This window comes from Mesorhizobium sp. B2-6-1, from assembly GCF_006440475.1.
Lineage (GTDB): Bacteria > Pseudomonadota > Alphaproteobacteria > Rhizobiales > Rhizobiaceae > Mesorhizobium.
Genome location: NZ_VFUH01000010.1, coordinates 1 through 114337, shown reverse-complemented (window position 1 = coordinate 114337; position 114337 = coordinate 1). Strand labels below are relative to the sequence as shown.

The 114337-nt window shown below is 63.6% G+C and carries 107 protein-coding genes and 2 pseudogenes (1 of these 109 cut by a window edge); 62 read left to right on the top strand and 47 right to left on the bottom strand.

From position 1 onward, the window contains the following. From FJ443_RS20640 to FJ443_RS20600, 9 genes are all read left to right on the top strand, one after another. Positions 1-427: the 3' portion of an FCD domain-containing protein gene (locus tag FJ443_RS20640; RefSeq protein ID WP_140498326.1), read on the top strand. Its footprint begins 320 nt before the window's first position; only the last 427 of its 747 coding nucleotides appear in the window; its start codon lies off the left edge, out of view; its stop codon occupies positions 425-427. 51 nt (positions 428-478) lie between these two features. Then, positions 479-1462: a substrate-binding domain-containing protein gene (locus FJ443_RS20635; protein ID WP_140498327.1), complete on the top strand. Its 984-nt coding sequence runs from the start codon at positions 479-481 to the stop codon at positions 1460-1462. Between the two features lie 80 nt (positions 1463-1542). Beyond that, positions 1543-3450: a sugar ABC transporter ATP-binding protein gene (locus FJ443_RS20630; RefSeq protein WP_140515078.1), complete on the top strand. Its 1908-nt coding sequence runs from the start codon at positions 1543-1545 to the stop codon at positions 3448-3450. Between the two features lie 23 nt (positions 3451-3473). Beyond that, positions 3474-4412 (top strand): ABC transporter permease, encoded by a 939-nt coding sequence (locus FJ443_RS20625; protein ID WP_246681230.1) that lies wholly within the window; start codon positions 3474-3476, stop codon positions 4410-4412. A 15-nt stretch (positions 4413-4427) separates the two neighbouring features. Then, positions 4428-6383, top strand: a complete 1956-nt coding sequence (locus FJ443_RS20620) for a hypothetical protein (RefSeq protein WP_140665627.1) — start codon at positions 4428-4430, stop codon at positions 6381-6383. Between the two features lie 41 nt (positions 6384-6424). Continuing rightward, on the top strand, positions 6425-7411 hold the full coding sequence (gene denD / locus FJ443_RS20615; protein ID WP_140560426.1) for a D-erythronate dehydrogenase: 987 nt from the start codon (positions 6425-6427) through the stop codon (positions 7409-7411). Positions 7412-7464: 53 nt separating this feature from the next. Continuing rightward, the gene (gene otnK, locus FJ443_RS20610) at positions 7465-8730 is read left to right on the top strand and encodes a 3-oxo-tetronate kinase (protein WP_140665624.1); all 1266 of its coding nucleotides are present in this window, start codon (positions 7465-7467) and stop codon (positions 8728-8730) included. Beyond that, positions 8727-9380: a 3-oxo-tetronate 4-phosphate decarboxylase gene (otnC, locus tag FJ443_RS20605; protein ID WP_140566510.1), complete on the top strand. Its 654-nt coding sequence runs from the start codon at positions 8727-8729 to the stop codon at positions 9378-9380. The genes otnK and otnC overlap by 4 nt, the downstream gene beginning before the upstream one ends. Next, a complete protein-coding gene (locus tag FJ443_RS20600) occupies positions 9380-10132 on the top strand; it encodes a TIM barrel protein (protein WP_140665622.1) in 753 nt (250 codons plus the stop codon). The genes otnC and FJ443_RS20600 overlap by 1 nt, the downstream gene beginning before the upstream one ends. A 137-nt stretch (positions 10133-10269) precedes the next feature. On the opposite strand, the pseudogene FJ443_RS20595 reads toward FJ443_RS20600, so the two are convergent. From FJ443_RS20595 to FJ443_RS20575, 5 genes and pseudogenes are all read right to left on the bottom strand, one after another. Then, positions 10270-10415, bottom strand: a pseudogene (locus FJ443_RS20595) (Arm DNA-binding domain-containing protein); the annotation flags it as partial. 166 nt (positions 10416-10581) lie between these two features. Continuing rightward, complete coding sequence (gene guaA, locus FJ443_RS20590; protein ID WP_140498335.1) at positions 10582-12144, bottom strand: glutamine-hydrolyzing GMP synthase; 1563 nt, start codon at positions 12142-12144, stop codon at positions 10582-10584. Between the two features lie 54 nt (positions 12145-12198). Next, positions 12199-12867 (bottom strand): 5'-methylthioadenosine/S-adenosylhomocysteine nucleosidase, encoded by a 669-nt coding sequence (locus tag FJ443_RS20585; protein WP_140524774.1) that lies wholly within the window; start codon positions 12865-12867, stop codon positions 12199-12201. Between the two features lie 134 nt (positions 12868-13001). Continuing rightward, the gene (locus FJ443_RS20580; RefSeq protein ID WP_027146613.1) at positions 13002-13460 is read right to left on the bottom strand and encodes a PaaI family thioesterase; all 459 of its coding nucleotides are present in this window, start codon (positions 13458-13460) and stop codon (positions 13002-13004) included. Positions 13461-13588: 128 nt separating this feature from the next. After that, positions 13589-14878, bottom strand: coding sequence for an RsmB/NOP family class I SAM-dependent RNA methyltransferase (locus tag FJ443_RS20575; protein ID WP_140566501.1), 1290 nt, complete (start codon positions 14876-14878; stop codon positions 13589-13591). Between the two features lie 317 nt (positions 14879-15195). Between FJ443_RS20575 and FJ443_RS20570 the strand changes: the two genes are divergently transcribed. After that, the gene (locus tag FJ443_RS20570; protein WP_140581171.1) at positions 15196-15873 is read left to right on the top strand and encodes an MIP family channel protein; all 678 of its coding nucleotides are present in this window, start codon (positions 15196-15198) and stop codon (positions 15871-15873) included. Positions 15874-15951: 78 nt separating this feature from the next. On the opposite strand, the gene katG is transcribed toward FJ443_RS20570, so the two are convergent. Then, complete coding sequence (gene katG / locus FJ443_RS20565) at positions 15952-18150, bottom strand: catalase/peroxidase HPI (RefSeq protein WP_140665620.1); 2199 nt, start codon at positions 18148-18150, stop codon at positions 15952-15954. Between the two features lie 127 nt (positions 18151-18277). On the opposite strand from katG, the gene FJ443_RS20560 reads away from it, so the two are divergent. Further along, complete coding sequence (locus tag FJ443_RS20560) at positions 18278-19186, top strand: hydrogen peroxide-inducible genes activator (protein ID WP_140665617.1); 909 nt, start codon at positions 18278-18280, stop codon at positions 19184-19186. 228 nt (positions 19187-19414) lie between these two features. Here the strand turns inward: FJ443_RS20560 and FJ443_RS20555 are convergent, their stop codons facing one another. The 5 genes from FJ443_RS20555 to FJ443_RS20535 all read right to left on the bottom strand — a co-directional run bounded on the left by FJ443_RS20555 (position 19415) and on the right by FJ443_RS20535 (position 24742). Then, positions 19415-20098 (bottom strand): SGNH/GDSL hydrolase family protein, encoded by a 684-nt coding sequence (locus tag FJ443_RS20555; protein ID WP_140498341.1) that lies wholly within the window; start codon positions 20096-20098, stop codon positions 19415-19417. A gap of 88 nt (positions 20099-20186) precedes the next feature. Then, the gene (locus FJ443_RS20550) at positions 20187-21140 is read right to left on the bottom strand and encodes an ABC transporter permease (protein WP_140665614.1); all 954 of its coding nucleotides are present in this window, start codon (positions 21138-21140) and stop codon (positions 20187-20189) included. Positions 21141-21143: 3 nt separating this feature from the next. Beyond that, positions 21144-22106 carry an ABC transporter permease gene (locus tag FJ443_RS20545; protein WP_140515064.1) on the bottom strand — a complete coding sequence of 321 codons (963 nt, stop codon included), beginning with the start codon at positions 22104-22106 and terminating at the stop codon, positions 21144-21146. Between the two features lie 9 nt (positions 22107-22115). Beyond that, positions 22116-23627, bottom strand: coding sequence for a sugar ABC transporter ATP-binding protein (locus FJ443_RS20540; RefSeq protein ID WP_140665611.1), 1512 nt, complete (start codon positions 23625-23627; stop codon positions 22116-22118). Between the two features lie 68 nt (positions 23628-23695). Next, positions 23696-24742, bottom strand: a complete 1047-nt coding sequence (locus FJ443_RS20535; RefSeq protein WP_318013802.1) for a substrate-binding domain-containing protein — start codon at positions 24740-24742, stop codon at positions 23696-23698. Positions 24743-25097: 355 nt separating this feature from the next. Between FJ443_RS20535 and FJ443_RS20530 the strand changes: the two genes are divergently transcribed. After that, a complete protein-coding gene (locus FJ443_RS20530; RefSeq protein ID WP_140557301.1) occupies positions 25098-25748 on the top strand; it encodes an SGNH/GDSL hydrolase family protein in 651 nt (216 codons plus the stop codon). A gap of 81 nt (positions 25749-25829) precedes the next feature. Continuing rightward, on the top strand, positions 25830-26900 hold the full coding sequence (locus FJ443_RS20525; protein ID WP_224680532.1) for an ROK family transcriptional regulator: 1071 nt from the start codon (positions 25830-25832) through the stop codon (positions 26898-26900). Here the strand turns inward: FJ443_RS20525 and FJ443_RS20520 are convergent. Next, positions 26894-27664: a class I SAM-dependent methyltransferase gene (locus tag FJ443_RS20520; protein ID WP_246681229.1), complete on the bottom strand. Its 771-nt coding sequence runs from the start codon at positions 27662-27664 to the stop codon at positions 26894-26896. The genes FJ443_RS20525 and FJ443_RS20520 overlap by 7 nt on opposite strands. 307 nt (positions 27665-27971) lie before the next feature. Here FJ443_RS20520 and FJ443_RS20515 point away from each other — a divergent pair, with 307 nt between their 5' ends. Next, positions 27972-29516: an alpha/beta hydrolase gene (locus FJ443_RS20515; RefSeq protein ID WP_140665605.1), complete on the top strand. Its 1545-nt coding sequence runs from the start codon at positions 27972-27974 to the stop codon at positions 29514-29516. 160 nt (positions 29517-29676) lie between these two features. Here the strand turns inward: FJ443_RS20515 and FJ443_RS20510 are convergent, their stop codons facing one another. Then, positions 29677-30204, bottom strand: coding sequence for a cytochrome c (locus tag FJ443_RS20510; RefSeq protein ID WP_140498540.1), 528 nt, complete (start codon positions 30202-30204; stop codon positions 29677-29679). Positions 30205-30325: 121 nt separating this feature from the next. After that, positions 30326-31450, bottom strand: a complete 1125-nt coding sequence (locus tag FJ443_RS20505) for an acetylserotonin O-methyltransferase (RefSeq protein ID WP_246681228.1) — start codon at positions 31448-31450, stop codon at positions 30326-30328. A 599-nt stretch (positions 31451-32049) separates the two neighbouring features. Between FJ443_RS20505 and FJ443_RS20495 the strand changes: the two genes are divergently transcribed. Next, a complete protein-coding gene (locus FJ443_RS20495; protein WP_140665599.1) occupies positions 32050-33486 on the top strand; it encodes a PLP-dependent aminotransferase family protein in 1437 nt (478 codons plus the stop codon). A gap of 12 nt (positions 33487-33498) precedes the next feature. On the opposite strand, the gene FJ443_RS20490 is transcribed toward FJ443_RS20495, so the two are convergent. Next, positions 33499-34452: an EamA family transporter gene (locus FJ443_RS20490; RefSeq protein WP_140665597.1), complete on the bottom strand. Its 954-nt coding sequence runs from the start codon at positions 34450-34452 to the stop codon at positions 33499-33501. Between the two features lie 261 nt (positions 34453-34713). Here FJ443_RS20490 and FJ443_RS20485 point away from each other — a divergent pair, with 261 nt between their 5' ends. The 3 genes from FJ443_RS20485 to FJ443_RS20475 all read left to right on the top strand — a co-directional run bounded on the left by FJ443_RS20485 (position 34714) and on the right by FJ443_RS20475 (position 37575). Then, a complete protein-coding gene (locus FJ443_RS20485) occupies positions 34714-35670 on the top strand; it encodes an AraC family transcriptional regulator (protein WP_140498351.1) in 957 nt (318 codons plus the stop codon). 130 nt (positions 35671-35800) lie between these two features. Beyond that, positions 35801-36502, top strand: a complete 702-nt coding sequence (locus FJ443_RS20480) for a nitroreductase family protein (protein WP_224680529.1) — start codon at positions 35801-35803, stop codon at positions 36500-36502. Positions 36503-36657: 155 nt separating this feature from the next. Continuing rightward, positions 36658-37575 carry an NADP-dependent oxidoreductase gene (locus tag FJ443_RS20475; protein ID WP_140665594.1) on the top strand — a complete coding sequence of 306 codons (918 nt, stop codon included), beginning with the start codon at positions 36658-36660 and terminating at the stop codon, positions 37573-37575. A gap of 195 nt (positions 37576-37770) precedes the next feature. Here FJ443_RS20475 and FJ443_RS20470 read toward each other — a convergent pair whose 3' ends face one another. After that, the gene (locus tag FJ443_RS20470; protein WP_140498353.1) at positions 37771-38676 is read right to left on the bottom strand and encodes a LysR family transcriptional regulator; all 906 of its coding nucleotides are present in this window, start codon (positions 38674-38676) and stop codon (positions 37771-37773) included. Between the two features lie 117 nt (positions 38677-38793). On the opposite strand from FJ443_RS20470, the gene FJ443_RS20465 reads away from it, so the two are divergent. From FJ443_RS20465 to FJ443_RS31695, 4 genes are all read left to right on the top strand, one after another. Continuing rightward, on the top strand, positions 38794-39216 hold the full coding sequence (locus FJ443_RS20465; protein WP_140524788.1) for a DoxX family protein: 423 nt from the start codon (positions 38794-38796) through the stop codon (positions 39214-39216). A 45-nt stretch (positions 39217-39261) separates the two neighbouring features. Next, positions 39262-40134, top strand: coding sequence for an NmrA family NAD(P)-binding protein (locus FJ443_RS20460; protein ID WP_140515049.1), 873 nt, complete (start codon positions 39262-39264; stop codon positions 40132-40134). 148 nt (positions 40135-40282) lie between these two features. Continuing rightward, positions 40283-40522 carry a hypothetical protein gene (locus FJ443_RS20455; protein ID WP_140665591.1) on the top strand — a complete coding sequence of 80 codons (240 nt, stop codon included), beginning with the start codon at positions 40283-40285 and terminating at the stop codon, positions 40520-40522. Positions 40523-40698: 176 nt separating this feature from the next. Beyond that, positions 40699-40968, top strand: coding sequence for a TMEM175 family protein (locus tag FJ443_RS31695; protein WP_246670999.1), 270 nt, complete (start codon positions 40699-40701; stop codon positions 40966-40968). A 342-nt stretch (positions 40969-41310) separates the two neighbouring features. Here FJ443_RS31695 and FJ443_RS20445 read toward each other — a convergent pair whose 3' ends face one another. The 7 genes from FJ443_RS20445 to hisS form a co-directional block, all read right to left on the bottom strand. Continuing rightward, entirely contained in the window at positions 41311-41766 is a 456-nt protein-coding gene (locus tag FJ443_RS20445) for a VOC family protein (RefSeq protein WP_140623965.1), read from the bottom strand. A 21-nt stretch (positions 41767-41787) separates the two neighbouring features. After that, positions 41788-43551 (bottom strand): MOSC and FAD-binding oxidoreductase domain-containing protein, encoded by a 1764-nt coding sequence (locus FJ443_RS20440; RefSeq protein WP_140498357.1) that lies wholly within the window; start codon positions 43549-43551, stop codon positions 41788-41790. A 29-nt stretch (positions 43552-43580) separates the two neighbouring features. After that, positions 43581-44396, bottom strand: a complete 816-nt coding sequence (locus tag FJ443_RS20435; RefSeq protein WP_246672715.1) for a DUF427 domain-containing protein — start codon at positions 44394-44396, stop codon at positions 43581-43583. Between the two features lie 432 nt (positions 44397-44828). Further along, a complete protein-coding gene (locus FJ443_RS20430) occupies positions 44829-46601 on the bottom strand; it encodes an AMP-binding protein (RefSeq protein WP_140665589.1) in 1773 nt (590 codons plus the stop codon). A 246-nt stretch (positions 46602-46847) separates the two neighbouring features. Beyond that, positions 46848-47546, bottom strand: coding sequence for an ATP phosphoribosyltransferase (gene hisG, locus FJ443_RS20425; RefSeq protein WP_140656600.1), 699 nt, complete (start codon positions 47544-47546; stop codon positions 46848-46850). Then, positions 47543-48664 carry an ATP phosphoribosyltransferase regulatory subunit gene (locus FJ443_RS20420; RefSeq protein ID WP_140665729.1) on the bottom strand — a complete coding sequence of 374 codons (1122 nt, stop codon included), beginning with the start codon at positions 48662-48664 and terminating at the stop codon, positions 47543-47545. Before FJ443_RS20420 ends, hisG begins: the two co-directional genes overlap by 4 nt. 178 nt (positions 48665-48842) lie before the next feature. Beyond that, positions 48843-50348: a histidine--tRNA ligase gene (gene hisS / locus FJ443_RS20415; protein ID WP_140581203.1), complete on the bottom strand. Its 1506-nt coding sequence runs from the start codon at positions 50346-50348 to the stop codon at positions 48843-48845. 249 nt (positions 50349-50597) lie between these two features. Here hisS and FJ443_RS20410 point away from each other — a divergent pair, with 249 nt between their 5' ends. Continuing rightward, positions 50598-50843, top strand: coding sequence for a hypothetical protein (locus FJ443_RS20410; RefSeq protein ID WP_140498363.1), 246 nt, complete (start codon positions 50598-50600; stop codon positions 50841-50843). A gap of 2 nt (positions 50844-50845) precedes the next feature. On the opposite strand, the gene FJ443_RS20405 is transcribed toward FJ443_RS20410, so the two are convergent. Next, positions 50846-51484, bottom strand: coding sequence for a DNA-3-methyladenine glycosylase I (locus tag FJ443_RS20405; protein WP_140665586.1), 639 nt, complete (start codon positions 51482-51484; stop codon positions 50846-50848). Between the two features lie 214 nt (positions 51485-51698). Between FJ443_RS20405 and FJ443_RS20400 the strand changes: the two genes are divergently transcribed. Next, the gene (locus FJ443_RS20400) at positions 51699-52433 is read left to right on the top strand and encodes a L,D-transpeptidase (RefSeq protein ID WP_140498365.1); all 735 of its coding nucleotides are present in this window, start codon (positions 51699-51701) and stop codon (positions 52431-52433) included. Between the two features lie 252 nt (positions 52434-52685). Continuing rightward, positions 52686-53606: a bifunctional 5,10-methylenetetrahydrofolate dehydrogenase/5,10-methenyltetrahydrofolate cyclohydrolase gene (locus FJ443_RS20395; protein WP_140524795.1), complete on the top strand. Its 921-nt coding sequence runs from the start codon at positions 52686-52688 to the stop codon at positions 53604-53606. A gap of 13 nt (positions 53607-53619) precedes the next feature. Here the strand turns inward: FJ443_RS20395 and glcF are convergent, their stop codons facing one another. The 4 genes from glcF to FJ443_RS20370 form a co-directional block, all read right to left on the bottom strand. Continuing rightward, positions 53620-54945 carry a glycolate oxidase subunit GlcF gene (glcF, locus tag FJ443_RS20390; RefSeq protein ID WP_140560405.1) on the bottom strand — a complete coding sequence of 442 codons (1326 nt, stop codon included), beginning with the start codon at positions 54943-54945 and terminating at the stop codon, positions 53620-53622. 11 nt (positions 54946-54956) lie between these two features. After that, complete coding sequence (glcE, locus tag FJ443_RS20385; protein ID WP_140665583.1) at positions 54957-56162, bottom strand: glycolate oxidase subunit GlcE; 1206 nt, start codon at positions 56160-56162, stop codon at positions 54957-54959. A gap of 223 nt (positions 56163-56385) precedes the next feature. Further along, entirely contained in the window at positions 56386-57882 is a 1497-nt protein-coding gene (locus tag FJ443_RS20375) for an FAD-linked oxidase C-terminal domain-containing protein (protein WP_140665577.1), read from the bottom strand. Between the two features lie 160 nt (positions 57883-58042). Next, entirely contained in the window at positions 58043-59365 is a 1323-nt protein-coding gene (locus FJ443_RS20370) for a DUF3422 family protein (protein WP_140498370.1), read from the bottom strand. Between the two features lie 210 nt (positions 59366-59575). Between FJ443_RS20370 and FJ443_RS20365 the strand changes: the two genes are divergently transcribed. Genes FJ443_RS20365 through FJ443_RS20355 form a run of 3 tightly spaced genes read left to right on the top strand, consistent with a single transcriptional unit; the run spans position 59576 to position 62348 of the window. After that, positions 59576-60379, top strand: a complete 804-nt coding sequence (locus tag FJ443_RS20365; RefSeq protein ID WP_140515030.1) for an FCD domain-containing protein — start codon at positions 59576-59578, stop codon at positions 60377-60379. 25 nt (positions 60380-60404) lie between these two features. Further along, complete coding sequence (locus tag FJ443_RS20360; RefSeq protein WP_140524799.1) at positions 60405-61541, top strand: alpha-hydroxy acid oxidase; 1137 nt, start codon at positions 60405-60407, stop codon at positions 61539-61541. A 39-nt stretch (positions 61542-61580) separates the two neighbouring features. After that, positions 61581-62348 (top strand): metallophosphoesterase family protein, encoded by a 768-nt coding sequence (locus FJ443_RS20355; RefSeq protein ID WP_140524800.1) that lies wholly within the window; start codon positions 61581-61583, stop codon positions 62346-62348. 40 nt (positions 62349-62388) lie between these two features. Here the strand turns inward: FJ443_RS20355 and FJ443_RS31425 are convergent, their stop codons facing one another. Both FJ443_RS31425 and FJ443_RS20345 read right to left on the bottom strand, forming a co-directional pair. Further along, a complete protein-coding gene (locus FJ443_RS31425; protein WP_181165325.1) occupies positions 62389-62529 on the bottom strand; it encodes a hypothetical protein in 141 nt (46 codons plus the stop codon). 281 nt (positions 62530-62810) lie between these two features. Then, entirely contained in the window at positions 62811-63509 is a 699-nt protein-coding gene (locus tag FJ443_RS20345) for a type 1 glutamine amidotransferase (RefSeq protein ID WP_140515250.1), read from the bottom strand. Positions 63510-63597: 88 nt separating this feature from the next. Between FJ443_RS20345 and FJ443_RS20340 the strand changes: the two genes are divergently transcribed. From FJ443_RS20340 to FJ443_RS20325, 4 genes are all read left to right on the top strand, one after another. Then, entirely contained in the window at positions 63598-64260 is a 663-nt protein-coding gene (locus tag FJ443_RS20340) for a hypothetical protein (RefSeq protein ID WP_140581216.1), read from the top strand. A gap of 31 nt (positions 64261-64291) precedes the next feature. Next, positions 64292-65026, top strand: a complete 735-nt coding sequence (locus tag FJ443_RS20335; RefSeq protein WP_140581219.1) for a 16S rRNA (uracil(1498)-N(3))-methyltransferase — start codon at positions 64292-64294, stop codon at positions 65024-65026. Positions 65027-65270: 244 nt separating this feature from the next. Then, entirely contained in the window at positions 65271-66644 is a 1374-nt protein-coding gene (locus tag FJ443_RS20330; protein ID WP_140558666.1) for a glutamate--cysteine ligase, read from the top strand. A gap of 99 nt (positions 66645-66743) precedes the next feature. Then, entirely contained in the window at positions 66744-67790 is a 1047-nt protein-coding gene (locus tag FJ443_RS20325) for a DUF937 domain-containing protein (RefSeq protein ID WP_140581224.1), read from the top strand. 170 nt (positions 67791-67960) lie between these two features. On the opposite strand, the gene FJ443_RS20320 is transcribed toward FJ443_RS20325, so the two are convergent. Continuing rightward, the gene (locus tag FJ443_RS20320) at positions 67961-68251 is read right to left on the bottom strand and encodes a DUF1127 domain-containing protein (protein WP_140498379.1); all 291 of its coding nucleotides are present in this window, start codon (positions 68249-68251) and stop codon (positions 67961-67963) included. Between the two features lie 177 nt (positions 68252-68428). On the opposite strand from FJ443_RS20320, the gene FJ443_RS20315 reads away from it, so the two are divergent. From FJ443_RS20315 to FJ443_RS20305, 3 genes are all read left to right on the top strand, one after another. Continuing rightward, positions 68429-69385: a LysR substrate-binding domain-containing protein gene (locus tag FJ443_RS20315; protein ID WP_140498380.1), complete on the top strand. Its 957-nt coding sequence runs from the start codon at positions 68429-68431 to the stop codon at positions 69383-69385. A gap of 76 nt (positions 69386-69461) precedes the next feature. Next, positions 69462-71093, top strand: coding sequence for an exodeoxyribonuclease VII large subunit (gene xseA, locus FJ443_RS20310; RefSeq protein ID WP_140581227.1), 1632 nt, complete (start codon positions 69462-69464; stop codon positions 71091-71093). Between the two features lie 8 nt (positions 71094-71101). Continuing rightward, positions 71102-72220 (top strand): P1 family peptidase, encoded by a 1119-nt coding sequence (locus tag FJ443_RS20305; protein ID WP_140558658.1) that lies wholly within the window; start codon positions 71102-71104, stop codon positions 72218-72220. Between the two features lie 52 nt (positions 72221-72272). Here the strand turns inward: FJ443_RS20305 and FJ443_RS20300 are convergent, their stop codons facing one another. The 3 genes from FJ443_RS20300 to FJ443_RS20290 form a co-directional block, all read right to left on the bottom strand. Next, positions 72273-72524 (bottom strand): DUF768 domain-containing protein, encoded by a 252-nt coding sequence (locus FJ443_RS20300; RefSeq protein ID WP_140498383.1) that lies wholly within the window; start codon positions 72522-72524, stop codon positions 72273-72275. Between the two features lie 409 nt (positions 72525-72933). After that, a complete protein-coding gene (locus tag FJ443_RS20295; protein WP_140498384.1) occupies positions 72934-73623 on the bottom strand; it encodes an SDR family NAD(P)-dependent oxidoreductase in 690 nt (229 codons plus the stop codon). A 326-nt stretch (positions 73624-73949) separates the two neighbouring features. Beyond that, positions 73950-74969: an isopenicillin N synthase family oxygenase gene (locus FJ443_RS20290; RefSeq protein WP_140515014.1), complete on the bottom strand. Its 1020-nt coding sequence runs from the start codon at positions 74967-74969 to the stop codon at positions 73950-73952. Positions 74970-75032: 63 nt separating this feature from the next. Here FJ443_RS20290 and FJ443_RS20285 point away from each other — a divergent pair, with 63 nt between their 5' ends. Together FJ443_RS20285 and FJ443_RS20280 are read left to right on the top strand one after the other, a co-directional pair. After that, positions 75033-75248, top strand: coding sequence for a hypothetical protein (locus FJ443_RS20285; protein ID WP_140498386.1), 216 nt, complete (start codon positions 75033-75035; stop codon positions 75246-75248). A 92-nt stretch (positions 75249-75340) separates the two neighbouring features. Continuing rightward, positions 75341-75622, top strand: coding sequence for a hypothetical protein (locus FJ443_RS20280; RefSeq protein ID WP_224619155.1), 282 nt, complete (start codon positions 75341-75343; stop codon positions 75620-75622). Between the two features lie 214 nt (positions 75623-75836). On the opposite strand, the gene FJ443_RS20275 is transcribed toward FJ443_RS20280, so the two are convergent. From FJ443_RS20275 to FJ443_RS20260, 4 genes are all read right to left on the bottom strand, one after another. Beyond that, the gene (locus FJ443_RS20275) at positions 75837-78116 is read right to left on the bottom strand and encodes a xanthine dehydrogenase family protein molybdopterin-binding subunit (protein WP_140665575.1); all 2280 of its coding nucleotides are present in this window, start codon (positions 78114-78116) and stop codon (positions 75837-75839) included. 2 nt (positions 78117-78118) lie between these two features. Then, a complete protein-coding gene (locus tag FJ443_RS20270) occupies positions 78119-79138 on the bottom strand; it encodes a xanthine dehydrogenase family protein subunit M (protein WP_140524808.1) in 1020 nt (339 codons plus the stop codon). A 1-nt stretch (position 79139) separates the two neighbouring features. After that, on the bottom strand, positions 79140-79760 hold the full coding sequence (locus FJ443_RS20265; RefSeq protein ID WP_140524809.1) for a (2Fe-2S)-binding protein: 621 nt from the start codon (positions 79758-79760) through the stop codon (positions 79140-79142). 213 nt (positions 79761-79973) lie between these two features. Next, positions 79974-80807 carry a 3-keto-5-aminohexanoate cleavage protein gene (locus FJ443_RS20260; RefSeq protein WP_210239614.1) on the bottom strand — a complete coding sequence of 278 codons (834 nt, stop codon included), beginning with the start codon at positions 80805-80807 and terminating at the stop codon, positions 79974-79976. A gap of 80 nt (positions 80808-80887) precedes the next feature. On the opposite strand from FJ443_RS20260, the gene FJ443_RS20255 reads away from it, so the two are divergent. Continuing rightward, positions 80888-82303, top strand: a complete 1416-nt coding sequence (locus tag FJ443_RS20255; protein ID WP_140665572.1) for an amidase — start codon at positions 80888-80890, stop codon at positions 82301-82303. 9 nt (positions 82304-82312) lie between these two features. Here FJ443_RS20255 and FJ443_RS31690 read toward each other — a convergent pair whose 3' ends face one another. The 5 genes from FJ443_RS31690 to FJ443_RS20230 all read right to left on the bottom strand — a co-directional run bounded on the left by FJ443_RS31690 (position 82313) and on the right by FJ443_RS20230 (position 87012). Continuing rightward, a complete protein-coding gene (locus tag FJ443_RS31690) occupies positions 82313-83074 on the bottom strand; it encodes an ABC transporter ATP-binding protein (protein WP_246681227.1) in 762 nt (253 codons plus the stop codon). Next, positions 83071-83826 (bottom strand): ATP-binding cassette domain-containing protein, encoded by a 756-nt coding sequence (locus tag FJ443_RS20245; protein ID WP_140665569.1) that lies wholly within the window; start codon positions 83824-83826, stop codon positions 83071-83073. Before FJ443_RS20245 ends, FJ443_RS31690 begins: the two co-directional genes overlap by 4 nt. Next, a complete protein-coding gene (locus tag FJ443_RS20240) occupies positions 83816-84796 on the bottom strand; it encodes a branched-chain amino acid ABC transporter permease (RefSeq protein WP_140665566.1) in 981 nt (326 codons plus the stop codon). The genes FJ443_RS20245 and FJ443_RS20240 overlap by 11 nt, the downstream gene beginning before the upstream one ends. Positions 84797-84806: 10 nt before the next feature. Further along, on the bottom strand, positions 84807-85706 hold the full coding sequence (locus FJ443_RS20235; RefSeq protein ID WP_140524813.1) for a branched-chain amino acid ABC transporter permease: 900 nt from the start codon (positions 85704-85706) through the stop codon (positions 84807-84809). 76 nt (positions 85707-85782) lie between these two features. Then, complete coding sequence (locus FJ443_RS20230; RefSeq protein ID WP_140524814.1) at positions 85783-87012, bottom strand: ABC transporter substrate-binding protein; 1230 nt, start codon at positions 87010-87012, stop codon at positions 85783-85785. A 107-nt stretch (positions 87013-87119) separates the two neighbouring features. Here FJ443_RS20230 and FJ443_RS20225 point away from each other — a divergent pair, with 107 nt between their 5' ends. Both FJ443_RS20225 and FJ443_RS20220 read left to right on the top strand, forming a co-directional pair. Further along, complete coding sequence (locus FJ443_RS20225; RefSeq protein ID WP_140515002.1) at positions 87120-88004, top strand: MurR/RpiR family transcriptional regulator; 885 nt, start codon at positions 87120-87122, stop codon at positions 88002-88004. Further along, positions 88001-89332 (top strand): aspartate aminotransferase family protein, encoded by a 1332-nt coding sequence (locus FJ443_RS20220; protein ID WP_140560389.1) that lies wholly within the window; start codon positions 88001-88003, stop codon positions 89330-89332. Before FJ443_RS20225 ends, FJ443_RS20220 begins: the two co-directional genes overlap by 4 nt. A 41-nt stretch (positions 89333-89373) precedes the next feature. Here the strand turns inward: FJ443_RS20220 and FJ443_RS20215 are convergent, their stop codons facing one another. Next, positions 89374-90399 carry a substrate-binding domain-containing protein gene (locus FJ443_RS20215; RefSeq protein ID WP_140498399.1) on the bottom strand — a complete coding sequence of 342 codons (1026 nt, stop codon included), beginning with the start codon at positions 90397-90399 and terminating at the stop codon, positions 89374-89376. A gap of 199 nt (positions 90400-90598) precedes the next feature. On the opposite strand from FJ443_RS20215, the gene FJ443_RS20210 reads away from it, so the two are divergent. From FJ443_RS20210 to FJ443_RS20155, 12 genes and pseudogenes are all read left to right on the top strand, one after another. Next, positions 90599-91435, top strand: coding sequence for an inositol monophosphatase family protein (locus tag FJ443_RS20210; RefSeq protein WP_140566411.1), 837 nt, complete (start codon positions 90599-90601; stop codon positions 91433-91435). 35 nt (positions 91436-91470) lie between these two features. Then, the gene (locus FJ443_RS20205; protein ID WP_140560387.1) at positions 91471-92517 is read left to right on the top strand and encodes an ABC transporter substrate-binding protein; all 1047 of its coding nucleotides are present in this window, start codon (positions 91471-91473) and stop codon (positions 92515-92517) included. 78 nt (positions 92518-92595) lie between these two features. Continuing rightward, positions 92596-94806, top strand: a complete 2211-nt coding sequence (locus FJ443_RS20200; RefSeq protein WP_224680648.1) for an iron ABC transporter permease — start codon at positions 92596-92598, stop codon at positions 94804-94806. Positions 94807-94819: 13 nt separating this feature from the next. Continuing rightward, positions 94820-95929, top strand: coding sequence for an ABC transporter ATP-binding protein (locus tag FJ443_RS20195; RefSeq protein ID WP_140665564.1), 1110 nt, complete (start codon positions 94820-94822; stop codon positions 95927-95929). A 238-nt stretch (positions 95930-96167) separates the two neighbouring features. Continuing rightward, positions 96168-97376 (top strand): ABC transporter substrate-binding protein, encoded by a 1209-nt coding sequence (locus FJ443_RS20190; RefSeq protein WP_140514995.1) that lies wholly within the window; start codon positions 96168-96170, stop codon positions 97374-97376. After that, on the top strand, positions 97373-98173 hold the full coding sequence (locus FJ443_RS20185; protein WP_181175119.1) for an ABC transporter ATP-binding protein: 801 nt from the start codon (positions 97373-97375) through the stop codon (positions 98171-98173). Before FJ443_RS20190 ends, FJ443_RS20185 begins: the two co-directional genes overlap by 4 nt. Then, positions 98166-98870: an ABC transporter ATP-binding protein gene (locus FJ443_RS20180; protein WP_140552372.1), complete on the top strand. Its 705-nt coding sequence runs from the start codon at positions 98166-98168 to the stop codon at positions 98868-98870. Before FJ443_RS20185 ends, FJ443_RS20180 begins: the two co-directional genes overlap by 8 nt. A 7-nt stretch (positions 98871-98877) precedes the next feature. Further along, positions 98878-99765 carry a branched-chain amino acid ABC transporter permease gene (locus FJ443_RS20175; protein WP_140514993.1) on the top strand — a complete coding sequence of 296 codons (888 nt, stop codon included), beginning with the start codon at positions 98878-98880 and terminating at the stop codon, positions 99763-99765. A 1-nt stretch (position 99766) separates the two neighbouring features. Next, positions 99767-100744: a branched-chain amino acid ABC transporter permease gene (locus FJ443_RS20170; RefSeq protein ID WP_140665561.1), complete on the top strand. Its 978-nt coding sequence runs from the start codon at positions 99767-99769 to the stop codon at positions 100742-100744. A gap of 210 nt (positions 100745-100954) precedes the next feature. Next, a pseudogene (gene ugpC, locus FJ443_RS20165) lies at positions 100955-101767 on the top strand (sn-glycerol-3-phosphate ABC transporter ATP-binding protein UgpC); the annotation flags it as partial. 94 nt (positions 101768-101861) lie between these two features. Further along, entirely contained in the window at positions 101862-102800 is a 939-nt protein-coding gene (locus FJ443_RS20160; RefSeq protein WP_140665559.1) for a sugar ABC transporter permease, read from the top strand. A gap of 1 nt (position 102801) precedes the next feature. Beyond that, complete coding sequence (locus FJ443_RS20155; RefSeq protein WP_140498410.1) at positions 102802-103695, top strand: carbohydrate ABC transporter permease; 894 nt, start codon at positions 102802-102804, stop codon at positions 103693-103695. A gap of 38 nt (positions 103696-103733) precedes the next feature. Here the strand turns inward: FJ443_RS20155 and FJ443_RS20150 are convergent, their stop codons facing one another. Beyond that, a complete protein-coding gene (locus tag FJ443_RS20150; RefSeq protein ID WP_140632378.1) occupies positions 103734-104852 on the bottom strand; it encodes a mandelate racemase/muconate lactonizing enzyme family protein in 1119 nt (372 codons plus the stop codon). Between the two features lie 27 nt (positions 104853-104879). Then, positions 104880-105626, bottom strand: coding sequence for an amino acid ABC transporter ATP-binding protein (locus tag FJ443_RS20145; protein WP_140632381.1), 747 nt, complete (start codon positions 105624-105626; stop codon positions 104880-104882). A 119-nt stretch (positions 105627-105745) separates the two neighbouring features. On the opposite strand from FJ443_RS20145, the gene FJ443_RS20140 reads away from it, so the two are divergent. The 10 genes from FJ443_RS20140 to FJ443_RS20095 all read left to right on the top strand — a co-directional run bounded on the left by FJ443_RS20140 (position 105746) and on the right by FJ443_RS20095 (position 113814). Then, positions 105746-106429, top strand: coding sequence for a GntR family transcriptional regulator (locus FJ443_RS20140; RefSeq protein ID WP_140581261.1), 684 nt, complete (start codon positions 105746-105748; stop codon positions 106427-106429). A 15-nt stretch (positions 106430-106444) separates the two neighbouring features. After that, the gene (locus FJ443_RS20135; protein ID WP_140632383.1) at positions 106445-107116 is read left to right on the top strand and encodes an amino acid ABC transporter permease; all 672 of its coding nucleotides are present in this window, start codon (positions 106445-106447) and stop codon (positions 107114-107116) included. A gap of 2 nt (positions 107117-107118) precedes the next feature. After that, positions 107119-107772: an amino acid ABC transporter permease gene (locus FJ443_RS20130; protein WP_140632386.1), complete on the top strand. Its 654-nt coding sequence runs from the start codon at positions 107119-107121 to the stop codon at positions 107770-107772. Between the two features lie 34 nt (positions 107773-107806). Then, the gene (locus FJ443_RS20125) at positions 107807-108583 is read left to right on the top strand and encodes a transporter substrate-binding domain-containing protein (protein WP_181165309.1); all 777 of its coding nucleotides are present in this window, start codon (positions 107807-107809) and stop codon (positions 108581-108583) included. Positions 108584-108652: 69 nt separating this feature from the next. Beyond that, complete coding sequence (locus tag FJ443_RS20120) at positions 108653-109762, top strand: enolase C-terminal domain-like protein (RefSeq protein ID WP_140514980.1); 1110 nt, start codon at positions 108653-108655, stop codon at positions 109760-109762. Positions 109763-109767: 5 nt separating this feature from the next. Next, positions 109768-110802, top strand: coding sequence for a zinc-binding alcohol dehydrogenase family protein (locus FJ443_RS20115; RefSeq protein WP_140665556.1), 1035 nt, complete (start codon positions 109768-109770; stop codon positions 110800-110802). Then, positions 110799-111560 (top strand): SDR family oxidoreductase, encoded by a 762-nt coding sequence (locus FJ443_RS20110; protein ID WP_140514976.1) that lies wholly within the window; start codon positions 110799-110801, stop codon positions 111558-111560. Before FJ443_RS20115 ends, FJ443_RS20110 begins: the two co-directional genes overlap by 4 nt. Before the next feature lie 28 nt (positions 111561-111588). After that, a complete protein-coding gene (locus tag FJ443_RS20105) occupies positions 111589-112278 on the top strand; it encodes an RraA family protein (RefSeq protein WP_140498420.1) in 690 nt (229 codons plus the stop codon). A gap of 7 nt (positions 112279-112285) precedes the next feature. Beyond that, a complete protein-coding gene (locus FJ443_RS20100) occupies positions 112286-112582 on the top strand; it encodes a UxaA family hydrolase (RefSeq protein WP_140498421.1) in 297 nt (98 codons plus the stop codon). Next, entirely contained in the window at positions 112579-113814 is a 1236-nt protein-coding gene (locus FJ443_RS20095) for a UxaA family hydrolase (RefSeq protein ID WP_140514973.1), read from the top strand. The genes FJ443_RS20100 and FJ443_RS20095 overlap by 4 nt, the downstream gene beginning before the upstream one ends. A 268-nt stretch (positions 113815-114082) precedes the next feature. On the opposite strand, the gene FJ443_RS31680 is transcribed toward FJ443_RS20095, so the two are convergent. Continuing rightward, the coding region (locus FJ443_RS31680) for a TOBE-like domain-containing protein (protein WP_224619170.1) at positions 114083-114337 on the bottom strand (255 nt) is incomplete at its 5' end.

Below are 114337 nucleotides of genomic sequence, written 5' to 3'. Positions count from 1 at the left end.
TCTTGACGACGTGCATGAGGCGCGGTTGCTGATCGAAGATCAGGTGGCGCGGGCCGCGGCTGTCCGGGTTGAAGCCGCGACGCTCGAGACCCTGCAAAAATCGATCGAGGCGCAGGAAGCGGCGATCGACGATCCCGTTCGCTTCCTCATTTGCGATCGCGAATTTCACACGGCCATCTATCGGGCGGGCGGCAATGCCGCGCTGGCGGATATCGCCGCCGATCTCTATTCCTACCTTCTCGACCATCGGCGGCGAGCAGTCGCCCAGCCTTCAAGCATCGCAACGAGCATCGCCGATCACCGTGCCATTCTTGCGGGACTTGAGGCGCGCGATTCCGAGGCGGCCGCAAGGGCCTTCGCGGTCCACGAAACACGCATCTACACCACGACCAAGCAGCTTTTAACGCAATCCGCTCGAAAGGGATAAGAATAGGGGCGGATTGCCGGGCAACCATGCAGCACAACAGGAGGAGTTCCCATGCTGACAAGACGCCTTTTTGCCACCGCAGCCCTCGCGGGCGTTGTCGCGCTGACCGGCATTGCCGGGACGGCGACCGCCGCTCTCGCCGAATCCAAGGAGTTGGTCTATCTGACTCCAGGCCTTGATCTTGCCTTCTGGCGATACCTCTCCAAGGGCATCGAGAATGTCGCAACCAAGGGAGGCTACACCTATCAGGCGCTGGATTCGGGCAACAATGCCCAGACCCAGCTTAAAAATGCCAAGGACGCGATCGCCCGCGGCGTCGCCGGGATCATCATCTCTCCGACAGACAGTTCAACCGCGCCGGCCGTGCTCGATCTCGCCAAGCAGGCAAACATTCCCGTGGTCATCGCCGACATCGGCACGGATAGCGGCGACTATGTGTCCTTCATCATCTCTGACAATTATCAGGGCGCGAACGGCGTCGGCAAAGCGCTGGCCGAGGCAATGAAGGCCGCCGGCAAGCAGGACGGCAGCGTGGGCATTGTCGGCATCAGCCAGGCCCGCCTCAACGGCCAGGCCCGCACCAAGGGCTTCAAGGACGCGATGACAGAGGCTGGCATCACCAAGGAAGCCGGGCTGCAGCAGATGCAGACCTACACCGCGGACGAAACCTTCAAGTTCACGCAGGATATGACGACCGCGAATCCGGACATGAAGGGCCTCTTCGTCCAGACCGACGGCCCGACGCTGGGCGCCTTGCAGGCAATCAAGGCGGCCCGCCTCACCGGCGACGTGCTGGTCGCCGGTTTCGACGGCGTGCCGGAATTCGTGCCGTTGCTGCAGTCGGGCGAACTGGTCGTTTCGGGCATGCAGCAGCCGTATCTGATGGGCCAGGAATCGGGACGCGCGATGGTCGACCATCTCGGCGGCAAGACTCCCGAAAAGAAAATCCTCGTGCCGATCAAGATCGTGACCAGCAAGAACATCGAGCAGGAGCTTCCAACCATCAAGGAAACGGTCTTCGCCAACGAGATGTAATCGGGGCCTGGCCGACATAGGCCGTCCGGGGGCAACCTCCCCCGGACGCTTTATTCGTACCACTTGGAGTGTGTCCTCGGATGGTAGACAGCAGCAAGATTCCCGAGCCGCTTCTCGTGGCTCGTGGCGTCACCCGCCTGTTTGGGAACGCCTACGCGCTCAGCAACGCGTCGATAGCGCTCTGCCGGTACGAGATCTGCGGATTGCTGGGCGCGAACGGCGCGGGAAAATCGACGCTGTCACGGATCGTTTGCGGACACCTGCCGCCTTCGTCGGGCGAGATACTCTTCAAGGGTGCTCCCTTGACCGTCGGATCCGCGCGCGACGCGCTGCGTTCCGGCATTGCCCTCGTGGCACAGGAAACCAGCCTGGCGCCCGACATGAGCGTGCTGGAGAATATCTTCCTGCCCAGCTACGCGATGCCGGGCCGTCTGTCTTTCAGCCAGTTGCGACACAGGGCGCAGACCATCCTGTCGGAACTTGGCCACGACCACGTACTGCCACTCGACATCGAGGTGCGCCGGCTCTCGGCAGCGCAACGCCAACTCGTCGAAATAGCCAAGGCGCTGGCCCTCAACGCCGATCTTGTCATCTTCGACGAGCCGACGGCCTCCCTCTCGCCGATCGAGGTTGACCGGCTGTTCGAGATCATGGGGCGGCTGAAAAACAGCGGGAAGGCACTCGCCTTCGTGTCGCATCGGCTCGAGGAGGTCTTCGCAGTCACCGATCGCGTCACAATCCTGCGCGAGGGCAAGACCGTGGCCGAAAGCGTGCCCACGGCGGGGCTCACGCAGGCCGACGTCATCCGCCACATGGTGGGACGCGACATCGGAAATGTGTATCGAAAGGCCGTCTCGCGAGTGACCACTAACGAGCAGCCGGTGGCTCTGGAGGTAATTGGGCTCAAAGCCCCGCCTTTCGTGCGTGACGTCTCGTTCACGGTGCGCAGGGGTGAAATTCTCGGCCTCGGCGGGCTTGTCGGAGCTGGACGCTCGGAGAGCGCCGAAGCGATATTCGGACTGCGCCACCGCAGCCGCGGGCGCGTCCTTGTCGGCGGCAAGGAGATTGCCCCCAACAGCCCTATCGCGGCAATCCGCGCCGGTCTCGGAATGGTCGCCGAGGACCGGCGGGCCCAGAACATCGTGCCCGACATGACGGTCGGCGAAAATCTCTTCCTCGCCCAGATGGGCAAGCACAGGGGTTTCGGGCGAGGCCATTCGGCGCGCCGCAAGCAGGCCAGCGAGCTGATTTCGCGTCTCGACCTTCCGACCGACCGCATGGATGCAAACCTTCTGCACTTCTCCGGCGGCATGCAGCAGAAGATCATTATCGCGCGCTGGCTGCTGATCGAGCCCGAAGTGCTCATCCTCGACGAGCCTACGAAAGGCGTCGACATAGGGACACGCCAGGCAATCTACGAACTGCTGCGCGAGGTGGCCGAAAGGGGGATAGCCGTAGTCGTGATCTCCTCGGATTTCCAGGAATTACTGGGGATCTGCGAGCGGGTCGTCGTGGTGAGTGACGGCTATACCATCGCCGACCTGCCCGCCTCGCGACTGAGCGAAGAGAGCCTGACGCTGCTCGCCGCGCCCCGAAGCTCAGCCGAGCGCAACACGGCATTCCTGCGCGATCTTGTCGCCGGCCATGGCGGCACGGCATTTTGGGGATTGATCGACGACGACCGGTTCGTCTGCCTCGCCCTCGCCGAGGGTACGCCGGGTGCAACGATGGGACTCGCGGCCGGGCATGTCTATCTTGCGCAGGAGACGGCAATCCCCCTCGCGCTTGGAAGGCGTCAACCCGGCATCGTGACCGAGAATGACGGCCGCTCTACATTGCTTGCACCACTGTCCAATCGCCGAGGGCACGATCTGGGATGGATCGGGCTCAGCCTGCCGGCCGGCTCCAGGCTGCCGGACGCCGGGGCTCTGTCGGCCCGGATCGCCGGCCTGTTCGATACACCTCAAGACGAAAAGATCGACGCATGAACGCGCCCACACGATCCTTTGCGATGCCCAGATTCGCCAGCACGCTTGAGTTCCGGATGCTCTGCCTCGCCATGGTGCTTGCGGTGATCCTGTCGTTCATCTCGCCGCACTTCTTCACCGAGCGGAACATGTTCAACATACTCGACCAATCGGTGGTGCTTGGCATAGTTGCCGTCGGCATGACCCTGGTGATCCTGACTGGCGGCATCGACCTTTCCGTCGGGTCGGTCGCGGGCGTGACCGGCATCATCCTCGCCCTACTCCTGAAGGAATTCCCCATTCCGGTGGCGATCGCGCTCGCCATAGGTTGCGGCGCCCTGATCGGGCTTTTCTCCGGCGTTCTCATCGCAGTGTTCGGCCTGGCCCCCTTCGTGGTGACGCTCGGGGTCATGGCGATGGGGCGCAGTCTCGCCTACATCGTGTCGGGACAGCGCTCGATTTCGGGACTGCCCATGGGGCTGCAGAATATCGTCTACACGAACCTGCTGGGCATCCCCGCCAACGTCATCTTCCTCATCGCGCTCTACCTCGCCACCTGGGCGTGGCTGACATATTCCAAGGGCGGGCGAACCATCTACGCGGTCGGCTCGAACATTGAAGCCGCCCGGGCGGCCGGCCTCAACACCCTCTTCTACTCGATCTTTCCCTACGTGGTGTCCGGTGCCCTTTCGGCGACGGCGATGACCTTTTCGCTGGCGCAGATCATGTCGGCTGACCCGATCGGGGGGAACCAGCTTGAACTCGACGCCATCGCGGCCGTGGTCATCGGTGGCGCGAGCCTCTACGGCGGACGAGGCACGATATTCGGCACGCTGATGGGGGTTCTGATCATGGTGATGATCCGCAATGGCCTCAACCTGCTCGGCGTCTCGCCGTTCTGGCAGGGGACCGCCATCGGCGCCATCATCATCCTCGCCTTGCTGGCCGAGCGCCTCATCACCTGGAAATCGCGCCGCGTTTGAGACCAGGAGAATCCTATGACACAGTCCGATCCTTCCCGCGCCGTCCGCCTCTACGGCACCGAAGAACTACCGGCAGAGGAGCGGCTACTGAGCGCCGGGCCCCTCAGCGTGCTTTTCGACGGCGCGAACCTGCGCGACTGCCGCATGCATGGCGAAGAGGTGATCCGCGCAATCTCGTTCGTGGTCCGCGACAAGGACTGGGCGACGCTCATTCCGAAGATCACCGACCTGGTCGTCGAAAAGGACGACGATCGCTTTCGTGTGGCCTATCGCGCAAGCGTTGCCAGCAAAGGCGAGACCTTCGGCTATGACGTGGGCATCGCTGGTACCGCGGCAGGCGTTCTGACCTATTCGGCTCGCGGAACCACGCCGACCGGGCTTCTCACGAACCGGACCGGCTTTGTCGTCCTGCATCCCATAGAGGGCATAAGCGGCGCGGCCGCCACGATCACGCACATAAGCGGCGAGAGGGTCGAGACACGGTTTCCTGTGGAGATCGATCCGGTGCAGCCGATCATGGATCTGCGTGAAATCTCGCACCGTACTCCCGGCGGGCTGGAGGTCAGCTGCCTTATGGAGGGCGACGCGTTCGAGATGGAGGACCAGCGGAACTGGACCGACGCCTCCTACAAGACCTATGTTCGTCCCCTCGCTCTGCCCTGGCCATACAGGATCGAGCCCGGCGAGGTCGTCGAACAGAAGATCACCCTGACCGTCAAGGGCTCTCCCAAGGGTCCGTCGCGTCAGGCGGGAGGCATCGCCGCCCTGACGCTCGGCGAGGCGGCGGACGCGATTCCACCTCTCGGCGTCGGATTGCATCCCGATGACGCTTCGGCCGCATTGCGGCATGTCGAGACGCTTGCCCAGCTCGGCGTCGCCCATGTCATCTGCCATTACGATCCGCGGCTCGGCCATGATGCCGAAACGCTGGCGAGGCAGGTCGAGATCGCCATCGCAATGGGCGCCCAACCCTGGCTCGAAGCAGTGGTCGAGCATGCCGACGATGCTGGCGCCGCGGCGGAAATCGACTCCCTGGGCAAGGTGGCCGCGAGGCTCGATCATCGCTTCACGACGGTTCTGGTGTCGCCCGCACCCGATCTTAAATGCACGCTGCCCGGCAGCATCTGGCCGCCAGCGCCGGATGCGGCGAAGCTCTATACGGCCGCGCGCGCGGCCTTCCCCGGATCTCGCATCGGCGGAGGCATGTTCAGCTTCTTCACCGAGCTCAACCGCAAACGTCCCCCGGCCGAGGCGATAGACCTCGTGACATTCACGACGGCGGCGATCTTCCACGCTGGTGACGACCGCTCCTTGATGGAGACGCTCGAATGCCTGCCGCATATTGCCAGGACCGTGCCGGCGATCGCCAAGGGCCGCCCATATTCCGTTGGGCCGTCCGCAATCGGGTTGCGCGACAATCCCTATGGTGAAGCGCCGGTCGCCAATCCCGCCAACATCCGGCAGGCGGTCAATTTCAATGATCCGCGCCAGCGGGGCGTCATGGGAGCGGCCTGGAACCTCGGCTACTTCGCCGCCTTCGCGGAAGGCGGCGCGGCGGCCATCGCGCTCGGCGCCGCGGTCGGCCCGTTCGGCGTCCTCTCCGTGCCGACGTCATTTCCGCAGCCCTGGTTCGAAGGGAAGGGCGAGCTCTATCCTGTCTGGCACATCGTGCGAGGCCTGGCGAAGCTCAAAGGCTGCCCGCTCCGTCCGCTGCGATCGTCGGTCCCTGGCGCAGTGCGAGGGATCGCGGCGGTTACCGAAAAAGGCACCGAGCTGTGGTTATGCAACCCCTCGCCCAACGCGCTGGAGGTGCGCCTCCCCGAAGGCTTCGCGCGCGCTGCAATTCTTGACGCCTCATCTTTCGTCGCGGCATCGCGCCAACCGGATCTGCTCGATCGGCTGACGCATGACGGAACGCAAACCCTGTCGCTCGAAGCCTACGCAGTCGTGCGCGCGCTCAGGCAGGTCTGAAGCGGCATCACAAACCAGTCCCGGAAGAGAACGGAGCATCCATGCATATACTCATCATTGGCGCTGGTGGAATGATCGGCCGCAAACTCGCGGCCGAGCTTTCGCGGACAGCATCGCTTGGAGATCGAAAGATCGACCGGATGACGCTGGCGGACGTGACGAAGCCGCCGGTGCCAACCGGTGACATAGGTTTTGTCGAAGCCATTGCCGCCGATATTTCCGCTCCCGGCGCAGCGCAGGATCTGGCCGCGCGCCGCGCGGATGTGATCTTCCATCTCGCGGCCATCGTGTCCGGCGAAGCGGAACGCGATTTCGAGAAGGGCTATCGCATCAATATGGACGGCACGCGCGCTCTTTTCGAGGCGATCCGGCTGGAAGGAACCCGGCGGAAATATATCCCCAGGCTGGTGTTCACCTCCTCGGTTGCTGTCTATGGCGCGCCTCTGCCCGACCCTATTCCCGACGACTACATCCTTGCCCCGCTGACCAGCTACGGCACCCAGAAGGCGATATCCGAGCTGTTGCTGGCCGACTACTCGCGCCGCGGCTTCCTCGACGGCGTCGGGATACGCCTGCCGACGATCGTCATTCGGCCCGGCACTCCCAACGCGGCAGCCTCGGGCTTCTTCTCCGGCATCCTGCGCGAGCCACTCGCCGGGCAGCGCTCCGTGCTGCCGGTGAAGGAGACCGTCAAGCATTGGCTGGCGAGCCCGCGCTCGGCGGTAGCCTTCCTCATCCATGCCGCGATGCTCGATACATCCGCGCTGGGCGCCCGGCGCACGCTGAACATGCCGGGTGTCGCGGCCACGGTCTCCGACCAGATTGCCGCGCTCCGCCGCGTGGCAGGGGCCGAAGCCGAGGCGTTGATAGACCGCACGCCGGACGAGGCGATCGAGGCCATTATTGCCGGGTGGCCGAAATCCTTCACGCCCAGGCTGGCCACCAGTCTGGGCTTTGTGGCCGAAAGCACGGTCGACGAACTGATCGCGGTTTACCTGGCGGACGACGCCCCGAAGACCATCCCTTAACCGTTAGGGCATGGTCGCCAAAGTTCCGTGAAAGTTGAAACTGGGAAATTCCGATGCTTCTGGGCTGCATAGGCGATGATTTCACCGGGTCTTCCGACCTGGCCAACACGCTTGCCAAGGGGGGCATGCGCACGGTCCAGTACAACGGCGTTCCCAACACCGCCTCCGACCGCTCGGTCGACGCGGGCGTCGTTGCCCTGAAGACCAGAACGATATCCGCCTCGGAGGCGGTGAAGCAGTCGCTCGCGGCGTTGGAGTGGCTTCGACGCCAAGGCTGCCGCCAATATCTGTTCAAGTACTGCTCGACATTCGACTCGACGCCCGAAGGCAATATCGGTCCCGTGCTGGACGCTCTTGGCGACGCGTTGGGAGTGGCACGCGCGATCGTCTGTCCGGCGTTTCCCGCAACCGGCCGGTCGATCTACCAGGGGCATCTTTTCGTCAACGATCGGCTGTTGAGTGAATCCGGCATGGAGAAACATCCGCTTACGCCGATGACGGATCCCGATCTGCGGCGTTGGCTTGCGCGACAGACCGCGCGCGGGATCGGCCATGTCCCCTACGATGTCGTAGCGGGAGGCCCCCTCCCGATCAGGGATGCTCTGGAGGCGGCATCTGCCAGCGGCTCTCGCTACGTCGTGGTCGATGCCATTCTGGACAAGGATCTTGTCGCCATTGGCGAGGCTGCCGAAGCGGATATCCTGCTCAGCGGCGGTTCGGGAATCGCCCTTGGACTTCCGGCCAACTTTCGTCGGGCCGGGTTGATCGGCACGGCGGCCACGCATTGGATGGGAATACAGGGGCCGGCGGCCGCGCTTTGCGGTTCGTGCTCGACCATGAGCCGGCGCCAGATTGCCGAGCACCGGAAAAGCCATCCGACGCGCGTTGTGGAGGTGGATGCAGTCGTGGACGGCACGGCCAATCCTGTTGAATATGCCGAGTGGGCGATCGACCGCCAGCACCACGGCTTGCCACTGGTGTTCTCGTCGGCCGAGCCCGAAGCCGTCGCCGCCGCACAGAACCGCTACGGGAAGGAGCGCGTCGCGACGGCGGTTGAAGGTTTTTTCGGCGAACTGGCGCGTCAGCTTTCGGCGCGTGGCGTACGCCGGCTGGTTACGGCGGGCGGCGAGACATCGGGGGCCGTCGTATCGGCGCTCAACATTTCGTCATTCGAGATCGGACCCGAGATCGACCCCGGTGTTCCGGCGTTAAAGGCCCGTGACCCGGATATGGTGCTCGCCCTTAAATCGGGCAATTTCGGCTCGGCCGGGTTCTTCGAAAAGGCAGCCGACGTCCTTACGGGAGGCGTTCTACGATGAGCGATGAAACAAGACTCAGGGATCAGATGTGCAGCATCGCTGCGTCCATGTTCGCGCGGGGCCTCACTGCGGGAAGCTCGGGGAACATCTCCGCCCGCCTCGGCGACGGTCGGCTGCTCGTCACGCCGACAGGATCGTCCTTTGGCGCGCTCGACCCCGCCCGCCTGTCGCTCTTCGACGCCGAGGGACGGTTCCTGGACGGCGACAAGCCGACGAAGGAGATGCCGCTGCATCAGGCGTTCTACGAGACACGCGGCGCGCGCACCGGAGCGGTCGTCCATCTTCATTCGACCCATTCCGTCGCGGTTTCGCTTCTGCCCGACATCGATCCCGACAGCGTCTTCAAGCCGCTGACGGCCTATTCGATCATGCGGCTGGGAAAGGTGAAACTGCTGCCCTACATCCGGCCCGGCGACCCGGCGATGGGAGACGCCGTGCGCGGACTCGCCGGGAAACGGTCGGCCGTATTGCTGGCCCACCACGGACCCGTCGTCGCCGGCAAGGATCTCGAAGCCGCCGCCTACGCGATGGAGGAACTTGAGGAAACGGCCAAGCTCACGCTTCTCACCCAGGGCTTGCGGCCCAAGATCCTCGCGGCTCCGCAAATTCGCGAGTTGGTGGAACACTTTGACGTGGAGTGGGACGACTGATGCAACTTTCGGCCAATCTGGGATTTCTCTTTCGTAACCTAGCGCTTCCGGATGCGATCCGCGCGGCCAAGCGGCGCGGTTTCGCGGCGGTCGAGATGCATTGGCCGTACGATACCGACGCATCGGTGGTCGCGGCGCTGCTCGCCGAAACCGGTCTTCCGCTGCTTGGCATCAACACGGCCCGGGGGGATGTCGGGGCGGGCGATTTCGGCCTCTCCGCGCTGCCGGGCCGTGAAACGGAAGCGCGCGCGGCGATCGACCAGGCGATTGAATGGGCAGCCGTAACAGGCTGTCGCAACATCCATGTGATGGCAGGAAAGGCAATCGGTGACGAAGCCTTCGCGACGTTCACCGGCAATTTGCGGTACGCTTCGAAGGCGGCGGCACGGCACCACATCGGCATATTGATCGAGCCTCTGAACCCGCGCGATGCGCCGGGCTATTTCCTCTCCGACCTTTCCACCGCACTGCGTGTGATCGATGCGACAGACGGTGCGGTAAAGGTAATGTTCGACTGCTATCACATGCAGATCATTCAAGGCGATTTGCTTAACTCGGTAAGGCAATTTTCCGACAAGATCGGCCATATCCAATTCGCCGCCGTACCGGATCGTAGCGAGCCCGATCACGGCGAGGTGGACTATGGCTGGCTCCTGCGCGCAATCGCGGACGCCGGCTATGATGGTGCATTCGGCGCCGAATATCGCCCCGTCACCGATTCGTTCGGATGGATGAAGCGTTTCGACCACTAGAGGCCTGAGTGCGCGTGCTTGGCGCGGCACGCTTTCGGCCCCGGCGGAGCCGATATCCACGCCAGACAGGAGGCGCGAGAACACCCGGTCGATAGCGGATCTGCCGCGTTCGGGATGACCTAGGCTACTCGCCAAAACTCTTGGCGTCGTTCAGGCGGCGCCTGTAATCAAGCCGAAATGAGATCGCCCCACCGGGCATGACCCGGACATATAGGCCATCTCGGCCAGCAATCTTGTAGATATTCTGTGGTTCCAGCGCCTTAAGGGCGGCATCCGTCAACAACCCTACTGCGTCCTGAAAAGTACCGTCAGTACAATTTGGAGGCTCGTGGCAGGAAATTCCTTTTTCCTCTATGCCTTAGGCAAAAAACACCGTCACGAGCCTCATTGCTCCGACGTACTTAAGTCGCGGATTGGCGTATTTTCGGCGGCGTTTGAGTGGGCCTGAATCATTCCCACTCAATTGTTCCCGGCGGCTTCGACGTCACATCATAGACCACGCGGTTGATGCCGCGGACCTCGTTGATGATGCGGGTGGCGGCGGCGCCCAGGAAGGCCATGTCGTAGTGATAGAAATCTGCCGTCATGCCGTCGACCGAGGTGACGGCGCGCAGCGCGCAGACGAATTCGTAGGTGCGGCCGTCGCCCATGACGCCGACCGTCTGCACCGGCAAGAGCACGGCGAAGGCCTGCCAGATGGCGTCATAGAGGCCGGCCTTGCGGATCTCGTCGAGATAGATGGCGTCGGCTTCGCGCAGGATCTCCAGCTTCTCGCGCGTGATGCCGCCGGGGCAGCGTATGGCAAGACCCGGGCCCGGGAACGGGTGGCGGCCGATGAAACTCTCGGGCAGGCCGAGTTCCTTGCCGAGTGCGCGGACCTCGTCCTTGAACAGTTCGCGCAGCGGCTCGACCAGCTTCATGTTCATGCGCTCGGGCAGGCCGCCGACATTGTGGTGCGACTTGATCGTCACCGACGGGCCACCGGTGAAGGAGACGCTTTCGATGACGTCGGGATAGAGCGTGCCTTGCGCCAGGAAATCGGCGCCACCGAGTTTCTTGGCCTCTTCCTCGAACACCTCGATGAAGAGCCGGCCAATGGTCTTGCGTTTCTTCTCGGGATCCGCCTCGCCTTCGAGCGCACCGATGAAGCGATCCGACGCGTTCACCAGAATGAGCGGCAAATTGTAATGTTCACGGAACATCGAAACGACGCCGGCGGCCTCGTCTTTACGCATCAGGCCATGGTCGACGAGGATGCAAGTGAGCTGGTCACCGACGGCCTCGTGGATGAGCAGCGCGGCGACCGAGGAGTCGACCCCGCCCGAGAGCGCGCAGATGACCTTGCCCTTGCCGACCTGCTTGCGGATCGCCTCGACCGCGTGCTCGCGGTAGGCGCGCATCGTCCAGTCGCCCTCGATGCCGGCGATGTTGTGGACGAAATTCCTGAGCAGCCGGGCGCCGTCGGGCGTATGCACCACTTCCGGATGGAACATGATGCCATACATCTTGCGCTCGACATTGCCGAAGATGGCGAAGGGCGAGCCTTCCGACTTGCCGAACACCTCGAACCCCTTGGGCAAGGAGATGACGCGGTCGCCATGGCTCATCCACACCTGGTGACGCTGGCCGATTGCCCAGAGGCCCTCGAACAGCGGACTTTCCTTCTCGATCTCGACGAAGGCGCGGCCGAATTCGCGATGATTGGAGCTTTCGGCAACGCCGCCCATCTGCACGCACATGGCCATCTGGCCATAGCAGATGCCGAGCACCGGCACGCCGGCCTCGAAGACGATCTGCGGCGCCCGCGGGCTGCCGATATCCGTGGTCGAGGCCGGACCGCCGGACAGGATCACGGCTTTTGGATTGATGCGCTTGAATGCCGCCTCGGCCGACTGGAACGGCACGATCTCGGAAAACACGCCGGCTTCGCGGATGCGGCGGGCAATGAGCTGGGTGAACTGGCTGCCGAAATCGACAATCAGGACGGTGTCGGGTTGATTGGCTGTTTTCATGGCGAGCGTTTAGAGAAAGAAACGAGTCGGCGCAATGGGTTGCGAGCCCGACTTTCAGAACGGTCCCGCCACGTCACCAGGAGAACCCGTCCAAAGCAAGCCCGAGCCGATCGCCTGTTCGAGGCGCATGACGGCATCCGCCAGCTTTTCGTCGATGACGTGCAGATATTCGGTCCAGTCGCCGACATGCCTGAGATCAGCCGCGCCGTCGGAAATGCCGCGCAGCCCAATCAGGGGCACCTCGAACAGCTGGCAGGCGCGCAGGCAGGCGAAGGTCTCCATGTCCACCATGTCTGCCGCAATTGCATCAAAGGCCGCGCCGGTGATGATCGCGCCGCCGGTCGACAGCGTGGCTTGCTTTATCCCCGGAATCCGCAACGGCAGCGACACCGTCATCGGCAGGTCGAGGAACGGCGTCGCGCCTTTCTCAAAGCCAAGCGGCGAGGCGTCGATGTCACGATAGCTGACCGAGATGGCCTGGTAAATCTCCGTCTGCTCCAAGGTCCGGCTGCCGGCGGAGCCGAGCGACACGACGAGGTCCGGCAGCGCATCTTGCGACTTCAGCCAAGACAATTCGGCGCCAAGCCGGACGGCTGCCTCGACCGGGCCGACACCGGTCATCAGCGGGGTAAACAGCCGCTGTAGATGCGGCCCGTATTCGGCCTGCACCGCCATGACGAAGAGGACGTTCTTGCCGGACAGGCGCGACACTTTATCGGTCATGATGATTTACTCCTCCCTGTCCTGCTGTCTCCACCACCTGCTCGCCGGGACCCGCTGCCTCCGGCAGCTCCCGGCGTTCGTGGCCTTTCATCGTGCCACTGGCACGATGAATTCGCCTGCGGCGAACCGGCCATTCACCCAGCAATCCCGTCGCGGCCCACCATCGTCATCATGGTGCCGGTCATAGTGGCGATCAACTTGGCTTCGCCGTCGGCGGCGAAGGCATAGGCCTGGCCGTCGGCGACGATGATGGTGCGGCCAGGCTTGGTCACCGAGCCGCGGAACAGGAAGCGCTCGCCCCTGCCCGGCGCCAGCAGATTGACCTTGAACTCGATGGTCAGCACGCCGGAATTCTCCGGCATCAGCGAGAAGGCCGCATAGCCGCAAGCCGAGTCCAGCGCGGTCGAGATGACGCCGGCATGCAGGAAACCATGCTGCTGGGTGAGTGCGGCCGAATAGGGCATTTCGATTTCGATGATGCCGGGCGTCACCAGCGTCAATTCGGCGCCGATGGTCGCCATCGCCTGCTGGCGCGCGAAGGACGCCCTGACGCGGTCCTCATAGTCCGGAGCGGGTACGATCTTTGCTGCCATGGCCGTCGCTGCTTTCACCTTTGCCGGAAAAGCTTATTGCAGAGGCGTGAGCGGCAAGCAATCATCCAATGCTGCACTGCAGCAATTTGATCTCGAGAGCGGAAGCGCAAGTTTCGCTTCCGCTCCATTCAGGAAGCCCTACGCAGCGCGCAGATGTAGAAACCGTCGGTGCCGCTCAGCGCCGGCGACAGGCAGATACCGCCCAGCGCGCCGAGCCGCATCGCCGTTTCATGGCCGGGAAAACGGCTGTCCCAGAGCCGGCGATGGTCGACCGGGGCAAAACCGCCATTGCGCTGGCAAAACGCTGCGACCTGGTCGCCATTCTCCTCGTCGAACACCGAACAGGTGACGTAGACCAGCAGGCCACCCGGCTTGACGAAGCTGCTTGCGGCATCGAGGATCGCCATCTGCTCGCCCTTGCGGGCGTCGAGCTGCCTTTGCGTCAGCCGCCATTTGGCGTCCGGGCGCCGCCGCCAGGTGCCGCTGCCGGTGCAAGGCGCGTCGACCAGGACGAGGTCCATGTGGCCAGTGAGCGGCGACAATTCCGCCGGCTTGGTGACGATCTGCACGTTGCGGTTTTCCGAGCGGCGGATGCGGTCGAAGATCGGCGCCAGCCGCGCCTTCTCGGCATCATGGGCGAAGACCTGACCCGTATTGCCCATCGCCGCCGACAGCGCCAGCGTCTTGCCGCCGGCGCCGGCGCAGAAATCGAGCACCTGCATTCCAGGCTCGGCGCCGGCAAGAGCGGCGGCGATTTGCGATCCCTCGTCCTGGACTTCGAACCAGCCCTTCTGGAAAGCCGGCTCGGCCTGCACGTTGGGATGCCGGCCGTCGCCGTCGATCGGCGGTATGCGAATGCCTTGGGGTGCGATTTGGGCTGGCTTGGCGCCGGTTTCGGCAAGTTCCGCCAGCACTTTGGCCCGATCGGCCTGCAAAGTGTTGACGCGGATGTCGAGCGGCGGGCGGGTGGCGAGCGCCGCGCCCTCCTCGACCCAGGCCTCACCGAACGCGCGTTGCAAAAGCGGCTCGCACCAATCCGGTATGTCGGCGCGCACCGCGGGCGAGGCGTCGGCAAGCCGCCGCTCGTCGGTTGCCTGGAGTTCGGTAGCCGTCAGCAACGGCGGCGCGAACCTGTCGCCGTCGAGCGCTTCGTTGAGCGAGCGCGCGGTCTGGCCCCATTCGAGCAGCAGGGCGCCGAAGCCGATGGCGCGCGGCGTGTCCTCGCCCAGCAGCCAGCCTGCCGAGCGCTTGCGGCGTAGCGCATCGTAGACGATGTTGCCGATCGCCGCACGATCGCCGCCGCCGGCGAAACGGTGCGACAGGCCCCAGTCCTTCAGCGCATCGGCCACCGGCCGGTGACGCCGGCCAATGTCTTCCAGCACTTCGATGGCCGCAGCCAGCCGTCCGCCTAGTCGCATTCTTCAGTCCACCAAATCGAGCGCATCATCTCGGTCTGCTCTTAGAGCCTTTCACGGTGAGATTGAACCCCGCCCCCTCTCGCGACGGTAGGCCGCCTGTTGGGATCGGCGAAAACCGCTCGAGCAGTAAATCTTCCGGTGCGGTCAACAGCAGATCGTCAATAGATGCAAGCTCTCTAATGTTCTTAACTGGCGGCTGCAAGCACGGTAGGGATGCGACAGCTCAGCTTTCCAAGTTTTTCGGTTGGGAATACTCTTGCCGCCATGATTCGCGGCGCGGAAAGCGTGGACCGGCGGATCGTCACGAGGAGATGGCAATGAAGACTTATCTGGCGGAAGTTCTAGGCACATTTCTGTTGGTGTTCATCGGTACCGCGTCGGTGGTGACGGGTGGCTTCGGCGGCGCGCTGCCGCTCGGGCAGGAAGGCATCGGGCTGGCCTTCGGCATCGGCCTTATCGCGGCCGCCTACGCGATCGGCCCCATTTCGGGCGCGCATCTCAACCCGGCTGTGACACTCGGCGTGTTCCTTGCCGGCCGGTTGCCGGCCAAGGACGTCATCCCCTACTGGATCGCACAGATCATTGGCGCCATCCTGGCATCGCTGGCGCTGTGGATCATCGTCTCCGGCCAGGTCGGGGGACACACTGGCGGCTTCGGCGCCAATGGCTGGGACGAGACGAAATGGGGCGTCTCTTCCGCGTTCCTGTGGGAGTTGATCGGCACCTTCACCTTCGTCACCGTGATCCTCGGCGTTACCGCGGAAAGGCATGCGACGGCCTTCGCTGGATTGGTCATCGGCCTGACGCTGGCGGGTATCCACTTCGCCATGATCCCGGTGACCGGCACATCGGTCAATCCGGCCCGTTCCATTGGCCCGGCGCTGTTTTCGGGCGGCGCCGCGATCAGCCAGCTCTGGCTGTTCATCGTCGCGCCGCTGATCGGCGGCGCCATTGCCGGCGTCGTCGCCAAGGCGCGCGTCTTCGAAAAGGACTGACTTCGGAAGCCTGGACAAGAAAAAGGCGCGGGGCCAAGCCCCGCGCCTTTTTCTTGGGTCGAGAAGTCCTTGCTCGGATCAGGCAGCGATGTCGAACCGGTCGGCGTTCATCACCTTGGTCCACGCCGCGACGAAATCCCTGGCGAATTTCTGCCCGGCATCCGCGGACCCGTACACCTCAGACAGCGCACGCAGCTGCGCATGCGAGCCGAAGATAAGGTCGGCGCGGGTACCGGTCCACCTGACCGCCTTGGTCTTGCGGTCGCGCGCTTCGTAGATCTCATCCGAACCGGCGGCCGGATCCCAGACCGTGTTCATGCTGAGCAGGTTGACGAAGAAGTCGTTCGTCAGCGTGCCCGGCCTGTCGGTGAACACGCCGTGCCTGGACTTGCCGGTATTAGCGCCGAGCACCCGCAGGCCGCCGACCAGCACCGTCATCTCCGGCGCGGTCAGCGTCAGCAACTGTGCCCGGTCGACCAGCATCGCCTCGATCGACATCGGCTGCGGCCCCCGGACATAGTTGCGGAAGCCGTCGACTTTCGGCTCAAGCGCGGCAAAGGAGGCGACGTCGGTCTGTTCCTGCGAGGCATCCATGCGGCCCGGCGTGAACGGCACCTTCACCTCGTTGCCGCCATCCTTTGCCGCCTTCTCGACCGCGGCGACGCCGCCGAGCACGATCAGATCGGCCAGCGAGATCTTTTTCCCGCCGGTCTGTGCCGCGTTGAACGCCTTCTGGATGGATTCGAGCGTGGCAAGCACCTTGGCCAATTCAGCAGGCTGGTTGACGTCCCAGTCCTTCTGCGGCGCCAGCCGAATACGGGCGCCATTGGCGCCGCCGCGCTTGTCGGAACCCCTGAACGTCGAGGCCGAAGCCCAGGCGGTCGAGACCAGTTCGGAAACTGACAGGCCCGAGGCCAGGATCTTGGCCTTCAGCGATGCGATATCCTGTTCGCTGACCAGTTCATGGTCGACGGCCGGGATCGGATCCTGCCAGATCAGCTCCTCCTTCGGCACGAGCGGGCCAAGGTAGCGAACGACCGGGCCCATATCGCGATGGGTGAGCTTGAACCAGGCGCGGGCGAAGGCATCGGCGAACTGATCCGGATTCTGGTGGAACCGCCGCGAGATCTTCTCGTAAGCCGGGTCGACCCGCAGCGCGAGATCGGTGGTCAGCATGGCCGGCGCGCGGCGCTTGGAGGGATCATGCGCGTCCGGCACCGTGCCGGCACCTGCGCCGCCCTTAGGCGTCCACTGATGGGCGCCGGCCGGGCTTTTCGTCAATTCCCATTCGTAATTGAACAGGTTGTCGAAGAAGTTGTTGCTCCATTTGGTCGGCGTCGTGGTCCAGGTGACCTCGAGCCCCGAAGTGATGGCATCGCCGGCAATGCCCGACGCGTGCTTGCTCGACCAGCCGAGGCCCTGCGCCTCGATGCCGGCGCCTTCCGGCTCGGCGCCAACCAGCGAGGCATCGCCGGCGCCGTGGGTTTTGCCGAAGGTGTGGCCGCCGGCGATCAGCGCCACTGTCTCCTCGTCATTCATCGCCATGCGGCCGAAGGTTTCCCTGATGTCGCGTGCCGAGGCAAGCGGATCAGGCTTGCCGTTCGGGCCTTCCGGATTGACGTAGATCAGGCCCATCTGCACGGCCCCGAGATGGCCGCGAAGCTCGCGGTCGCCGGAGTAGCGCTCGTCGTCGAGCCATTTGGTTTCCGATCCCCAATCGACGTCCTGCTCGGGTTCCCAGACGTCGGCGCGGCCGCCGGCGAAGCCGAAGGTCTTGAAGCCCATCGATTCCAGGGCGACATTGCCGGTGAGGATCAGCAGGTCGGCCCAGGAAATCTTGCGGCCATATTTCTGCTTGACCGGCCACAGCAGGCGGCGCGCCTTGTCGAGATTGGCGTTGTCAGGCCAGCTGTTGAGCGGTGCGAAACGCTGCTGGCCGGCGCCGGCGCCGCCGCGGCCGTCACCGATGCGGTAGGTGCCGGCGCTGTGCCAGGCCATGCGGATGAACAGCGGCCCGTAATGGCCGAAGTCGGCCGGCCACCAATCCTGCGAATCCGTCATGACATGGTGCAGGTCCTTGATCACCGCGTCGAGATCGAGGCTCGCGAATTCCTTGGCATAGTCGAAGTCCTCGCCCATCGGGTCGGAGAGGTTCGACTGCTGGTGGAGAACGCCGAGGTCCAGTTGGTTGGGCCACCAGTCACGGTTAGTCCTGGCACCGGGTCCATGCGCGACAGGGCAGTTGCCCGCGCTGTTGTCGTCGGTTTTCGCGTCCATCTTGCACTCCAATTTTTTGCCGAGGGTTCCGGGCAGCCAGCGCCGCCATCCTGGAATGATTCCAGACTAGGCCAGCCTGCCGATAAAAACAAATTGCCTTTCCTGTTCCTTTCAATAGGATTTTCTTATGATAGGCCTAACCGTCCGCCAGATGCATTATTTCGACGCACTTGCGCAGACGCTGCATTTCGGGCGTGCGGCGAAACTTGCGGGCGTGAGCCAGCCGGCGCTGTCCTCGCAGATCGCGGAAATGGAGCAGCGGCTGAACTGCCGGCTGTTCGAACGCGGCGGCAAATCGGTGCGCATGACCGACGAGGCGGCAGCCCTTTTGCCGCGCATCGAACGCATCCTTTCCGACATACGCGAGGTCGAGACCATCGCCCGGCGTGGCCGCCCTGCCATGGGAGGGCGCTTCCGGCTGGGCATCATCCCGACCGTCGCGCCCTATCTTTTGCCGCGCGCGCTGCCCGAGCTGAAAATGCATTTCCCGGACTTGCTGCTCGAACTGCGCGAGGCGGTGACCGCCTCGCTCGTCGAGGACATCGCGTCGCAAAAGCTCGATGCCTTCATCGCCGCGCTTCCGCTCGACCATCCCGGCCTGCTGACCGAGGCTTTGTTCCCCGACCGGTTTTTCCTGGCCGTGCCGTCAGGCGATCCGGCTTTCGCCTCGCCGCCGGTGCCGCCTGAAAGCCCGGCGCTGGAAAGGCTGATGCTGCTGGAGGAGGGCCATTGCCTGCGCGAACAGGCGCTGGCTGTCTGCGGCAATGTGCGGCCGGTGGCGATGGCAAGCTACGGCGCCACCAGCCTGACCACGCTCTTGCAGATGGTGGCGCACGGGCTCGGCGTGACGCTGATCCCGGAAATGGCCACGGGACCTGCCGGCACTATCCCCGATCTCAAGATCGTGCCGTTCCAGGAACCCATGCCGCAGCGCACGATCTGCTTTGCCTGGCGGCGCAACAGCACCTTGCACAATGAGTGCAGGGAGCTGGCGAAGATCATACGAGGATTGGCGGCGGCGGTGCAGGCGGTGTGAAGGACGAGGAGCCCAAGCTTACTATCGGCCCAGGCAAACCTCGAATGTGCGCCTGTTGAACGGCTTGAGTGGATAGCTCGTCTTCATAAAAGCAAGTGGGTCAAGTGCCACGGAACGTGTTGGGCAGAATTACGGAACCGGGCTCATCGTTGGGTCCATAATGTGTGTCACAAATGCGATATGTCTGCGATTCGGTCTGTATGTCGCAAGCCGGCGGGCGTTGCGACTTCAGGCGGCGGTGCTGGCGCGGCTTGGCTCAAGAATAGACTTGACCTTGTCGGCGACCGCGCGGCCGAGATCGGCGTTGTTGCCAGCGGTGAAATGGATGCCGTCGATACCGTCCGTGGTGACGAAATCGCCGGCATTCAGAAAGTCGATCTTCATGAAATCCGCCATCGCCTTGTACTGCCTGGCCAGCTCCCTGGATTTTTCGTGGCCGCCGCCGAACATGCCCTCGAACCAGGGATCGGGCATCGGGGTCAGCGGCGGCGGCGCGATGACCAGCGCCTTCGGAGCCGGATAAGGCGTGCCGATACCGCCGGCGCTCGTCAGGATCTGCCCGACCAGTTTCGCCATTCCGTTAGCGATCTCGTAGGGTGTCCGGCGAAAATAGGATTTCGTGTCATTGGTGCCCAGCATGACGATGACCAGATCCAGCGGCAGATGGCTGGCGATGGCAGAGGGCAGGTAATTGGCGCCGTTGAGGCGCGGGTCGTTGGGATCGTCGAGACAGGTCGTGCGCGCACTCAAACCTTCTTCGATGATGTGGTAGCCCGCTCCCAGCGCCGCCGCCATAACACCCGTCCAGCGCTGATCATAGGGGTAGCGGTAGGTCGGCGACCCTTCCTTGACCGGAACCCAGCCCCAGGTCAGCGAGTCGCCGTAGCACATGATATTTTTTGGCGGTGACATCCATGTTTCTCCATCTGTTTGCAGTTGTCTGAACGTGCAGATCTATCGATCCAGCCCTAACGCCGGTGCCGGCTTGCCTTGTTTCGATTCAGGAGGTTCGCACGCGCACTCCGTAGAAGATCGCCGCACCGAGGATGATGACGCCCTGGGCGATGAGCTTGCCGGGTTCGTCGATGCCGAGCACCGTCATCACGACGAACAAAAGCGCGAAGCACAGCGAGCCGAAGAAAGGTCCCCAGACGCCGCCGTCGCCGCGACCGAAGGCGACGCCGCCAAGGATTGTCGCCGCGACTGCCAGGATCGGCAGGTCGAGACCGACGCGCACGCTGCCGACGGCGATTGAACCTGTCTGTACCAGGGCCGCGATCGCCGCGATCAGGCCGGCGAGCGTATGCGCCAGGATGACCGTGCGCTGGACCGGCACGCCGGAAAAATGGGCGGCTTCGGCATTCTCGCCGACAGAGGCCACGTAACGACCAAACACTGTCTGCGACAGAAGCAGCCACACCGCGGCGGTCAGCATGATCCAGAACAGCACCGGCGTCGGAACCGACAGGAACTTCGTGTTGTAGAGGTCGTTGAACAGTTTCGGCACATCGCCGGGTGGATTGCCGCTCGACAGGAACTGCACCAGTCCGACCAGGATGATGCTGACGGCCAGCGTGACTATGACGGCCGACACCCGCCGGATGCCGATCATTAAGCCGTTGAACAGGCCAATGACGAGGCCCGTGGCGAGCGCCAGTACGACGAAGAAGGGCAGCGACGCGCCCGGGAAACTGCCCGACGAGATGAAATAGTTGATCAGCAGGATGATGCCGCCGCCGGAGAGGTCGATCGACTTCACGCGCATGACGACGAGCTGCCCCAGCACGAGAATGCCGAGCGGAACGATCTGCCTGATGAAGATGCCCATGATGTTGAGGTTGAGCATGTTCGGCCGTGCGACCCACAGCGTGGCCAGAAGCACGAGGAAGACAAAGTAGGACGGCGGTATGCGAAGCAGACGCCGGGCGATCGGGTTTGCGAGAACGGCAGTCATCGCTCAGAGCCCCATCTTCTTGCGGGATTGCAGCCCGACCACGGCCAAGAGAATGCCGCCCTTGATCGCCGTCTGGACAAAGGGCGAGACGTTGGCGAGGTTCATGCCATTGGCCAGCAGTGCCATCACAAGCGCGCCGATCACCGTGCCGTGCAGGCTGCCGATTCCGCCTGAAAGCTGGGTGCCTCCAAGTGCCACGGCGGTGACCGTGTCGAGTTCGAAAAGCAACCCGACATTTGGATCACCCGACACGATGCGCCCGGCCAGGAAGACACCGGCAACGGCCGCGAAACAGGAGCAGACCACATAGGCGAGGATGATGTTGCGGCGATCGGAGACGCCGAAATTGCGGGCAGCGCTTTCGGCCCCCGACGCGATGCCGCCGCCGATCGCAAACAGATGCAGGCCGTATCGCGATCCGTAGAGCAGCTTCCAGGCCAACAGCATCACGACGATTCCCCAAAAGACCGGATAAGGAATACCGAGGAAACTGCCTGAGACGGCAGCAATGACGATCTCCGGAACGGTGCCGCCGGAGACGGGACGCAAGATGCGCGTGATGCCAAGGACAATGTACTGCGTCGATAGCGTGGCGATGATTGGATGGACGTTGAAACGGGTGATCGCCAGGCCGTTGATCAGCCCGATGAATGCGGCCAGCACGAAGACCGCCGGGATCAGCACGATCGCCGGCTGGTCGAGCGCCAGCACCGCCGTCGTGAAACTGATGACCGAGCCGACCGACAGATCGAGCCCGCCGACGAGCACGACGACGAGTTGTCCGGCCGCCGCGATGACCAGCGGCATCGCCTGCGCAACCAGGTTGAAAAGGTTTTCGGCCGTTGCGAACTGCGTCGTCTGAACCGACAGCCACAGCGAAATGAGCAAGGCAACCAACAATGGCAGACCCCATTGGCCCTGCCGTGTGTTCCGGCCACTCACGATGTTGGACAGGCTACGATACATGGAAGGCCCCTAGTGCCGGCGCGCCGAGCCGCCCGTCAGGGCCGCGTCAAGGATCTTGTGCTCCGTCGCCTGTGCTGCCGGCATTTCGGCCACGACTGTGTCGTGGTGGACGACATAGATGCGGTCGCACAGCCCGATCAGCTCGATCGTCTCGCGCGACAGCACCAGCACCGCGCCACCCTTGCGGGTGAAGTCGCGCAGCAGATGGTAGATCTCGGACTTGGCGCCTATGTCGACGCCGCGGGTCGGCTCTTCCACCAGGAGAAGATCGAGATCCGCGGCGAGGTAGCGGCCGAGCAGCACTTTTTGCTGATTGCCGCCCGACAGCGAACCGACCGGAGCGGACGGCCCTGTCGCCTTTATGTTCATGACATCCATCATGCGGGCGATGACGCTTCGATAGGGCCGCGCCGGCGCAAGTTCGCGTCGCCTCGAATGCAATCCGATGGCGATGTTGTGGGCGATCGGCAAAGCGAGAAAGAGCCCCTCCTCCTTGCGGTCCTCGGGGACGAAACCGACCTTCAGCTGCTGCAAATGGCGAACGCCTGATGATGTCGAGAGCGGCATGTCGAGCGTTTTGCCGTTGATGGAAATCGTCCCGGCAAAAGGATGGTAGCGGCCGATGAGGGAGCGCAAGAAGCGCTGCTGGCCCTGTCCCTCAAGCCCGGCGAGGGCGACGATCTCGCCCTTGTGCAACGTCAGCGACAGAGGCTGCGATGTCTCGGTGATCCTGAGATTCTCGACGCGCAGGATTTCGCCGCCCCTGTCGCCCGTGCGATCTGGGAACAGGTCCTGGAGTTCGCGCCCGACCATCATGGCGATGAGTTCGTCTGTGGTGATCTCGGACACCGTTCTGGTGTCGACCAGTGCGCCGTCCTTCAGCACCGTCACAGTGTCGCACAGCTCGAAGATTTCCTCCATGCGATGCGAAATGTAGACGATTGCCTTTCCCCTATCGCGCAGGCGGCGGATATTGCGGTTGAGCACATCGACATCGGCCGCGTTGAGCGCCGCTGTCGGCTCGTCGAGAATAAGCACGCCGGCGTCGGCCTGGATGCAATGCGCGATCTCGACGAATTGCCGCTCGGCAATGGTCAGGTTGGAAACGAGTTGCGAGGAGTCTAGCGTGAGACCGAGTTCGCCGAGTGCCTTGGCGGTTCGGCTGTTCATCGCGGAATAGTCGATCGAGCCGAACCGGTTCGTCGGCTCCCGGCCGAGAAACATGTTCTCGGCGATCGACAGATTAGGCAGCAGCGAGTGTTCCTGGAAAACGGTCGAGATGCCGGCATCGAGCGCGGCGCGCGGTGACTTCAGATCGAGCTTTTCCCCATTCATGAAGATCCCGCCGGAATCGGGCTGATACACGCCCGCCAGGATCTTCATCAAGGTCGATTTTCCGGCGCCGTTCTCGCCCATCAGGGCGTGAACGCTGCCGGCCTTCAGATCGAGGGAAACGGAGTGGAGCGCCTTGCTTCCCCCGAATGCCTTCGAAATGTGCGACATCTCGATAAGATTGGCCACTAAACCCTCGCTTCACCACTGGAAGGGCCCGCGGGGACGCTTGTCCACTCCCCGCCGGCCACGGCGTGTCACTTCTTGCCGTAATATTCCTTGAGCTTTTCTTCGGGGAGTTCGCTCGGCCACCAGACATTGGCCGTCAGGTCGTCGCGATAGTATTTCGCGGCCTTGTCCTTGTCCCAGCCATCAGGGTTGTAGACATAGCGCTTGTAGAGTTGCTTGCCCTCGAGCAGGGCTACAGCGGCGCGCACGCCGGCAGCACCCTGGGCCGGGCTGTATTCCGGAGAGATCGACTTGAATCCATCCGTGATCCACTGGCCGAAATAGCCATTGTTGCCCTCGCCCGAAATCGGCGGGATCGGCGTGCCGAACTGCTTGAAGACATCGACGCAGGCGCGCGTCATGTCGGCGCCGGACGACCAGATGCCGTCGACCTGCGGATTGTTCAGATAGAGCGTCTCGCACAGCTTCTTGGCCTTGTCATACTGCCAGTCGCCATGCTCCTCGGCGATGATCTGCACATGCGTGCCCTTGAGCGATTCCAGCAGCCCGTTGTAGCGGTTGGTGTCTTCCGGGTGGCCGGCAAGGCCACGCAGGACCCAGATCTTGCCGTTGTCGCCAACGGTCTTCACCAGCCAGTCGCCCATTACCTTGCCGAAGTGCTCGGCTCCCCCTTGGATTTCGGTGGTGTAGGCATCGGAATCGATGCGGCCGGTGTGAAGGATGACGGGGATGCCGGCGGCGACCGCCTTGGCAATGCTGGCGTTGGCGGACGTGCTGGTCACCGGCTGAACGATGATCGCGTCGACATGCTGGGCGATCAGATCCTCGATATCGGCTACCTGCTTCTTCTGATCGAAGCCGGCATCGAGCAGGATGAACTTCGAGATGCGCTTGTCCTTTGCCGCGGCATTTTCCGCCTCATGCGCGACCTGCACGGTCCAGGTGTTGGCGTTGACGCCGAAGTCGCTCATTCCGATCACCCAGGGGGGATCCTTCTTGAATGCGCCGGCCGCGGTCATGCGCGTGTCGTCGTGGCGCGGCGCGACGCCGTCCATCAGCTTGATATCTTCCGCGTGCGCCAGGGGCGTTACGGCAAGCGCTGATACAACGAGCATCCCCAGCCCGACGGTTTTCAGCAATCCTAACATTGAACTCCTCCTTGTGGTTGCTCCAGCCGTACGGACGCGCACGGGCCGCGAGACGCTCTCCCGATGCATGCTTGTCGTCGCGAACCGACCTATGCACGCAATTCTCCCGCCCCCGAACACATGTGTGTCGAGGCCCAATTTCGGCTGGACAATGATGACGGTCGAGAACTCCTCCGGGCACTTTAGAAGCATAGTGGGTTTGACCTGTCAATAGTTAGTCATGTTGAATGACTATTCCGTTGCTTGCCTTTCGCCACTCCGCTATTCATCATGAAGAGCGCTCGTCCTGCACCGGCGCGCGGTCAGTCCCGGCGGGAAAATCATGCGATCAGTCTTGTGCTACGGCGACTCCAACACACACGGCCAGATCCCCGGCAAGGGGCCGCTCGAGCGCTATGGCCCGGCTGAGCGCTGGCCGGGGATACTGCGCGCTCATCTAGGCCCCGACTGGTATGTCATCGAGGAAGGATTGAGCGGTCGAACCACCGTCCACGACGATCCGATCGAGGGGGCACACAAGAACGGTAGAACCTATCTCCGCCCCTGTCTGCAGAGCCATGCGACGCTCGACCTCGTCATCATCATGCTCGGCACCAATGACCTCAAGATCCGCTTCAACAAACCGCCGTCGGAAGTGGCTATGGGCATCGGCTGCCTTGTCTACGACATCAAGGAACTGGCGCCCGGTCCGGGCGGCACCACACCCGAAATCATGATCGTCGCACCGCCGCCGATGCAGGACGACGTCAAGGAGTGGAAGTCCATCTTCGCCGGCGCACCGGAGAAATCGCGGCTGCTGGCGCTCGAGTTCGAGGTGCTGGCGGATTCGCTCGAACTGCACTTTTTCGATGCCGGCTCGGTGGTGTCCTGCAGCGAAGCGGACGGATTTCACATCGATGCCGAAGCGCACAGACTGCTTGGCATCGCACTCGCCCGCGCGGTCGATGCGATCGGCTGGAGCCGCTCGACATGAGCAACCATACCGCCGCCCGGCAATGCGCTCTTACCGATGGGGCGACCCTTGCCTGACATGAGGTTTGCACCACCCAATCCCTTGCGCATCGCCGATCGTGCGAGCGGGCTGAACGCGTTGAGCGTGCGCAGCTACAACGAGCGTCTGGTGCTGTCGCTGCTGCTTCAGAACGAGGGCATATCGCGGATGGAAATCGGCGAGAAGACCGGTCTGTCGGCGCAGACGGCCTCGGTCATCGTCCGCTCCCTCGAACAGGAAGGGCTGGTCTCGCAGGGCGAGGCGCAGCGCGGCCGTGTCGGGCCCCCCACCATCCCGCTTTCACTCAACCCGGAAGGCGCCTACGCGGTCGGCGTCGGCTTCAGCCGGCGCAGGATCGACATCGCGCTCATCGACTTCATCGGCACCGTGCGCTTCCACACGCAGTTGCCCGCGGATGAAGCCAATCCGTTTCCGAAAAGCGGCGATTTGCTTGCGACGATCAGGCAAGCCATGACGAGCCTGCCGGTCGAGGCGCGCAGCCGGGTCGCGGGTATCGGGCTGGCCGTTCCCGATGAGGTCGACGCCATGGCTGCAACCGGCAACGGATCGAGCACGTCCCTGAAGGCTTTGCAAAGCGAGATCGAAGAGCAGATCAAGCTGCCGGTCTTCGTCCAGAACGACATCACCGCGGCGGCCGGCGGTGAGAGCATGTTCGGCGTCGCAAAGCCGCTGAACGACTATTTGTTCTTCTATCTCGGAGCTAGGCTGCAGAGCAGGCTCATCCTCAACCACCAGATCTATAAGGGAAACTCCAGTGCCAGCTTCGATCATGGCCTCATGCGCCTGGAAAGCGAACTGGCCATGCGCGGACGCTCGTCCGAAATCATCTGGAGCAGCAGCCCTGAGTGGCCTGATCTTGGAGAGGCCTACACCGAATGGCTGGGGGAATGCTCAAACCGCCTGAAAGCATCGATCTCGGCGCTGACCCAGTTTGTCGAGTTCAGGACGGTCCTCCTGTCCAGCTATGCGCCGCAGAAAATCGCCAAGGCCTTGTGCGCCGATATCGGCCGGGAATTTGCCGCTGTCCAAGCGTTGCCAGCGCGGGTGACCATCAGCCCGAAAGCCGTCGGCGCAGCCAGCCTGCCGTTCAGCTCGCGGTTTATGATTCAATGATCGGAACGCTGATAACAGAAGGGTTGCAAAGCCCCATCTGAGACGTGGATGCACGCGGTTTGAATGTCGGCTGACTCCGGTGCGAGAAGCTGTCCCTCACGCCATCTTCTGTGACCTCGCGCATCAGGAACGGGATGCCGACGACCGTCATCGGCAATTCCGCGCGGAAGCGGATGTGCGTGGGACCTCGTAATGCACGATCTGGCCTGGGGTGATGGCCCGTCACCCTGTCGGAGCACCGCGACGCCGGCGTAGTGGCTTCCCAATTGCCAGAAGGGCAGCGGGAACCGCCCGCGCTCCTCTTCAACGATGCGGAAGCCCGCCTCTCGGATCAAGTGCAGCGGTTGGCGGTTGAGATGACAGCCGCCGGCGATCTGTCCCCACGGCTTGTTCAGCCGCTCCTGCCATCTGCGGCCGCGCGGCCCCTCGGCCTGGCCGTGCTCGATGAAGATCAGCCGGCCCATAGGTTTCAATATGCGGCGGATCTCGGTCAGCGCCGCGTCAGGGTCGGGAATGGTGCAGAAGGCATAGGTGACGACGACCGTGTCGGCGAGGCCATCGATCAAGGGCAGCCTTTCGCCGCTGGCCCGGATGCAGTCGACGTCGAACGGCAGGGAACGGATCTTCGGTTCGGCCAGGCCAAGCATTGTGCCGTCGGGATCGATGCCGACCAGCCGCTCCACCCTGGCGGCGTCGTAATAGGGAAGGTTCAGGCCGGACCCGAAGCCGACTTCGACCACAATCCCCTGCGCCCGCGGGATCATGCGCCTTCGCATGCGCGCGAACACGTTTGCCGAACAGCCGGCGTGGACGAGGTAGGGAGCAATGCAGCGTGCGTACCAGGAGAGACAGGATTGGCACATGTCTCAGCCTCCTTTCCCTGCGTTCTTGACGCCGATGGGAACGCCACCCCCGGCAATGGCCTCGGACGTGCAATGCTGGCTGAGAGTATTGACCGGTGACATTTCTCGCTCCAAGGAGTCTCCTGATCGGGCCCGATCGGCCCGACGTCGTGGGATGGATAGAAGGCCGGCGTCCCCTGAACGTCCCCGCTCGGCCGCATACGGGTCGATGGAAAGATTGGAGTTCCGACTTCTGGAGTTTCCGGAGTTCCGTCTGAACGGGCAGCCGGTGGAACTCGCCTTGCGCAAGGCGGCCGCGCTCCTCATCTATGTCGCCGAGGCCGGCGGGCCCGTGGCGCGCGAGGTCGCCGCCACGCTTCTGTGGCCCGAAACCGACGAAGAAGCCGCACGAGCACGCCTTCGGCGCACACTGCATAAAATTCGCATCGCGTTCGGCACGGAGGTCATCGCCGCCACGGGGGCATCCCTCAGCCTACACCCGGCGCTTTTCGTCGAGCTCGACTCCAAGGTTTTCGAGCATGCCTGCAATGTCGGCCCTCTCGACGAGGCGGCCGACATCTATAAGGGCGACTATCTCGGCGGCTTCTCACTCCCGGATTGTCCGGAATTCGACGAATGGGTCTTTTTCAGGCGCGAGGCCTTGCGTAGCCGACTGGTGCAGACGCTGGAGCGTACCATCGAAGCGAAGATCGCCGGCGGCGAACCACGCAGCGCGGTCGTGCATGCGACGCGCCTGGCGGCACTCGACCCCTTGAGCGACAGTGCGCACCGTCACCTGATCCGCGCCCACCTGGCGGCCGGGGACAGGGCGGCAGCCGAGCGCCAGGCCGAAAGCTGTGTCCGGCTGTTACGAGACGAACTCGGCGTAGCGCCGGACCCGGCCACGCTTGCCCTGGTGCGGGAGCCAACTCAAGATGTCACTTTGGACGTGCCCAGGACGCGCTACGTCGAAGTGGACGGCATCCATCTCGCCTATCAGATCGTCGGCAGCGGACCGACGGACATCGTGCTTGTTCCCGGTTTCATTTCGCATGTCGAGCGTATCTGGGAAGACAGACGCTGCCGCGCCTGGATATCAGCGGTTTCGCGCTTGGGCCGCCTGATCCTGTTCGACCGGCGCGGCATGGGACTTTCCGACCGTGTCGGTGTCCGTGCCACAGTCGAAACGACAGCGCAGGATATTCTGGCAGTCATGAACGCGGCCGGCAGCAGCCGGGCCTTGCTCATCGGCGCCTCGGAAGGCGGGCCGGGTTGTGTCCGTTTCGCCATCGATCATCCGGATCGGCTCATCGGCCTTGTCCTGTGGGGCTCGCTCGCGAAAGGCAGCCGCGCGTCGGACTATCCCTTCGCCTTGACCGCCGCGCAATACGATCTGTGGAAGCAGCGGCTGATCGCCGGCTGGGGCGGCCCGGCGGAAATCGAGACCTTCGCCCCGAGCCTCTCCGGAGACCGCCAGGCGGAGACCTGGTGGGCGGGATTGCTCAGGGCAGCCTCCAGCCCCGGCGCGGTCGCGGGTCTGCTCGAAGCGCTGCGTGATACCGATGTCCGTTCCCTGCTCGCAAAAGTCTCGGCCCCGACGGTGGTCCTGCACCGCTCCGGCGACCGCGCCGTGCGCGTCGAGGCAGGGCGGCTCCTGGCCGCCGGGATCCCGGGCGCGCGGTTCATCGAGATCGCCGGTGACGACCACTGGTTTTGGGTCGGCGACCAACAGCCGCTGCTCGACAGCATCGGCGCGCTTGCACGAAGCAGTTGATGCGCGGATGCGGCATCTGCCGCCGTCAGTTCCGCGTGTGCAAATGGTTGTGGGGACTGGCCGCGAATGGCGAGGCCGGCGCGGATGCCATTTTGGCCATGCTCCGGGACGACGCCGGGCGGCGTCGAACACGACGTCCGGTGGAAGGCCGGTTTTCGGCCTATTTCGGTGCAGCGGCAGCGGTTCCGCCCGGCGGGATGATCCGCATCATGGATGTCGACACCGTGTCGCCAGGCTTGAACGGGCCCGGGACCTTGTTGCTTACCGGCTTCACGCTTTGCAGGAACGCCGCGATGGCCATGGCATCGTCCGCTGTGAGATGCGCAAAAGCAGGCCAGGGCATAATCGGCGCCAGGGTGCGGCCGTCCGGCCGCTGGCCAGTCTGGATCGCAGCGACGATCTGCTCCGGGGTCCAGCTGCCGATGCCGGTCTCCCTGTCGGGCGTGATGTTTCGACCGGGAAAGACACCGACGCCAGGTATCTCAAAGCCCACATCCGAGCCGCCAAGAAAGCGCGACATATCGGGTTTGCCGAAGAAGTAGCCGGGCGTGTGGCAGTCGTTGCAGCCGGCGATCGTGACCAGGTACTCGCCACGCGCGACCTGCGCGTCGTCGGCCACGGCGACGTATGATGGAAGGGCGACGACCGAGGCCGTGAGCAATGCGAGACGAACTGACGCTGGAAACATGGTTTTCTCCCTTGGTTGTTCTTGGCTTCTCCTATGCCCTTTGTCGTGCTCCCGTCGGGGGCTGCCGTTACGCAGCCCGGCCAGCCGATTGCGGCGCACCTGATCCGCTCTACGTTGCGCCTTACGGTTTGCGGCCGATCACGGCGCCGTTCGCGGCGGGAGCATCGAACCAGACCGTCTCGACGTGCCTGAATCCGGCTTCCTCGAGCCACGCCGAATACTCGGCCGGGGTGTAGTTTCGTCCTTCCGTCTCGATCAGCATGTTGAGGCTCATCAGCGCGGCCGGCGCCGGGCCGGTCTTTTCATCATTGACGAGAAGCTCGCTGATGACGACCGCGCCGCCGCTTGGCAAAGCCTCGAAGGATCGGCGCAGCAGGGCGCGGTTCTTCGCCTCGTCCCAATCGTGCATGATCATCGACAGGAGATGCACGTCGTGATCCCCGGGAAGCTGTTCGAAGAAATTGCCGTCCGCGGTCTCGATGCGGTCGGTCAAGCCGGCCTCGGCGATCTTTCCCGCGGCGATCGCGGCCACATGCGGCAAGTCGAACACGGTCGCACGCAGCGCCCCATATTGTTTGCAAAGCTCGATGTCGTACGCGCCCGATCCGCCGCCGATGTCCAGGAGGCGGCGGAAATGACTGAGATCCACGGCTTCGCCGAGCTTGCGCGCGGTCATCGTGGAAAGCGAATGCATCGCCTCCCAGAAAAGCGCCAGCATCGTAGGATCCTCGCCCTCGAACATCGAGGATTGCACTGCCGGATCCCATGTGGTTGGCCGGTTCGTGCGCAGCGCCTCTGCAAGCCTTCCCCAGCCCGCATAGAGTCGCTTGTCGGCCATCTGCACGAAGCCACCGAAGTAATACGCCTTACCCTTCACGAGATAAGTTTCGCTTAAGGGCGTGTTGCGATAGCGGCCGTCCGTTTTCTCCAGGAGCCCAAGTGCAGCGCAGCCGGTCAACAGCATCTCGGCCGGTCGTTGATGCAGGCCGAGCGCTTCCGCCAAACCGGCAACCGTGATGGCGGCGCCGCTCGCAAGGCGGCTGAAGAGGTCCAACTCGTGCGCGGCGGCCAGAGTCTTGAAGGCCCAGAAACCGGTCGAAAGCGCCATCAGTGGGACAGCGGAAGGAAGCTCTTGCTTGGTGACGATTGGTCGGTCGGCCGCGCGCAGCCCTGTCTCGCCCGGGATCGAACCGGGCTGGTGGGCAAGTGTTGTCGTGCGCGTAGCAGAGCGCTGATGGTTGGGCATGGCACTCTCCCCAAATGTTGACGATTGGTCCGCAGCTTCCGAGCCGCGCGGTGATCTCGACGGCGCGGGTTTCGAAAATGCCGCCGATCGAATGGTCCACCAGCACGCGGCGGCGGCCTTGTGCTCGCAAGGCCGCGCCGATGGGGCGCAATAGGGTCAGCCCTGGCGACCGGCGTAGGATCGGCCCCGTGGTCCGGCAGATCGATGGCATGGACCCGAATGTCCCTCAACAGCTCGGGGGACAAATCCGCGATTGCCCGACCTCTTGAGACGGATAATTGCCAAGTCTTGAGGGCCGCGACTGTGGTTTTCGGCACAGACCAAGGTAGTCGCACGCTCGACGGGTGATGGATTCGAGTCTCCGCTCGAGGCATTTCAGCCTCCCATAGCCAGCCATCCGCTTCTTCCCTTGCCGCCGAAGCAATGGTAAGGAGGCTAGAGGACCGATAGAAGTGCCAATTCATGGATTCTTGGCCAGTCCAATTCCAATTGGCATGACGACACTTGCAAGGCGCTGCCGCTAAGCCGGCAGGACGCAGGAGGACTGGTGGCAGGCTGAATTCCAGTGCCTGCGTCAGACCAATTCCAGTTGCTGAACAATGACCACCTTTCACATAAGCCTGGTCGGGCGCAAGAATCTCAGCGGCGAGATTTATCGTCAGATACGGCGCGCCGTTCTGGATCGACGGCTGCGGCCCGGCGACCCTCTGCCGCCTGGCCGCGAACTGGCGCGGACGCTTGCCGTGTCGCGTGCCACCGTGACCGTGGTTTATGAACGGCTCGCCGCGGAAGGGTTCGTGACATCCCGGCAGGGGTCTGGGACGTTCATCAGCGAATTGGTCGTGCCGGCCGGGCGAGAAAAGACCGGACGCCGATCTACCGGCGTGCTCCAGCCACGCCAGATCTGGGAGGCGATAGCCCCACCACCCGCATTCGAGCCGGTTCGGTTCGACTTTCACGCCGGGTTTTGCGATGCTTCGCTGTTTCCGCACGGGGCGTGGCGGCGGTCGGTGGTTTGGGCGCTGCGTTCGGGCGAAGCGACCGCCGGCACTTACGAGCATCCCGCCGGACATCACGATCTCAGGGTCGCAATCGCCAGGCACATAGGCATCTCCCGAGGGATCGGGGCGGCTGCGGACGACATCATTGTCACAAACGGTACGCAGCAGGCACTGGATGTCCTGGCCCGCGTCCTGCTGGCACCGGGCGATGCAATTGCCATTGAAGATCCGGGCTACGGTCCTCCGAGGCATTTGTTCAAGGCCTTGGGTATTCGTGTGGTCGGTGTACCGGTGGATTGCCAGGGCCTGGTCGTTGATGCGCTACCGCGCGGAGTCCGAGCCGTGTATGTCACGCCGTCTCATCAATTTCCGCTTTCGGTGACGATGACGCTGCCGCGCCGGCAGGCGCTGCTGGCCTGGGCCGAGCGAAATAACGCGGCCATCATCGAAGACGACTACGACAGCGAGTTCCGTTTCGGGGGCCGTCCCCTCGAGCCGTTGCAGACGCTCGACGCAAAAGGCCGGGTCATCTACGTCGGCTCCTTCTCGAAGACAATGCTGCCGACGCTTCGGCTGGGCTTCATATTGACGCCGCCATCGCTGCGAGCGGCCGTGCACAAAGCGAAATTCGTCAGCGACTGGCATTCATCGACCCCGGCGCAAGCAGCGCTCGCGCGCTTCATCGATGAGGGCGCCTTTGCGCGTCACATCCGTCGGGTGAACGCAATCTACCGGGAACGGCACCAGATCATCGCGAACGCCATCGCCAATGATTTTGCCGATCATCTCGAACTCATCCCATCGACAACGGGGCTCCATCTCACCGCTCTTGCCCGGAAAATGTCGGCGGACCAGATCGCCGAGGTCGCGCGCCGCGCAGCCGATCGGAGCGTCGCCGTCCAGATCCTGTCACGGTTCGCCGTGAACGCCATACCGCGAGCCGGCATCATGCTGGGGTATGGCGCCATTCCGACGCCCCGCATCGAAGAAGGGTTGCATTTGCTGCGCGCCTGTTTCGACAGTGAACCGTCCTGACCTTCGATTTATCTACGCCACGCGTGGTTGAGCTGGCCTGGGTTTGACCACGGTGGCGAGTACGATGCCGGTGACGATGAAGGCCGCGCCGACCAGATCGTAATCGTGCAAGCCCTCGCCGAGCAGCAGATAGGCTAACACAGCGACGAACACCGTCTGCAGGTAGAGCAGCATGCTCGCTCGGCTCGCGCCGAGCGTTTCCACGCTTTTGTTGTAGAGATAGTACATCAAGGCGCCGCCCGGACCTGCCAGATAGGCGAGCGCGAGAATGCTGTGGACGTCCATGGCGGAGCGTTCGTCGTTGAACAATTCCCACACATGGAACGGCAAGGCGACCAGCGCACCGGCGCCGAGCAGCAGCACGACCATCGGCAGGAGTTCGATGCCGAATTTGGCACGGCGCAAAAGCACGGTGTACAGGCCCCAGCAGAACGCGCTGCCGACGATCCACAGCTCGCCGGCGTTGAACTTGAGTTGCAGCAGCGCCGTCAGGTTCCCGTGGGCAACGATGAAAATCATCCCGGCGAGCGCAACCAGCGCGCCTAGCGACTTCCACAGCCCGAGCGGCTCGCCAAGCACGAAACGGGCGAGCACCATCGTCATGACAGGCGACAGCGCCATGATGATGCCGGCCGTGGTGGCGTCGGTGTCGTTGAGGCCATGGTAGATCATACCTTGGCACAGGGTGAGGCCGATCGCCCCCACCGCGACGACCTCCACGACGCGCGTTCGCAACAGTCCGATCATCGCGTCGTGATGACGGTGCACGATCGGCAGCAGGATGGCGCAGGCAAGCGTCAGCCGCCAGAAGCAGAGGCCCCAGGGTGGCATTTCAGGCGCCACCCATTTGGCCGCGATATAGACGCCAGCCGAAAGCAGCCAGCACAGGACGGCGGCCGGATAGCCGGTCACGGAGGCCACGACCTCGGGTTGCGCGACGTGATGCGCTATCGGCATTGCCTGCATGTCATGCCCTCCCCTTCTATGACGTCGGCCCGATGCGACAATATAGCCTGCGCGGTTGGGTCGTGCATCCGTTTTGAAAGGCGAAAGAAACTGCACTTGGCCGCGGCGCCTGATACAGGCCCCCTGTTCCGATCGTGCGGCGCTTGGTGGCTCGCTCGCGATCCAGGCGCGAGCGTAGCCGGGTTTGGAAATGTGAGCGACAGATAGAACCAGTGCACAATTGCGATAAGATGTTTCACCATTTCCGGTTTTCGAGGTCCAATGTCTGAAGTGGACTGGCTCAGCCATCTCTTGCAAATCATCACCGTTACCGGCCAGCTCGAGGTCCGCTGCGCCTACGGTGCGCCGTGGCGCATTGCCTGGAGCAAGGCTGCCGCAAACGAAATTCCCTACCATGTCATCGTCAGGGGCCGGGCCATTTTGGAGGATCCGGACACGAGAGCAGCAAGGGAGCTGGTGAGTGGAGATATTGTGCTGCTGCCTCACGGCGCGGCGCATGTGCTGCACGACGGCAGCGGGCAAATACCAATCCCTACCCAGCAACGGCGGGGGGCTGCCGGATGGATGCTGAGCGAGAATGATGGCCAGGGCGAGCAACTGGATCTGCTGTGTGGGCGATTTTTTATCGCACCACCCCATGATCGGCTGGTCCGCAACTACCTGCCTGCGGATCTGGTGGCGCGGTCCAAGGACGGCGATGAAGAAAACGGCATCGGCTCCGCCTCCAGCCAACTGGCCGGCCTGGTGACGCTGATGCGAATGGAGTCCGCCGGTGACAGAGCCGGAGGACGCGCCATTCTCAACGCGCTTTCTTCGGCCCTGTTCACACTGGTACTGCGCGCGGCGAGCCAATCCGGGAAAGCCCCCGAAGGCTTGTTGGCCCTGGCCGGCAATCCCCGGCTTGCTCCAGCCATTTCCGCGATGTTCGCCGATGCGGCACGGCCTTGGAAACTGCCCGATCTGGCCGAATTGTGCGGGATGTCGCGCGCTACGTTCATGCGCCAGTTCCAGGACAAGCTGGGTCGCTCCGCGCTCGATTTGTTGACCGATCTCCGCATGAGCCTGGCCGCCAACGAGTTGAAGAAGCCGGCGATCAGCACCGAGGCCGTGGCCGAGACCGTCGGGTATCAATCCGTTTCGGCGTTCCGGCGTGTTTTCGCCGAAAGGACGGGGATGACGCCGGGGGAGTGGCGGCGACTGGCGCACAAGGGCGAGTAAGACGCGCGGTCCGGAATCGAGAAAGCGCAATTTGATCCTTTCGCGCATCATATTGAGCTAATTCAGCCTCGAAATAATCACTCTTCCCCGTAGATTAGGCTCCGCAATCACTTGATAAGGGAGCCATCCAATGAACTGCCTCGCCACCACCGGACCCGCAACCCGCGTAGCCGCCCAGATCTTCGCGCAAACCGGGAAGAGCGAAAACGCTTTCGCGACGAATGCCGTCATCGAAACGATCCTAAGCCGCAGCGCCGCCAAGTACTACGATCCCGCTGCCACCCTGAGCGACGACCAAATCCGCGACCTGGTGCGTATCGGCACGTCCGCGCCAACCTCCTTCCACCTGCAGAACTGGCGCTTCATCGCCGTACGCTCGCCGGAAGCCAAGGCACGGCTGCGCCCGATCGCCTGGAATCAGCCGGCGATCACCGATGCGGCCGTGACCTTCATCATCATCGGCAGGCTGGCCGATGCCAGCACCGTCCCAGCCCGCCTGGCGCCCGTGGTGGAGGCCGGCATCATGCCGGCGCACCTGGTGCCGGAATGGGAGATCCCCGCTCGCGGTTTGTATGACGATCAGCCGCGGCGCCAGCGCGACGAGGCGGTACGCTCCGCGACCTTTGGCACCGCGGCGATCATCTACACGGCCCGGTCGCTGGGCATGGGTTCGACACCGATGATCGGTTTCGACGCCGAGGCGGTGCACCGCGAGTTCGGCCTGGCCGAAGACGAAGTGCCGGTCATGCTGCTGACCGTCGGGCCGGAGCGAGCCGGCAACTGGCCGCAGAAGCCGCGCATGCCGGTGGCCGATGTCCTGGAGTTTGCATAATCCCCGGCAACTCCAGATCTTACGGAGACGAGGATGGCAAGAACTGCCGCTCTCGTGGAAGGCGCCGCGCCAATGGCTGATTGCATGAGAGATCGAAAAGTCCTTCCACGCCCGTAAATTACCCGAACCAACAAATGTCTGAGGAGACAATTCCCATGAAAGCGATCGTAGTGACGGACCAGGCTGCAGGAACGGCCGGGATGAAATTGGTGCAGCGGCCCGAGCCGCAGGCGGCGATAAACGATGTCGTCGTCGAGATCCATGCGTCGGGGTTCGTCCCGACCGAACTGACGTGGCCCTCGACCTGGACCGATCGCGTCGATCGCGACCGGACGCCATCGATCCCCGGGCACGAACTGGCCGGGGTGGTCACCGCCCTGGGCTACGGTACGACAGGCCTGTCGGTAGGCCAGCGGGTGTTCGGCCTCGCCGATTGGTATCGCGACGGCACCCTGGCGGAGTATATCGCCATCGAGGCCCGCAACCTCGCGCCATTGCCGGGCGATCTCGACTTCACGGTGGGCGCTAGCCTGCCGATCTCGGGCCTGACCGCGTGGCAGGGACTGTTTCAGCACGGCCGTCTTCAGGCGGGGCAGAGCGTCCTTGCGCATGGCGCGGCCGGCGCCGTCGGGTCGATGGTGACGCAGCTCGCACGAGAGGCCGGCGCCTACGTCATTGGCACCGGACGCTCTGCCGACCGCCAGAAGGCGCTCGACTTCGGCGCAAACGAATTCGTCGACCTCGAGAACGACGCCCTCGAAGACGTGCGCGGCGTCGATCTGGTGTTCGATGTCATCGGCGGCGACATCCAGAAGCGGTCCGCGGCGCTGATCCGAGCCGGAGGCACGATGGTGACTGTCGTCGGCCCGGCCGAGGCGAGGCCCGTGGATGGCCTGGCGGTCGACTTCGTCGTCGAAGCCGATCGTGCCCAGCTGAGCGAGATCGTCCAGCGGGTGCGGAACGGACGGCTGCGGACGAACATCGGCAAAGTCGCTCCTCTCGACGAGGCGATCGCCGCCTTCAACTCGACCGAGCGACGCGCGGGGAAAACGGTCATCCGCGTTCGCCCGTGAGGTCTTGGGGGAGAGAGGGACGGTTCCTCTCTCCCCGATTTCGTCCAGACGGGCGGCCCCGGATAGGTTGCGAGCAGCGATATCTCATGTCGGCCCCGCCGGTTTCGGTGTCGCATTCTGTTGGCCCGCCGGGCCGCCGACCGGCAGACATACCCAGAATGTTGATTTCGAGGCGGGACGAAGATGTTCGTCCCGCTATTCGAGATACGGCGCCAGTACATCTTCGATCCATTTCATGAATGCGCGGACGCGGCGCGACAGATTGCTGCGATGTGCTACGACGAAGGACACGGGGATCGCCCGGCGACGCAAATCGGGCATGATCTCCACCAGCGCTCCACTCTTCAAGTATTGGCCAATCCCCAGAAGCGGCGCTTGAATCAGGCCAAGGCCGGCGACGGCGGCAGCGTCGTAGGTCTGCGCGCTGTTGACGTGTAGCGCGCCTGGCAACTGACGCGTCGAGTAGCCGTCGCCGTCCGGATATTCCCATCCATGCGGTCTCGCGCCCAGCATCGTCGAAAAATGAATTGTCCGATGTTCCTGGCGCTGGAGGTCGTCCAGCGACCGAGGGACGCCATAGCGCGCCAGATAAGCGGGACTGGCGGCGTTGACCATGCGCAACAGGCCCAGCGGGCGGGCAATCAGCGTCTCGTCTCCGATGGGACCAAGTCGCAAGACGCAGTCAAACCCCTCTTGAACCAGATCGACTTGCCGGTCGGTACTCGACACCTCCAGCTCCAACTCGGGGTGAGCCGCCATGAACTCCGGCAAGGCCGGCACGATCGTCGTGCGCGCCACTTCGGTCGGAAGATCGACCCGTAAGCGCCCGCGAAGCGCCACGCGATCGCCGGCGAACATCGAGTGCAGATCATCGACTTCAGCCAGCAGATCGCGGGCACGGGCATGAAACGCGCGCCCGTCCTCCGTCAGGCGCACGCTGCGCGTGGTGCGGTGCAGGAGCCTGGCACCGACGTCTTCTTCCAGCTTCCGGACCGCCGTCGAGGCCCTCCCCTTCTGGATGCCCAGGCTATCGGCCGCGCGGGTGAAGCTGCCCATTTCCGCTACCGTTATGAAAATGAGGACGTGCTCGAGATTCTGCATTTTCGTACCTCTATTGTTTTTTATAAAGAGAACAGTTGGTTCATTTTCTCGGTGTTTATCACACTCAGGAGGCACAGTAAGTTTCGGATATGGGATCTCCCCATCGGAGAACGACAAGTGTCCGAAACCATGAACCCGCGTCAGGCAGCCGAAACCGTGACCTTGCATCGCGCCCTGTGGGCCGGCCGGATCATGAGCGCGTTTGTCGTTATCGCTCTGGTGGCAGACGGCACCATTCAGCTTTTCGCGCCGGCACAGATCGCGGGCATGTTGCAGGAAACCGGGTTCGCGATGGACCTGACCCGTGTCATGGGCCCGATCATACTCGCCTGCGCCATCCTCTACGCCATTCCGGCCACCGCCGTCCTCGGCGCGATCCTGGTAACGGGCTTTTTGGGCGGCGCCATCTGCGCCCACGTCCGCATTGGTGAGTTGGGATCGCCGCCGGAGATCATTTCCCTGCTTCTGGGCGCGCTGGCGTGGGGCGGCCTCTATCTGCGCGATCCCCGAGTCCGGGCCATTCTACCACTCATCCATTGAACCAACCGGGGCAGTGCCCTGTCCCCCGACATCAGGAGAAAACACATGTTTCTAGTCATGGGAATCACGGGAAAAGTTGGCGGCGCAACGGCAGAACATCTGTTGGCGCACCGCAAGGATGTACGCGCGCTCGTCCGCAATCGCGAGAAGGCTGCCAACTGGGCGAACAAGGGCGTGGAGCTGGTGGAGGGCGATTGGAATGATCCGGCAGCCATCGAGCAAGCGCTCGGAGGCGTCGAAGGCGCGTTCGTCATGTTGCCCCCTGTCTGGGCGCCCTCGCCCGATTACAAAGAAGCAAAGGGCGTGATTGCAAACTATGTCGAGGCGCTCACCAAGGCAGCGCCGCCGCGAGTGGTTGCGCTTTCGTCGATGGGCGCGAACCGAACCAGCGGGCACGGGGTGATCACGGCCCTGTCGCTTCTGGAGCAAGGTCTTCGCGACCTGAAATCGCCAATCGCATTTGTGCGCGCCGGCGGGTTCTTCGAAAACTTCCTCTACGGCTTGCAGGTCGCCGAAGGCGGAACGCTACCGGTCTACTACAATCCGACAAACCGGAAATCGACCATGGTCGCGACAAACGACATAGGCGCGGAGGTCGCAACCCTTTTGACCGGGCCGGCGTGGTCGGGCCAGCGCGTCATCGAGGTTGGTTCGATGGTCACCGCCGATGACGTCGCGGGGCAGCTGGGTGAGGTCCTCAATCGCGACGTGAAAGCCTTTGCAATCCCGCGTGCAGGGTGGGCGGAAGCCTTCGAGCAATTCGGCATCCCGAAAGGCCACTCCGGACCTGCCCAAGAAATGTTCGAGGCCGTCAACGCGGGATGGATGGACCTCGGCGTCGCGAGTACGGAGCACGTAGCCGGTACGACGTCCGCACGCGATGTGTTCGAGGCTGCACAGAACGCCGCCAAGGCGTAAGTCCGGGAGAGACGGAGACTTCCCGCGTTAGACGCGGCGCGGGAAGTGCTCAGCCGTTCACGCGGAGCGAGCGCCTCGGAAGCGGATGTGGCAGGCGAAAACAAGACGTGCCGGTTGGCGCGCTTACCGAGCGCCCGAACGTCTATGAATGGCAGGCGCGCTGATCGATCCGCTGCCGGTGCTCTATCATTCTTCGTCGAGCCCCCTCTATGAGGGGGCGGTGAAGGAGTGGGGGGCTGAGGCGGTGCCCTTCAGGCTTGAGGTCGGCGCAAGGCGAATGCGCGTTTGTTGGACGGCTGCTATGCGCCGCTTTCCCGCCATTCAGCAAACTTTCAAACGTTCCCGAAAGTGGTCGTTTTCGTCTGCGTTCATGGCGGCAGAGATGTGAGCCGGATCCGAGCGGATCATCGATCTTCATTGCCTTCCCGATTGGCGCTTGGTTTGAGTGGCACGGGAAGACGCTATCTCGCAAGACCCTGAATGCCGGAACTCCGAGCCGAGATAGGTAAGTCGACAGCCAATTGACGCAAATATCTTGCCCTGCGACTCTAGAAACGACTGAGCATGTTCTCTGATGGCGTATTCGCCGTTCTCATCACCGTGCTGGTGCTGGAGTTGAGACCACCCGGTCAGCCGACTTTCGTTGCGTTGCTATCCCTGTGGCCGACGTGGCTGAGTTACGCTGTGAGTTACATCTTCATCGCCATCGTCTGGGCCAATCACCACTACCTCATGCGCTACGCTCGCGAGACGACACCGCACCTCATGTGGTTCAATTTCGCGCATTTGTTTTCGATCTCACTGCTCCGCTATCCACTGCTTGGATGGCGGTGAGCGAACTCGAGCCGCAGCCCGTAGCCTTTTACGCAGCCGCCTTCTCTCTGGTGAATGCAACCTACATCGGGCTGATCTGGGAGCTGCTCGATCGGCGAAGCAGCGTCAAGATTTCGCCCAAAGTACGCAGGCTCATGCGCGTCCGATCCTTACGACCTTGGCCCTCTTCGGCGTGGCTGCAATGATTGCGCTGAAGTACCCCCCTTGCGGGCTTGGGTCTCTGCATCTGCTGTCTGCTCGGCTATTTGAATCCCGAACCGCCAATGGCTGAAACGCGGCGAAACTGACAAAAGTAGGCCTAACTCCGCAGCGTTTTTGCGATTTCACAGCGCTGCTCGCGCATCACACATCAGGGTGTCCCCGTTCCTGCAGCACCCAAGTGTTGCCATCTGGATCCGAGAAGCCCGCGAAGCTGGCATAGTCTCGGTGGTTGGGGTCGAAACCTGGGGCGAACGCCCCACCCCAGCCGTCGATCGGAGCCTTGTGCTTGAGTTCGCTGACTTCCACTCCGCGTTCGAGCAACCGGCTTCGCGCAGTCTCAATATCCGTAACGACAAGATAGATGTTGCGAAGCGACCCTGCGGGCGCGTCCGTAACGCCTTTGCCGAATTGTATTGAGCAGTGGGAGCCAGGCGGCGTGAGCTGGACCACACGGAAGGTGGTGTTCGGCGCATAGTCGACATCGAGCGCAAAGCCGACCCGGTCCACATAAAACCGGAGCGCACGATCGATATCGCTTATCGGCAGTGTGACAACCTCAAGCGATAATGTTCCGAACGCGGCTGTGCCAGACTTCATAGTCCGTCCCCTTCGATTAGCTTACAAATCGATGACTAGATCACGGGTCGGTTGCGAGCAGCAAATGAGAAGGTTGCCGTCGGCCGGCCTTTCAAGCGGTTCAGGCTCATAGGCGATCGCGCCTGATATCAACCCACTTTCGCAGTTGTGACAAACACCGGTTCGGCATGACCACCGGGAGGGAACGTCACAGGCCTCTGCCAGCTCCAGAATGCTCCGGTACACTGAAGGGTTCCAATGGGCGGCTACACCACTTCGAGCGAAGGAGACCAGCGGACCGGCATCGGTGTCGCCTTCCGGCAGATGTGGCGCGCGCCGCTCGCTGGCAACAACACCGGGGTTCAGCGGCTCGCTCCCGTTGAAGATCTCGATACGAACGCGATCCGGGGCGACGCCCGATGCAGCTAGCGCCTCTTTCATGTCTGCCATGAAGTCGACAGGTCCGCAGAGATAGACGTCGGCGTCCTGCGGGATACTGACACTATTGAAGACCAATGATGATAGGTGGCCGGTTGCATCAAAATCGACGCCGAGTCTGTCGACCGGGTCTGGCCTGCTATAGCAGACATAACTGCGACCATGGGGGAGACTGGCCATCAGACGGCGGACTTCGGCTGCAAAAGGATGGTGCCGTCTGTCGCGAGCCGCGTATAGCCAGAGGACCTGCCGCGTGTCCCGGGCTGCCGCCAGCGCGTATAGTATTGCCAGAAGAGGTGTCGCGCCGATGCCTGCGCTGAGCAGTACCACGGGACTCTGCCCAGGCTGCAATGTAAAGCTTCCGCGCGGCGAGCTTACGTCGACAAGATCGCCTATCCGCACATGATCCCGCAGAAAAAGGCCGGCCGTCCCGTGCGGTTCGATCTTGACGCTGATTCTGTAGCGCTCTTCCGAGAGTGGGCCCGAGAGCGAGTAGCTGCGAAATAGCGCAGCACTGGAACGGGTCGGGCGAAGGCGCAGCACGATATATTGACCAGGTAGAGCGGGCGGGAGCGGCTTTCCATCGGGATGCCGCATCGACAGAGAGACGACGTCCACGGACTCCTGCTCTAGATCAGCCACCGCGAGCGGCTGAAATCCGGGAGCAGCAGGGTGTAACGCGGCTGGCGGAGCGAGCCCGGCATTGCCGCTCTCTACGCCGGTCGATTGGCTGCGCAGCAAAGCCTCAAAAGAACCCCGCCATCCTGGCGAAAGCGCTTTGATCCGCGCCGCGCGCTCCAATTCGACGCGGGGATGTTCCGGTGAATAAAGCAGTGCATTCAGCTCAGCGACGGTTACCCGTTCATTCGCTTCGCCCACCTTGAGGATTTCGTCGCCCGCTCCTACCTCGCCTTCTTGCAGAACTCGGAAGTAGAATCCTGGCCGGCCGCTGGAAGTCAGCAATGCCGGCATTCGGGGCTCGTCCATGCGGATGCCAACCCGGTAGCATGTGACGCGAGGTTGAGTGACCTCGAAAAGCGCGCCTCCAATACGAAATCGATCTCCGATGCAAACTGCATCGTCTGGCAAGCCCTCGACCGTGAAGTTTTCGCCGAACTGACCATAGACGAAGTCGGTCCTGTTCAGGTGCTTCTGCCAGTAGCGATATGATGCGATTTGATAGACGAAGACGGCCCGCTGCTCGCCCCCGTGCCCGGCGAGGTCGCCCTGACCGTCACCGTCCAAATTCAATCGGCCAACGCGACAACGTCCGGCTACCGGGTTTTTGAAAATGCCGGTGTATACGGTGCGGTCATTCCAAGAGATGTTGCGCGGAAGCCCCACGTTCACGGACAATAGTCGCGCCATGCTCCGCTCCGTTTAATCGCGACCGGTAGCTAGCCGCCGGCAATCATTTCGGGGCCTCCACCAGGTGCCCGCTCCAACTCGGCCACATCGAGATTTCGATCAGGACCGTGAGGGACGACCGTCTGGCCAGGCTCGAGATGAAGCTGAACGTCGTCGAGGAAGACCGAAACTATGTCCGGCTCAAACGACACAAGGTTGGCAATGCGGCGGACTTCGGGATAGGCGTCGGTGTAGGACCATGCCGCCTGACGAGCGTCGCCAATAGAATAATAGCTGCAGAGCCCTTTGTAGGGACAGAACGTCTGAAGCTTTACCGCTGTGAGGGAGGACTCGTAGATGTCATCACGAGGGACATACCAGCGTGGAGCGAACCCGGATTCGTACAGGCCCAATGGATGCCTGGTATCCGCAACGACGCGGTCGTTGTAGCGGACCACGAGGTGACGAGAACTCTGTCGAATATCTATGCGATGGTATGGGTCGGCAGCATGACCCAGGATTCGTTCGTCTTCTTCATAGAAGGCATCCATGGCGCGCCATGCGAACGCCAATCGTCCCTGGAGTTCTGTTGCATGGGCAGGGAGGTTCGTGTGTTGCCACGCTCCTCTGGCCGCCACGTGTTGCTCGCCTACCCGGACAGTGTACCATGAAGTAGACCCAAGATCAGGATGTTGGGTGATCTGCTCTGTCCGCTCCAACACATGTGCTGAAATGTCGGACTCCGGAAAATAAGCTACCGGGTAGCGGGCGGGTTCAAACAGTAGGAGAACGTCGTCGCTTTCGGCAACCCAAACCCCGCCAAACAATACGCGCATGCGCCGGCGCAGCCGTTCCACATATAACATTCTCTTGGGCAACGCTTCGGGGACGAGAAACCGACCGATGGCTCCCGTCGAGAGAGGACCTTGTTGCCAAGACAGTCCCACTGCTCAGTTCCCGATATCGCGGCAGAGCCGCAAATAGCTATTTGCAACGTAAGTCCGAGAAATTGGTTCCACCACCGATCGCAAACTTCCAGAGCGGCTCGCGCGCTCGGAAATTCGCACCCACTTCGCGGAAGACGGCTAGGCGACTGCAAGCCGGCTGAGGGACGGCCGTTCGCACGCTATATGGGTCGATCAAATCGGCGCGGCGCAGCAGCAATCGGCCATTCAACCACCCCAGCGATTGTCCACTTTGGCAGGCGCATTGCCTATAACCTGCCAGTCCGCTTTCGGCCCCGAAATGCGACATTCACACTCGTCTCGGCAACCGCACCTTCCCGCCCCGCGCTCCCCTCACGCGGTCTTCTGCGTCACCAGCCCCAGTTCCTCGACCATCGCCTGGCGCATCAGGAATTTCTGCGGCTTGCCGGTCACCGTCATCGGCAATTCCGTGCGGAAGCGGATGTGACGCGGGATCTTGTAATGCGCGATCTGGCCGGCGCAGAAGGCCTTGATCTCCTGCTCGGTGGCGATCTGGCCGGGCTTGAGCACAATCCAGGCGCAGAGCTCCTCGCCATATTTGGCGTCGGGAACGCCGAACACCTGCACCTCCCTGACCTTGGGGTGCCGGTAGAGGAACTCCTCGACCTCGCGCGGATAGACGTTCTCGCCGCCGCGGATGACCATGTCCTTGACCCGGCCGACGATGTTGCAATAGCCCTCGGCATCGATCGTGGCGAGGTCGCCCGTATGCATCCAGCCGTCGGCATCGATCGCCTCGCGGGTCTTGTCCTCGTCGTCCCAATAGCCCTTCATCACGGAATAGCCGCGTGTGCAGAGTTCGCCCGGCGCACCGACGGCAACGGTTGCGCCATCGGCATCGACGGCCTTGACCTCGACATGAGGATGAACGCGCCCGACAGTCGAGACGCGTTTTTCCAAGGGGTCGTCGACGCTGCTCTGGAAGGAGACCGGGCTGGTCTCGGTCATGCCGTAGGCGATGGTCACTTCGGACATATGCATCAGCGACACCACCTTCTTCATCACCTCGATCGGGCATGGCGAGCCGGCCATGATGCCGGTGCGCAGGCTGGACAGGTCGAAGGCGGCGAAATCGGGATGGTCGAGCAGGCCGACGAACATGGTCGGCACGCCGTAGAGGCCGGTGCAGCGTTCCTGCGCCACGGCGTTCAGCGTGGCGCCGGCATCGAAGCCCTCGCCAGGGAACACCATGGTCGCGCCCTTGGTGACACAGCCCATCGTACCCATCGACATGCCGAAGCAATGGTAGAGCGGCACGGGAATGCAAAGCCGGTCGTCGACCGTCAACCTGATGGCCGAGGTGACGAAATTGCCGTTGTTGAGGATGTTGTTGTGGGTCAGCGTCGCGCCCTTGGGCGCGCCCGTGGTGCCGCTGGTGAACTGGATGTTGATGGCGTCGTCCGGCTTCAGCCCCTCGGAGATGCGGTCGAGGCTGTCATGCTCGTCGCGCCCCGCCATGGCCAGCACATCGGCGAAGTTGAACATGCCGGGTGAGTTCTCCTCGCCCATGCGGATGACGATCCGGAGCGCCGGCAGTTTCTGTGCCCTGAGCTTGCCGGGCGTGGCCGTCGCGATCTCCGGCGCCAGCGTCTCGATCATGCCGATATAATCCGAGGTCTTGAAGCTGGCCGCGGTGACCAGAGCCTTGCAGCCGACCTTGTTCAGCGCATAATCCAGCTCGGTGAGCCGGTAGGCCGGATTGATGTTGACCAGGATCAGGCCGATGCGGGCGGTGGCGAACTGCGTCGCCAGCCATTCCCAGCGGTTGGGCGACCAGATGCCGACGCGATCGCCCTTTTCGAGGCCCAGCGCCAGGAAACCGGCGGCCAGCGCATCCACCGTGTCGGAAAGCTCGCTCCAGGTGAAGCGCTTGTCCTGGCCGACGAAGACGGCGGCATCGAGCGTACCGTATTTGCCGGCCGTGTCGGAGAACAGCGCGGGGATGGTCTTGTCGAGCAGCGGCACGCCGCGCTCGCCCGAGACGTGCGCCCTGCCGTCGACGGGCGCGACAAAGACGCTGCCGGCGCGCGCCCCGCGTCCGCGCAAACTGGTGGCGTTCTTCAGCTCGTCGAGATTGACCGGCATCGCTCTCTCCTCCCAGGACATCCGAGCCTATCAGCCTGCCGGGACGGTGGAAATCCCGCCGAAGGTAGGGCCAAGCTTCGAAGACGGGCCGCACCGCCTTCCACGGTGATGAGAATGGCAGGGTCATGAGAATGGCGCAGAAACGAAAAACCCGCCTCGACGGGCGGGTGGCGCAAATCATCACCATACCGATATTTGTAGCATAGTGGCCGGCACAAAACAAGAACAAAATTTGTCCGCCGCCAGCTATTCCTTCACCGAGGCCATGCTCGCCGCTATGTCGCGCAGCATCGTCTCGTCGGCCGTGGAACGCGTCTTTCGCGATGCGACAAGACACGCCTGCGACCGCAGCACGACGCCGTCGACCAGCACCTTGAGATGGTTGGCGCGCAGCGTCGAGCCGGTGGTGGTGATGTCGACGATGACATCGGCAAGGCCGGCCGCCGGCGCGCCCTCGGTGGCGCCCAGGCTCTCGACGATGCGATAGACCTGGATACCGTGCTTCTGCGAGAAGAATTGCTGGGTCAGCCGCCAGTATTTGGTGGCGATCCTGAGCCGCCTTCCGTGACGCTGGCGGAAATCGGCGGCGACATCATCGAGGTCGGCCATGGTCTCGACGTCGAGCCAGATGTCGGGCACGGCCACCACGACATCGGCATGGCCGAAGCCGAGACGGGCGACGATTTCGGCGCGCGCCTCCCAGTCGGCGAGGTTCTCGCGCACGAGGTCCTCGCCGGTGATGCCGAGATCGACGGCACCTTGCCCGATCTCGCCCGATATTTCGGAGGCGGACAGGAAGACGACCTCGACGTTGTCCATGCCTTCGACGCGGGCGTGATATTTGCGCTCGTCACCGGGCAGGCTGATGGCGAGGCCTGCCTTCGCCAGCACCTCCAGCGCCTGCTCCTTCAGCCGGCCCTTGGACGGGATCGCCAGCGTGATCATCGTGCGCGCTCCCGCAATGCCTCGATGCGGTCGAGCCAGACCGAGAAGCCGACGCCGGGGATCGGCGTCTTGGCGCCGAGCAGCGTCAGCAGCCGGTCGTAGCGGCCGCCGCCGGCCAGCGGCCTGTCACCATCTTGCGCCGCGATCTCGAAGACGAGGCCGGTGTAATAATCGAGCGGCCGGCCGAAGGCCGCGTCATAGCGGATCTTTTGTGCCGGCAGGCCATTCGCCTCGACGGCCTTGGCGCGCGCCGCGAACTTTTCCAGCGCCGCTCCCAGCGAAAGCCCGGCGGCACCGGCAAAACTCTCGAGCGCCTGGGCCGCGCCATCGAGCGGCACGTCGATCGCCAGAAAGGTCTTCAGCGCCGCGAAGGCTTCGTTGGACAGCCGCACGCTGCGCAGCTCGGCCTTTTCGATCAGCCGCCGCGCGATATCGGCCGGCGCGCGTCCGGCCGAAGCCGACAGGCCGGCCTGTTCCATGCCGCCGGCTATATGCGCGGAGAGACCGTCCAGGTCACCGTCGAGCACAAGTGCCGCGACCGGGCCGGAGAGCTGGCTGTTGCGCGGCGGATTGGCGAGATCGGCAAGGGCTGCCTCCAGCATCGTCGCCGAGCCGAAGGCGCGGGCGAGCCGCATGCGCCAGCCGCGCGGCAGGCCGAGAGCCGCCAGCACCGCCTCGAAGATGGCCTGGTCGCCGAGCGTGATCGCCAGCGCCTGGCCCGGCAGCGCCAGCGACAGCAGTGCATGCGCGTCGGCCACCGAACGGGCATCGGCAGCGGCCGTGTCGCGGTCGCCGAGATCCTCGATGCCGGCCTGGAAGAACTCGTTGCCGCCTTCGCGGCGCTGGCGGAACACTTCGCCCAGATAGGAGTAGCGACGCGGCGTACCGGCCTGGCTGGCGATATGATCGAGGCAGACGGGAATGGTGAATTCCGGCCGCAGGCAGAGCGTCTGCCCGGTCTCGCTTTCGGTCAGGAAAATGCGGCGGCGCAAATCCTCGCCGGCCATATCGAGAAACGGATCGGCCGGCTGCAGCACGGCGACCTCCACCGCATGCGTGTCGCGGGTCGCGAAGAGGCCGGCGATGTCGGCCGCGATGGCGGGATAGCGGGAGGTCACAGAGCGCATGGGCGCGAGGCACCCCCCTCTGTCCTGCCGGACATCTCCCCCGCAAGGGGGGAGATCGGCAGCTTCGAGCGCAGCGCCTTTTCTGCCACGACGGAGATTGGCGAAAGCATAAGCGACATCCAATCTCCCCCCTTGCGGGGGAGATGGCCGGCAGGCCAGAGGGGGGTGCTCAAGCGCCACCCTTCGCGCGGTCGGCTGCCTGCTCCGCCAGGATCTTTCTCACCTGCGCCACCAGCTCGCTTTCCGCCACCGTGACCTGTGCCGGGCGGGCGGCGCGCCATTCGGCATTATCCGTGATCTCGGCCGACAGGCGCGCGCCTTCGATCAGGTCCTTGATCTGCAATTCGCCCTTGGCGCGCTCGTCGCCGCCCTGGATGATCGCGACCGGGCAGCCGCGACGGTCGGCATATTTGAGCTGCGCCTTCATGCCGGCGCCGCCGAGATACATTTCGGAGCGAATGCCTGCGGCACGCAGCTCGCCCACCATCTTCTGGTAGCGGCCGAGGCTGTCGGTGTCCCTGTCCATCACCAGCACGACGACCGGCGCGATCACGTCGGCGTTGTCGAGCTTGCCGAGGTTCTTCAGCGCCGTCATCAGCCTGGAAACGCCGATGGAAAAACCGGTCGCCGGCACCGGCTCGCCGCGGAAGCGCGACACCAGCCCGTCATAGCGGCCGCCGCCCCCGACTGAACCGAAGCGCACGATCTGGCCATCCTCGTTGGGGATCTCGGCCAGGAGCTCGGCTTCGAAGACCGGGCCGGTGTAGTATTCGAGGCCGCGCACCACGGAGCGGTCCATGGCGACGCGATCTTCGCCGTATCCCGCCGCCCTGACCAGGGCCTCGATGGTCGCGAGCTCGCCAACGCCCTCCTGGTAGACGGCGTTCGCACCGACGCTGGCATCCTGGCCGGCCTGCGCGTTTCGCGCCGTCGCCAGAAGAACCGCCTCGGCTTGCGTATCATTCAGCCCGGCGCCTTTGGCGAAGTCGCCCTCGCCTTCCTTGCCGCCGTCCCAGCGCCCTGGTCCCAAGAGAAGCCGCACGCCTTCCGGCCCGAGCTTGTCCAGCTTGTCGATCGCCCGCAGCACGGTCAGCCGACGACTCGTATTCCCTTCACCTCCGAGGCCGATCGCCTCGAGCACGCCGTCCAGCACCTTGCGGTTGTTGACGCGGATGACGTAGTCGCCGCGCTTGATGCCGAGCGCTTCCATCACATCGGCCATCATCATCGCCATCTCGGCGTCGGCGGCGACGCCCGGCGTGCCGATCGTGTCGGCGTCGAACTGCATGAACTGGCGGAAGCGGCCGGGACCGGGCTTCTCGTTGCGGAACACCCAGCCGGAACGGTAGCTGCGATAGGGTTTTGGCAGGCGCTCGAAATTCTCGGCGACGAAACGCGCCGTCGGCGCGGTCAGGTCGTAGCGCAGCGACAGCCACTGGTCGTCATCGTCCTGGAAGGAGAACACGCCTTCGTTCGGCCGGTCCTGGTCGGGCAGGAATTTTCCGAGCGCATCGGTGTATTCGATCAGCGGCTGGTCGGCGGGTTCGAAACCGTAGAGTTCGTAGACCGAGCGGATGGTCGCCATCATCTTCTCGACGGCGCGGATATCTTCGGCGCTGCGGTCGGCAAAACCGCGCGGCAGCCGCGCTTTCGTCTTTTCCGATTTGTCGGCCATGGATTCGCCCGGTGTTTCGTGTTGCTGAAAACTCAACAGCGTTGCGATTTTCGCAACGGGCGTGTCCTAACCGAACAGGTCCTACCGGGCAAGGCCGGTGGCAGGCGCTGTCTCCATGCATGCGAGAAGGCACGCGGGCGTTCGCCGAAACAAAAACGCACCGAAAATGAAACAATCCCGCCATCGGCGCGGCATCGTGCCGACATAATCGAGGCCGATACAGCGCACCGCAATGGAGGGGTTCGGGACATGATGAGCGCGGTGGAATTTCACGACAACAGGGATGCGGGCGACATGCCGGCACGCCTGCGCGCCGCAGATGTCCAAGCTCCCAGCATGATCGGCCAGCCGGCCGGACCGTTCGAGGTACACGCCGATACCGGACCTTCCCTGCGCGACGCATTGGTGACCGGCCTGCTGGTGATCTATCCAACCGTCGCCACCGTGGTCGCGATCGTCGCCGACCTGTTCCTGGGAAGTGCCAACGGCGCCTGAGGCTATTTCGGCCGTTTGAAAGCCTTCCGTTCTTTCTCGACCTCTTTGCGGCACACACACCCCTCGAGATGATCGTTGACCAGGCCCATCGCCTGCATGAAGGCGTAGACCGTGGTCGGGCCGACGAAGGTCCAGCCGCGCTTCTTCAGATCCTTGGAAATGCGGATCGAGACCGCCGTGGTCGGATTGGCGCGCAGATGGGCGAGGTCGACCACCTGCGGCCGTTCCTCCCTGCCGGGTTCGAACTTCCAGAACCAGGCAGCGAGCGAGCCGAATTCATCGGCCATTTCGCGGGCACGCCTGGCGTTGTTGATGGTTGAGACGATCTTGCCGCGATGGCGGATGATGCCGGCATCGCCGAGCAGGCGCTCGACGTCCTTGTCGGTGAAGGCGGCGACCTTGTCGAAATCGAAGCCGGCGAAAGCGGCGCGAAAATTCTCCCGCTTGCGCAGGATGGTCAGCCAGGACAGGCCCGACTGGAAACCTTCGAGACAGATCTTCTCGAACAGCCGGCGGTCGTCCGCCACCGGGCGGCCCCATTCATGGTCATGGTAATGCAGGTAGTCGGGCAGATTGCCGTGCCAGAAGCAGCGCGAGACACCGTCGGGTCCGGCGAGAAGGCCGGTTTGTTCCTTGTCCATGGCGAGAATTCCATTCGTTAACGCGCTGGTTGCGCTGCTTTACCTTGGCTTTACCAGATTCCTGAACGCGGCGGTAACCACACCAAAAGGTTTACCGACAGTTCCGCATTTTACACATTCCGATTCATGTTTCGGTTGCTGTTCCCGCGCCAATGATCGCTGAACCGGGAGGTGGTTTCCACCCGGTTTGTCAGACGATCAAGGTGCTTTCCCGATGAAGAGAGTTTTGTTTTCCGTGCTCGGCGCCGTGGCTGCGTTTGCCGCAGGCGTCACACCTTCCACGGCCGGAGACCGCTATGCCGACAGACCGCCGGTGATGGTGAGCCCCGACCTTTCCGCCCCCTGGGTGCTGCAGCTTGGCCAAGCGCCGGGGATCGTGCGGCAGAACCGGCAGGTCGCGCAGCAGCCGCGCCCGCGTTATGCGCAGCCCGACCGCGTGCAAACGGCGGCCGTGCAGGCCCCGGCCAAGCGCATGGTCGCGCGCCCGCAGATCAATCCGATCTACCTGCCGCAGGAAGTCGCCTATGACGGCTCCCAGAAGCCGGGCACCATCGTCATCGATACGACCCAGAACTTCCTCTATCTGGTCGAAAAGAACGGCAAGGCGCGGCGCTATGGCGTCGGCACCGGCAAGCCGGGCTTCGAATGGTCGGGCACGCACAAGATCACCAACAAGCGGGTCTGGCCGGACTGGCGCCCGCCGGCCGCGATGATCAAGCGCGAGGCCGCCAAGGGGCGTTACCTGCCAACCTACCTGGCCGGGGGCATGGAGAACCCGCTCGGCGCGCGCGCGCTCTATCTCGGTAGTACGGAATATCGCATCCACGGCACCAACCAGCCCTGGACGATCGGCGGCGCCGTGTCGTCGGGCTGCATCCGCATGCGCAACGAGGATGTCGTCGACCTTTATGAACGGGTCGATGTCGGAACCACTGTCGAGGTGATATAATAGTTGCTGCGAATCACCCGATCCGGAAGCGCAGCGCTTCCCGGGATCGGAAGGAATAACGGGGGACGGGCCGTATGGGGATGCGGCCGGTCAGAAAGGGCGGCACGGGAAACCGTGCTGCCCTTTCCGTTTCGGACGAAGCACTGCCGCGCCCGCACGTCGCGCAAAAGGCATGACGGTTCGCATTCGTGCTGCCATTGCCGCTGTTCTTTTGCTATGGCAAGGCAACGCTCAGGTCAGAAGAGTCCGATCATGTCACTGTCCGACGACAGCCGCTATCTCAAGGGCGGCCCGGTTGCCCGGCGCATCATCGCCTCCGTGCGCGAGGATGCGGCGATCGCAAGGGCCGAAGGGTTCCCGCCCAAACTGGTGTCGATCACCGTCGGCGATACGGCGGCGGTGGATGTCTATGTACGAAACCAGCGCGCCAAGGCAGAGCTGGCGGACATCGATTTCGACGAACGGCGCTTTCCCGCCACCATCACCGCGGGCGAACTGGAAGCGGCGATCCACGGCCTGAACGCCGATCCGCGCGTTACCGGCATCATCATCCAGCGGCCGGTGCCGGCACATATCCCGATCAGGACGTTGCAGGCGGCGGTGCATCCGCTGAAGGACGTCGAAGGCATGCATCCGGCCTCGATCGGCAACATCGTCTACAACCAGCTCGATCTGGCGCCCTGCACGGCGGCCGCCTCGGTCGAGTTGCTCAAGGAAACCGGCCTCGACCTCAAGGGCCTGGAAGTGGTGATGGTCGGCCACTCCGAGATCGTCGGCAAGCCGATCGCCTTCCTCTTGATGAGCGAAGGCGCGACGGTCACGGTCTGCCACCACATGACGCGCTCGGTCGCCGCGCACGCGCGCCGCGCCGATGCGCTGTTCGTCGCCGTCGGCAAGCCGCGCCTGATCAAGGCCGACATGGTAAAGCCGGGTGCGGCCGTCATCGACATCGGCATCAATTCCGAGACGCTGCCGGACGGTTCCACCCGTATCGTCGGCGACGTCGACACCGACAGCGTGAAGGACGTGGCCTCCTGGATCACTCCGGTGCCGGGCGGCGTCGGTCCGATCACCGTTGCGATCCTGCTGCGCAACACGATGGTGGCGCTCAGCCGCCAGCGCGCGCTCTACGAGGCGACCTACGGCACGATCGACAGGCTGGCGGCCGAATAACGCCGGGCGGCCCCTACTCAGCGGCGATCAGGCCGGGTTCGGCGACACCTTCCGGCCTCGGCCCGCCATAGGCCCAGTCGAGCAGCTTGATCGTATGCACCACCGGCAGCTTCGCGGCAGACGCGATCTGCGTTATGCAGCCGATATTGCCGGTGGCGACGACCGAAGCGCCGGTAGCCTCGATGTTTTTCACCTTGCGGTCGCGCAGCCTGGCCGAAATATCCGGCTGCAGAATGTTGTATGTGCCGGCCGAACCGCAGCACAAATGCCCTTCGCGCGGCTCGCGCACGATGAAACCGGCTTTGGCCAGCAATTCCCTAGGCTGGCGGGTGATCTTCTGGCCGTGCTGCATCGAGCAGGCCGAATGATAGGCGACGACCGTGCCCGGCTTGCGCACCGGTTCGGGCAGGTCGATGGCGGTCAGGTATTCGGTAATGTCCTTGGCCAGCGCGGAGACACGTGCAGCCTTTTCGGCGTAGGCCGGATCGAGCCGCAGCATGAAACCGTAATCCTTGATGGTGGTGCCGCAGCCCGACGCCGTGATGATGATGGCATCGATCCCGCCTTGTTCGATGGCGTGGGTCCAGGCATCGACATTTTGCCTTGCCGAAGCAAGGGCGGCTTGCTCGCGGCCCATGTGATGGACGAGCGCGCCGCAACAGCCCTCGCCCGGCGGCACCACGACCTCGACGCCAAGCCGCGTCAGCAGTGAAATGGTCGTGTCGTTGATGGCGGGATCGAGCACCGATTGCGCGCAACCGGTGAGGATGGCGACGCGGCCCCTCTTCGCCCCCCGCCCGGTATGGGTGCCCGGCGAAGCCATCGGCGATGCTCCCGGGATCGATTCCGGCGCGAGCTTGAGCATTGCGCCAAGCGGCTTCAATGCCGGGATCTTCTCGAACAGGCCGATGAACGGCTTGCCCAGTTTCGCCAATTTGAGCGCGGCGCGAAAACGCCGGGGATAGGGCAGGACGAAGGCCAGCATGGCGCGGGTCAGGCGATCGAGCAGCGGCCGCCTATAGGTCTGCTGGATATGGGCGCGGGCATGGTCGACCAGATGCATGTAGTTGACGCCAGACGGGCAGGTGGTCATGCAGGCGAGGCAGGAAAGGCAGCGATCGATATGGGTGACGATCTCCTTGTCGGCGGGGCGACCGTTTTCCAGCATGTCCTTGATCAGGTAGATGCGCCCGCGCGGTGAATCGAGTTCGTTGCCCAGCGTCACATAGGTCGGGCAGGTAGCGGTGCAGAAACCGCAATGCACGCATTTGCGCAGAATCTTTTCCGACTCGGCAACATGCGGGTCGGCAAGCTGTGCGGGCGAGAAATTGGTCTGCATCTCTTGATGTCCTAGGCCATGCGGCCGGGATTGAGGATGTTCTTGGGGTCGAATTCGTGCTTCAGCCGCTGGCTGAGCGCTGCCAGTGAGGGAGCCTGCGGCTCGAACACCGGCAGGGCGGCGCGGTGCGAAGGAGCCGCGCGCACCAATGTCGCATGGCCGCCGCCATGTTTTCTCAGAAGTCCGCGCAGCAGCGTCGCTTCCGGGTCACCCTCCTCCATGCGCAGCCACACCAGTCCGCCCTGCCAGTCATAGAAGGCGCTGACGGCGGCCTGCATGCGCAGCGTCAAAACCATCTGGTGCGCCTGGGCAGGCGCCATCGATACGCGCCAGAGCGGTTTGTCGTTGTTGTCCGCGAAAGGCCTGCAATCGCGCACGTCACGCCACAGGGCAGCTGACGCTTCGCTGCAAATCTCCTCCAGTGGTCCGGCATTTCCGAGCAACGCCTTCAGCGCGGCGATGCGATAGGCGACGGAGGGGCCAAAACCCTCCACCCGAAGCAGCGTGGCCGCATCATTGCCGAGCGCACCTGCGGCAACCCGTGCGGCAATCCGCTCCGGAAGGTGCGCGGCGCTCGATACTTCAGCACTGGAGCCGAGCGCCAGGGCCATGGCCGCGGCGGCCGCATCGTCGAGCAGGCCGCGGATGGCGAGCGTAACCTCGGTCTCGGCCGACGGCAGCACCTTGAAGGTGACGTCGGTGAACACGGCCAGCGTGCCCCAGCTGTTGGCCATCAGCTTGGACAAATCGTACCCGGTGACGTTCTTGACCACGCGGCCGCCGGATTTGAATGCCTCGCCGCGGCCGGACACCACGTTGATGCCCAGGATATGGTCGCGCGCCGCCCCCGCCTTCAGCCGGCGCGGGCCGGAGAGGTTCGCTGCAAGCGCACCACCAAGCGTGCCCTTGCCCGGCTCGCCGCCGAGCAGCGGGCCGTAATCCATCGGCTCGAAAGCGAGTTGCTGGCCGTTTTGCGCCAGCAGCGTCTCGATTTCGGCCAGCGGCGTGCCGGCCTTTGCCGACAGCACCAGTTCGGCTGGTTCATAGAGCGTGACCCCGGCGAGCCTCGACAGGTCGAGCGTGTGCTCGGTCTGCAGCGGACGGCCGATGCCGCGCTTGGAGCCATGGCCGAGGATTTCGAGTGGCGAGCCTTCCGCCGCCGCCCAGGCGACGGTGGAGAGGACTTCGGAAGGGGTGGTGGGAGTGAAGGTGGTCATGGCGCCGATGCGCCATATGCAAATGCGGAAAAGCCGCGTTCCTTCGCGCCCCCCTCTGTCCTGCCGGACATCTCCCCCTCAAGGGGGGAGATTGGATGCCGCGCCGGGTTTCGCCAATCTCCAGCGTTGGCGGAAGGGCGAAGCGACGAAGCTGCCAATCTCCCCCCGTGAGGGAGAGATGTCCGGCAGGACAGAGGGGGGCGTTCAGGCGCTGACATAACCCTCAAAACCTCGGAATGTCCGGAAACGCTAACTCTCCGCGATGCACATGCATGCGCCCCAGCTCCGCGCAGCGGCGCAGTTGCGGGAACACCTTTCCCGGGTTGAGCAGATGATTGGGATCGAAGGCGCATTTGACCCGCATCTGCTGGTCGAGGTCGATCTGGTTGAACATTTCCGGCATCAGGTCGCGTTTTTCGACGCCCACCCCATGCTCGCCGGTCAAGACGCCGCCGACCTTGACGCACAGCCGCAATATGTCGGCGCCGAAACTCTCGGCCTTGTCGAGTTCGCCCGGCACGTTGGCATCATAGAGGATCAGCGGATGCAAATTGCCGTCGCCGGCATGGAAGACATTGGCGACGCCGAGCCCGTATTTTTCGGAGAGCTCGCGCATGCCGGCCAGCACGCGCGGCAGTTCCTTGCGCGGGATGGTGCCGTCCATGCAATAATAGTCGGGCGAGATACGGCCGACCGCGGGGAAGGCAGCCTTGCGCCCTGCCCAGAAGCTCAATCGCTCCTGCTCCGACTGCGAAATGCGGCAGGTGGTCGAACCGTTGCGGATGGCGATCGCCTCGACCGCGGTGATGAGATGATCGACCTCGACGCTGGGCCCATCGAGCTCGACGATCAGCAGAGCCTCGACATTCAGGGGATATCCGGCATGGACGAAATCCTCCGCCGCATGAATCGCCGGACGGTCCATCATCTCCATGCCACCGGGAATGATGCCGGCGCCGATAATGTCGGCGACGCATTGGCCACCCTGCTCGCTGGTCGGGAAGCCGATCAGCAGCGCACGTGCCGTCTCCGGCCTCTTCAAAATGCGCACGATGACTTCGGTGACGACGCCCAGCAGGCCTTCGGAGCCGGTCATGACGCCGAGCAGGTCGTAGCCTTCCGCGTCCAGATGCCTGCCGCCGAGCCGCACCACCTCGCCGCTCATCAGCACCATCTCGATGCCGAGCACATTGTTGGCGGTCAGGCCGTATTTGAGGCAGTGCACGCCGCCGGAATTTTCGGCGACATTGCCGCCGATCGAACAGGCGATCTGGGAAGATGGGTCGGGGGCGTAGTAAAAACCCTCCTGCTCGACGGCGGTGGTGATGCCGAGATTGGTGACGCCCGGCTGGGCGACGACGATGCGATTGGGGAAATCGATCTCGATAATGCGGTTGAAGCGGCTCATGACCAGGAGCACCGCGTCCTCCAGCGGCAGCGCGCCGCCCGACAGCGAGGTGCCGGAGCCGCGCGGCACGACGCGGATGTTGCGGTCATTGCAGTATTTCAGCACGCGCGAAACCTGTGCCACCGTTTCGGGAAGCACCACGACCAATGGCAATTGCCGGTAGGCGGTCAGGCCATCGCTCTCGAAGGCGCGCATTTCGTTGGCCGCGTCGACCACACCCTCGCCCGGCACGATAATGCGCATGTCGGCGACGATCTCGCCGCGCCGGCGCATCGTGGCGTCGTCTGGCTTGGGCATGGCAAGGCCGGACATCGGCAGCCTCATCTCGCGTGACTGGTCAAAATCTTTTACCAGTGAAGGGCGTCGGTTGCAAACCCCGCTTTGACCGAGAGCGGACACGGACGCAACGGACGCCTTCCGTAGCGGCAATCTGCCGCTGGCGCGCTTTACCCTGTGGGAAGTAAAGGCGCGCCTACTCGCCCGGATGTTTCGTCGGCTCGGAATGCATGCGCCGCACCCGCCGCACGCCCCACCAGACCAGCAGGATGGCGAGCGGCACGCACGCCGCCGTGACCACTTCGGGCGCGAAGGCATGGCCGAAGATCGAGGCGCCCTTGGCGACATAGCCGACGAGGCCGACGACATAGTAGGAAACGGCCGCGACCGACAGGCCTTCGACGGTCTGCTGCAGGCGCAGTTGCAACCGGGCGCGATTGTTCATCGAGGCGAGCAGGTCGCGGTTCTGCTTCTCGACCTCGACATCGACCCAGGTGCGCAGCAGCGTGGTGGCGCGCGTCAGCTTGCGCGACAGGTTGGCCTGACGCTCCTCGACCGAACGGCAGGTGCGCATGGCAGGCGCCATGCGCCGCCGCAGGAACCCCGCCCAGGTGTCATATCCCTGTACGGCTTCTTCCTCGAGCGCTTCCAGCCTTTCGCCGACGATGCCGTCATAGGCACGGCTGGCGCCGAAGCGGTAGAGGCTCGACGCCGCGTCGGCTTCCAACTCAGCCGCGAGTTCGGTCAGGTCGGCAAGCAATTTCTGGCTGTCGCGGGTCTCGGCGAGTTTCATCTCCAGCGTGATCTGGGCCAGCCTGTCCTCGATACGGCGGGCGCGACCGGACAAGGCCAGCGCCAACGGCAGGCCGAGCATGGCGAGCGTGCGGTAGGTCTCGATGTCGATCAGCCGCTGCGACAAGGCGCCGGTACTGGCCGGCGTCAGGGCGCGGTCAAGGATCAGCATACGGGTCAGGCCGTCGCCATCCTGGCGGAAATCGGTGACGATTGCTGCATTGCCGCGTTCGACCAGCGAATAGCAGAGGCTGGTCGGATCGAAGCCGGCGATCGACCGCTCGCCCGCCTGCGTCCATTTGCGGATCTCGAGCCGGATGCCTGAAATAACGGTTCCGGGTGGAGAAAATCCGTTGCCGAACGGCGAATCCTCCTGGCCCTTGCCGCCTTCGGCAAGCGGCCCTTCCCACAGATAGGTGGAGAATTCGGTATGCCGCTCCCAGCGCAACGAGCCCTGGCCCCATCTCATGGCGTGATGGCGGGCCTGACGGTCGGGCGCGGCTATGCCGAGCCGGCGCGACAGCTCGGAAAGCACCGAATGATCGACGCCGGCGCCACCCTCGGTCATGAAGGCGAGCTGGATCAGCACACGCGGCTTCTCGACCAGCGGGTGCGGACGGGCATGGACTTCGCCCAGCGCGCCGGGCCGTCCCTCATGCGCGGGAAATCCGAGCACGCTGCCCTTGGCGCGCGGCTGAAATTCGAGATTGGACGGGTCGTGCGACACGGCTTGTTCCCCGGGTTTCTTTGAACCCTCTTGCAGTTGCGTCCTCTAGAGCCAATAGGCTCCTGACGCAAACAGCAAAGTTTAGCCGAAGAGGATAGGGGCGCGAGCGGGGAAGCCGACACGCTTCGACCAATTGGATAAATAATTTGACCAGTTGGCGACGCTGGCTTTATCTTGCGCGACACCGGTTCAACACTCCCAGGCATGCCGTTGAGCGACATTTTTTCCAGAATCGAGCACTCGCGAACCGCCGACGAGGTGGTGCAGCAGATCGAAAGCCTCGTCCTCGAAGGCGTGCTGCGCACCGGCGACCGGCTGCCTGGCGAGCGCGAGCTGGCACGCCAGTTCGATGTGTCCCGGCCGATCCTGCGCGACGCGCTGAAGGCGCTCGAGGGACGCGGCCTTTTGACGACGCGGCCGGGCGGCGGCACATATGTAGCCGACATCATCGGCCAGCTGTTCACCAAGCCGGTGGCGGACCTGATCTCGACGCATCGCAAGGCGGTGGCCGATTACCTGGAATATCGCCGCGAGGTGGAGGGGATCGCCGCCGAATATGCGGCGCGGCGCGCCACGCCGGAGGACCTGGCCCTGCTCGACCGCATCATGGCACGCATGGACGAAGCGCACCGCACCGGGGATTTCGACGACGAAGCCGAGATCGACGTCGAATTCCATCATGCGATCTGTGAATGCGCGCACAACATCCTGCTCCTGCATACGCTGCGCTCCTGCTACAGGCTGCTGTCGGAAGGCGTGTTCCAGAACCGGTTGCTAGTGTTCACGGTGCCCGGCGCGCGCGATGCGCTGCTGGCCCAGCACCGGGCGATCCACATCGCGGTCAAGGCCGGCGACCCGGCCGGCGCGCGGCAGGCGGCGATGGACCACATGATCTATGTCGAGCGGTCGATGGCGCAAGCCGAGCGCAGCGGCGACTGGCAGCGCGTATCGCGGCTCAGGCTCAGGCAACGCTCTGAAGCCGGCGATGCCGAACCGGCGCGCAAACGCTCCTGAACGATATCGATCAAGCGGGGACACGATGAGCGACATTCTCACCATTGCCGACCTCAAGGACCTGGCGCGACGGCGCGTGCCCAGGATGTTCTTCGAGTATGCCGATTCCGGCGCATGGACCGAGAGCACCTACCGGGCCAACGAGGAGGACTTCCAGAAGATCAAGTTCCGCCAGCGCGTGCTGGTCGACATGAGCAACCGCTCACTGGAATCGACCATGATCGGCGAGAAGGTGGCCATGCCGGTGGCGCTGGCCCCAACCGGCCTGACCGGCATGCAGCATGCCGACGGCGAGATGCTGGCGGCGCAGGCGGCCGAGGAATTCGGCGTGCCGTTCACACTGTCGACGATGAGCATCTGCTCGATCGAGGATGTCGCGTCGGTGACGAAGAAGCCGTTCTGGTTCCAGCTTTACGTGCTGCGCGATAAGGACTTCGTGCTCGACCTGATCGACCGGGCAAAAGCGGCGAAATGCTCGGCGTTGGTGCTGACGCTCGACCTGCAGATCCTCGGCCAACGGCATAAGGATGTCCGCAACGGACTTTCGGCGCCGCCCAAGATGACGCTGGCCAACATCGCCAACATCGCGGTCCGTCCGCGCTGGTGGATGGGCATGGCCGGCACGAAGCGCCGCACGTTCCGCAACATCGTCGGCCACGCCAAGGGCGTCGGCGACGTGGCTTCGCTGGCGTCATGGACGACGGAGCAGTTCGACCCGCATCTGTCGTGGAAGGATGTCGCCTGGATCAAGGAACGCTGGGGCGGCAAGCTGATCCTGAAAGGCATTCTCGACAAGGAAGACGCATTGATGGCCGCTGAAACGGGCGCCGACGCGATCGTCGTTTCCAACCATGGCGGGCGTCAGTTGGACGGCGCATCCTCGTCGATCATGGCGCTGGAGGAAATCGCGGACGCGGTCGGCGACAGGATCGAGGTGCACATGGATGGCGGCATCCGCTCCGGCCAGGACGTGCTGAAGGCACTGTGCCTCGGCGCTAGGGGCACCTATATCGGCCGGCCGTTTCTCTACGGCCTGGGCGCGCTCGGCAAGGAAGGCGTTACCAAAGCGCTGGAAATCATCCGTAAGGAGATGGACATCACATTGGCGCTGTGCGGAAAACGTCTGGTGACCGACATGGGCAAGGACCAGATCCGGCGCTAGCCAGGTCGGCGACGGCCTGATCACGGAGACAGCGATACGTTGGCAGAACCCGACATTCATTTCCTGGACGCGCGCGGACCGGACGGCATGCGTCTCTACGCAATCGGCGATGTCCATGGCCGGCTCGATTTGCTGGCCGCCATGCATCAGCGGATCGAGAGCGAGCTCGAATGGAAGCCGGCTCGCGACTGGCGCGTCATCCACCTCGGCGACTATGTCGACCGTGGGCCGGACTCCAAGGAGGTCGTCGATTTCCTGATCGAGGCGCGCAAACGCGATCCGCGAAACCTGATGCTTGCCGGCAATCACGATCTCGGCTTTCTCGATTTTCTCGATACCCCTGACCCGGACGGGCTTTTCATGCGCTATGGCGGGGTCCAGACGGCGCTATCCTACGGTGTGCCCCTCGCGGCCGACGCCGGCTGGTTCGGCAGGATGGAGACGATGAGACGGGGGCATCAGGCTCTGCTCGAAGCCGTACCGCAACACCATATCGACTTCCTGCGCTCGCTACCCTTCTCAATCAGCTTCGGCGACTTCTTCTTCTGCCATGCCGGCATCAGGCCAGGCGTTGCCCTGGAGAACCAGAATCCGCAGGATCTGATCTGGATCCGCGACGTTTTCCACGATCACGCCGGCCTTTTCCCGAAGATCGTGGTGCACGGCCACACGCCCGTTCCCGAGGCGGAAGTCATGGCCAACCGCGTCAATGTCGATACGCTCGCCTGGCAATCAGGCATGCTGAGCGCGCTCGTTGTCGAGGACGCCGACAAACGCATTCTGACAATGACAATAAGGGAAGCTTGAGTGGCGCGCGCCGCGGAAACGACGCGAACGGTCCGGCTATTCAGCGCAGCGAAGCGGTGACGCCGTAGCCGTCGACGGCGTTGTGGTTGTTGGCGGCATCGGCCGCATAGATGCCGAGACCGCAAATCACGATGGCGGACATCATGGCAAAGGACAGAAGCGCTGCTTTCACGGACGTCATCTCTTGTTGAGCTTCCTGCATCTGTGCACGAGGCGGTTACCAATGCGTTGAAACCGAAAATACGTCTCAAAGTTTCGACGATTTCGCGCTTCTAGGCACGTTCTGTATCGGCGGTGTGTCGCACGGGCCACACAAAGGTCCATCGCGGTTGCACCGGTGATGCAGAGCGCGCGCCTTCTAGGATGGCGGGCGTACACAAGCCAAGGACGAAACCGGTTTTCCCCAGGCGGATTCACCGCCGCGTGCCAATTATGCCACGCCCTGGTCCGCAGAGATGATGCTCAGATCGTCGCCACCCATGCGCGGGCGATGGCAAGGCCGGCAGCATCGGCATCCGGTCCGTTACGGGCCATTTCGCCATCGAGCTTGCCGGCCCAGTCGGGGTGGCGCGCTGCAATGATCGGCGCGAAAGAGGTGCTCCAGTCCTTCACCAGCGGCCGATCGGCCTCGAAGTGGAACTGGAAGCCGTAGACGGCGCGGCCGACGCGGAACGCCTGGTTCTCGGCGACATCATTGCCGGCGAGCCGCACGGCGTTTTCAGGCAGCACGAAGGTGTCGTCGTGCCATTGGAAGATCGGGAACTTTTCCGGAAGCTCGGCCAGCACCGGATCGGCCTTGGCGTCCGGCGTCAGCGAAACGCCGCGCCAGCCGAATTCGTTGGCGCCGCCGATGCGGTTCTCGCCGCCGAAGGCGCGGGCAACCAGCTGGCTGCCGAGGCAGATGCCGAGCACCGCGCGGTTCTTGCCGGCGAAATCGCGGGTCAGTTCGAGCAGCGCCGGAAAATAGGGATATTCCTCATCGGCCAGCGCGTTCTGGCCGCCGCCGAGCACCACCATGGCGTCGTGGCCGTTCGCATCATCCGGCAGCGGATCGCCCTTGTAAGGAAGGCGGATGTCGAGATCGGCACCGGCTTCCGCAAGTGCCGCGCCGACCTGGCCGAGGCCGGTGTTGTCGTAGTTCTGGACCACCAGCACCCGCATCGCAAAACCCTGCTGACGTGAAAACGATGCGACGAGCGATATCATGGCGCCGGCATTTCAGCCAAGATGCGGGCGCGCGGAGAAAACTATGCCACTGCAAAACCGGGTCGATCCGTTCGGCGCTATCCACGCCGTGCCCGAGCGCGGCCTGTTCATGGGCAATCGCGGCATCATCCACGATCCCGAGACCAGGACGCTGTTGAAAAAACGCTGGGCGCTTCACGCCTGGATCATCTGCGTCTGCGACTTCGGCGACGTGCGGCGCGAGCCGATGGGCCGCAACCGGCGACGTGATGATCTATCGGGACCCAAGGCGGGCTGGACGGAACTGTTCTTCCTCGACGAGGTGACGGCGCTGGCGGCGGGCCATCGGCCCTGCTTCTTCTGCCGGCGCGAACGGGCCAGGGATTTTGTGGGTCGCTTCGGCGAAGCCTTCGGCATAACGGAGCCGCGCGCGCCGCAGGTCGACAAGCGGCTGCACAAGGAGCGGCTGGCCGCGGGCGGCAAGCCGCCGGTGGTGGCGGCTGACGAGCTTGCAGGCCTGCCCGACGGCACGATGGTCGACCGTGGCGGCAATGCCTACGCCTTGCGTCGCGGCAAGGCGCTGCGCTGGTCGTTTGCAGGATATTGCGGAGCGCAGGATTTCAACGACCTCGCTCATCGGCCGCTGCGGCTGCTGACGCCGCCGACCACGATCGGCGTGCTGAGGCGAGGCTACGAACCCGTCTGGCATCCTTCCGCCAAGGCTTGACGGCAACCGTCGCCTCGCCCATTCCTCGGCCATGCGCGCCAACTACAAGATGCAACGCCTGTTCGTGCCCGACGATCTCGGGCCGGAGATCGAGTTCGACGCCGGCCACCAGCAGAGCCATTATCTCCTGCACGTGCTGCGGCTTGGCGAGGGCGCCGAGATCCTGTTGTTCAACGGCCGCGACGGCGAATGGTCGGCGGCCATCGCGGCCAAATCCAAGAAGGCGGTGAAGCTGAGGGTGCTGGCGCGGCAACGGCCGCAGCCGCCGCTGCCCGATCTCGTCTACTGCTTCGCACCGCTGAAGCAGGGCCGGCTCGACTATCTGGTGCAAAAGGCGGTCGAAATGGGCGCCGGCGTGCTGCAGCCGGTCATTACCCAGCACACGCAAGTGGCGAAACCCTCCATCGACCGGTTGCGCGCCAATGTCGTCGAGGCGGCCGAGCAGTGCGGCATACTTGCGGTGCCGCAGGTGCGGGAAGCGGAAAAGTTCGAACGCCTGCTGACCGGCTGGGACAAGGAGCGGCGGCTGATCTTCTGCGACGAGGACGCTTCGACCAACAATCCCCTGCCCGCGCTGCAAGCGGTGAGCGAAAGGAAGCTCGGCCTGCTGGTCGGGCCGGAAGGCGGATTTTCCGACGAAGAGCGCAAGGTGTTGCGCGCTCTGCCTTTCGTTACCGCCATTCCGCTCGGCCCGCGCATCCTGCGCGCCGACACGGCCGCCGTGGCCGCACTGGCGGTGATGCAGGCCACAATCGGCGATTGGTGAGGGTTTCTTCCTTCTCACACAAGGGAGACGGGAAGAGCCGCATCGTTCAATTCCTGTTGACCTCTGGCTCAGGATTTTTCGCTTGATCGGCTACTGACATTTCGTCCATCTAGCGCCGGCGGTCGTCCGGCCGCCCTGCAGTGCCGCGCGTCGACGCGCAAAGGCCGCTGTAGTACTTTGATTTTGGCGCATATCTCGAAAATCGAGGTCGATTTCGGGATCGTTGCGCCGCAGGGGCTTGATGATGGCGCGTGACACAACCGATTTCCGGCCGATCGAAGGCATGGACGAACTCGTCGCGCACCTAGCCGAGGGCAACAAGCCGCGGGAGAAGTGGCGCATCGGCACCGAGCACGAGAAATTCCCGTTCTACGTCGACGGCAACGGGCCCGTGCCCTATGGCGGCGAGCGCGGCATACGCGCCATCCTCGAAGGCATGCAGTCAAAGCTCGGCTGGGACCCCATCATCGATGACGGCCGCATCATCGGCCTGGTCGAGCCGACCGGCCAGGGCGCGATTTCGCTGGAGCCCGGCGGCCAGTTCGAACTCTCCGGCGCGCCGCTGGAGACGATCCACCAGACCTGCCGCGAGGGCAATGCCCACCTGGCGCAGGTGCGCGAGATCGCCGAGCCGATGGGCATCCGCTTCCTTGGCCTTGGCGGCAGCCCGAAATGGTCGCTGGCCGAGACGCCGAAAATGCCGAAGTCGCGCTACGAGATCATGACGCGCTACATGCCCAAGGTCGGCACCAAGGGCCTCGACATGATGTACCGCACCTGCACGATCCAGGTTAATCTGGACTTCGAGAGCGAGGTGGACATGCGGCGCAAGATGCAGGTGTCGCTGAAGCTGCAGCCGCTGTCGACGGCGCTGTTCGCCAATTCGCCCTTCACGGAAAGCCGGCCGAACGGCTTGCAGAGCTGGCGCGGCGACATCTGGCGCGACACCGACAACCAACGCTCGGGCCTGCTCGAATTCTGCTTCTCGCCCGATTTCGGTTTTGCCGACTATGTCGAATGGGCACTCGACGTGCCGATGTATTTCGTCATCCGCGACGGCCAGTACCACGACATGACGCACGTCACCTTCCGTCAGTTCATGGCCGGGGCCGTCCGCAATGAAATCCCGGACGGATTGCCGACGATGGGCGACTGGGCTAACCATCTGTCGACGCTCTTCCCCGACGTGCGGCTGAAGCGCTTTCTCGAGATGCGCGGCGCCGATGGCGGGCCGTGGCGGCGCATCTGCGCCCTTCCGGCCTTCTGGGTCGGGCTGCTTTATGACGAGGCAGCGCTCGATGCGGCGGAGGCGCTGACCTCGAGCTGGACCTACGGGGAAGTGCTGGCGATGCGCAACGCCGTGCCCGAACAAGGCATTTCGGCGCCGTTCCGCAACGCCACGTTGCGCGACATCGCTCGCGACGTGCTCACCATCTCGCGCATGGGGCTGAAGAACCGCGGCAAGAAGAACCGCGACGGCTATGACGAGACCTCGTTCCTCAACACGCTCGACGAAGTCGTGGCGCGCGGCACCACCAGCGCCGAGGAGATGCTGTCGGCCTACCACACACGCTGGGGCGGCTCGATCGAGCCGGTGTTCATGGAATACGCCTATTAACCCTCGGCTTCGAGGCGGCCGAGCTCCTGCAAAAGCCGCTTCAATCGGCGGTGGAAACGAATTAGGCTTCTCCGGCGGGGATTTCCGGAGGAGAGACCAATGCCTTCCTTGTTCGACATGCTGGCACAAGCCCAGAACGGCAGCGGCATGCAGGCGCTTGCCCAACAATACGGGCTCTCGATGCAGCAGACGCAATCTGCGGTGGAGGCGTTGCTGCCTGCCTTTTCGCAAGGACTGAGGCGCAACACCGCCGATCCCTATGGGCTCGGCGCCTTCATGACGGCGATGGCGAGCGGTCAGCACGCCAAGTATTTCGAGGACGCGACCCGGGCCTTCTCGCCGCAAGGCATCAATGAGGGCAACGGCATTCTGGGGCATCTGTTCGGCTCGAAGGATCTGTCGCGCGCGGTTGCCGGCCAGGCGGCGCAAGCGACCGGTATCAGCCAGCAGGTGCTGCAACAGATGCTGCCGGCCCTGGCCTCGATGATGATGGGCGGGCTGTTCAAGCAGACCACCAATCAGTTGGCCGGGGGGCAGATGCAGGCGGCCAGCGGCTTCGGCGCCGCCGGCAGCAATCCGCTGGGCGAGATCATCGAGCAGATGATGCGCCAGGGAGGCGGCCTGGGCGGCGCCCAGGCGCCGGCGCCGCAGCCGAGCCCGCCATCGCAAGACCCGATGGACAACCCGCTTGGCAAGGTGCTGCAGGACATGTTCGGCGGCGGCGCGCCACAGCCGCAAAGCCGATCCCAGCCACAACCGCAGCAGACACAGAACCCCTTTGGCGACAATCCGCTCGGCAAGGTGCTGCAGGACATGTTCGGCGGTGGCGCGCAGCCGCCGCAGGACCAGCCTCAGCCGCAGCAGACCCAGAGCCCCTATGGCGACAGTCCGCTAGGCAAGATCTTCGAGGAGATGCTGCGGCAGGGTGGCGGTGCATCAGGCGGCGAGCAGCCGGCGCCGCAGCCCCAAGCTCGGCGGCAGCCCCAGGCGCCGCAGCCGCAGGCCAATCCGAGCGGCAGGCCGACGAACCCGTTCGACGATCTGTTTGGCAAGATGTTCGAGACCGGAGCGCAGCAGCGCGACGACTACCAGAAAGGCATGGAGTCGATTTTCGACCAGTTCAAGCGCGGCATGGATCGGCGGTAGCCGTCGCCCAGGTTTTGGCTTTTGCCTCGCGCAAAAAGAAAGCCCGGTCCTTGGGAGGACCGGGCAGCGTGCAGGCAGGCCGGCGGGGGACCGGCAGGGAGTGGGAAGCCTGCATGAACCTTGGTCGCGCTGACTGATGAAAAGGTTCAGCGGGACCGAAATTCAACCGATCAGGCCACCCTGCGGGCGATGTCCTCGATGGTTTCGACGCGATCGCTGGCGATTTCGCGCAGCATCGCCGTCGGATCGCGGCCAAACGGCACGTCGATGGCGACGTGCAGGTCGGCGCGCGTCAGGCCGATATCGGCAAGCTCGGCGTCCGACATCTCGCCGAGGCGATAGAAGGCACGGCGGTTTTTCCAGGCCTGGTAGACATTGGAGACCGCATTGATCGCGCGCGTCGCAACGGCCGGACGCGTGGTGATGCGCGAGGTCTCGGTGGCGAAATCAAACGTAACCATGTCGGTCTCCTTCAGACTCGAACGGGCAAAACCAGGCGATCGGCGCTGGCGACAGCGGCCGTTCCGGCTTCGATTCACATGCCTTCATGTGGACATCAGTAATTTGCCATTGCTCGATTGATTAATCCAACGAATGTTTCTAATCTTAAGCATCAACACTAGTGATGGATCATGCCGATGAAAGCGCCGCTCGATCTAGATCAGTTGCAGACCTTCATCTCGATCGCCGACACTGGCAGTTTCACCCGGGCGGCCGAAGAGGTGCACCGCACCCAGTCGGCGGTGTCGATGCAGATGCGCCGGCTAGAGGAGCGGATCGGCAAGCCGCTGTTCGAAAAGGAAGGGCGCAGCAACAGACTGACGGAGGAAGGCGACAAGCTGCTTTCCTACGCAAGACGGCTGCTCTATCTCAACCGCGAAACGCTGGCCGCCTTCGACGACCGGCGGCTCGAAGGCACGATCCGGATCGGTACGCCGGACGACTACGCCGACCGTTTCCTGCCCGAGATCATGGCGCGCTTCACGCGTTCCAATCCACGCGTCGAACTGACCGTCGTCTGCGAACCGACGCCGGGGCTGGTCGAACACATCAAGCGCGGCAATCTCGACCTGGCGCTGGTGACGCATAACGACGTGCGCGGCCAGTCCGAGGTGGTGCGGCGCGAACCGCTGCTGTGGGTCACCTCGGCCAACCATGCCACGCACGAGCAGGAAACGCTGCCTATGGCCTTTGGCCGGCCAAACTGTATCTGGCGGCGCGCCGCCGTCGACGTGCTTGACCAGCAGAACCGCGACTATCGCATCCTGTTCACCAGCTTTTCCGCAACGGTCATCACCGCCGCGGTGTTGTCGGGCCTGGCGATCTCGGTGCTGCCGGAATGCGCGCTCAGGCCCGGCATGCGGGTGCTGGGCGAGGCCGACGGCTTCGGCGCCCTGCCCGACTGCCGCATCGGCATCATGCGCGGCCAAACCTCGCGGCCGGAGATCGTCGATGCACTGGCCCGGCACATTTCCGAAAGCCTGGACAACATCTCGGTGCCGCTTGGCGAAGAGGCGGGAACGTTCGATTTCGCGGCACTCGCCTTCAGCAAGATGCGGCGAACCAAGCCGAACCAGATCCTGCCGGGCTGGTAAGCGATCAGACGCACCTGAACGCCGACCTGAAAACAGCCAGCTTGACGCCGGCGCGCAACCACCCCCCAATCGGCCGATGAGCGAAGCAGCATCCGAATCACGCAGCAACGCCACCGAATATACGGTGAGCGAAATATCAGGCGCCCTGAAGCGCACCGTCGAGGATGCCTTCGGCAACGTGCGGGTGCGCGGTGAAATCTCGGGTTATCGCGGGCCGCACTCCTCCGGCCATGCCTATTTCACGCTGAAGGACGACCGCGCGCGGCTCGACGCCGTGGTGTGGAAGGGCACGATGGGCCGGCTGAAATTCCGCCCCGAAGAAGGAATGGAGGTGATCGCCACCGGCAGGCTCACCACCTATCCCGGCAAATCCAACTACCAGATCGTCATCGACAATCTGGAACCGGCGGGCGCCGGAGCCTTGATGGCGCTGCTGGAGGAGCGCAAGCGCCGGCTGCAGGCCGAAGGACTGTTCGAGGGGGGCCGCAAGCGGTTGCTGCCCTTCATGCCGCGCGTCATCGGCGTCGTCACCTCGCCGACGGGTGCCGTCATCCGCGACATCATCCACCGGATCAAGGATCGTTTTCCGCTGCATGTGCTCGTCTGGCCGGTGCGGGTGCAAGGCGAAACCGCGGGCGCCGAGGTGACCGCCGCCGTCGCCGGTTTCAACGCGCTGGCAAGGGATGGCACCATCGAGCGCCCGGACCTGCTGATCGTGGCGCGCGGCGGCGGCAGCCTCGAGGACTTGTGGGGCTTCAACGACGAGGCCCTGGCCCGTGCCGTCGCCGCCTCCGCCATTCCGGTGATCTCGGCCGTCGGCCACGAAACCGACTGGACGCTGATCGACCTCGTCGCGGATGTGAGGGCGCCGACGCCGACGGGGGCGGCCGAAATCGCCGTTCCGGTTAAGGCCGACCTCGAAGCGACGCTCGCCAGTCTCGGCGCGCGGCTCAAGGCTGCGGTTTCGCGCAATTTCGAGCGCAAGCGCCAGTCCGTGCGCGCGGCGGCGCGTGCGCTGCCCTCGCCCGATCAGTTGCTGGCGCTGCCACGGCGTCGCCTCGACGAGGCGGCGAACCGGCTCGGGCGCGGCCTCATGGTTTCGACCGAACGCAAGCGGGGACGCTTCCTCGCCCTGAAACTGACGCCGGCAATGCTGTCGCAGCGAATTGCCGAGGCGCGGCGGACCAACGAGCGCAATCTTCTGCGGGCACAGGGTGCGTTGCGCGCGCTGACGAGGGCCCGGCGCGCGGAACTCAATCGCGCCGCCGATCAGTTGCCGAAATGCGCCCGGGCGTCGCTGCAGCGGCTCCGACAGCAATTGGCGGCGCTGCAGGGCCGCATCACCATAGAGCCCACGGCGCGGCGGCAGCGGACCCAAAGGGATTTCCTGACCGCGCTGACGCGGCGCAGCACGCATGCGGCATCGCTGAGGCTGGAGCGGCTGCGCAGTCGCGTCGCCCAGGCCGACCGCTTGCTGGCGACGCTGTCGCACAAGGCGGTGCTGGCACGCGGCTTCGCCCTGGTGAAGGATGCCGACGGCGCCGTCGTCAAGCGTGCGGCGGAATTGTCGGCGGGGATGGCGCTGTCCCTGGAGTTCGCCGACGGCACGGCGGATGCGGTCGCGACCAGCGGCTCGGCGCGGCCACGACCGGCCGCCAAAACCGCGACCAAGGCCAAGGAGCCCGGCAGCCAGGGCTCCCTATTCTGAACCGTGACATGACAGACAATCCGCATCATCACAAAACGCCCTCCGGCAAGCCGCGCGCGCGAAGCTTCGGCATCGGCTTCGACGGCACGCCCGGCCCGTTCAACGCGATCACCGACGTGGCTGGAGTGTCGGTCGGCTATTCCACGCTGATTTCAGGCGACGGCCCGCTCGTCGTGGGCCAGGGACCGGTGCGCACCGGCGTGACCGCGATCCTGCCCAGGCCGCGGGCCGACCTTGCCACACCGGTCTTCGCCGGCATCTTCAGCCAGAACGGCAATGGCGAACTGACCGGCTCGCATATCGTCGAGGAGACCGGCGCCTTCAACTTCCCCATCACCGTCACCAACACGCATTCCTGCGGCGTTTCGCGCGACGGCACGCTGCGCTGGATGAGCAAGGTGCTGCCAGCCGCACTCGACAGCGGCTGGGGACTGCCGGTGGCAGCGGAAACTTATGACGGCTTCCTCAACGACATCAACGGCCACCATGTGACATCAGGGCATGTTGCCGAGGCGCTCGACGGTGCCGCCAGCGGACCGATCGAGGAAGGCAGCGTCGGCGGCGGCACCGGCATGATCGCCTTCGGCTTCAAGGCCGGTTCGGGCACCGCGTCGCGCATCACCGAATGGCAAGGGCGTGCCTATACTGTCGGCGCCTTCGTGCAGGCGAATTTCGGCAAGCGGCGCAATTTCACGCTTCGAGGCCTGCGCGCCGGGCCGGAGCTCGTCGAACCCGCGATCCGCGAAGGCACGCCACGTGCCGAAAAAGGCTCGATCATCGCCGTTATTGCCACCGACGCACCGTTCCTGCCGCATCAGATGAAGCGGCTGGCCCGCCGTGTGCCGCTCGGCGTCGCCATGACCGGCGGCTTCGGCTATCACAGTTCCGGCGACATCTTCCTCGCCTTCTCTACCGCCAATCCCGACGCGGCCCTGGCGCCGCCGGGCCGGATCGCTCGCGCCGAGTTCATCCCCGACAGCGACATCGATCCGTTCTTCGATGCCGTGGTCCAGGGCGTCGAGGAAGCCGTCCTCAATGCGATGGTCGCCAACGAGGACATGACCGGCCGCGACGGCAATTTCGTGCCGGCGCTGCCGAAGGCGTGGCTGAAGGAGAAATTCGGCTGAGACAAATACGCGGACCGAATGGTCCGCGTATTCATACAGGATTGCTCCTGAATTATTCCGCAGCCTTGCTCGCGGCCTGCTGGTGCTCGTCGGCCTCGGCCGCTTCCTCGAGCCGGGAGGCGATGAGTTCCTGGATATCGCCGACTTCTTCCTGGATATCCTCCAGCGGTATGCCGACCTCGGCCGCCTTGGCAGCGCATTCCCTGGCCAGCGTCTCGGCCTGCTTCTCGATCCTGGCGTGGGACTGGCAATGGACTTTTTCGCCAATCCATCCCTGCAAGAATTCGATGGCGTGCTCACTCATATTGCTTTTCCCTGGCGGCGAAGCCGGTTGGTAATCATAAACGTCGGCATCCGGTGAAGGATGCATGTCCCCATTCCAGCCGAGTCGCCACCGGACGGCAAGCCGATGTCGTCCAAGGTCCACAGAGCCAAAGGAAATAGAGGATTGAAGAACATTTTCTGTTTCTGGGGGGCGGGTATCGTTTGGCGGGAATCCTGTCCCGCCTCGAGAGGCTGCTTCTACTTGCTTCTTACGGTTTTCAGGTCCGTTTGCATCTCAATGGCTGTCACAACAGCTGCCCGATGACGTTGCCGTTTCCAGGCACAAGCCATCGAAGCCGCCGCTATATAGTGACATCCCCATGCAATGTCGACTCTCTCCGCCGCCTTGCATGGAAGCCCCGCGAAAGCCGCATAGGTCACCGTGCCGATCAGAAGGTCTCGACCCAGGGCCTGAGCTCGAGTTCCCAGGTCCAGGCGCTGCGGTTCTGGCGATGGATGCCGAGATAGGCCTCGGCGATCGCGTCCGGCGATAGCCGTCGATCCTGCGGGTCGGGAGCCTCTCCCGGCACGGTCGAGGCAATGGCACCATCGATGACGAAATGCGCGACATGGATGTTCTTGGGGGCCAGTTCGCGAGCCATGGATTGCGCCAGTCCACGCAAGCCGAATTTGGGCATCGCGAAACCGGCCGAGCCGGCGAATCCCTTGACGCTTGCCGTCGCGCCGGTGAAGAAGATCGAGCCCGAGCCTTGCAAAAGCAGCCGGTTGGCTGCTTGCTGGCCAACCAGGAAGCCGCCATAGGCCCCCACCAGCAAGGCCTGCCTGACAGCCTCTGGATCGAGTTCGGCTATCGGGCCACGGGCGCGTCCGCTGGCATTGAAGACCACGAGCGACAGCGGGCCGGCCTTGTCAGCGACCTCGAACAGGCGCTGCACCGACGCGGCATCGGAGACATCAGTTGCCACGGCTTGGGCGCCGGTCTGCGCCAGCAACGGGTCGAGCTTCTCGACGTTGCGGGCGGCCAGCACGACACGAAAACCTTCCCTTGCGAGAAGGCGCGCAAGCGAGGCGCTCAATCCGGATCCCGCTCCGGCAATGACGGCGACATTGGATGTCATGAGCATCTCTCTTTCACGGTGGTGACTGGATTGGACAGGGTTGCGCCTTCCCAAGTGGAACGCAAGAGAAAGCATTTCCAAGAAAATGGGGTGTCGTCGTGGCGCGCTTCCCAGGCCGCAAAAACTGTTCCCGGCAAAGAAAAATGGCCGGGCGCGAAGACGGCCCGGCCAGAAAGAAGGTCATAACCTTCAGAGGGGAACACCGTTCGGAGGAATGGGAGGAAACCTCGAACGATAATTTTATCTTGAGCCCATTTTCGCGCGCTGGCGACGAATAGAATTCTAAAATTTTGCCGCCCTACAAAAATTTCTACCTGCCGAATGGCTCAGCCTGCCCGGGTCTCGGGCTCAAACAGATCGGCATAATGACGCCGCGCAACGTCGGGATGGGAGCGCAGCCTGCTCTTCAGCACATTGGTTCCGACATCGCGAAACAGCGGATTGTCGGGATCGCTGGCCGGCCCGCGCGCCTGCGCCGCCAGTTCCTCGGGAAGCTCGAGCAGCGGTATCGTGGCATCGAGCTTGGCGCTGAAGAAGAACGGCACCGAGATGCGTTCGACGCCGGCGGGCGGCGTCACGACGCGATGCACGGTGGCTCTCAAATAGCCGTTCGAGGCGAGCTCCAGCAGCTCGCCGATGTTGACGACGAGCGTTCCGGGAATCGGATCCACGTCCACCCAGCTTCCGTCATAGTCTACCTGCAGGCCCTTGTTGTCGTCCTGGAGCAGCAGCGTCAGGAAGCCGCCATCCTTATGCGCGCCGACGCCCTGGTCGCCGCCGGTCGCTTCGCGGCCGGGGTAGCGCACGATCTTCATGCGATGATTGGGTTCGCCGCCATAGATCGGATCGAAAGCGTCCTCGGCCTGGTCGAGCGACAGCGCGAAGGCCTTGAGCAGACGAATGGCCACGGCCGTCGCCTTCGCCTGCCAGGCCAGCAGCGCCGGCTTCAGCTCCGGCAACGCCGACGGCCACTGGTTCGGCCCCTGCAGCCGCGTCCAGGCAGGAATTCCCGGGCCTTGCGCGATGGGCGGGCGCTCGACGCCGATGTCGAGCTGCTCGCGCCAGTCGGCCTTGCCCTTGGTCAGTTCGCCGCCAGCGCGGGTATAACCGCGGAACTGCGAGGAATTGACCATCTCTATCGACAGCTTGTCGGCTTCCGGCAAGGCAAAGAAACGCCGCGAAGCGGCGAGCGTCTCGCTGATGTCGGCCCATGGGATGCCGTGGCCCGCCAAATAGAAAAAACCGATATCGCGCGAGGCGGAGCGCAGATCCGCCAGAAACGTCCGGCGCTCCGATGCGCCTTGTTCGAGACGGCTCAGATCGAGCACGGGCACTATTCTGGGCATGTCAGCTCCTTTTCGGGTTCTTTCCGGGTGCTGCTTGAAAACTTCGCCCGGAAACCCGGGCCCGTGGATGTGCTGCTCCTTTTCCAGCGGCCGAAGCCGCCATCGATGCCCCAAATCTCACGGAGTTCAGTGCGCCGGGAAAGGAACGATCGGCTTTTCGATGCCGCCGGGACGAACAATTTTTCTATTTGGGCGGGCAGCCTGACGATGAGCGCGATCATTGCGCGAAACAGCGGCGTGTCATTTCAGGCACAGCGCGAAGCTGTCATTGGCCCTTGAACGGCCGCGCGGGAGGCGCGTAACATCGTGGCACTTGAATTTGAATCTGTTTCATTCGTCCGGGCTAAGTCCGGATCGGTTTGGATAGGTCCTTGAACACGCAAGCAATCGGCAGCGCGGCGGGGCGCGGCAAATCGTTTGCCCATGTGGCGCAAGCCTCCTGGGGCAAGGGCCCTGGCACCTTGCTACGTATCATGCGCATGACGCTGCGCCACCCTTGGCAGGTCGCCATCACCATCGTCTCGACCTTCATCGCCGCGACGCTGCAGCTTTTCATTCCGCGCCTGCTGGGACACGCCATCGACCAGGCGCAGGGCGTGGTGGCTGCCGGTGCAAATACCGGGCCGAGCCGGCGCTGTGGAATACGGCGCTGACGCTGCTCGTCGTCAGCATCCTGCGCGGCCAAGGCTGAGCGCTCCTACGGTCAGTTCCGTTCGATGGGGCGAGAAGGGTTCCGGCTGTTCCGGATCACCCTGGCATGAAACAGTCGGTTCCTGACGCATCAGCATCCCGATCCGCAAGGCAGTGAAACTGGGCGAGGACAAACCCACGCTTGTTGCGGCGGAGCAATCCTCTTTGTCTCGGTCCTCAAACGATCAGATCGTCAATTCTGATCGGCAAGTCGCGGATCCGCTTGCCGGTCGCGTGGTAGACAGCGCTGGCGACGGCAGCGGCGGTGCCGACATTGCCGAGTTCGCCCAGGCCCTTCACACCAGCCGGATTGACCTCATGGTCGATCTCCGGAACCAGTATGACGTCAAGGTCCCTGACATCGGCATTCACCGGGACCAGATAATCCTGCAGGTCGCGGTTCACATAGCGGGCATAGCGGGTATCGATCTCGGTCGCCTCATGCAGGGCCTGGCCAATGCCCCAGATCATGCCTCCCATCAGCTGGCTGCGCGCGGTGCGCGTGTTCATGATGCGGCCGGCCGCGAACGCCCCGACGATGCGCGGCACACGGATTTCGCGCGTGTAGCTGTTGATGTGCACCTCCACGAATTCGGCCCCGAACGCATATTTCACCGAATCCGCGTCGGACTCGCCGCCGTGGAATTCCGACTGGCCGGCATAGAGCTTCTTGAGCGCTTCGGGGGTCGAGCCCTTCGGCGCGAATTCGGCATATTCCTCGATAGCGCCTACCTGCATGGCCTTGAATATATCGGCGGTGCTTGCCGACGCCCCGCCCTTGGTGAGGATCCGTCCCTCGTGGAGGTCCAGTTCCTCATTGTGCGAGCCTGCAAGAGGGCCACTCTCCGCGACCGCTGCCGCGAACAATTTCGTGCGCACCGCATCACACGCCTTGAGCACGGCCGAACAGACGCTGGCGGTGGAAATCGAACCTCCCGATACCGGTGCCGGCGGCAAGGCACTGTCGCCCATCTCGACGGCGACCTTGCCGATATCGACACCGAGGCGTTCCGCCGCCATCTGGCCGGCAACGGTTCGCACACCGGTGCCGATTTCATGCGAGCCGCACTGCACGCGCACGTCTCCTTCGGCCGTCAGGCGCACGCGGGCCGCGCATGGCGCGGCCGCGGTCGGGTAGACTGCCGTCGCGCATCCCATGCCGACGAGCCAGTCTCCGTCACGCATCGAGCCGACTTTCGCATCCCGTCTTGTCCAGCCGAAGGCGTCAGCGGCCTGATCGTAGCATTTCATCAGCGACCGGCTGGAGAACGGCTTGCCGCCGATCGGCTCCTTCTGGGGCTCGTTGATCCGGCGAAATTCGATCGAGTCCATGCCGAGTGCGACGGCCATTTCGTCCATGGCGCTCTCGAGGGCATAGACGTAGGGCGTCTCGGGCGGCGAGCGCATATAACCGGGCGTGTTGCGATCCGCCTGCACCAGCGAGACATGCGTCAGCACCGAGCCATAAGCATACATGCGACCGGTGGCCGAAGTCCCGCCGACGACATAGGAATCGGGTCTCGAGGTCACCTCCCAGCCTTCATGGCCGAAAGCAGTGATGCGGCCGTCCTTGCCGGCGCCGATGCGGATGCGGTGCCGGGTTTCGGCCCGATAGGTCTGGGTGCCGAACGCCTGCATGCGGCTGACCACACAGCGCACCGGCCGGCCAAGCCGCCTGGCGGCCACAGCCACGATGGCCGTTCGCGCCGTCATCGGCCCCTTCGAGCCGAATGCACCGCCTACGTTAGGGCAGACGATGCGCACATTCGCTGGGTCGAGCCTCAATTGCCGCGCCAACTCGACTTTCCAGCCGGTCACGTTCTGAGAGGGCTCGTAAACGGTGAGTTGGTCGCCTTGCCAAACAGCGGTGGTCGAGAACAGCTCTATCGGGTTGTGATGCTGGGTCGGCGTCGAATACCGCGCATCGATCTTCATCGGGGCCGATTCATAGGCGGCATCGAAATCGCCGGCCTTGACGTCCTCCTTGAACAACGGGCTTTTGCCGGCGGCGTCGATGGTCTTTGTCCCCGGCATGTCGAAACTGGCGGTCGGTTTTTCCTCGGCATAGTCCGCGCGGATCCTTTGCGCCGCCTCCTCGGCCGCTTCGAAGGTCTCGGCGACCACCAGCGCAATGATCTGACCGTCATGGAAGATCGCCTTGTCATGCAGCGGCCCGATAGAACTCGCGCCGGTATTTCCGAATTTCGGCGTCTCGACCTTGTCGAGGTCGCCATAGGTGACGATGTCGAGCACGCCGGGCACCGAGCGCGCGTCATCCAGGTAAAGCCTGGCGACCTTGCCCTTGGCGATGCTGCTCGTCGCGAGCACGGCGTGCGCAATGTTGGCGGCCGGGAGATCCGCCGCGTATTCGGCCTGGCCGGTCACTTTCAGCCGCGCATCGATACGCGGCAGCGGCTGTCCCATGTTTTCCTTCGGCTGTGGAGCGGCGACGTTCATGATCACACCTTCATGTCACGGGTTTCGAGCAGCCCCCTGATCAAGGTTCGCTTGCCGAGTTCTATCTTGAATGCGTTGTGCCGACGCGGCTGGGCCTCGGCGAACGCGGCTTCGGCGGCCTCGGCCGCCGCTGCCTCGTCGAGCACCTTGCCGCGCAGGATCTCCTCCGCCGCTCTTGCCCGCCAGGGTACGGTCGCCACGCCGCCAAGCGCGATGCGCGCCTCGTTCACGGTCTCGCCGTCGAGGTCGAGGGCGACCGCGGCCGATGCAAGGGCAAACGCATAGGATTGCCGATCGCGGATCTTGAGATAGCGCGAACGCCTGGTCCATGCGCCGGCGGGCACCTCTATGGCGGTGACGATCTCGTCGGGTGCCAGGTCGGTCTCGATGTGAGGGCTGTCCTCGGGCAGGCGATGCAGGCTGGCAAACGGAATCTTTCGCCGCCCGTTGTGGCCTTGGACATGAACCGTGGCGTCAAGCGCGATCAGGGCCTGGGCAAAGTCACCGTGATAGGTCGCGATGCAGTTCTCACTGGTCCCCAGCACGGCATGCTGGCGGTTGAACCCCTCCATCGCGGCGCAGCCCGAGCCTGGCTCGCGCTTGTTGCACGGCCATGAGGTTTCGCGGAAATATTCGCAGCGGGTCCGCTGCAGGATGTTGCCGGCAAGGCTTGCCATGTTGCGCAGCTGGCCGCTTGCCGCCAGTTGCAGGCTCTCCGCGATCACCGGATACCGACGCTTGATCTCGGCATTCTCGGCCGCGTCGCCCATCCGCACAAGAGCGCCAAGGCGCAGACCCTCACCACCGGTCTCGATCCGCCGCAATGCCGGTTCGGAGAGACCGTTCAAATCGAGCAAGCGTTCCGGCCGGGCGACGCCGAGTTTCATATAGTCGGCGAGATTGGTGCCACCGGCAATGAACTGCGCGGGGGCTTGCGTCGGCGGATGCCTGGTGGCCGAGCGCGAGGCGACGGCGACCGCCGCGGAGAGGCTGGCGGGCCTCTCATAGACGAAAGGATGCATCTCAGGCCCTCCTGATCTGGTCGCGGGCCTGGACGATTGCCGCGACGATGTTCGGGTATGCCGCGCATCGGCAAAGGTTGCCGCTCATATATTCGCGAATGTCGTCCTCTGAACCGGCATGTCCTTCGTGGACGCAGCCGATCGCGGACATGATCTGGCCGGGCGTGCAATAGCCGCACTGGAACGCATCGTGATCGATGAAGGCCTGCTGCATCGGATGCAGGCCGCCATCCGTCGACGCCAACCCTTCGACGGTGGTTACCGCCTTGCCCTCGTTCATCACCGCGAAGCTGAGGCAGGAGAGCACGCGATGGCCATCGACCAGCACCGTACAGGCACCGCATTGGCCATGATCGCAACCTTTCTTCGTGCCCGTCAGGCCGACATGGTCGCGCAAGGCGTCGAGCAGGCTGGTTCGGCTGTCGAGCGCCAGATTGTATGGCTGCTTGTTGATGGTCAGTGTTGTCATGACAGGCTCGGTTGGCTTGGCGGCAGCAGCCGGAGGCTCCTCGGACCTGGCTGTCGAGGCCAGAAGCGGAGTCACCGCAGCCGCGGAGACGGTCGCGGTCATAAAGCTTCGTCTGCTGAGACTGGAGGAGTTTGGGGGAACATGCTCGGACATCGCTGGCTCCGTCGCTCGCTATGTCGCGACCAAACCCCTCATCGGGGCCATTGTTCCGGGCCATCCGCGATAAAACGCACAAGGAAGACGGCTCGCAAGGCAAGCCGCCTGATTTGGATGCAAGGATATGACGGGTCCGTTCGAGACCGTGCCCGTCCTACCCTGGCGAATTTGCAGGCGCGCGGCCGATCCCCTAACAAGGCGCGCGGGCCCTCACTGCTGGCGGGCAATTCCGAGAATATCAAGCGCCTGCGCGGCAGAAGCAATCGGGCGCCCCGTGCGGCCAGCGGCTTCGACGATTGCCGCGACCCGTTCGGCATTGTCGCGGGCGAGGCTGCCATCGGCGTGCCAGAGAGAGTTCTCGAAGCCGACCCGCACGTGCCCTCCCGCCGCGATCGCCGCCGTCAGCGCCAAGGTCTCGCCCCGTCCGAAGGCGCAGACCGACCATACGGCGCCTTCAAGACCATGCGCATCGAGCCCTTCAAGGAAGACATCGAGGTCTTCGGGCCGGCTTTCCTGATCGGCGGCATAGCGTCCAAGGACGAACAGCAGCCGGGGGCTTGTGGGCTCCGCCAGAATGCCTCGCCGCCGCAGATCGATGAAACGGTCGAGATCGGCCCGATCATAGAGAATGTGCTGGACCGCGATGCCTTCCCGACCGGCCCACGCGAAGAAGCGGGCCGGCTCCGCCTCGCCATCGCTGATTATCTCACGCAAGCCGATCGAGACGGAAACCGGATGAAGCGCCCGAACAAGATCCATCTGTTCGCGTGGCGAATAGAGCCCGATCGCTTCGGTCGTGATCTGGATCGCCATGACGCCCTGCGTCCGCTCCCGGATCGCCGCGATGGCATCCCGGTAAAGCGCGGCGTCAAGCGTGTGCCGGCCTGAAGCATCGCGGACATGCACATGGATGGCGGCGGCGCCGGCAGCGAGACACTGCCTCGCCGTTTCGGCAAGTTCGTCGGCGGTCATCGGCAGAGCCGGATGATCGGCCTTCGTTCTGCGCGCCCCGTTCGGCGCAACCATGATCAGCAACGGCTTCAATTTCATCTCCGGGCCCAATTGGCTCTCCCGCAACGTGGTTTTCCATGCTTCATTTCACCGACTCGCACAGGTAGGACAGCATGAACGCCACCGCCCAAGGGATTTCCGCCTTCGCCACCGCCGCCGAACTCAGCCGCGCGCTCGCCGATGGCAACACATCCTCGACCGAGATCGTCCGGCGCGCGCTGGATCGTGTCGACGTTCATGACAATTCGCTGCATGCGTTCGTCCGGCTGTTTCCTGGGGCTGCGCTCCAGGCCGCCGGCGAAGCCGACGAGCGTCGCAGTCGCGGCGTCTCGAAAGGGCCGCTGGACGGTATCCCTTTCGCGGCCAAGGACCTGCTTGACGTCGAAGGCTATCCGACCCTGGCAGGCTCGAAAGCGCTTGCGGGCGAACTCGCAACCGCCACGGCAACGGCAATCGAACGCCTTGTCGCGGCCGGGATGATCCTGCTGGGCAAGGTGCACACCGTGGAATTTGCTTTTGGCAGTTGGGGGACCAACCCGATCGCCGGCACGCCCCTGAACCCGCGTGACAGCGCCATCCCGCGCGCGCCGGGCGGATCGTCGAGCGGTTCGGGCGTGGCCGTCGCCGCCGGACTGGTGCCGGTCGCGCTCGGCACCGACACTACGGGCTCCATCCGCAATCCGTCCGCCATGTGCGGAATCGTGGGCCTGAAGACGTCCTTCGGCCTTATCGGGCGCGGCGGCTTGCTGCCGCTTGCCATGTCCTTCGACAGCATCGGTCCCATGACCCGGTCGGTGGAGGATGCAGCCCTTCTGCTGGCCGCGCTCGAGGGTCCCGATCCCGGCGATCCGGCCACCTTTGGCGTGGCGCCGACCTCGCCGCTCGACGGGCTCGAGCGGAGCATATCGGGCCTTCGCCTGCGCATCCCCTCGGCCGTGGACCTTGCCGGCGTAGACCCCGGCATCCTGGACCGCTTCGACTCCACCGTCGCTGAACTGGAGGCGCTCGGTGCCAATGTCGATCGGATGCCGATGCCGCAATCTTACGACACCTACAAGGCCCTGGCCGGCGACATCATGGCCGTCGAAGCCTGGCATCATCTCGGCCGTTACGTGGAACCCGCGGACAGCGGCGTCGGCACGGCGATCCGCATGCGGGTTCTCAAGGGCAGGGAAATCGGCCTCGCCGCTTATCACGAGTTGATTGCAAGGCGCCGAGCCGCGCAGATCGAGTTTCATCGCGATCTCGAAGGCGCCGATGCGTTCCTGACGCCAACGGCGCCGATTACCGCGCCGCCATTGGCCGACATCGATGAGACAACGACGCCGCTTGGGACGTTTACCCGCATGGTGAACCTCCTCGACATGGCAGCGCTCAGCGTCCCCATCGGTCTCGTCAATGGTCTGCCCGCAGGATTGCAGATCGCGGTTCGCCGCTTCCAGGATCCGCTGGCGCTGAGGATCGGGCGGGCGCTAGAGATTCGGCGCGACGGCCTGTTCGAACAGCCGCCGGGCTACGCCACGCCGTAAGCTGCCCGTTCATTCACCGCTCGCATACAGCCAACGTGCGACAAGAGCGTCGGTGTCGGCACCGAAATCCGCGCGCGCGCCTTCGGAAAAAACCGTGCCGTTCTTGACCACATAGACGTAGTCGGTGATGGCAAGCGCGGCGCGAATATCCTGGTCGACCAGCAGCACGGCCTTGCCGAGTTCGCGGGCAAGATCGCGGACGATGTCGTAGATCGTCTCGCTGGTCTGCGGATCGACGCCGGCGGTCGGTTCGTCGATCAGGTAGACCGACGGATCGGCCATCAGGCTGCGTGCGATCTCGACCTGTCGCTGCTGGCCTCCCGAGAGCTGGCCGGCAGGCTGCGTGCGTTTCTCCCGAACGACGGGAAACCGCTCATAGACATGTTCCAGTTTCTCGGTCAGCACCGTCTTCTTCGGCCTGGCATGCCAGAGACCGAGTTTCAGGTTCGATTCGACCGAGAGATGAGGAAAGAGGCTCGGCCGCTGCGGCAGGTAGGCCAGGCCAAGGCCCAGCATCCGGAAGGGCGGGTTTCCGGTGATGTCCACGTCTCGCAGAAGCACCCGGCCGGCACTCGGTTTCAGAAAGCCGAACAACGCCTTGAGAAGCGTCGACTTGCCCGTGCCGTTCGGGCCGACCACACAGGAAATGCTGCCAGACCAGGCTCTGACCGAAACGTCGCGCAATATGTCGATGTCGCGCGTATAGCCGGCGACAAGGTTCTCGCAGGCGATCAGCGGCGGGTTCGATGGCAGGGAAGCGGTTTCCATCATCGTGCTTCCCGATGCGTTGCGCGGGATCCCGTATAGGCGTGCACGACCTCAGGATTGCGCAGCACCTCGGCGACCGCGCCGTCGGCGATCTTGCGCCCTCGCGCCATCACCATGACGCGCGTTACGACCGACTGGATGGCCTCGAGGTTGTGATCGACGACGACGATGGTGTGACCGTCGCGATTGAGGCTCCTTATGTGCTCGATGATCTCCTCCAGCAGGCGCGGGTGGACGCCGGCGAAGGGCTCGTCCAGAAGCAGCAATCTCGGTTTGAGCATCAGCGCCCGGCCGAGTTCCAGCAGCTTCTGCTGGCCGCCGGAAAGCGCTCTTGCATAACTGTCGGCGAGATGGTCGAGCCTCAGGAAAGCAAGAACCCCACGGGCGCGCTTCTCTGCCGCGGCGCGCCGTTCAGCCGGGTCGGAAAGTGCCGGCACGATGAGGTTTTCCAGCACGGTCATGCGGCGGAACAGGCGGGGAACCTGAAAAGTACGGGCAACACCGCGGCGCGCGAAAAGATTAGCCGGCGAGCGCGCCATGTCGATGCCCTCGACGAGGATGGCACCGCCGTCGGGTTTGAGCGCGCCCGTCACCATGTTGATGGTGGTCGTCTTTCCCGAGCCGTTGGGACCGATCAACCCGACAATTTCGCCGCGGGCCAGGGCAAAGGATAAGCCTTCGACGGCATGGATGCCGCCGAAATGCTTGGCAAGACCACTGACCGAGAAAAAAGCGGTGTCCTTCTCAACCGGCATGGGGTTCCTCGGTGGTAGCAGTTGGAACAGGCGCTTGTTCCCGTGGCCGCGCGCGGAAGCGCGCCCAGTTTTCGACCATCGGATACAGGCCGTTCTGCGCGAAGCGTTGCACCAGGATAAGCGCCAGACCCATCAGCACGAAACGCCATTCGCCGTAGGACCGCAGCGTCTCGGAAAGCAGGAAGACGACGACTGCGCCGACCACGGCGCCGGGCAAGCTTTCGATGCCGCCGATCACCGCCATCGCGATAACCAGACCCATCTCCGGCAGGATAGCCATGTTGGGCGTCAGGATGCCGATGAAATGGCCGTAATAAATGCCGGCTATCGCCGCGATCACGCTGGTTACCACGAAGACGAGGATCTTGTAGCGCGTGGTATCCACCCCGCTGGCGCGCGCGGCGCCCTCGTCTTCCCGGATGGCACGTAGAAAAAGACCGACGCGGGTCGCCAACAAGGCATTCATTCCCAATACCGCCAGGACGACGAGCGCAAGGCCGAGATAGTAATAAGGCAGGTCCGATCGACCGGAAAAGAGGCCGGGCACCGGCAAGCCCAGCATGCCGCGTGTGATGTCCTCCTCCGCGACCAGAACGAGGCGGAAGATTTCCGAAATGGCGAGCGTGAAGAGGGCCAGATAAGGCCCGGAAAGCCTCAGGACCAGCGCGCCGATCAAGGCGCCGGCCACGACGGCAAGAGCGATGGCGGAAAGAATGGCAAGCGGCAGGGGCATGCCGATCTGGCCAACGAACAAGGCCGAGGCGTATCCGCCCAGCGCGGCAAAAGCCACATGGGCGAAGGAGAACTGACCGGCGAAACCGGCAAGCAGCGCCCAACTCGCGGCAAGCAGTGCATAGTACCAGGCGATGGCGCCGACGTGGGTCCAGTATGGTCCGACGCCGAGCGGCACCAGCAACGCCACCACGAGCAGAATCGCCTGGGCTGATTGCGAGAATGTTGGACGGACCATTGCCGTGCCCCTATTCCAGCCGCAGATGCGAGCGGCCGAACAGGCCGGTCGGCCTGAAGAGCAATGCAATGACGAGCAGCAGCGCTCCGAACGCCTGCGTATAGGCAAGCGCGCGATTGGGGTCCGGCAGATAGCCGACACCCAGCCCTTGCACCAGGCCGAGCAGGATGCCGCCGGTAATGCTTCCGCCGACGGAACCCATGCCGCCGAGCACGATGATGATGAAGGCCTGCACGGCCGGCAACTCACCCATCGACGGCGACAGGGCGAAGATCGGCGCGATCAACGCCCCTGCCCCGCCGGCAAGCGCCGAGCCGATGCCGAAGGCGATGGTGTACATGCGGCGTGGATCGATACCGATGACCGCGGCGGACTCGCGGCTCTGGCTCACCGCATCGAGTGCCTGACCAAGCGAGGTGCGCTTCAGGAAAAGCGTCAGACCGACAAGCAGGACGACGGCAGCGACCGCAGCGATCAGCCGGTCGTAAGGCAGGATCAACGGACCGAGGATCAGCGCTCCCGTCATGAAGGACGGCGGCGCCTTGGCGAAGGGGCCGAAGACGACAAGGCCGAGATTGGTGATCAGAATGGTGAGGCCGAAGGTGACGATAATGGCGTATTCGTCCTTGCGCTCGACCTTGTCGGTATACATCGGCGCTATGACGAGCCTCTCGAAGAGCACGCCGAAGATGAACAGGGCCACCATCGCGCCGGCGACACCGACAAGCGGCGGCGCATGGAACCAGGCGATGATGTAGTAGGACGCATAGCCGCCCAGCATATAGAGCGATCCATGGCCGAAATTGACGACCTTCAACACCGAGAAGACCAAAGTGAGCCCCGCCGCCGTCAGCGCGAAAATGAGGCCGATGACCAGGCCGTTGACGGCCAGGAGGAGGAAATAGCTCATGGGTTCACATCACCTCGTTGTCGGCGCCTGTCCAGTGAAGCGGCCGCCGGCGGCCATGGAGCCGCCGGCGTGCCGTTCATTTGCCGGGCATGACCTTGTCGGTGGTGGCCCACTTCTTCGGATAGACGATCGCAGCATCCTCCGGCGCCTGGTTCACGGCCGTGTATTGGATGATCGTGAACGGCACGTCGACGAACTGATGGAAAGCCCAGTCGGGAGATTTGGTGGTCGGGAAGGTGTAGGTGGCGTTCACCCCTTCATATTTGATCTCTTCCAGTGCCTTCACGATCGCCGCGCGGTCAGCCGAGCCTGCCTTCTTGATCGCTTCGACGACGACACCGAACGTGTCATAGGCCTCCATGGCCACGCCGGTCGGTGCCCTATTGTAGCGTTCGGTGAACGCCTTCACGAATGCTTTGGCCTTGTCGTTCCATTGCGACTTGGGCTGCGCGACGTTGACGATGAGAAGATTGTTGGCGCATTCGCCGTCGACTTCCCACACTTCCTTCTGCAGCAGACCCGAGGAGCCGATGAGGGCCGTTTCGGCAGTCGGTGCGAGGCCGAGCTGGCAGGCCTGCTTGACCAGCTGATACTGTGCCTGTCCGGCGATCACCATCTGGATCGCATCAGGCTTCGGGCTCTGGTTCATCAGGCGCAGCAGCGCGGGCGTGAAATCCTGCTGGTTCAGATCGATCGTTGCCAGCGTATAGGGGACGTTCTTGGCCTTCAGCTCATCGGCGATGACCTTGGCCCCGCCCTGGCCGAAGTCCGTGTTTTCGGCGATGATGGCGATGTTCTTGAAACCTTGCTCGACCGTCCAGTCGGCTGCCTTAACGTAAACGAGCGAGTTGGCCGGAGCGAGACGATAGACTTCCGGATACTGCTTGGCCGTGATGGCATCCGCCCATACGTCTGTACCGACCCAGGCGACGCCGTATTTGTGCGCCTCCTCGATTTCGGCGAGGGCGACCGAGGAATGGAATTCGCCGAAGATTGCGGCGACGTTGTCCTTGGTGATGAGCCGAACCGCCGCCGCGCTGCCGTCGGCCGGCTGCCCTTTGGTGTCCTCGTAGCTCACCTTCAGCTGACGGCCGAGCACGCCGCCGGCCTTGTTGACCTCGTCAACTCCGAGCTGCACCGCCCATTGCATTTCCTGGCCGCCGGAATAGTTGCCGGGCGGCGACAGCGGCCCCACCCAGCCTAGCGCGATTGGATCCTCGGCCAGAGCCGGTGCGGCTGCGAACGGCAAGGAAGCCAGCGCGAGTGCCGCCAGCGCTCCCAAATGACTGGATATGGTCTGTTTCATGCGAATTTCCCCTGTTCTTGTTTTCTGATTGAATGAAACACTACGCTCATTTCTGGCAGATTGAAATATTCATTGCAGCTCGTCAACGGCCGGCGTAAATTCGCGCCATGTTGGAACCCGCCTTCCGCTCGCGCCTGCTCGAGAGTTTCGAGACGATGCCGCGCCAGCTTCGCGCGGCGGCGCAATGGGTGCTCGACAATCCGCGTGACGTTGCCCTCCTGTCGATGCGCGTCCAGGCGCAGCGCGCCGGGGTGACCCCGGCATCGATGACGCGGCTTGCCCAGCGCATGGGCTTCGACGGCTACGATAGCCTGCGCGACCTCTACGCCGAGCAACTTCGCCGCGGCGAGAAGGAGTTCTTGGGCAAGGCCGAAGCATTGATGGCGCGGCGGAAGCGCGGAGGAGACGGCGCGCTGGCCTTCGAGCTGGCCGAAACGCTCGAGCGCCATATGGCGAAGCTTTGCGATCCGGCGACGCTGGAGGCGGTGACCCGGGCAGCCTCGGTGCTGGCAGGCGCCAAGCGCATCTATGCGCTGGGCTATCGGTCGAGCTACCCCGTCGCCTGCCATTTCGCCTACGTCTATGGCCTCGCCGGCGGCGCGGTGCGTCTGCTTGACGGCGTCGGCGGAACCGGACCTGATCCTTTGTGGGAAGCGGGAGCGGGCGACGTGCTTTTGGCGATCAGCGTCAAGCCCTATACGCGCGCCGCCGTCGAACTCGTCGATTATGCACGCAGCCGCGCGCTCGAAATCGTGGCGATTACCGACAGCGTGGTCTCGCCGCTCGTCAACCGGGCGGGCGCCGTCATCATCGTGCCAACCGAGAGCCCGTCCTTTTTCCACACCATGGCGCCGGCCTTTGCCATCGCCGAAACGCTGGCCGCGATCCTGGCGGCCGCCGCCGGCGATCGCGCGCTGGCCGCCATGCGCGACGTCGAACGTCAGTTCGACACCCTTTCCACCCATATCTACGAAACCAGGCAACGGTCATGACGCATATCCTCCATCGCCAGATCCACCACGACTATCCCGTTGCCGTCGGCGGCGATGGCGTCACCGTCATCGACAGCAAGGGACGCCGCTATATCGACGCCTCCGGCGGTGCGGCCGTCTCATGTCTTGGCCATCAGCATCCGGCTGTTCTTGCCGCGATGCATGCCGAACTCGACCGGCTCGCCTATGCGCATAGCAGCTTCTTCACCACCCGGCCGGCGGAGGAACTGGCGGACGAACTTGCCGCTCACGCGCCGGGCGATCTTCATCACGTCTATTTCGTCTCCGGCGGATCGGAAGGCATCGAGACCGCCCTGAAGATGGCGCGGCAATATTTCGTCGAGCGCGGCGAGCCGCAGCGCCGCCGCTTCGTGGCCCGTCAGCAGAGCTATCATGGCAATACGCTGGGCGCGCTTTCGGTGGGAGGCAACGCCTGGCGCAAGGCGCCGTTCGAGCCCATGCTGATCGAAAACCATCATATCGAACCATGCTATGCCTATCGGCATCAGCGGCCGGATGAAGGCAGCGAGGCCTACGGGCTGCGCGCCGCCGATGCGCTTGAGACGAAGCTGCAGGAACTCGGGCCGGAAACGGTCATTGCTTTTGTCGCAGAGACAGTGGTTGGAGCGACTCTCGGCGCCGTGCCACCCGCACCCGGTTATTTCAGGCGCATCCGCGAGATTTGCGATCTCCACGGCGTGCTGCTCATCCTCGACGAAGTCATGTGCGGCATGGGTCGTACCGGAACACTGCATGCCTGCGACCAGGAAGGCGTCGCACCCGACATCATGGTGATCGCCAAAGGGCTCGGCGGCGGCTATGCCCCGCTCGGGGCGGTGCTGGCATCCGACCGGATATTCGATGCTTTTTCGCAAGGCAGCGACTTCCAGCACGGTCACACCTATATCGGTCATCCGCTCGCCTGTGCGGCCGGCCTCGCCGTGCAGCGGGTCATCGAGCGTGATGGTCTGCTTGCCAATGTCGCGGCGCGAGGCGCCACGCTCGAACGACGGCTGCGTGAGCGCTTCGGCAACCATCACCATGTCGGGGACATTCGCGGGCGCGGCCTTTTCCAGGGCATCGAACTTGTCGCGGATCGCTCGGCCAAGGCCCCGTTCGATCCGCGCCTGAAGGTCCATGCCCGGATAAAATCGGAAGCGATGCAGCGGGGTTTGATGGTTTATCCGATGGGCGGCACCGTCGATGGGCGGGCCGGCGATCACGTCCTGCTTGCACCGCCATTCATCGTCGACGACGGCACGGTCGATATTATCGTCGACCGTTTGGGCGACGCCGTCGATGCCGCGATCGGCAGCATTGCGATCTAGCGCATGAGACGCTCACCGACCGGACTCTGGTCCAATCGGCATCAGCCCCGACCTGGCCTCACAGTGCCGCGCCAGACCATCGGCGCGTGGCAGGTCAGGCGACTGCCGGCGCCTGCTTCCTCGCGCGAACCGGCGGCCAGTCGCACGGCGTGCGTGGCGATCTCCTCAATCGGCGGCGCAAAGGTCGTCAGCCGGTAGGAAGCCCAGTCAGCCTGCTCGATGTCGTCGAAGCCGGCGACGCAGAGATCGCGCGGGACGTCGACGCCGAACTCGTGGCGCGCCGCGTCCAGAAAACCGCAGGCGATCAGGTCGGTCACGCAGAATGCCGCATCCGGTCGCTGCCGGCCCGAAAGCAGGCGCCTTGCGCCTTCTGCCCCGGTCGCATAACCCGTGCGGCCCTCGCGCCACTGGATCACCTCCAGTCCTTCCTTGCGCGCTGCGGCAAGAAAGGCCGTCTCGCGCGCCACCAGACTGGGCGTGCCGGCTGCCGACGTCACCAGGGCAGGCCTGGTGCAACCGGCACGAAGAAAGGCGTGAAGTGCCGCCTCGGCGGCGGCGGCGTTGTCCACGCCGATGTTATGCGGTCCGTCGAACCGGTCGTCGCGATTGATCAGGATCAGGCGCTGCCCGTTCTCGAGGCAGGTTCGGATCAGCTCCTGCGGCGGCGTGCCGGACAGCACGATCGTCGCATCGGCACGGTAGTTCAGCGTGTTGCGCAGCGCCTGGTCGACATGGTGGCTGGGGCCCGACGTGTTGAATACCATGGCCACTTTGCCGGCATCCCTCAAATGCTGTGTCAGCGCCCGCAGGATACGAGCCTGATAGGGCGTGTCGCCATCGGCGACGACAAGGCAGACGATGCCCGTCGATGCCCGCATCAGGCCGCGCGCCAGGTGGTTGACGTGATAGCCGAGCTGCTCGGCCGCCAGCAGCACCCGCTCGCGGGTTTCTTCCGAAACGCTGGCGCCGGGCGTGAACGTGCGTGATACCGCCGAGCGCGAAACGCCGGCAAGCTCCGCGACCTGCTGGGCACTGGAAAAGCCAATACGGCCTCTTGGCGTCGTCATGCACACTCTCGCTGCGTTTCTCGATTCTTTGCACGCACGTGCAGCATAGCGCAAGCCAGTCACAGGTGTAACCGCTGCCCTTGACACACATGCGTAAATGAAACAGCTTTGCACAGCCGTGCATGAAGCCGGCGCCGGAGGCTACCTTGCCCATTTCTTCGCGGACCGCATCGGAACTGCCATTGTCTGGACGGACAGCATGAACAGCGTGGCGGTGCAGCCTAACGCGAGCCGGATGTCCGAAGCCGAACTCGACAGGCGTGCCGATGTTTGCCGGCAACTGCTCTTGTCGTCGGGAAACATGGCGATGCAGGGCTACAGCCAAATCGACGGCGCGCAGCCTGTGGAGATGAAGGGGCCGCAGGATTTCCTGACCGAGACCGACGGCAAGGTCGAGCATCACATCCGCACGACGTTGGCCGCGGCCTTTCCCGAGGACGGGTTTTTGGGCGAGGAAACCGGTGGCAGCGGCGGCTCTGATCGCATGTGGGTCGTCGACCCGATCGACGGTACGGCGAATTTCATGCGCGGCATTCCGCATTTCTGCGTTTCGATCGCCTTCGTCCAGGACGGCCGCAGCGAGATCGGCGGCATCGCCAATCCGGCCATCGGGGAGGTCTATTTTGCCCGCCGCGGGCACGGTGCGACGCGCAACGGCGCGGCGATCCATGTTTCGCGCACCCAGGCCTTCGACCGCGCCTCCGTGGAGTTCGGCTGGTCGCCGCGGATTCCCAACCGCGACTATCTGGACAAGGTGGCCCTGGTCTGGTCGCTGGGCGCCAATGTGCGCCGCTCCGGTTCGGGGGCGCTCGGCCTTGCCTATGTGGCCGACGGCCGCTCGGATGCCTATGCCGAGCTTCATATCAATGCATGGGACTGCCTGGCCGGATTGCTGCTGGTCGAGGAAGCCGGCGGGCGCGTCAACCGCTTTCTCGACGGCGACGGCATGGCGAAGGGCAATCCGGTGCTTGCTGCGGCGCCGGGTGTGGCGGCGAGATTGTCCCAGGTGATCGGAGTGCCGCTCGACGACGAATAACCAATTCCAGAGAGCATGAAAGGGAGGAATTATCGATGAAAGGTCCATTTGATCGCAGACAAGGCAGGACGTGGCTTGGCCTTGCGGTGCTGGCCATTTTCGGTCTGGCCGGCGGCGCCCATGCGGCGGATCGCAACCTCGTGATGTATTGCGGCGTCGACGAAGCCTGGTGCCGGGCCATGGCCACGACCTACCAGAAGGAAACCGGCGTCAGCGTCGACATGACCCGCATGAGCGCCGGCGAGATCTATGCGCGCCTGCGGGCCGAGAAGGACAATCCGCAAGCCGACATCTGGTGGGGCGGCACCGGCGACCCGCATCTTCAGGCGGCGGAAGAAGGTCTCACCCAGGAATACAAGTCGCCGCAGCTGGCGAACCTGCGCGACTGGGCTTTGAGGCAGGCTGAACGCGCCAAGAACCGCACCGTCGGCATCTATCTCGGCGCGCTTGGCTACGGCTACAACGAGGAAGACCTGAAACAGCGCGGCCTGACGGCGCCGGCCTGCTGGGCGGATCTGGTCAAGCCCGATTTCCAGGGCGAGATCGAGATGGCCGACCCCAATTCCTCGGGTACCGCCTGGACGATGCTGGCGACAATCGTGCAACTGATGGGCGAGGACAAGGCTTTCGACTATCTCAAGCAGCTCAACAAGAACATCGCCGAATACACCAAGGCGGGCGCCGCACCCGCGCTCGCCGTGGGCAAGGGCGAGACGCTGGTCGGCATTTCCTTCCAGCACGACGTCATCAACGCCGCCAAGCAGAACCCGGCCGTCAAGGTGGTCTCGCCCTGTGAAGGCACCGGTTTCGAGATCGGGTCGATGAGCATTGTTGCCGGGGCCAAGCACATCGACGAGGCGCGGAAATTCTACGACTGGGCGCTGACGCCAGACGCGCAGAAACTGGCGGCTCCGAACGGCAGCTACCAGATCCCGTCGAACACCGGCACCCCGGTGCCGCCCGAGGCGCCGGACCTCAGCAAGATCAAGCTGATCGACTACGACTTCGCCAAATATGGATCATCAGCGGAGCGCAAGCGGCTGTTGAAGAAGTTCACCGATGAGATCCGCAACGGCGGCTGATCTGGTCCGTACGGCCGATCCGCCGGCTGCCTGCGGGGCAGCCGGCGCAACCCCGACCATACCGAAGGAAGATGTCGAATGGCACGGGCTTCGCCCTATCCCATGGCCAATGACCTCCCGGGGCGCAGTGCCGCCGGATGGCTGGCGCTGGCATGGGCGAGCTTCATTGTGCTGCCATGGTACAAAGTCGAAGGCGGCTTGCTTTCCTTTGACTGGCTGGCGCGTCCGGCGGAGGCGGCACCAGCCATCCTGCTGTCGCTGAACGGTCAGCTGTGGCTGCTTCCCTTGATCCTGCCACTTCTCCTGGCAAGCTGGCTCGTCGCGCGCCGGAACCTCCCCGGCCTGGCGGTGGCGGGCGCAGCCGGCCTCGCCTGGCTGGTGATCGAGGGTTTTTCCATCATCCATTCGGGTTGGGGATTTGCCTGGCTCGGGCATCTCGCCAGTACGCCGGGACCGGTGCAGCCGGGGCTCGGCTGGGGTGCCGTGCTGTACGCGCTGGCGATGCTGATGTTCATCGCCGAGGCGCTGGCCGCGCGTGGCTGGTGCAAAGGCGATCGTTTTGTCGTCGGCTCGCTGCTGATCGTGATCGCTTCGCTGATCCTGTTCGTGGCCTATCCGCTGTTGTCGATCCTCGCTTCCGCCATCGAGGACAATGACGGCAATATCGTGCCGGCTCTGTTTGCCGAAAAGCTGTTCAGTGCCAACATCTGGAGCCTGCGCTGCCTCTACGACGACGGTTCCTGCGGCGTGGCGTGGAATACGGTGGCGATCGCGGTGCTGGTGGGTTTCTTCTGCACGGCGCTAGGCCTGGCGCTGGCGCTGATTGCGTTGCGCACCAGGCTGCCTGCCAAATGGCTGCTGCGCGGCCTCTCCATCCTGCCGATCATCACGCCCCCTTTCGTCATCGGCCTGGCGCTGATCCTGTTGTTCGGCCGGGCCGGCATCGTCACCAATCTTTTGTCCGAACATCTCGGTATTCCGCGCAGCCGCTGGATCTACGGCATGGCCGGCATCACCATCGCGCAAGTGCTGGCCTTCACGCCGATCGCTTTCCTGGTCCTGGCCGGCGTGCTGCAGGGCGTCAGCCCGAGCATGGAGGAGGCCTCGCAGACCTTGCGCGCCAGCCGTTGGCGCACTTTCAGCACAATCACCTGGCCGCTGATCCGCCCGGGGCTGGCCAGCGCCTTCCTGATCTCGTTCATCGAGAGCATGGCCGACTTTGCCAACCCGCTGGTGCTGGGCGGCAACTTCAACGTGCTGTCGACGGACATCTTCTTTGCGGTGGTGGGCGCTGCGCATGATCAAGGCCGTGCGGCGGTGCTGGCGATCGTGCTTCTGGGATTCACGCTCGCCGCTTTCGTCATCCAGCGCCGCTGGATCGGCAGCCGCAGCTACGTCACCGTCGCGGGCAAGGGCGATGGCGGTGTGCCGGCCACGCTGCCCAAGGGCTTGCGCATCGGCTGCTACGCCGCCGTCGTTCCCTGGTTGCTTCTGACCGTCGTGGTCTATGGCATCATCCTGGGCGGCGGCTTCGTGCAATCGATCGGCCGCGACAACACGCCGACGCTCGAATATTTCCTCACCGCTTTCTCCGTCGAGAAAGGCGTCAATGGCTGGTTCCTGAGCGGGTCGGCCTGGCCGTCGCTGCTGATGACCATCGGCCTTGCGCTGGTGGCGATGCCGTTCACCGCCGCGCTCGGCATCCTGACCGCCTATCTGCTCGACCGGCAGCATTTCGCCGGGCGCACGATGTTCGAATTCCTCGCCATGATGAGCTTTGCCATTCCCGGCACGGTCGTCGGCGTCAGCTATATCCTCGCCTTCAACGTGCCGCCGGTGCAACTGACCGGCACCGGACTGATCATCGTCATCTCGTTCATCTTCCGCAACATGCCGGTTGCGATCCGTGCGGGCCTCGCCAATCTTGGGCAGATCGACAAGAGCCTGGACGAGGCATCGCTGACACTGGGGGCGCGTTCCTTCGCCACCTTGCGGCGGGTGATCCTGCCGATCCTGAAGCCGGCTATCGTGACCGCGATGATCTACAGTTTCGTGCGTGCGGTCACAGCGGTCAGCGCCGTCATCTTCCTGGCGACCGGCCGCTTCAATCTCGCCACCGTCTATATTGTCGGGCGAGCCGATGTCGGCGAATACGGCATCGCCATCGTCTATTCGGCGGTGCTGATCGTCGTCATGATGATCATTCTGATCGGCATCCAGCTGCTGGTCGGGGAACGCCGGCTTGGCCGGCGCCGGGCCGAGGCGCAAGCCGTCGTGGCACCAATCTGATCGGGAGAAGCGTATGGATCAAACGGCGAAGAACGCTGCCCCCGGCGTGGTGGACAGACCGGCAGTGCGTTTCGAGGGCGTCACCAAGAAATACGGCGCCGTCACTGCCGTCGACAATGTCAGCTTCGACATCGCACCGGCCAGCCTGGTGACGCTGCTCGGACCTTCCGGCTGCGGCAAGACGACGACGCTTAGACTGATTGCCGGGCTGGAGCACGCAAGCCACGGGCGCGTCGTCATCGACGGCAAGGACGTCACCTTGCTGTCAGCCGCCGAACGGGACGTCAGCATGGTCTTCCAGTCCTACGCGCTGTTCCCGCACATGAACGTCATAGAAAATGTCAGCTACGGCCTGCGGGCGACCGGGCTCGGCAAGGTTGAGGCCGCGGGGCGCGCCGCCGAGAAGCTGGCACAGGTCGGCCTGTCCGGCTACGAGAAGCGCCAGCCGAGCGAACTTTCGGGCGGCCAGCAGCAGCGCGTGGCCGTGGCGCGCGCCATCGTGCTGGAGCCGAAGGTGCTTCTGTTCGACGAGCCGCTGTCCAATCTCGATGCCAAGTTGCGCCGGCGCGTGCGCGATGAAATCCGCGGTCTTCAGCAGGACCTCGCGCTGACCGTTGTCTATGTGACGCATGACCAGGAGGAGGCGTTGGCCGTGTCCGATCGCATCATCGTCATGAACGCTGCCCGCGTCGCTCAGGACGGGACCCCGCGCGACCTCTACAACGAACCCAGGAACTCTTTCATCGCCGATTTCATGGGCGACGCCAACCTGCTCGATGTCGAGGTTCTCGCCAGCAATGGGACGAATGCCGAGGTAAAGATCGGGCCGCTGCGGCTCGACATGCCGCATCGCGGCATCGCGGCGGGGCCGGCGGTGCTGGCCGTCCGGCCGAATGCCGTGCGCCTCGTCGCCGGCCAGCCGGCAGCCGGCGGGATGAGAGGGCGCGTGGTCAAGAGTTCTTATCTCGGCGACCACATGGAATACCGCGTCGCGATAAACGATCCGGCGGTCGAGTTGTTTGCGACGTCGCCGATCGTCACACCTGCCCTGCCGGAAGGCAGCGTCGTCGCGGTCGATTTCGATCCGGCAAAGATCGTGCTGATAGCGTGCGACAAGTCCTAGCCAGCAGCGGACACCGCTACCGGTGCGCCTGATACGAAAATAGTGGTTCTCGACGTTCCATGTCGATGTTACGAATCTCTGTGCATTCCGAATGTGCGCTTGTGACCATGTGTCCGGGCAATTTGGAACTGTGGCGAGCACAGGACGTATTCTTCACGCGGGACCAGACGGTACACTCGAAGCCGTCACAGGGCCGCAATGGGCGTTTTCGACAGTGGCCACAAGGGAGGAAATACCAGTGAAAGCATCCTATCTCATCTCAGCCGCGCTGCTTGTGGGTACCGCGATGCCAGCGGCGGCAGCCGAAATTTCCGACGGCAAGGTCAAGATCGGCATCCTCAACGACCAGTCGGGTGTCTATGCCGATTTCGGCGGCAAATGGTCCGTCGAGGCGGCCAAGATGGCTGTCGAGGATTTCGGCGGCAAGGTCCAGAATGCGCCTATCGAGGTCATCAGCGCCGACCACCAGAACAAGCCGGACATCGCCTCCAACATAGCGCGCCAGTGGTACGACACCGAGCAGGTCGATGCCATAATGGAACTGACCACCTCCTCGGTGGCGCTCGCCGTGCAGGGACTTTCCAAGGAAAAGAAGAAGATCGACATCGTCACCGGCGCGGCTGCGACCGACCTGACCGGTAAGCAGTGCTCGCCCTATGGTTTCCATTGGGCCTACGACACCCATTCCCAGGCCGTCGGCACAGGCGGTGCCCTGGTGCAGCAAGGCGGCGACAGCTGGTATTTCATCACCGTCGACTACGCCTTCGGCTATTCGCTCGAGGAGCAGACCGCCAAGCTCGTCAAGGATCGCGGCGGCAAGGTGCTTGGTGAAGTGCGCTATCCGCTCGGCTCGACCGACTACTCATCCTTCCTGCTGCAGGCGCAATCCTCCGGCGCCAAAATCGTTGGCCTTGCCAATGCCGGTCTCGACACTTCCAACTCGATCAAGCAGGCGGCCGAATTCGGCATCGTCGCTGGCGGCCAGCGGCTCGCGGCACTTCTGTTCACGCTGGCCGAAGTGCATGGCCTTGGCTTGCAGGCGGCCCAGGGCGTCGTGCTGACCGAAGGCTTTTACTGGGATCGCGACGACAAGAGCCGCGAGTTCGCCAACCGCTTCTTCAAACGCACCGGCAGGATGCCGAACATGATCCAGGCCGGGACGTATTCGGCGGTGTCGCAGTATCTCAAGGCCATCGACAAGGCCGGCACCGACGAAACCGAAGCGGTGGCCAAGGAAATGCATTCGATGCCGGTCAATGACGTCTTTACCGCCAACGGCAAGGTGCAGGCCGACGGCTCCATGGTGCACGACATGTACCTCTATCAGGTCAAGAAGCCCGAGGAGAGCAAGAAGGATTGGGACTACTACACCTATCTTGCAACCATTCCGGGCGACCAGGCCTTCATGAAGGCCACGGATAGCGGCTGCCCGCTCGTCAGCAAGTGACGACGGCAACCGCCGCGGCCGTCAGGCCTGACGGCGATGGAGCCGTGCCGCGGGTGGTGCTTTCCGCCCGCGGCCTCAGGCGCGATTTCGCCGGGTTCGTCGCGGTGAAGGATGTCGATCTCGACGTTCATCACGGCAGGATACACGCCTTGATCGGGCCGAACGGCGCCGGCAAGACCACGATCTTCAACCTTTTGACCAAGTTCCTCCAGCCGACCAGCGGCACGATTGAACTGCTCGGCACCGACATTACCCGGACACCGCCGGCCAGGGTGGCGCGGATGGGCCTCGTGCGCTCGTTCCAGATATCGGCGATCTTTCCGCATCTGAGCGTGCTCGACAATGTGCGCGTTGCGCTGCAGCGGCCAGGGGGGCTGGGCTTCCAGTTCTGGCGCCCGCTTTCGGCGCTCGACCAACTGACGCCGCGGGCGCGCGAGCTTCTCGGCACGGTCGGCCTCGACGACGCGGCGCACCGGCTCGCCGGCGATCTCTCCTATGGCCGCAAGCGCGTGCTCGAGATCGCCACTACGCTGGCGCTCGATCCAAAGGTGCTGCTGCTCGACGAGCCGATGGCCGGCATGGGGCACGAGGATGTCAGCATGATCTCCGGGATCATCCGCGCCTTGGCCCGCGATCGGGCCGTGCTCATGGTGGAGCACAATCTGACCGTCGTTGCCGATCTTTGCGACTGGATCACCGTGATGCAGCGCGGCAAGGTGCTCGCCGCGGGCGACTATCCGACGGTCAGCCAGGATGAACGCGTCCGGATAGCCTATATGGGAACCGAGCATGAGTGAGCCGCTACTTGCCGTGCGCGATCTCCATGCCTGGTACGGCGAGGGCCACGCGCTGCACGGCGTCGACCTCGATGTGTTCCGCGGCGAAACCGTGACGCTGCTTGGCCGCAACGGCGTCGGCAAGACCACGACGCTGCGCGCCATCATGGGGCTGATCCGCAAGCGCACCGGCAGTGTCGTCTTCAACGGCAACGACTTGATCGGCCTGCCCTTGCACCGTGTCGCCCACCAAGGCATCGGTTTCGTTCCCGAGGAGCGCGGCATTTTCGCCACGCTGACAGTCGACGAGAATCTGATCCTGCCGCCGGTGGTGGCCAAGGGCGGGATGAGCGTCGAGGAGATCTTCGAGCTCTTTCCCAACCTGAAGGAGCGCCGCAACAGCCCGGGCACCAGGCTATCCGGCGGCGAGCAGCAGATGCTGGCGATCGCCCGCATCCTGAGGACGGGTGTCCGGATGCTGCTCCTCGACGAGCCGACCGAAGGCCTGGCGCCGGTCATCGTCCAGCGCATCGGCGAATTGCTTGCGACGTTGAAGAAGCGCGGCATGACGATCCTGCTCGTGGAGCAGAATTTCCGTTTCGCCGCCCGCATTGCCGACCGCTTCTACCTGATGGAGCACGGCAAGGTGCTGAGCGGGTTTCCGGTCGGCGAACTGGCCGCCCACGACGCTCAACTTCACGAGGTGCTCGGAGTATGATCGCGCCATGACGATGATCTTCGGCATCCCCATCCAGGCCTTTCTCGGGCAGTTGCTGGTCGGGCTGATCAACGGTTCCTTCTATGCGATGCTGAGCCTTGGCCTCGCCGTCATCTTCGGCCTGCTGCGCATCATCAATTTCGCCCACGGCGCGCTCTACATGCTGGGCGCCTTCATCGGTTATCTGCTGCTTGTCCATCTCGGCATCGGCTATTGGCCGGCGCTGATCCTGGTGCCGCTCGCCGTCGGGCTGTTCGGCATTGCGGTCGAGCGTGCAGCGCTCTCGCGGCTCTACCAGCTCGACCCTCTCTACGGCCTGCTCTTCACTTTCGGCCTGGCCTTGGTCATCGAGGGCGTCTTCCGTTATTATTACGGCGTCTCGGGAAATCCCTATGCGGTGCCGGCGCTACTTGCGGGCGGCACCAATCTCGGCTTCATGTTCCTGCCCAACTATCGCGGCTGGGTGGTGCTGGCATCGCTTCTCGTCTGCCTGGGCACATGGCTTTTGATCGAGAAGACCAGGCTTGGCTCCTATCTGCGCGCCGCGACCGAAAATCCAGAACTGGTCCAGGCTTTCGGCGTCAACGTGCCACTGCTTTTGACACTCACCTATGGACTGGGTGCGGCACTTGCCGGTCTTGCCGGGATCCTGGCGGCTCCCGTCTACCAGGTCAGTCCGCTGATGGGGTCGGATCTGATCATCGTCGTCTTCGCCGTCGTCGTGGTCGGCGGCATGGGCTCGATCCTGGGCGCCATCGTCACCGGCTACATGCTCGGCCTCGCCGAGGGCCTAACCAAGGTGTTCTATCCCGAGGCGTCGAACCTTGTCGTCTTCGTCATCATGGCGATCGTGCTTCTACTGCGGCCGGCCGGCCTGTTCGGAAGGGACGCCTGAGATGAGCGAGCTGACGCTTCACGAAAAGCGCGCCGCGGCCTCCGTGCGGCTGGAACGCGCGCTGGTGGCGCTGGCGGTATTGGCGCTCATCGCCGCGCCGTTCTTCGTCTACCCGTTCTTCCTTATGAAGATGCTGTGCTTTGCGCTGTTTGCCTGCGCCTTCAACCTGTTGCTCGGCTACACCGGCCTGTTGTCCTTCGGCCACGCGACCTTCTTCGGCGGCGCTGCCTATTTCTGCGCGCATGCCGTCAAGGTATGGGGCTGGCCGCCGGAGGCAGGCATTCTGCTGGGTACCGCCGGCGCGGCCCTGCTCGGGCTGGTCATGGGCTTCTTCGCCATCCGCCGGCAAGGCATCTATTTCGCCATGATCACGCTGGCGCTGGCGCAGATGTTCTTCTTCTTCTGCGTGCAGGCACCGTTCACGCAAGGCGAGGATGGCATCCAGGGCGTTCCGCGCGGCAACCTCTTCGGCATCATCGATTTGAACGCCACGGTCAACATGTACTATGTCGTATTGGCCATCTTCCTGATCGGCGTCTTCGCCATTTGGCGGATCGTCAACTCGCCCTTCGGCATGATCCTGCGCTCGATCCGCGAGAACGAGAACCGCGCCATCTCGCTCGGCTATTCCGTCGCCAGGTATAAGCTCGCCGCTTTCGTCATGTCGGCCGCACTTGCGGGGCTTGCCGGCGCGGTCAAGGCAATCGTGTTCCAGTTCGCGACGCTCACCGACGTGACATGGCAGATGTCGGGCGAGGTGATCCTGATGTCGCTGCTTGGCGGCATCGGTACCATGGTCGGGCCGGTCGTCGGCGCCGGCTTCGTCGTCGGCCTTGAAAACACACTCGCCACCTCAGGCTTTCCGGTGACCATCGCCACCGGCCTGATATTCATGGTCTGCGTGCTCGTCTTCCGGCGCGGCATCGTCGGCGAATTCCATGCGCGGCTGCCCAGGCCGGCGGACGGTGCAAGTGGTTGATATTCATCCCGTGGCCGATCTCCCTGCTGTCTCCAGCCATGTGGTGGGCAGTCCAGTGAGCAACCGGGAATGCAGCCTGGATGTTTATCGAAGCGCCTGCTTTACAGGCAGGTTTGGTAGCGCTACCGTCTCCGTATCGCGTGACCACATGAAGGTTGGAGGGCCGTCGCCGGGAGAGGTCAGCGGTTCCTTCGAAGAGACGTCGCGGGAATCGTTCGGGAGGAGGATCGATGGCCGTCTGTCGCGATTAGCGAGGTTTACAAATCATTCGGGACCGTCGAGGTTCTGCACGGCGTCAGCGTGAACATCGACGACGGCGAATTCGTCACGCTGGTCGGGCCGTCGGGTTGCGGAAAATCAACCCTGCTCAGGATGATCGCGGGCCTGGAAAAGATTTCGCGGGGCCAGATCGCGATTGGCGAGCGTGTCGTCAACAACGTTGCGCCGAAGGAACGCGACGTCGCCATGGTCTTCCAGAACTATGCGCTGTACCCGCATATGACCGTCGCCGAGAACATGGCGTTTTCGCTCATGCTGAAGGGCGTTTCGAAGGCTGAGAGCGGCGCCGGCGTCCAGCGCGCAGCGGAGATTCTGGGGCTGGTGCCGCTGTTGGCGCGCTATCCCCGCCAGCTTTCCGGCGGACAGCGCCAGCGAGTTGCCATGGGGCGGGCGATCGTGCGCGATCCGGCGGTTTTCTTGTTCGACGAGCCGCTGTCCAATCTTGACGCCAAGCTCAGGGTGCAGATGCGCGCCGAGATCAAGGAACTGCACCAGCGCCTGAAAACCACGACGGTCTATGTTACCCATGACCAGATCGAAGCCATGACCATGGCAGACAAGATCGTGGTCATGCATGACGGCATCGTCGAGCAGATCGGGCCGCCGCTGGAACTCTACGACAGGCCGGACAATCTCTTCGTCGCCAGTTTCATCGGCTCGCCCGCCATGAATTTGCTGCGGGGCGAAATCGCGACGAACGGGTCGCCGTCCTTTCGGGGCGCGGGCGGAATTTCCGTGCCGTTGGACGCAGCATCGTCCGTCAAAGGCGGCGAGCCGGTGGGGAAGCGCAGGGCGGCCGCCAGGCCGATCAACGAGACCCTTGCAGGGAGCCCGCCCCATGGCCTTGCCGTCCGTCGCCGCTCAGCCGCGTTCCTCGATGCTATCGCGCCTGGCCGAGAGCAGGAACGCGCTTGGCTTCGGCTTCATGCTGCCGGCGGCGGCATTGCTGCTTGTCTTCCTGACCTATCCGCTTGGGCTCGGCGTCTGGCTCGGCTTCACCGATGCCCGCATCGGCCGTCCCGGCATCTTCATCGGCATCGAGAACTATGAATATCTGTGGAGCGACGCCGTTTTCTGGCTCTCCGTCTTCAATACCCTGCTCTACACCGTCAGCGCCTCGATCCTGAAATTCGCGCTTGGCCTCTGGCTGGCGCTCATCCTCAACCAGAATCTTCCCTTCAAATCGTTCTTCCGCGCGATTGTCCTGTTGCCGTGGGTGGTGCCGACGGTGCTGTCGGCCATCGCCTTCTGGTGGATTTACGATTCGCAGTTCTCGATCCTGTCCTGGGCACTCCAGCAGATGGGCCTGATCGACCATCGCATCAATTTCCTCGGCGATCCGGAGAACGCGCGTGCTTCGGTGATCGCGGCCAATGTTTGGCGCGGCATCCCTTTCGTGGCCATCACGCTGCTTGCCGGCTTGCAGACAATCCCCCAATCGCTTTACGAGGCCGCCACGCTCGACGGCGCCAACCGCTGGCAATTGTTTCGCCATGTGACGCTGCCGCTGCTCACCCCCATCATCGCCATCACCATGACGTTCTCGGTGCTGTTCACCTTCACGGATTTCCAGCTGATCTATGTGCTGACCCGCGGCGGACCGGTAAATGCCACCCATCTGATGGCGACGCTGTCGTTCCAGCGCGGCATTTCGGGCGGCCAGCTCGGCGAGGGCGCCGCGATCGCGGTCGCCATGATCCCATTCCTCCTTGCCGCGATCCTGTTCAGTTATTTCGGCTTGCAGCGCCGCAAATGGCAGCAGGGGGGCGGAGACTGACATGGCTGCCACCAGGAAGACAAAACAGCCGCAGCTCGACGAAGGCGGCATGGGCTATTTGCAGAGCGTGCCGCGCCGTGTGGTGACGGTCTATCTCCCCCTGCTCGTGTTCGTCATCGTGCTCTTGTTCCCGTTCTACTGGATGACGATCACAGCGGTTAAGCCCAATGTCGAAATGACCGACTATGCCAATTTCAACCCGCTCTGGGTCGTGCATCCGACATTGGAGCACATCCGCTATCTTCTCTTCGAGACGTCCTATCCGGGCTGGCTGCTCAACACGATCATCATTTCGACCGCCGCCACTTTCCTGTCGCTGGTGGCGTCGGTTTTCGCGGCCTATGCGATCGAGCGGCTGCGGTTCTCCGGGGCACGGCAGGTCGGCCTCGCGGTGTTCCTCGCCTATCTCGTGCCGCCCTCGATACTGTTCATCCCCTTGTCGGTGATGGTGTTCAACCTCGGGCTTTACGACACACCCTTCGCGCTCATCCTCACCTACCCGACCTTCCTGATCCCCTTCTGCACCTGGCTGCTAATGGGTTACTTCCGCTCCATCCCCTTTGAACTGGAAGAATGCGCGCTCATAGACGGGGCAAGCCGCTGGCAGATCCTGAGCAAGATCGTGCTGCCCCTGTCGGTGCCTGGCCTGATCTCGGCGGGCATATTCGCATTCACCCTGTCATGGAACGAATTCATCTATGCCTTGACGTTCATTCAGTCGTCCGAAAACAAGACCGTGCCGGTCGGGGTGCTCACCGAACTCGTACGCTCCGACGTCTATGAATGGGGTGCCCTGATGGCGGGCGCGCTGATCGGATCCCTGCCGGTCGTCGTGCTCTATTCGTTCTTCGTCGAGCACTACGTCTCCTCGATGACCGGCGCGGTGAAGGAATAGCGCCGTCCTGATGCCGCGGGCGATTTTCCTGGAATGCCCTAGCCCAGGCTTTTGCCGTAGCGGGCAAAGCTTTCGGCCAGGACAGTCGTGCTCGCACCGGCCCGTTCGGGCCGTTTGTAGATGCCGCCTTCGACGCGGATCGGCTCCTCGAAGTGATCCTTGATCCAGGGGATGTATTCGAGGATCGTCGATGCAGGATGCCAGTAGCTCAGATGCACATGCACCTGGCTCATCTCCCCTGCATGCGGAACGACGGGAAGCCGATGCGCCAGTGCCAGGTCCGCGACCTGGATGTATTCGGTTATTCCTCCGAGCCGCGTGACGTCCGGCTGGACGTAGGCGACGGCTCCTGCATCGACGAAGGAGCGGAACGCGTCGATCGTGTAGAGCTGCTCGCCGAGCGCGATCGGGATCGATGTATTGCGCGCGAGCGTCGCGTGGCTGGCGACATCGTCATACCAGAGCGGCTCCTCGAACCAGTAGATATCTAGGTCGCGCGCCAGCGCGCAGAACCGCTGGCAGGTCGGAAGATCCCACTTGCCGTTGCCGTCGATTGCGATCCGGATCCTTGATCCGACACGTTTGCGCACAGCCGCCAGGCGCTCGACGTCGATATTTGGGTCGTCATGGCCGACCTTGATCTTGATGCGTGTGAATCCATCCTCCTCGACGGCTTTCGCGGAGCCGCGCAGCAACGTGTCCAGGTCGAACGAAATCCAGCCGATATCGGTATTGTAGGCCTCCAGGGCATCGGTGCGCGCGCCGCCGAGATAACTCCACAGCGGCAGGCCCGCCCGTTTCGCCTTCAGATCCCACAGCGCGATATCGATTGCGGCCAGCGCCAGATGCGTGATGCCGGCCCGACCGACCCATTGAAGTGAAGGATGGCGCGCAAGCCTGGTCCATAGACGCTGATGATCCGAGGCGTCTTCGCCTACCAGAAGCGGCGCGTAACACTCACCGATGCAGGACGTTATCAGCCGGTCGGCGGCCAGATGGGCATGCGTGCCGGTGAAGCCATAACCTTCCAGCCCATCCGTGGTGACGATCTTCGTACCCACGACACCCCAATGGGTGATGCTGTGGGTCGAGTCCGAAATGGAGTCCGACGTGAGTGGAAGATGGAGAATGAACGGGCGGACGGAGGCGATTTTCATCTATGACCCTTGGCGGATATGAATTTGTCAATGAAGGAGCTGCGAGAGGAATTCGCGTGCACGCTGATGCTTCGGGGCTGCGAAGAACTCCTTCGGCGTGGCCTCCTCGAGTATCCGGCCCTTGTCCATGAAGACGACCCGGTCGGCCACCTGGCTGGCGAAGCCCATTTCGTGCGTCACGCAGATCATCGTCATGCCTTCGGAGGCCAGCGAGACCATGGTGTCGAGCACTTCCTTGACCATTTCCGGATCGAGAGCCGAGGTCGGTTCATCGAAGAGCATGATCTTGGGCTGCATGCAGAGCGCGCGGGCGATCGCGACGCGCTGCTGCTGGCCGCCGGAAAGCTGGGACGGATACTTGTCCGCCTGATCGGCGATCCGAACCTTGTGCAACATCTCCAGCGCTCTCTCCGAAGCGTCCCTGCGCGATTTTCCGAGCACGCGGATCGGCGCCAGCGTACAGTTCTCGATCACCTTGAGATGCGGGAAGAGGTTGAACTGCTGGAACACCATGCCGATGTCCCGGCGCGGAACCATACGTCCGTGGGACTTCTCGACCAGCGGTTTGCCGTCGATTTCCACCGAGCCTTGCTGCAGGTCTTCCAAGCCGTTGATGCAGCGGATCAAGGTCGACTTGCCTGAGCCCGACGGCCCGCAGACGACAATCTTTTCGCCCTTCGCCACCTCAAGGCTGACGTGATCGAGCGCCTGAAACCCGCCGAACATCTTCACCGCATCGCGCAGTTTCACAAAGGCGCTGCCGTTGGCGTCCATGAACTCCTCCTTGTTGCGAAGTTGGCTTGTAACCCGAAAGATCGAAATCGGAAAATAAAAAATTTTCTATTTTTAATTTTTCTGTTGCGCCGAACCGGAACCTGACCGATGCTTGGGCCATGAGCATGATCAAGACAACATTGGCCGAGCAGGCCTACCAGGAGCTGCGGTCCCGGATCGTCGGCGGCAGGCTGGCAGGCGGGCAGCGCCTGTTGCCAAACGAATTGGCGGCGGAACTGGGCATCAGTCCCACGCCTGTCAAGGAAGCCTGCCTGCGGCTGGAGGCGGACGGGCTTCTCGTCAATTCCTCGCGGCGCGGCATGGTGGTCCGCAGCTTCAACGAGGAAGCCGTCGAGGAATTATACGCGGCCAGGACACTGCTCGAGAAAGGGGCCGTGGAAGCAGCCTTCGACGCAGGACGGCTCGATGAGGCGCTGCGGGCGAAGCTCCAGGACAGCCTCGAAAACCACAGGCGCTTCGCCAAAGGGTCGTCGCTCGACGATCTGGCGAAGGCGCTCTCCCATGACCGGGCCTTCCACAGTTCGCTCGTCGGCGCCGCGGGGATACCGATGATCTCCGAGGTCCACTCCCGCATTGTCGGCCAGACGCATACGGTCTTCGTCTCGATTCCAGGCGATTACAGCCGCTCGGTCGAGGAGCACCAGGATATTCTCGATGCCATCGTCGCCGGCAAGAAGAGCCAGATCCTCGCGGCGCTTCAGCGACATCTCGAGAGAAGCCGGCAGAACACCTTGCGCCAGGTAAAAGTCCTTGCGCGAGCGATCGAACCGAACCTTGTTTGAAGACCGGGGACGAGTGTGGGGTACCTAGATTTTTCCGGGACATTCGCGCGCGGCGACCTGTTCGTGCACGCCGCCATGCTGACTGTCGGCCTGTCAGCCGCCGCGCTGGTTCTGGGCATGTGCGTCGGCATCGTCGGCGCCCTGATGAGACTTTCGAGCTCGAAAGTCCTCTCCTCAATCGCGGCCGCCTATGTGGAAATCATCCGAAACACGCCGTTTCTGGTGCAGATCTACATCGTCTATTTCGGCCTGCCCTCGGTCGGCATTCGCATTTCCGAAGTGACGGCGGCCATCCTCTCCCTGACGCTCTACGCGGGCGCCTATATCACCGAGATCGTCCGTGCCGGCATCCAGACGATCGGCAAGGGACAGCGGGAGGCGGCGCACACGCTTGGCATGTCACCGTATCTCACCTTCCGCTATGTCGTTCTGCTGCCGGCGATTTCAGCGATCTTTCCGGCACTGACCAGCCAGTTCATCCTGATCATGCTGGCCTCCAGCGTCGTTTCGGTCATCTCCGTCCCGGAACTGACCGGCGTCGCCAATGATGTGCAGGGCCTGACCTTCCGAAGCCTGGAAGCCTATCTCGTGGTCGCGGCCATCTACCTTGTCCTGACGGCTGCATTCAAAGGCGTCTTCGCACTGATTGACCGTGCCCTCTTCTCCTTCCGCTTTGCAGGGCGATGACGATGTTCCAGACATTCAATCTCCATCATGTCGGGTTTCTGCTGCAATGTGCGACGTGGACGGTCGTCCTCTCGGGAATTGCGCTTGCAGGCGGCGCCATCGGCGGATCGATTGTCGCCCTCATGCGCCTCTCCCGCTTCGCCTGGATGCGCTGGATCGCACAGGCCTATATCTATGTCATCCAGGGAACGCCCCTGCTCGTCATTCTCTTCATCGCCTATTTCGGCGTCGCCAATCTCGGCTATGACCTTCCGGCGATCTACGCGGCCGGCCTTGGATTTACGCTCTACAGCAGCGCGTTCCTCGGCGAGATCTGGCGCGGGTCGATCCAGTCGATCAACAAGGGGCAATGGGAAGCGTCGTTCGTGCTGGCGCTTGGCTGGCGGCACACGATGACCGACGTCATCATCCCGCAGGCGCTTCGCGTCGCCATTCCTCCGACGGTCGGCTTCTCCGTTCAGGTCGTCAAGAACACCGCGCTTGCTTCGGTCGTCGGCTTTATCGAACTGACGAGAGCAGGACAGATCGTCTCCAGCGCCACGTTCCAGCCGCTGCCCGTCTATCTGACGGTCGCGGCCATCTACTTCGGCATCTGCTCCATACTGTCCCATGCCAGCCGCCGCCTGGAGCGCCGCCTGCAGCAGGCAGCCAACTGAAGATCCGGTTCATCACACCAGGGAGGAAAGTATCATGCTATTGAAGAGACTTGCTGTCGGGGTCGCCGCGATGCTGGCGATGATATTGCCCGCAAAGGCCGAGAGCACGCTGGACGCCATCGTGCAGCGCGGCACTATCAATGTCGGCGTCGGCCTTGGAACGCCGCCTTATGGCCTGATGGACAGCAGCATGCAGCCCGACGGCTATGACGTGTCCGTGGCAAAGGCAATCGCCCGCGATCTCGGCGTCAAGGTCAACATCGTCGATACGACGGCAGCCAACCGCATCCCGAACCTGACTTCGGGCAAGCTCGACATCGTGATCTATTCGTTCTCGATCACCGCCGAGCGCGCCAAGGCCATCGCGTTCACCAACACGTACTATGTCGACCAGCAGGTCTATGTCGGTCCCGCCGACCAGCCGATCACCAAGATCGAGGATCTGGCGGGCAGGAAGATCGGCGTGACGCGGGCCAGCACGAACGACATCGTCATGACCAAAAAGGCCGTCGAAGGCGCACAGATCCAGCGCTATGACGATGACGCGTCGACATCCCAGGCGCTGTTCGCAGGCCAGGTCGAAGGCATCGTGACCAGCGGCGCGCTTGCCCGCGCCGTCGAGGAGCACGATCCTAACCTCAAGAAGCAGTTCGTTGTGGCGCAGGCGCCGATGGGCATAGGCCTGCGCCGCAACGACCCGGACTTCCTGCACTGGCTGAACACGGAGCTCTTCATGCTTCAGTCGACAGGTGAGCTGCAGGCCCTGCAGAAAAAATGGATGGGTGTCGAAGTCGACCTGCCCCGCTTCTGAGAATGACTGGATCCGGGACTCCCCCGGATCCACACATGCCGCTGCGATCGGTTTATCGAAGGTTTTTTCATGAAAATCACGGATGTGAAGGTGCGCTGCTGCCAGCGCAAACCAGGCGATTTTGCCGCCAGCGCGTTTCGAACCGGGGATTTCGCGAAGTTCGAATTTCTCACCGTCACCATGATGACGGACACCGGGCTCGAGGCAACCGCCTTCGGGTTCGCCGGTCGTTCGGCGGCGGGCGCCGGCAGGCTGATTGCCGACACGCTGCGTCCGTTCTTCATCGGCCGTGACCCGCTCGACCGGGAAAAGGCATGGCACGATTTCCGGGTGGCCGACCGCTGGTGGGGCCACTTGCCGATCTATGCCTACGGACCATTCGACACCTGCCTCTGGCTGCTGTCGGCCACCGCCGCCGGGCAGCCTCTCTACAAATATCTCGGCGCCTTCCGCGAACGCGTGCCGGTCTATGGCAGCTCGATGATCCTGTCGGGGCCGCAGGACTATGTGAAAGAGGCGCTGCGCGCCAGGGCCGAAGGGTTGCGGGCCTACAAGCTCCATACACCCGGTCTCGATCTCGACTACGATATCGACGTCCATCGCCAGGTCCGCGCCGCCGTCGGGCCGGATTTCACGCTGATGTCGGATCCGGTCTCGATGTTCAATCTCGAGCAGTCGATCCGCTTCGGCCGCGAGCTGGAAAGGCTCGACTTCTACTGGCTGGAAGAGCCTTTATACGACGAGGACGTTCATTCGCTGCGGGAGCTCGCACGCACGCTCGAAATCCCGCTCGTCGGGACAGAAGTCCTTGCGAAGCACCCTTACAGCATCGCCGAATGCATCTCGACGCGTGTCGTCGATCGCGTCCGGGCAGACGTTTCCTGGACGGGCGGCGTCACGGGCGTCATGAAGACGGCCCGCCTCGCCGAAGCCTTCGGCGTCAATTGCGAGATCCATACCGCCATCTTCCACCCGATGGAGATCGTCAACCTGCATTGCGCCGCGGCGATCAAGAACTGCGACTTCTTCGAAGTGCTCTATCCAATGGAGAACTTCGCCTTCGGCCTCAAGCAGCCGCTGCCGATCAAGGACGGCTACGCCGCGCCGCCGTCAGCCCCCGGCCTCGGGGTCGAGATCGACTGGGATGCCATCGACAACAGCACGATCTGTGAGGCCTGAGCGCCATGATGAAAGCTGTCTGCCTCGAGGAACCCGGCAAGATCTTGCTGGTCGAATTGCCCGAACCAAAACCGGGCCCGGGCGAAGTCGCGGTGCGGATGGAGTATGTGGGGTATTGCGGTTCCGACCTGACGTCGTTTCGCGGCCTCAATCCGCTGATCTCCTACCCGCGCGTCCTGGGCCATGAAATCTCCGGCACCATCTCGGCGCTCGGCGACGGCGTCAGCGCGCTTGCGGTCGGCCAGTCCGTGACTATTCTTCCCTATTTCAATTGCGGCAGGTGCCATGCGTGCCGCCTTGGCAGGCCGAACGCCTGCAAGGACAACCGGACGATGGGCGTCCAGCGCGAGGGCGCGATGGCCTCGATCATCGTCGTTCCCGCGGGCAAGATCATTCCGGTCGAGAGCATGCGCCAGCGGGACCTCGCGCTGATCGAGCCGCTTGCCGTCGGCTTCCATGCCGTCCGCCGCTCCGAGCTTTCGGCTGGAGAAACCGTCGTCATCCTTGGCTGCGGCGTCATTGGGCTCGGCGCCTTGCTCGGCGCTGTCAGGCGGGGCTCACGCGTGATCGCAGTGGACCTTAGCGCCGACAAACTCGCCGTTGCCAAGGTGCTCGGCGCCACTGACACCATCGATGCGTCGCGCGAAGATGTCCTGGCGCATGTCCTGGAACTGACCAGTGGGGACGGTCCGCAGGTCGTCATCGAGGCGGTCGGCGCGGATGCGACCTTTCGGCAGGCGATCGATCTCGTGGCGTCCTGCGGCCGGGTCGTCTATGTCGGCTACGCCAAGAACAAGATCGCTTACGACACCAAGTTCTTCCTGCTCAAGGAGATGGATATCCGCGGGTCGCGCGGCTCCGAGATCGCCGATTTCCACGATGTTATCGGCTATCTGAAGCAACATCGGGACGCCGGCGACCGCATCGTCTCACGCGTCGTGCCAATCGAGGAAGCCGGTGCGGCCATGCAAGCCTGGGACAAGAACCCCGGAGGCTTCACCAAGATCGTCGTCCGGATCGAAGCGAAGGAAGACGCATGAGCATCAAGGATATCTTCGGGCTGGAGGGGCAGCATGCGCTGGTGACCGGCGGCGGAAGCGGTCTCGGCCTTGCGATCGCCACCTGTTTCGTCGAAGCCGGCGCCAAGGTGACGATCGTCGGCACCAACGCCGCGAAGCTCGCTGCCGCCTGCGAGACGCTGGGGCCTTCCGCCACGAGCCATGTCTTCGACGTGACCGACACTGCCGGTGCCACGGGTTTCGCCAGCGAGGTGGCAAAAAAATCCGGACGCGTCTCGATCCTCGTCAACAATGCCGGCAACACGGTCAAGAAGCCGCTCGGCGAGATGAGCGTCGAGGCTTTCAATTCGGTGCTGAACGTCCATGTCGGCGGCGCCTTCGCCCTCTCGCGCGCCTTCCTGCCGCAGGTGACGGAAGCAAGGGGCAGCATTCTTTTCACCGCCTCGATGAGCTCTTTCCTCGGCATTCCCAACGTGATCGGCTATTCGGCGGCGAAAGCCGCCTATGTCGGCATGGTGAGGGCGCTCGCGACCGAACTTGCGCCCAGCGGGATACGCGTCAACGGTGTGGCACCAGGCTGGATCGACACCGCGCTTCTACGCCAGGCCACCGCAGCCGATCCGGAAAGGGCGCGCAAGATCAACAGCCGCATTCCCATGGGTCGTTTCGGCGAGGGCGCCGATATCGGCTGGGCCATGACCTATCTCGCCTCACGCGCCTCAGCCTATGTGACCGGCCATATACTGGTGGTCGACGGCGGCGCGCTGCACGGCTTCTGACACCATAGTTTTTCGAGGGAGAAAACAGATGACGACCGATACTGACAAGGCGATCTTCGAAGTCATCCGCAAGGAACTCTTCACGGCCGTCGTCGGCGACGTGCTCGATGTAATGGGCCACCGCCGGCAGTTCCTGCCGGCCGGGATCGTGCCGTTGCAGCCGGAGATGAAAGTCATCGGCCGCGCGATGCCGGTGCTGGAGGCGGACGTGTTTTCCGGCGGTTCGCCGGATGCGCACGGTCCGCTCGCGAACAAACCGTTCGGCCTCATGATGGAAGCGCTGGACAGCCTGACGGAGAACGATGTCTACATCGCCAGCGGCTCCTCCTTCCGCTACGCGCTGTGGGGCGGGCTGATGTCCACCAGGGCCCAGAAGCTGAAGGCTGCCGGCGCCGTCCTCAACGGCTATATCCGCGACTCCTGGGAAATCGAAAAGCTCGGCTTTTCGGTCTTCTCGCGCGGCATCTATGCCCAAGACCAGGGCCCGCGAGGCAAGGTGATCGACTATGGCTGCCCAATCGAGATCGAAGGCATCCTGGTAACGCCCGGCGACCTGATCTTCGGCGACCGCGAGGGCGTGCTTGTGATCCCGCGCGAGGCGGAAAAGGAAGCGATCGAGCGCGCGATCGAGAAGGTCAGCACAGAGAACAAGGTCGCAACCGCGATCCGCGACGGCATGAGCGCCTGCGAAGCCTTCCGTACCTTCGGCGTCATGTGAGCCGACGATGGACGATCCTCGTCTGCTCCTGCTCTGCGATCACGACAATGTGCTGGTCGCCTGCCGGCGCATCGAAGCCGGTGAGACCATCATCGTTGGCGGCGAGTCGCGCATTCTGATCAAGGCCGTGGAGCTCGGCCACAAGCTGGCGCGGCTGCCGATCGCCCCGGGGATGAAGGTCATCAAATACGGCGTCCCGATCGGCTCGGCGACGCGGTCGATCGGACCCGGCGAGCACGTCCATATTCACAATCTGAAGAGCGACTACACCAAAACGCACGTAATAGCGGAGACCGGATCATGACCGGCGAACAGTCCACCATCCTCGGCTATCTCAGGCCGGACGGTCGCAAGGGCATCCGCAACATTGTGATCGTGGCCTATCTGGTAGAGTGCGCGCATCATGTCGGTCGCGAAATTGTCTCCCATTTCCGCGGCAGGGACGTGCATCTGATCGGCTTTCCAGGCTGCTTTCCCAATCCCTATGCGCAGCGGATGATGGAGCGTCTGTGTACGCATCCCAATGTCGCCGCGGTACTGCTGCTGTCACTGGGATGCGAAAGCTTCAACAAATTCTCGCTCGCCCGCACCGTCGAGGCAAGCGGACGGCCGGTGGCCACGCTGACGATCCAGGAAAACGGCGGTACTTTGTCGACGATTTCCGACGGCATCGAATGGGTCGGGCAACGCCTGCAAGAGCTGGGCGCGGTCGCGAGAGTGCCAATGGATGCGAGTGAACTTATCGTCGGCACGATCTGCGGCGGGTCGGACGGCACCAGCGGCATGACCGGCAACCCCGCCGCCGGCCTTGCCTTCGATCGGCTGGTCCGTGCGGGAGCAGCCTGTATTTTCGAGGAGACCGGCGAGCTGATCGGCTGCGAAGAGATCATGGCGAGCCGTGCCGTGACGCCTGAACTCGGCGTCGAGCTGCGCGCCTCCGTGGCAAAGGCAGCGCAATACTACGCGACGCTAGGCTATGGCAGTTTCGCTCCGGGCAATGCCGATGGCGGCCTATCCACCATCGAGGAGAAATCGATGGGTGCCTATGCCAAATCGGGCTCGTCGCCGATTTCGGGCCTCATCAAGCCGGGCGACATTCCCCCTGGCGGCGGACTCTACCTGATGGATGTCGTGCCGGACGGGGACGTGCGTTTTGGCTTCCCCAACATCTCGGACAATGCCGAGATCGTGGAGCTCATCGCTTCCGGTTGTCACCTCACGCTCTTCGTCACCGGCCGCGGTTCGGTCTCGGGGTCGGCGGTCGCACCGGTCATAAAGATCTGCGCCAATCCCGAAACATACCGTCGCCTGTCGGGCGACATGGACGTCGATGCCGGACGTATCCTCGAAGGGGCCGCCACCTTGTCGGATGTCGGCGACGAAATCTTCAATCTGGTTCTTGCTGTCGCCAATGGCCATGCGACGAAATCCGAACAACTCGGGCACCGCGAATTCATCCTGACCTACAAGACTTTCGAACCGATCGGTCCCGCATGTCTGCCGGGCGCACAGCGAAAGGCTGGTCACCGAAGCTGAAGCTGCCGGCGTTTGCCGTGTGCCTGCGAGCGCTGTTTGCCTCTGTACTGAAGCTGCGCGATCCTTGACCAGCGCAGGAGCAAATGCGTGGCGGGCCGAACAATCTGGCGACAAGCTCACTCGTTTTGTTTGAAGCGCGGCACGCCGAAACGGATTCATGCGAGCCGCTTAGGTCTTGTTTTGCATGTCGCTAGATCGAACCGAGGTTGCTTGGGCAAACCAGCATTGGGCTGGCGGCTCGCAACCGCCTCACCTCCATACGGACAATTCAAATCAGCGGGCCTGCGTCAGCCATACGCCGCTTCCTGATATCTGGGGGAAGCGTCTTCTCGTTTTGGCGAGGGTTCTGTTCCGCCGGCGCGAATGAGCTGCCTGCCTGGTCGGAAAAAAACAGCTTCCAGCGGCCCGGGCGGAACGCTACCCGGCTCTTCTGGGCCGCGGGATGATCGACGGGCAGCTCGATCTCGACGCGCTGGCGTTCGCCGCCGATCTCGAGTTCCACCCGGCGGGTGCCGGCGACGCG

Bases quoted from the DNA above. Each gene is read 5' to 3' on its own strand.
- FJ443_RS20635 (WP_140498327.1), top strand. From the start codon at position 479: ATGCTGACAAGACGCCTTTTTGCCACCGCAGCCCTCGCGGGCGTTGTC.
- FJ443_RS20630 (WP_140515078.1), top strand. From the start codon at position 1,543: ATGGTAGACAGCAGCAAGATTCCCGAGCCGCTTCTCGTGGCTCGTGGC.
- FJ443_RS20625 (WP_246681230.1), top strand. From the start codon at position 3,474: ATGCCCAGATTCGCCAGCACGCTTGAGTTCCGGATGCTCTGCCTCGCC.
- FJ443_RS20620 (WP_140665627.1), top strand. From the start codon at position 4,428: ATGACACAGTCCGATCCTTCCCGCGCCGTCCGCCTCTACGGCACCGAA.
- denD (WP_140560426.1), top strand. From the start codon at position 6,425: ATGCATATACTCATCATTGGCGCTGGTGGAATGATCGGCCGCAAACTC.
- otnK (WP_140665624.1), top strand. From the start codon at position 7,465: ATGCTTCTGGGCTGCATAGGCGATGATTTCACCGGGTCTTCCGACCTG.
- otnC (WP_140566510.1), top strand. From the start codon at position 8,727: ATGAGCGATGAAACAAGACTCAGGGATCAGATGTGCAGCATCGCTGCG.
- FJ443_RS20600 (WP_140665622.1), top strand. From the start codon at position 9,380: ATGCAACTTTCGGCCAATCTGGGATTTCTCTTTCGTAACCTAGCGCTT.
- guaA (WP_140498335.1), bottom strand. From the start codon at position 12,144: ATGAAAACAGCCAATCAACCCGACACCGTCCTGATTGTCGATTTCGGC.
- FJ443_RS20585 (WP_140524774.1), bottom strand. From the start codon at position 12,867: ATGACCGATAAAGTGTCGCGCCTGTCCGGCAAGAACGTCCTCTTCGTC.
- FJ443_RS20580 (WP_027146613.1), bottom strand. From the start codon at position 13,460: ATGGCAGCAAAGATCGTACCCGCTCCGGACTATGAGGACCGCGTCAGG.
- FJ443_RS20575 (WP_140566501.1), bottom strand. From the start codon at position 14,878: ATGCGACTAGGCGGACGGCTGGCTGCGGCCATCGAAGTGCTGGAAGAC.
- FJ443_RS20570 (WP_140581171.1), top strand. From the start codon at position 15,196: ATGAAGACTTATCTGGCGGAAGTTCTAGGCACATTTCTGTTGGTGTTC.
- katG (WP_140665620.1), bottom strand. From the start codon at position 18,150: ATGGACGCGAAAACCGACGACAACAGCGCGGGCAACTGCCCTGTCGCG.
- FJ443_RS20560 (WP_140665617.1), top strand. From the start codon at position 18,278: ATGATAGGCCTAACCGTCCGCCAGATGCATTATTTCGACGCACTTGCG.
- FJ443_RS20555 (WP_140498341.1), bottom strand. From the start codon at position 20,098: ATGTCACCGCCAAAAAATATCATGTGCTACGGCGACTCGCTGACCTGG.
- FJ443_RS20550 (WP_140665614.1), bottom strand. From the start codon at position 21,140: ATGACTGCCGTTCTCGCAAACCCGATCGCCCGGCGTCTGCTTCGCATA.
- FJ443_RS20545 (WP_140515064.1), bottom strand. From the start codon at position 22,106: ATGTATCGTAGCCTGTCCAACATCGTGAGTGGCCGGAACACACGGCAG.
- FJ443_RS20535 (WP_318013802.1), bottom strand. From the start codon at position 24,742: ATGCTCGTTGTATCAGCGCTTGCCGTAACGCCCCTGGCGCACGCGGAA.
- FJ443_RS20530 (WP_140557301.1), top strand. From the start codon at position 25,098: ATGCGATCAGTCTTGTGCTACGGCGACTCCAACACACACGGCCAGATC.
- FJ443_RS20520 (WP_246681229.1), bottom strand. From the start codon at position 27,664: ATGATCCCGCGGGCGCAGGGGATTGTGGTCGAAGTCGGCTTCGGGTCC.
- FJ443_RS20515 (WP_140665605.1), top strand. From the start codon at position 27,972: ATGGAAAGATTGGAGTTCCGACTTCTGGAGTTTCCGGAGTTCCGTCTG.
- FJ443_RS20510 (WP_140498540.1), bottom strand. From the start codon at position 30,204: ATGTTTCCAGCGTCAGTTCGTCTCGCATTGCTCACGGCCTCGGTCGTC.
- FJ443_RS20505 (WP_246681228.1), bottom strand. From the start codon at position 31,450: ATGCCCAACCATCAGCGCTCTGCTACGCGCACGACAACACTTGCCCAC.
- FJ443_RS20495 (WP_140665599.1), top strand. From the start codon at position 32,050: ATGACCACCTTTCACATAAGCCTGGTCGGGCGCAAGAATCTCAGCGGC.
- FJ443_RS20490 (WP_140665597.1), bottom strand. From the start codon at position 34,452: ATGCAGGCAATGCCGATAGCGCATCACGTCGCGCAACCCGAGGTCGTG.
- FJ443_RS20485 (WP_140498351.1), top strand. From the start codon at position 34,714: ATGTCTGAAGTGGACTGGCTCAGCCATCTCTTGCAAATCATCACCGTT.
- FJ443_RS20480 (WP_224680529.1), top strand. From the start codon at position 35,801: ATGAACTGCCTCGCCACCACCGGACCCGCAACCCGCGTAGCCGCCCAG.
- FJ443_RS20475 (WP_140665594.1), top strand. From the start codon at position 36,658: ATGAAAGCGATCGTAGTGACGGACCAGGCTGCAGGAACGGCCGGGATG.
- FJ443_RS20470 (WP_140498353.1), bottom strand. From the start codon at position 38,676: ATGCAGAATCTCGAGCACGTCCTCATTTTCATAACGGTAGCGGAAATG.
- FJ443_RS20460 (WP_140515049.1), top strand. From the start codon at position 39,262: ATGTTTCTAGTCATGGGAATCACGGGAAAAGTTGGCGGCGCAACGGCA.
- FJ443_RS20455 (WP_140665591.1), top strand. From the start codon at position 40,283: ATGGCAGGCGCGCTGATCGATCCGCTGCCGGTGCTCTATCATTCTTCG.
- FJ443_RS31695 (WP_246670999.1), top strand. From the start codon at position 40,699: ATGTTCTCTGATGGCGTATTCGCCGTTCTCATCACCGTGCTGGTGCTG.
- FJ443_RS20445 (WP_140623965.1), bottom strand. From the start codon at position 41,766: ATGAAGTCTGGCACAGCCGCGTTCGGAACATTATCGCTTGAGGTTGTC.
- FJ443_RS20440 (WP_140498357.1), bottom strand. From the start codon at position 43,551: ATGGCGCGACTATTGTCCGTGAACGTGGGGCTTCCGCGCAACATCTCT.
- FJ443_RS20435 (WP_246672715.1), bottom strand. From the start codon at position 44,396: ATGTTATATGTGGAACGGCTGCGCCGGCGCATGCGCGTATTGTTTGGC.
- FJ443_RS20430 (WP_140665589.1), bottom strand. From the start codon at position 46,601: ATGCCGGTCAATCTCGACGAGCTGAAGAACGCCACCAGTTTGCGCGGA.
- hisG (WP_140656600.1), bottom strand. From the start codon at position 47,546: ATGATCACGCTGGCGATCCCGTCCAAGGGCCGGCTGAAGGAGCAGGCG.
- hisS (WP_140581203.1), bottom strand. From the start codon at position 50,348: ATGGCCGACAAATCGGAAAAGACGAAAGCGCGGCTGCCGCGCGGTTTT.
- FJ443_RS20410 (WP_140498363.1), top strand. From the start codon at position 50,598: ATGATGAGCGCGGTGGAATTTCACGACAACAGGGATGCGGGCGACATG.
- FJ443_RS20405 (WP_140665586.1), bottom strand. From the start codon at position 51,484: ATGGACAAGGAACAAACCGGCCTTCTCGCCGGACCCGACGGTGTCTCG.
- FJ443_RS20400 (WP_140498365.1), top strand. From the start codon at position 51,699: ATGAAGAGAGTTTTGTTTTCCGTGCTCGGCGCCGTGGCTGCGTTTGCC.
- FJ443_RS20395 (WP_140524795.1), top strand. From the start codon at position 52,686: ATGTCACTGTCCGACGACAGCCGCTATCTCAAGGGCGGCCCGGTTGCC.
- glcF (WP_140560405.1), bottom strand. From the start codon at position 54,945: ATGCAGACCAATTTCTCGCCCGCACAGCTTGCCGACCCGCATGTTGCC.
- glcE (WP_140665583.1), bottom strand. From the start codon at position 56,162: ATGACCACCTTCACTCCCACCACCCCTTCCGAAGTCCTCTCCACCGTC.
- FJ443_RS20375 (WP_140665577.1), bottom strand. From the start codon at position 57,882: ATGTCCGGCCTTGCCATGCCCAAGCCAGACGACGCCACGATGCGCCGG.
- FJ443_RS20360 (WP_140524799.1), top strand. From the start codon at position 60,405: ATGAGCGACATTCTCACCATTGCCGACCTCAAGGACCTGGCGCGACGG.
- FJ443_RS31425 (WP_181165325.1), bottom strand. From the start codon at position 62,529: ATGACGTCCGTGAAAGCAGCGCTTCTGTCCTTTGCCATGATGTCCGCC.
- FJ443_RS20345 (WP_140515250.1), bottom strand. From the start codon at position 63,509: ATGCGGGTGCTGGTGGTCCAGAACTACGACAACACCGGCCTCGGCCAG.
- FJ443_RS20340 (WP_140581216.1), top strand. From the start codon at position 63,598: ATGCCACTGCAAAACCGGGTCGATCCGTTCGGCGCTATCCACGCCGTG.
- FJ443_RS20335 (WP_140581219.1), top strand. From the start codon at position 64,292: ATGCGCGCCAACTACAAGATGCAACGCCTGTTCGTGCCCGACGATCTC.
- FJ443_RS20330 (WP_140558666.1), top strand. From the start codon at position 65,271: ATGGCGCGTGACACAACCGATTTCCGGCCGATCGAAGGCATGGACGAA.
- FJ443_RS20325 (WP_140581224.1), top strand. From the start codon at position 66,744: ATGCCTTCCTTGTTCGACATGCTGGCACAAGCCCAGAACGGCAGCGGC.
- FJ443_RS20320 (WP_140498379.1), bottom strand. From the start codon at position 68,251: ATGGTTACGTTTGATTTCGCCACCGAGACCTCGCGCATCACCACGCGT.
- FJ443_RS20315 (WP_140498380.1), top strand. From the start codon at position 68,429: ATGAAAGCGCCGCTCGATCTAGATCAGTTGCAGACCTTCATCTCGATC.
- xseA (WP_140581227.1), top strand. From the start codon at position 69,462: ATGAGCGAAGCAGCATCCGAATCACGCAGCAACGCCACCGAATATACG.
- FJ443_RS20305 (WP_140558658.1), top strand. From the start codon at position 71,102: ATGACAGACAATCCGCATCATCACAAAACGCCCTCCGGCAAGCCGCGC.
- FJ443_RS20300 (WP_140498383.1), bottom strand. From the start codon at position 72,524: ATGAGTGAGCACGCCATCGAATTCTTGCAGGGATGGATTGGCGAAAAA.
- FJ443_RS20295 (WP_140498384.1), bottom strand. From the start codon at position 73,623: ATGACATCCAATGTCGCCGTCATTGCCGGAGCGGGATCCGGATTGAGC.
- FJ443_RS20290 (WP_140515014.1), bottom strand. From the start codon at position 74,969: ATGCCCAGAATAGTGCCCGTGCTCGATCTGAGCCGTCTCGAACAAGGC.
- FJ443_RS20275 (WP_140665575.1), bottom strand. From the start codon at position 78,116: ATGAACGTCGCCGCTCCACAGCCGAAGGAAAACATGGGACAGCCGCTG.
- FJ443_RS20270 (WP_140524808.1), bottom strand. From the start codon at position 79,138: ATGCATCCTTTCGTCTATGAGAGGCCCGCCAGCCTCTCCGCGGCGGTC.
- FJ443_RS20265 (WP_140524809.1), bottom strand. From the start codon at position 79,760: ATGTCCGAGCATGTTCCCCCAAACTCCTCCAGTCTCAGCAGACGAAGC.
- FJ443_RS20255 (WP_140665572.1), top strand. From the start codon at position 80,888: ATGAACGCCACCGCCCAAGGGATTTCCGCCTTCGCCACCGCCGCCGAA.
- FJ443_RS31690 (WP_246681227.1), bottom strand. From the start codon at position 83,074: ATGATGGAAACCGCTTCCCTGCCATCGAACCCGCCGCTGATCGCCTGC.
- FJ443_RS20245 (WP_140665569.1), bottom strand. From the start codon at position 83,826: ATGCCGGTTGAGAAGGACACCGCTTTTTTCTCGGTCAGTGGTCTTGCC.
- FJ443_RS20240 (WP_140665566.1), bottom strand. From the start codon at position 84,796: ATGGTCCGTCCAACATTCTCGCAATCAGCCCAGGCGATTCTGCTCGTG.
- FJ443_RS20235 (WP_140524813.1), bottom strand. From the start codon at position 85,706: ATGAGCTATTTCCTCCTCCTGGCCGTCAACGGCCTGGTCATCGGCCTC.
- FJ443_RS20230 (WP_140524814.1), bottom strand. From the start codon at position 87,012: ATGAAACAGACCATATCCAGTCATTTGGGAGCGCTGGCGGCACTCGCG.
- FJ443_RS20225 (WP_140515002.1), top strand. From the start codon at position 87,120: ATGTTGGAACCCGCCTTCCGCTCGCGCCTGCTCGAGAGTTTCGAGACG.
- FJ443_RS20220 (WP_140560389.1), top strand. From the start codon at position 88,001: ATGACGCATATCCTCCATCGCCAGATCCACCACGACTATCCCGTTGCC.
- FJ443_RS20215 (WP_140498399.1), bottom strand. From the start codon at position 90,399: ATGACGACGCCAAGAGGCCGTATTGGCTTTTCCAGTGCCCAGCAGGTC.
- FJ443_RS20210 (WP_140566411.1), top strand. From the start codon at position 90,599: ATGAACAGCGTGGCGGTGCAGCCTAACGCGAGCCGGATGTCCGAAGCC.
- FJ443_RS20205 (WP_140560387.1), top strand. From the start codon at position 91,471: ATGAAAGGTCCATTTGATCGCAGACAAGGCAGGACGTGGCTTGGCCTT.
- FJ443_RS20200 (WP_224680648.1), top strand. From the start codon at position 92,596: ATGGCACGGGCTTCGCCCTATCCCATGGCCAATGACCTCCCGGGGCGC.
- FJ443_RS20195 (WP_140665564.1), top strand. From the start codon at position 94,820: ATGGATCAAACGGCGAAGAACGCTGCCCCCGGCGTGGTGGACAGACCG.
- FJ443_RS20180 (WP_140552372.1), top strand. From the start codon at position 98,166: ATGAGTGAGCCGCTACTTGCCGTGCGCGATCTCCATGCCTGGTACGGC.
- FJ443_RS20175 (WP_140514993.1), top strand. From the start codon at position 98,878: ATGACGATGATCTTCGGCATCCCCATCCAGGCCTTTCTCGGGCAGTTG.
- FJ443_RS20170 (WP_140665561.1), top strand. From the start codon at position 99,767: ATGAGCGAGCTGACGCTTCACGAAAAGCGCGCCGCGGCCTCCGTGCGG.
- FJ443_RS20160 (WP_140665559.1), top strand. From the start codon at position 101,862: ATGGCCTTGCCGTCCGTCGCCGCTCAGCCGCGTTCCTCGATGCTATCG.
- FJ443_RS20155 (WP_140498410.1), top strand. From the start codon at position 102,802: ATGGCTGCCACCAGGAAGACAAAACAGCCGCAGCTCGACGAAGGCGGC.
- FJ443_RS20150 (WP_140632378.1), bottom strand. From the start codon at position 104,852: ATGAAAATCGCCTCCGTCCGCCCGTTCATTCTCCATCTTCCACTCACG.
- FJ443_RS20145 (WP_140632381.1), bottom strand. From the start codon at position 105,626: ATGGACGCCAACGGCAGCGCCTTTGTGAAACTGCGCGATGCGGTGAAG.
- FJ443_RS20140 (WP_140581261.1), top strand. From the start codon at position 105,746: ATGAGCATGATCAAGACAACATTGGCCGAGCAGGCCTACCAGGAGCTG.
- FJ443_RS20130 (WP_140632386.1), top strand. From the start codon at position 107,119: ATGTTCCAGACATTCAATCTCCATCATGTCGGGTTTCTGCTGCAATGT.
- FJ443_RS20125 (WP_181165309.1), top strand. From the start codon at position 107,807: ATGCTATTGAAGAGACTTGCTGTCGGGGTCGCCGCGATGCTGGCGATG.
- FJ443_RS20120 (WP_140514980.1), top strand. From the start codon at position 108,653: ATGAAAATCACGGATGTGAAGGTGCGCTGCTGCCAGCGCAAACCAGGC.
- FJ443_RS20115 (WP_140665556.1), top strand. From the start codon at position 109,768: ATGATGAAAGCTGTCTGCCTCGAGGAACCCGGCAAGATCTTGCTGGTC.
- FJ443_RS20110 (WP_140514976.1), top strand. From the start codon at position 110,799: ATGAGCATCAAGGATATCTTCGGGCTGGAGGGGCAGCATGCGCTGGTG.
- FJ443_RS20105 (WP_140498420.1), top strand. From the start codon at position 111,589: ATGACGACCGATACTGACAAGGCGATCTTCGAAGTCATCCGCAAGGAA.
- FJ443_RS20100 (WP_140498421.1), top strand. From the start codon at position 112,286: ATGGACGATCCTCGTCTGCTCCTGCTCTGCGATCACGACAATGTGCTG.
- FJ443_RS20095 (WP_140514973.1), top strand. From the start codon at position 112,579: ATGACCGGCGAACAGTCCACCATCCTCGGCTATCTCAGGCCGGACGGT.